At 62.6% G+C, this 113069-nt stretch carries 109 protein-coding genes, 1 tRNA gene and 2 pseudogenes (1 of these 112 running past the window's edge); 62 read left to right on the top strand and 50 right to left on the bottom strand.

The features are described from left to right. Positions 1 to 414, bottom strand: partial view of an SDR family oxidoreductase gene (locus FJV83_RS26085; RefSeq protein ID WP_095789678.1) — the 5' portion only. The gene continues 366 nt to the left of window position 1, outside the view; 414 of the gene's 780 nt are visible here — the first part of the coding sequence; it begins with the start codon at positions 412 to 414; its stop codon lies beyond the left edge, outside the window. Positions 415 to 533: 119 nt separating this feature from the next. On the opposite strand from FJV83_RS26085, the gene FJV83_RS26080 reads away from it, so the two are divergent. Both FJV83_RS26080 and FJV83_RS26075 read left to right on the top strand, forming a co-directional pair. Beyond that, positions 534 to 1349, top strand: coding sequence for a UDP-2,3-diacylglucosamine diphosphatase (locus FJV83_RS26080; RefSeq protein ID WP_095775434.1), 816 nt, complete (start codon positions 534 to 536; stop codon positions 1347 to 1349). A 124-nt stretch (positions 1350 to 1473) separates the two neighbouring features. Continuing rightward, the gene (locus FJV83_RS26075; protein WP_142886249.1) at positions 1474 to 2739 is read left to right on the top strand and encodes an MFS transporter; all 1266 of its coding nucleotides are present in this window, start codon (positions 1474 to 1476) and stop codon (positions 2737 to 2739) included. Here FJV83_RS26075 and dgcA read toward each other — a convergent pair. Next, entirely contained in the window at positions 2659 to 3642 is a 984-nt protein-coding gene (gene dgcA, locus FJV83_RS26070; protein WP_142886248.1) for an N-acetyl-D-Glu racemase DgcA, read from the bottom strand. The two genes, FJV83_RS26075 and dgcA, sit on opposite strands and share 81 nt — an antisense overlap. Positions 3643 to 3719: 77 nt before the next feature. On the opposite strand from dgcA, the gene FJV83_RS26065 reads away from it, so the two are divergent. Genes FJV83_RS26065 through FJV83_RS26050 form a run of 4 tightly spaced genes read left to right on the top strand, consistent with a single transcriptional unit; the run spans position 3720 to position 7797 of the window. Then, positions 3720 to 4907: an ABC transporter permease gene (locus FJV83_RS26065; RefSeq protein ID WP_142876850.1), complete on the top strand. Its 1188-nt coding sequence runs from the start codon at positions 3720 to 3722 to the stop codon at positions 4905 to 4907. 4 nt (positions 4908 to 4911) lie between these two features. Further along, the gene (locus FJV83_RS26060; RefSeq protein WP_095775351.1) at positions 4912 to 5721 is read left to right on the top strand and encodes an ABC transporter ATP-binding protein; all 810 of its coding nucleotides are present in this window, start codon (positions 4912 to 4914) and stop codon (positions 5719 to 5721) included. A 14-nt stretch (positions 5722 to 5735) separates the two neighbouring features. Beyond that, on the top strand, positions 5736 to 7109 hold the full coding sequence (locus tag FJV83_RS26055; protein WP_095775352.1) for an MlaD family protein: 1374 nt from the start codon (positions 5736 to 5738) through the stop codon (positions 7107 to 7109). Positions 7110 to 7146: 37 nt separating this feature from the next. Next, entirely contained in the window at positions 7147 to 7797 is a 651-nt protein-coding gene (locus tag FJV83_RS26050) for an ABC-type transport auxiliary lipoprotein family protein (RefSeq protein WP_095775353.1), read from the top strand. Between the two features lie 25 nt (positions 7798 to 7822). On the opposite strand, the gene FJV83_RS26045 is transcribed toward FJV83_RS26050, so the two are convergent. Continuing rightward, the gene (locus FJV83_RS26045; protein ID WP_142886247.1) at positions 7823 to 8437 is read right to left on the bottom strand and encodes a 3'-5' exonuclease; all 615 of its coding nucleotides are present in this window, start codon (positions 8435 to 8437) and stop codon (positions 7823 to 7825) included. A 99-nt stretch (positions 8438 to 8536) separates the two neighbouring features. After that, positions 8537 to 14950: a kinesin gene (locus tag FJV83_RS26040; protein WP_142886246.1), complete on the bottom strand. Its 6414-nt coding sequence runs from the start codon at positions 14948 to 14950 to the stop codon at positions 8537 to 8539. Positions 14951 to 15223: 273 nt separating this feature from the next. On the opposite strand from FJV83_RS26040, the gene FJV83_RS26035 reads away from it, so the two are divergent. From FJV83_RS26035 to FJV83_RS26025, 3 genes are all read left to right on the top strand, one after another. Continuing rightward, positions 15224 to 15592, top strand: a complete 369-nt coding sequence (locus tag FJV83_RS26035) for an Hpt domain-containing protein (protein WP_032930394.1) — start codon at positions 15224 to 15226, stop codon at positions 15590 to 15592. Positions 15593 to 15691: 99 nt separating this feature from the next. Further along, the gene (locus tag FJV83_RS26030; protein ID WP_010909663.1) at positions 15692 to 16012 is read left to right on the top strand and encodes a 2Fe-2S iron-sulfur cluster-binding protein; all 321 of its coding nucleotides are present in this window, start codon (positions 15692 to 15694) and stop codon (positions 16010 to 16012) included. Positions 16013 to 16329: 317 nt separating this feature from the next. Beyond that, positions 16330 to 17361 (top strand): NAD(P)/FAD-dependent oxidoreductase, encoded by a 1032-nt coding sequence (locus tag FJV83_RS26025; protein ID WP_095775356.1) that lies wholly within the window; start codon positions 16330 to 16332, stop codon positions 17359 to 17361. A 9-nt stretch (positions 17362 to 17370) separates the two neighbouring features. Here the strand turns inward: FJV83_RS26025 and FJV83_RS26020 are convergent, their stop codons facing one another. Next, entirely contained in the window at positions 17371 to 18864 is a 1494-nt protein-coding gene (locus FJV83_RS26020) for an MDR family MFS transporter (protein ID WP_246691924.1), read from the bottom strand. A 217-nt stretch (positions 18865 to 19081) separates the two neighbouring features. Beyond that, a complete protein-coding gene (locus FJV83_RS26015; protein ID WP_095775357.1) occupies positions 19082 to 19702 on the bottom strand; it encodes a DUF922 domain-containing Zn-dependent protease in 621 nt (206 codons plus the stop codon). A 99-nt stretch (positions 19703 to 19801) separates the two neighbouring features. On the opposite strand from FJV83_RS26015, the gene folP reads away from it, so the two are divergent. The 3 genes from folP to folK are packed head-to-tail and all read left to right on the top strand — an operon-like array spanning position 19802 to position 21512. Further along, a complete protein-coding gene (folP, locus tag FJV83_RS26010) occupies positions 19802 to 20653 on the top strand; it encodes a dihydropteroate synthase (RefSeq protein WP_142886245.1) in 852 nt (283 codons plus the stop codon). Positions 20654 to 20656: 3 nt separating this feature from the next. Then, on the top strand, positions 20657 to 21016 hold the full coding sequence (gene folB / locus FJV83_RS26005; RefSeq protein ID WP_095775359.1) for a dihydroneopterin aldolase: 360 nt from the start codon (positions 20657 to 20659) through the stop codon (positions 21014 to 21016). Next, the gene (folK, locus tag FJV83_RS26000) at positions 21000 to 21512 is read left to right on the top strand and encodes a 2-amino-4-hydroxy-6-hydroxymethyldihydropteridine diphosphokinase (RefSeq protein ID WP_142886244.1); all 513 of its coding nucleotides are present in this window, start codon (positions 21000 to 21002) and stop codon (positions 21510 to 21512) included. Before folB ends, folK begins: the two co-directional genes overlap by 17 nt. A gap of 3 nt (positions 21513 to 21515) precedes the next feature. On the opposite strand, the gene FJV83_RS25995 is transcribed toward folK, so the two are convergent. Together FJV83_RS25995 and FJV83_RS25990 are read right to left on the bottom strand one after the other, a co-directional pair. Continuing rightward, positions 21516 to 22061: a DUF924 family protein gene (locus FJV83_RS25995; protein ID WP_142886243.1), complete on the bottom strand. Its 546-nt coding sequence runs from the start codon at positions 22059 to 22061 to the stop codon at positions 21516 to 21518. Between the two features lie 15 nt (positions 22062 to 22076). Continuing rightward, complete coding sequence (locus FJV83_RS25990; RefSeq protein WP_142886242.1) at positions 22077 to 23912, bottom strand: monovalent cation:proton antiporter-2 (CPA2) family protein; 1836 nt, start codon at positions 23910 to 23912, stop codon at positions 22077 to 22079. 161 nt (positions 23913 to 24073) lie between these two features. Here FJV83_RS25990 and FJV83_RS25985 point away from each other — a divergent pair, with 161 nt between their 5' ends. The 3 genes from FJV83_RS25985 (at position 24074) to FJV83_RS25975 (ending at position 26778) form a co-directional block, all read left to right on the top strand. Next, positions 24074 to 25063, top strand: a complete 990-nt coding sequence (locus FJV83_RS25985) for an AraC family transcriptional regulator (protein ID WP_185973410.1) — start codon at positions 24074 to 24076, stop codon at positions 25061 to 25063. Positions 25064 to 25122: 59 nt separating this feature from the next. Continuing rightward, positions 25123 to 26331 carry an MFS transporter gene (locus tag FJV83_RS25980; protein WP_095775364.1) on the top strand — a complete coding sequence of 403 codons (1209 nt, stop codon included), beginning with the start codon at positions 25123 to 25125 and terminating at the stop codon, positions 26329 to 26331. Between the two features lie 180 nt (positions 26332 to 26511). Next, on the top strand, positions 26512 to 26778 hold the full coding sequence (locus tag FJV83_RS25975; RefSeq protein ID WP_019858327.1) for a hypothetical protein: 267 nt from the start codon (positions 26512 to 26514) through the stop codon (positions 26776 to 26778). A gap of 94 nt (positions 26779 to 26872) precedes the next feature. Here the strand turns inward: FJV83_RS25975 and FJV83_RS25970 are convergent, their stop codons facing one another. The 4 genes from FJV83_RS25970 to FJV83_RS25955 form a co-directional block, all read right to left on the bottom strand. Next, positions 26873 to 27424, bottom strand: coding sequence for a hypothetical protein (locus FJV83_RS25970; RefSeq protein ID WP_095775365.1), 552 nt, complete (start codon positions 27422 to 27424; stop codon positions 26873 to 26875). A gap of 123 nt (positions 27425 to 27547) precedes the next feature. After that, positions 27548 to 28633, bottom strand: coding sequence for a YcjF family protein (locus FJV83_RS25965; protein ID WP_142876840.1), 1086 nt, complete (start codon positions 28631 to 28633; stop codon positions 27548 to 27550). After that, on the bottom strand, positions 28630 to 30105 hold the full coding sequence (locus tag FJV83_RS25960) for a YcjX family protein (protein ID WP_095775367.1): 1476 nt from the start codon (positions 30103 to 30105) through the stop codon (positions 28630 to 28632). The genes FJV83_RS25965 and FJV83_RS25960 overlap by 4 nt, the downstream gene beginning before the upstream one ends. A gap of 140 nt (positions 30106 to 30245) precedes the next feature. Then, complete coding sequence (locus tag FJV83_RS25955; protein ID WP_095789692.1) at positions 30246 to 30749, bottom strand: histidine phosphatase family protein; 504 nt, start codon at positions 30747 to 30749, stop codon at positions 30246 to 30248. 246 nt (positions 30750 to 30995) lie between these two features. On the opposite strand from FJV83_RS25955, the gene dksA reads away from it, so the two are divergent. Then, positions 30996 to 31412 (top strand): RNA polymerase-binding protein DksA, encoded by a 417-nt coding sequence (gene dksA, locus FJV83_RS25950; RefSeq protein ID WP_010909647.1) that lies wholly within the window; start codon positions 30996 to 30998, stop codon positions 31410 to 31412. Between the two features lie 151 nt (positions 31413 to 31563). Here the strand turns inward: dksA and FJV83_RS25945 are convergent, their stop codons facing one another. Then, the gene (locus FJV83_RS25945) at positions 31564 to 32307 is read right to left on the bottom strand and encodes a flagellar biosynthetic protein FliO (RefSeq protein ID WP_095789693.1); all 744 of its coding nucleotides are present in this window, start codon (positions 32305 to 32307) and stop codon (positions 31564 to 31566) included. Between the two features lie 328 nt (positions 32308 to 32635). Here FJV83_RS25945 and FJV83_RS25940 point away from each other — a divergent pair, with 328 nt between their 5' ends. Both FJV83_RS25940 and FJV83_RS25935 read left to right on the top strand, forming a co-directional pair. Next, entirely contained in the window at positions 32636 to 35212 is a 2577-nt protein-coding gene (locus tag FJV83_RS25940; RefSeq protein ID WP_142886240.1) for a PAS domain-containing sensor histidine kinase, read from the top strand. An 89-nt stretch (positions 35213 to 35301) separates the two neighbouring features. Next, positions 35302 to 36015, top strand: a complete 714-nt coding sequence (locus FJV83_RS25935; protein WP_142886239.1) for a DeoD-type purine-nucleoside phosphorylase — start codon at positions 35302 to 35304, stop codon at positions 36013 to 36015. A 122-nt stretch (positions 36016 to 36137) separates the two neighbouring features. On the opposite strand, the gene FJV83_RS25930 is transcribed toward FJV83_RS25935, so the two are convergent. Both FJV83_RS25930 and FJV83_RS25925 read right to left on the bottom strand, forming a co-directional pair. Next, entirely contained in the window at positions 36138 to 36326 is a 189-nt protein-coding gene (locus FJV83_RS25930) for a hypothetical protein (protein WP_095775371.1), read from the bottom strand. 39 nt (positions 36327 to 36365) lie between these two features. Beyond that, a complete protein-coding gene (locus FJV83_RS25925) occupies positions 36366 to 36773 on the bottom strand; it encodes a hypothetical protein (RefSeq protein ID WP_142886238.1) in 408 nt (135 codons plus the stop codon). Between the two features lie 342 nt (positions 36774 to 37115). Between FJV83_RS25925 and urtA the strand changes: the two genes are divergently transcribed. The 6 genes from urtA to FJV83_RS25895 all read left to right on the top strand — a co-directional run bounded on the left by urtA (position 37116) and on the right by FJV83_RS25895 (position 43311). Next, entirely contained in the window at positions 37116 to 38396 is a 1281-nt protein-coding gene (gene urtA, locus FJV83_RS25920; protein WP_245318325.1) for an urea ABC transporter substrate-binding protein, read from the top strand. Positions 38397 to 38503: 107 nt separating this feature from the next. Next, positions 38504 to 40117: an urea ABC transporter permease subunit UrtB gene (gene urtB, locus FJV83_RS25915; RefSeq protein ID WP_095789695.1), complete on the top strand. Its 1614-nt coding sequence runs from the start codon at positions 38504 to 38506 to the stop codon at positions 40115 to 40117. Continuing rightward, positions 40114 to 41349 carry an urea ABC transporter permease subunit UrtC gene (urtC, locus tag FJV83_RS25910; RefSeq protein WP_095775375.1) on the top strand — a complete coding sequence of 412 codons (1236 nt, stop codon included), beginning with the start codon at positions 40114 to 40116 and terminating at the stop codon, positions 41347 to 41349. Before urtB ends, urtC begins: the two co-directional genes overlap by 4 nt. 5 nt (positions 41350 to 41354) lie before the next feature. After that, positions 41355 to 42101, top strand: coding sequence for an urea ABC transporter ATP-binding protein UrtD (gene urtD, locus FJV83_RS25905; protein ID WP_095789697.1), 747 nt, complete (start codon positions 41355 to 41357; stop codon positions 42099 to 42101). A 69-nt stretch (positions 42102 to 42170) separates the two neighbouring features. Next, entirely contained in the window at positions 42171 to 42866 is a 696-nt protein-coding gene (gene urtE / locus FJV83_RS25900; RefSeq protein WP_013895283.1) for an urea ABC transporter ATP-binding subunit UrtE, read from the top strand. A gap of 268 nt (positions 42867 to 43134) precedes the next feature. Beyond that, complete coding sequence (locus tag FJV83_RS25895; RefSeq protein WP_019858306.1) at positions 43135 to 43311, top strand: hypothetical protein; 177 nt, start codon at positions 43135 to 43137, stop codon at positions 43309 to 43311. Between the two features lie 72 nt (positions 43312 to 43383). Here FJV83_RS25895 and FJV83_RS25890 read toward each other — a convergent pair whose 3' ends face one another. The 8 genes from FJV83_RS25890 to FJV83_RS25855 all read right to left on the bottom strand — a co-directional run bounded on the left by FJV83_RS25890 (position 43384) and on the right by FJV83_RS25855 (position 51519). After that, a complete protein-coding gene (locus tag FJV83_RS25890) occupies positions 43384 to 44532 on the bottom strand; it encodes a GGDEF domain-containing protein (RefSeq protein ID WP_142876833.1) in 1149 nt (382 codons plus the stop codon). Positions 44533 to 44715: 183 nt separating this feature from the next. Beyond that, positions 44716 to 45522 (bottom strand): DUF72 domain-containing protein, encoded by an 807-nt coding sequence (locus FJV83_RS25885; RefSeq protein WP_095775378.1) that lies wholly within the window; start codon positions 45520 to 45522, stop codon positions 44716 to 44718. Between the two features lie 59 nt (positions 45523 to 45581). Further along, positions 45582 to 46052, bottom strand: coding sequence for a GNAT family N-acetyltransferase (locus FJV83_RS25880; protein ID WP_142886237.1), 471 nt, complete (start codon positions 46050 to 46052; stop codon positions 45582 to 45584). Between the two features lie 34 nt (positions 46053 to 46086). Continuing rightward, positions 46087 to 49008 (bottom strand): excinuclease ABC subunit UvrA, encoded by a 2922-nt coding sequence (gene uvrA, locus FJV83_RS25875; protein ID WP_142886236.1) that lies wholly within the window; start codon positions 49006 to 49008, stop codon positions 46087 to 46089. 701 nt (positions 49009 to 49709) lie between these two features. Further along, on the bottom strand, positions 49710 to 50009 hold the full coding sequence (locus FJV83_RS25870) for a hypothetical protein (RefSeq protein ID WP_142886235.1): 300 nt from the start codon (positions 50007 to 50009) through the stop codon (positions 49710 to 49712). 82 nt (positions 50010 to 50091) lie between these two features. After that, complete coding sequence (locus FJV83_RS25865; RefSeq protein ID WP_142876830.1) at positions 50092 to 50697, bottom strand: ATP-dependent Clp protease proteolytic subunit; 606 nt, start codon at positions 50695 to 50697, stop codon at positions 50092 to 50094. 22 nt (positions 50698 to 50719) lie between these two features. Then, positions 50720 to 51190 carry an SRPBCC domain-containing protein gene (locus FJV83_RS25860; RefSeq protein ID WP_245318322.1) on the bottom strand — a complete coding sequence of 157 codons (471 nt, stop codon included), beginning with the start codon at positions 51188 to 51190 and terminating at the stop codon, positions 50720 to 50722. A 14-nt stretch (positions 51191 to 51204) separates the two neighbouring features. Then, the gene (locus FJV83_RS25855; protein WP_010909628.1) at positions 51205 to 51519 is read right to left on the bottom strand and encodes a metalloregulator ArsR/SmtB family transcription factor; all 315 of its coding nucleotides are present in this window, start codon (positions 51517 to 51519) and stop codon (positions 51205 to 51207) included. 226 nt (positions 51520 to 51745) lie between these two features. Here FJV83_RS25855 and FJV83_RS25850 point away from each other — a divergent pair, with 226 nt between their 5' ends. Together FJV83_RS25850 and FJV83_RS25845 are read left to right on the top strand one after the other, a co-directional pair. Beyond that, positions 51746 to 52264: a single-stranded DNA-binding protein gene (locus FJV83_RS25850; RefSeq protein ID WP_064985641.1), complete on the top strand. Its 519-nt coding sequence runs from the start codon at positions 51746 to 51748 to the stop codon at positions 52262 to 52264. A gap of 129 nt (positions 52265 to 52393) precedes the next feature. After that, on the top strand, positions 52394 to 52819 hold the full coding sequence (locus FJV83_RS25845; protein ID WP_142886234.1) for an OsmC family protein: 426 nt from the start codon (positions 52394 to 52396) through the stop codon (positions 52817 to 52819). A gap of 26 nt (positions 52820 to 52845) precedes the next feature. Here FJV83_RS25845 and FJV83_RS25840 read toward each other — a convergent pair whose 3' ends face one another. The 3 genes from FJV83_RS25840 to FJV83_RS25830 all read right to left on the bottom strand — a co-directional run bounded on the left by FJV83_RS25840 (position 52846) and on the right by FJV83_RS25830 (position 54517). Then, positions 52846 to 53475 (bottom strand): MarC family protein, encoded by a 630-nt coding sequence (locus FJV83_RS25840; protein WP_095775385.1) that lies wholly within the window; start codon positions 53473 to 53475, stop codon positions 52846 to 52848. Positions 53476 to 53576: 101 nt separating this feature from the next. Beyond that, positions 53577 to 53954: a VOC family protein gene (locus FJV83_RS25835; RefSeq protein WP_095789741.1), complete on the bottom strand. Its 378-nt coding sequence runs from the start codon at positions 53952 to 53954 to the stop codon at positions 53577 to 53579. Positions 53955 to 53986: 32 nt separating this feature from the next. Then, a complete protein-coding gene (locus tag FJV83_RS25830; RefSeq protein ID WP_142876828.1) occupies positions 53987 to 54517 on the bottom strand; it encodes a hypothetical protein in 531 nt (176 codons plus the stop codon). A gap of 85 nt (positions 54518 to 54602) precedes the next feature. On the opposite strand from FJV83_RS25830, the gene FJV83_RS25825 reads away from it, so the two are divergent. Beyond that, the gene (locus FJV83_RS25825; RefSeq protein WP_246691923.1) at positions 54603 to 55511 is read left to right on the top strand and encodes an AraC family transcriptional regulator; all 909 of its coding nucleotides are present in this window, start codon (positions 54603 to 54605) and stop codon (positions 55509 to 55511) included. Here FJV83_RS25825 and FJV83_RS25820 read toward each other — a convergent pair. Then, positions 55447 to 56070: a ParB-like protein gene (locus tag FJV83_RS25820; protein ID WP_142886233.1), complete on the bottom strand. Its 624-nt coding sequence runs from the start codon at positions 56068 to 56070 to the stop codon at positions 55447 to 55449. The two genes, FJV83_RS25825 and FJV83_RS25820, sit on opposite strands and share 65 nt — an antisense overlap. Next, entirely contained in the window at positions 56067 to 57770 is a 1704-nt protein-coding gene (locus FJV83_RS25815; protein WP_142886322.1) for a SulP family inorganic anion transporter, read from the bottom strand. The genes FJV83_RS25820 and FJV83_RS25815 overlap by 4 nt, the downstream gene beginning before the upstream one ends. Positions 57771 to 57980: 210 nt before the next feature. On the opposite strand from FJV83_RS25815, the gene gyrA reads away from it, so the two are divergent. Beyond that, positions 57981 to 60782 carry a DNA gyrase subunit A gene (gene gyrA / locus FJV83_RS25810; protein ID WP_095775388.1) on the top strand — a complete coding sequence of 934 codons (2802 nt, stop codon included), beginning with the start codon at positions 57981 to 57983 and terminating at the stop codon, positions 60780 to 60782. A gap of 67 nt (positions 60783 to 60849) precedes the next feature. Here the strand turns inward: gyrA and FJV83_RS25805 are convergent, their stop codons facing one another. Beyond that, positions 60850 to 61002 (bottom strand): hypothetical protein, encoded by a 153-nt coding sequence (locus tag FJV83_RS25805; protein ID WP_019858284.1) that lies wholly within the window; start codon positions 61000 to 61002, stop codon positions 60850 to 60852. Positions 61003 to 61197: 195 nt separating this feature from the next. Here FJV83_RS25805 and coaD point away from each other — a divergent pair, with 195 nt between their 5' ends. The 7 genes from coaD to tgt are packed head-to-tail and all read left to right on the top strand — an operon-like array spanning position 61198 to position 65776. After that, positions 61198 to 61698, top strand: coding sequence for a pantetheine-phosphate adenylyltransferase (gene coaD / locus FJV83_RS25800; RefSeq protein WP_142876826.1), 501 nt, complete (start codon positions 61198 to 61200; stop codon positions 61696 to 61698). A 17-nt stretch (positions 61699 to 61715) separates the two neighbouring features. After that, a complete protein-coding gene (locus FJV83_RS25795; protein WP_095789706.1) occupies positions 61716 to 62303 on the top strand; it encodes a peptidylprolyl isomerase in 588 nt (195 codons plus the stop codon). Positions 62304 to 62331: 28 nt separating this feature from the next. Then, positions 62332 to 62844 carry a peptidylprolyl isomerase gene (locus tag FJV83_RS25790; protein ID WP_095775391.1) on the top strand — a complete coding sequence of 171 codons (513 nt, stop codon included), beginning with the start codon at positions 62332 to 62334 and terminating at the stop codon, positions 62842 to 62844. Positions 62845 to 62856: 12 nt separating this feature from the next. Continuing rightward, positions 62857 to 63306 carry a DMT family transporter gene (locus tag FJV83_RS25785; RefSeq protein WP_095775392.1) on the top strand — a complete coding sequence of 150 codons (450 nt, stop codon included), beginning with the start codon at positions 62857 to 62859 and terminating at the stop codon, positions 63304 to 63306. Then, entirely contained in the window at positions 63306 to 64391 is a 1086-nt protein-coding gene (queA, locus tag FJV83_RS25780; protein WP_142876825.1) for a tRNA preQ1(34) S-adenosylmethionine ribosyltransferase-isomerase QueA, read from the top strand. The genes FJV83_RS25785 and queA overlap by 1 nt, the downstream gene beginning before the upstream one ends. Continuing rightward, on the top strand, positions 64384 to 64653 hold the full coding sequence (locus tag FJV83_RS25775; protein ID WP_142886232.1) for a hypothetical protein: 270 nt from the start codon (positions 64384 to 64386) through the stop codon (positions 64651 to 64653). The genes queA and FJV83_RS25775 overlap by 8 nt, the downstream gene beginning before the upstream one ends. After that, positions 64646 to 65776: a tRNA guanosine(34) transglycosylase Tgt gene (gene tgt / locus FJV83_RS25770; protein ID WP_142886231.1), complete on the top strand. Its 1131-nt coding sequence runs from the start codon at positions 64646 to 64648 to the stop codon at positions 65774 to 65776. Before FJV83_RS25775 ends, tgt begins: the two co-directional genes overlap by 8 nt. 62 nt (positions 65777 to 65838) lie before the next feature. Here the strand turns inward: tgt and FJV83_RS25765 are convergent, their stop codons facing one another. Next, complete coding sequence (locus FJV83_RS25765) at positions 65839 to 66258, bottom strand: DUF4864 domain-containing protein (RefSeq protein ID WP_095775396.1); 420 nt, start codon at positions 66256 to 66258, stop codon at positions 65839 to 65841. 253 nt (positions 66259 to 66511) lie between these two features. Between FJV83_RS25765 and FJV83_RS25760 the strand changes: the two genes are divergently transcribed. The 17 genes from FJV83_RS25760 to FJV83_RS37095 all read left to right on the top strand — a co-directional run bounded on the left by FJV83_RS25760 (position 66512) and on the right by FJV83_RS37095 (position 83321). Beyond that, on the top strand, positions 66512 to 66748 hold the full coding sequence (locus tag FJV83_RS25760; RefSeq protein WP_010909609.1) for an Lrp/AsnC family transcriptional regulator: 237 nt from the start codon (positions 66512 to 66514) through the stop codon (positions 66746 to 66748). A gap of 170 nt (positions 66749 to 66918) precedes the next feature. Further along, the gene (locus tag FJV83_RS25755; RefSeq protein ID WP_032933458.1) at positions 66919 to 68331 is read left to right on the top strand and encodes a circularly permuted type 2 ATP-grasp protein; all 1413 of its coding nucleotides are present in this window, start codon (positions 66919 to 66921) and stop codon (positions 68329 to 68331) included. Positions 68332 to 68470: 139 nt separating this feature from the next. Beyond that, positions 68471 to 69412, top strand: a complete 942-nt coding sequence (locus FJV83_RS25750; protein WP_095775397.1) for an alpha-E domain-containing protein — start codon at positions 68471 to 68473, stop codon at positions 69410 to 69412. Between the two features lie 7 nt (positions 69413 to 69419). Beyond that, complete coding sequence (locus FJV83_RS25745) at positions 69420 to 70211, top strand: transglutaminase family protein (RefSeq protein ID WP_142876821.1); 792 nt, start codon at positions 69420 to 69422, stop codon at positions 70209 to 70211. Positions 70212 to 70242: 31 nt separating this feature from the next. Continuing rightward, on the top strand, positions 70243 to 70974 hold the full coding sequence (locus FJV83_RS25740) for a peptidase (protein ID WP_010909605.1): 732 nt from the start codon (positions 70243 to 70245) through the stop codon (positions 70972 to 70974). A 211-nt stretch (positions 70975 to 71185) separates the two neighbouring features. Continuing rightward, entirely contained in the window at positions 71186 to 72598 is a 1413-nt protein-coding gene (locus FJV83_RS25735) for an aspartate aminotransferase family protein (protein WP_142876820.1), read from the top strand. A gap of 126 nt (positions 72599 to 72724) precedes the next feature. After that, positions 72725 to 73492, top strand: coding sequence for a DeoR/GlpR family DNA-binding transcription regulator (locus FJV83_RS25730; RefSeq protein WP_095775440.1), 768 nt, complete (start codon positions 72725 to 72727; stop codon positions 73490 to 73492). A 129-nt stretch (positions 73493 to 73621) separates the two neighbouring features. After that, the gene (gene glpD, locus FJV83_RS25725; RefSeq protein WP_095775400.1) at positions 73622 to 75148 is read left to right on the top strand and encodes a glycerol-3-phosphate dehydrogenase; all 1527 of its coding nucleotides are present in this window, start codon (positions 73622 to 73624) and stop codon (positions 75146 to 75148) included. 41 nt (positions 75149 to 75189) lie between these two features. Further along, complete coding sequence (locus tag FJV83_RS25720; RefSeq protein ID WP_095775401.1) at positions 75190 to 76269, top strand: ABC transporter ATP-binding protein; 1080 nt, start codon at positions 75190 to 75192, stop codon at positions 76267 to 76269. Between the two features lie 10 nt (positions 76270 to 76279). Continuing rightward, the gene (locus FJV83_RS25715; protein ID WP_142886230.1) at positions 76280 to 77347 is read left to right on the top strand and encodes an ABC transporter ATP-binding protein; all 1068 of its coding nucleotides are present in this window, start codon (positions 76280 to 76282) and stop codon (positions 77345 to 77347) included. Then, positions 77348 to 78214, top strand: coding sequence for a sugar ABC transporter permease (locus tag FJV83_RS25710; RefSeq protein WP_013895315.1), 867 nt, complete (start codon positions 77348 to 77350; stop codon positions 78212 to 78214). Position 78215: 1 nt separating this feature from the next. Next, complete coding sequence (locus FJV83_RS25705) at positions 78216 to 79133, top strand: carbohydrate ABC transporter permease (RefSeq protein ID WP_095775403.1); 918 nt, start codon at positions 78216 to 78218, stop codon at positions 79131 to 79133. A 2-nt stretch (positions 79134 to 79135) separates the two neighbouring features. Then, complete coding sequence (locus tag FJV83_RS25700; RefSeq protein ID WP_038652733.1) at positions 79136 to 79423, top strand: DUF2160 domain-containing protein; 288 nt, start codon at positions 79136 to 79138, stop codon at positions 79421 to 79423. A 79-nt stretch (positions 79424 to 79502) separates the two neighbouring features. Continuing rightward, positions 79503 to 81227: an ABC transporter substrate-binding protein gene (locus FJV83_RS25695; RefSeq protein ID WP_095775404.1), complete on the top strand. Its 1725-nt coding sequence runs from the start codon at positions 79503 to 79505 to the stop codon at positions 81225 to 81227. A gap of 90 nt (positions 81228 to 81317) precedes the next feature. Further along, on the top strand, positions 81318 to 82811 hold the full coding sequence (gene glpK / locus FJV83_RS25690) for a glycerol kinase GlpK (protein WP_142886229.1): 1494 nt from the start codon (positions 81318 to 81320) through the stop codon (positions 82809 to 82811). Positions 82812 to 82845: 34 nt separating this feature from the next. After that, a complete protein-coding gene (locus tag FJV83_RS37750) occupies positions 82846 to 83172 on the top strand; it encodes a DUF6882 domain-containing protein (protein ID WP_348645166.1) in 327 nt (108 codons plus the stop codon). Next, positions 83085 to 83321 carry a DUF6882 domain-containing protein gene (locus FJV83_RS37095; RefSeq protein WP_246691922.1) on the top strand — a complete coding sequence of 79 codons (237 nt, stop codon included), beginning with the start codon at positions 83085 to 83087 and terminating at the stop codon, positions 83319 to 83321. Before FJV83_RS37750 ends, FJV83_RS37095 begins: the two co-directional genes overlap by 88 nt. A 114-nt stretch (positions 83322 to 83435) precedes the next feature. Here the strand turns inward: FJV83_RS37095 and FJV83_RS25680 are convergent, their stop codons facing one another. Beyond that, positions 83436 to 83885, bottom strand: coding sequence for a BA14K family protein (locus FJV83_RS25680; RefSeq protein ID WP_095789719.1), 450 nt, complete (start codon positions 83883 to 83885; stop codon positions 83436 to 83438). A gap of 304 nt (positions 83886 to 84189) precedes the next feature. On the opposite strand from FJV83_RS25680, the gene FJV83_RS25675 reads away from it, so the two are divergent. The 3 genes from FJV83_RS25675 to FJV83_RS25665 all read left to right on the top strand — a co-directional run bounded on the left by FJV83_RS25675 (position 84190) and on the right by FJV83_RS25665 (position 88577). Beyond that, a tRNA-Lys gene (locus tag FJV83_RS25675) sits at positions 84190 to 84265 on the top strand. 637 nt (positions 84266 to 84902) lie between these two features. Further along, entirely contained in the window at positions 84903 to 87326 is a 2424-nt protein-coding gene (locus tag FJV83_RS25670; RefSeq protein ID WP_142886228.1) for a phosphoketolase family protein, read from the top strand. A gap of 51 nt (positions 87327 to 87377) precedes the next feature. Continuing rightward, positions 87378 to 88577, top strand: a complete 1200-nt coding sequence (locus FJV83_RS25665; RefSeq protein WP_142886227.1) for an acetate/propionate family kinase — start codon at positions 87378 to 87380, stop codon at positions 88575 to 88577. Here the strand turns inward: FJV83_RS25665 and FJV83_RS25660 are convergent. Together FJV83_RS25660 and FJV83_RS25655 are read right to left on the bottom strand one after the other, a co-directional pair. Continuing rightward, the gene (locus FJV83_RS25660; RefSeq protein WP_095775410.1) at positions 88574 to 89089 is read right to left on the bottom strand and encodes a GNAT family N-acetyltransferase; all 516 of its coding nucleotides are present in this window, start codon (positions 89087 to 89089) and stop codon (positions 88574 to 88576) included. The genes FJV83_RS25665 and FJV83_RS25660 overlap by 4 nt on opposite strands. 53 nt (positions 89090 to 89142) lie before the next feature. Continuing rightward, positions 89143 to 89790 (bottom strand): helix-turn-helix domain-containing protein, encoded by a 648-nt coding sequence (locus FJV83_RS25655; protein ID WP_095793730.1) that lies wholly within the window; start codon positions 89788 to 89790, stop codon positions 89143 to 89145. Between the two features lie 334 nt (positions 89791 to 90124). Between FJV83_RS25655 and FJV83_RS25650 the strand changes: the two genes are divergently transcribed. The 3 genes from FJV83_RS25650 to FJV83_RS25640 all read left to right on the top strand — a co-directional run bounded on the left by FJV83_RS25650 (position 90125) and on the right by FJV83_RS25640 (position 92876). After that, a complete protein-coding gene (locus FJV83_RS25650) occupies positions 90125 to 90865 on the top strand; it encodes a metallophosphoesterase family protein (RefSeq protein ID WP_095775412.1) in 741 nt (246 codons plus the stop codon). A gap of 14 nt (positions 90866 to 90879) precedes the next feature. Continuing rightward, positions 90880 to 92286 carry a bifunctional serine/threonine-protein kinase/universal stress protein gene (locus FJV83_RS25645; protein WP_142876813.1) on the top strand — a complete coding sequence of 469 codons (1407 nt, stop codon included), beginning with the start codon at positions 90880 to 90882 and terminating at the stop codon, positions 92284 to 92286. A gap of 80 nt (positions 92287 to 92366) precedes the next feature. Next, positions 92367 to 92876 carry a hydrolase gene (locus FJV83_RS25640; RefSeq protein ID WP_095775414.1) on the top strand — a complete coding sequence of 170 codons (510 nt, stop codon included), beginning with the start codon at positions 92367 to 92369 and terminating at the stop codon, positions 92874 to 92876. On the opposite strand, the gene arcC is transcribed toward FJV83_RS25640, so the two are convergent. From arcC to FJV83_RS25610, 6 genes are all read right to left on the bottom strand, one after another. After that, a complete protein-coding gene (arcC, locus tag FJV83_RS25635) occupies positions 92873 to 93808 on the bottom strand; it encodes a carbamate kinase (protein ID WP_095789723.1) in 936 nt (311 codons plus the stop codon). The two genes, FJV83_RS25640 and arcC, sit on opposite strands and share 4 nt — an antisense overlap. 1 nt (position 93809) lies before the next feature. Next, positions 93810 to 94811 (bottom strand): ornithine carbamoyltransferase, encoded by a 1002-nt coding sequence (argF, locus tag FJV83_RS25630; RefSeq protein WP_142886226.1) that lies wholly within the window; start codon positions 94809 to 94811, stop codon positions 93810 to 93812. Between the two features lie 16 nt (positions 94812 to 94827). Further along, on the bottom strand, positions 94828 to 96042 hold the full coding sequence (locus FJV83_RS25625; protein ID WP_095775417.1) for an arginine deiminase: 1215 nt from the start codon (positions 96040 to 96042) through the stop codon (positions 94828 to 94830). Between the two features lie 27 nt (positions 96043 to 96069). Continuing rightward, positions 96070 to 97593, bottom strand: a complete 1524-nt coding sequence (gene arcD / locus FJV83_RS25620; protein ID WP_245318327.1) for an arginine-ornithine antiporter — start codon at positions 97591 to 97593, stop codon at positions 96070 to 96072. Positions 97594 to 97772: 179 nt separating this feature from the next. Further along, positions 97773 to 98303, bottom strand: coding sequence for a cytochrome b/b6 domain-containing protein (locus FJV83_RS25615; RefSeq protein WP_095775419.1), 531 nt, complete (start codon positions 98301 to 98303; stop codon positions 97773 to 97775). Between the two features lie 43 nt (positions 98304 to 98346). Further along, positions 98347 to 98625 (bottom strand): PepSY domain-containing protein, encoded by a 279-nt coding sequence (locus tag FJV83_RS25610; RefSeq protein ID WP_095775420.1) that lies wholly within the window; start codon positions 98623 to 98625, stop codon positions 98347 to 98349. A 260-nt stretch (positions 98626 to 98885) separates the two neighbouring features. Here FJV83_RS25610 and FJV83_RS25605 point away from each other — a divergent pair, with 260 nt between their 5' ends. Beyond that, positions 98886 to 99383: a sulfocyanin-like copper-binding protein gene (locus FJV83_RS25605; protein WP_095775421.1), complete on the top strand. Its 498-nt coding sequence runs from the start codon at positions 98886 to 98888 to the stop codon at positions 99381 to 99383. Positions 99384 to 99579: 196 nt separating this feature from the next. Continuing rightward, the gene (locus FJV83_RS25600; protein WP_142886321.1) at positions 99580 to 100563 is read left to right on the top strand and encodes a zinc-dependent alcohol dehydrogenase family protein; all 984 of its coding nucleotides are present in this window, start codon (positions 99580 to 99582) and stop codon (positions 100561 to 100563) included. Between the two features lie 14 nt (positions 100564 to 100577). On the opposite strand, the gene FJV83_RS25595 is transcribed toward FJV83_RS25600, so the two are convergent. The 5 genes from FJV83_RS25595 to FJV83_RS25575 all read right to left on the bottom strand — a co-directional run bounded on the left by FJV83_RS25595 (position 100578) and on the right by FJV83_RS25575 (position 105270). After that, positions 100578 to 101168, bottom strand: a complete 591-nt coding sequence (locus FJV83_RS25595; RefSeq protein WP_142886225.1) for an NAD(P)H-dependent oxidoreductase — start codon at positions 101166 to 101168, stop codon at positions 100578 to 100580. A 32-nt stretch (positions 101169 to 101200) separates the two neighbouring features. Continuing rightward, entirely contained in the window at positions 101201 to 101587 is a 387-nt protein-coding gene (locus tag FJV83_RS25590; protein WP_095775423.1) for a hypothetical protein, read from the bottom strand. 87 nt (positions 101588 to 101674) lie between these two features. Continuing rightward, on the bottom strand, positions 101675 to 102925 hold the full coding sequence (locus tag FJV83_RS25585; RefSeq protein ID WP_142886224.1) for an MgtC/SapB family protein: 1251 nt from the start codon (positions 102923 to 102925) through the stop codon (positions 101675 to 101677). A 14-nt stretch (positions 102926 to 102939) separates the two neighbouring features. Continuing rightward, positions 102940 to 103389: a thioredoxin TrxC gene (gene trxC, locus FJV83_RS25580; protein ID WP_142886223.1), complete on the bottom strand. Its 450-nt coding sequence runs from the start codon at positions 103387 to 103389 to the stop codon at positions 102940 to 102942. Positions 103390 to 103416: 27 nt separating this feature from the next. Then, positions 103417 to 105270 (bottom strand): heavy metal translocating P-type ATPase, encoded by a 1854-nt coding sequence (locus tag FJV83_RS25575; protein ID WP_142886222.1) that lies wholly within the window; start codon positions 105268 to 105270, stop codon positions 103417 to 103419. Positions 105271 to 105436: 166 nt separating this feature from the next. On the opposite strand from FJV83_RS25575, the pseudogene FJV83_RS25570 reads away from it, so the two are divergent. Next, positions 105437 to 108108 (top strand): annotated as a pseudogene (locus FJV83_RS25570) (bifunctional acetate--CoA ligase family protein/GNAT family N-acetyltransferase). A gap of 19 nt (positions 108109 to 108127) precedes the next feature. Here the strand turns inward: FJV83_RS25570 and FJV83_RS25565 are convergent. Both FJV83_RS25565 and FJV83_RS25560 read right to left on the bottom strand, forming a co-directional pair. Continuing rightward, on the bottom strand, positions 108128 to 109621 hold the full coding sequence (locus tag FJV83_RS25565; RefSeq protein ID WP_245318329.1) for a bifunctional aminoglycoside phosphotransferase/ATP-binding protein: 1494 nt from the start codon (positions 109619 to 109621) through the stop codon (positions 108128 to 108130). Between the two features lie 113 nt (positions 109622 to 109734). Then, positions 109735 to 110133, bottom strand: a complete 399-nt coding sequence (locus FJV83_RS25560) for a cytochrome c (protein WP_095775427.1) — start codon at positions 110131 to 110133, stop codon at positions 109735 to 109737. Between the two features lie 168 nt (positions 110134 to 110301). Between FJV83_RS25560 and FJV83_RS25555 the strand changes: the two genes are divergently transcribed. Continuing rightward, positions 110302 to 111138, top strand: a complete 837-nt coding sequence (locus FJV83_RS25555) for a universal stress protein (RefSeq protein WP_095775428.1) — start codon at positions 110302 to 110304, stop codon at positions 111136 to 111138. A gap of 72 nt (positions 111139 to 111210) precedes the next feature. Here FJV83_RS25555 and FJV83_RS25550 read toward each other — a convergent pair whose 3' ends face one another. From FJV83_RS25550 to FJV83_RS25535, 4 genes and pseudogenes are all read right to left on the bottom strand, one after another. Next, positions 111211 to 111657: a pyridoxamine 5'-phosphate oxidase family protein gene (locus tag FJV83_RS25550; protein ID WP_095775429.1), complete on the bottom strand. Its 447-nt coding sequence runs from the start codon at positions 111655 to 111657 to the stop codon at positions 111211 to 111213. Continuing rightward, a complete protein-coding gene (locus FJV83_RS25545) occupies positions 111657 to 112364 on the bottom strand; it encodes a phosphoribosyltransferase (RefSeq protein WP_095775430.1) in 708 nt (235 codons plus the stop codon). Before FJV83_RS25545 ends, FJV83_RS25550 begins: the two co-directional genes overlap by 1 nt. 3 nt (positions 112365 to 112367) lie before the next feature. Continuing rightward, positions 112368 to 112802 (bottom strand): DUF2267 domain-containing protein, encoded by a 435-nt coding sequence (locus tag FJV83_RS25540; protein WP_095775431.1) that lies wholly within the window; start codon positions 112800 to 112802, stop codon positions 112368 to 112370. Between the two features lie 64 nt (positions 112803 to 112866). Next, positions 112867 to 113069: pseudogene (locus tag FJV83_RS25535) on the bottom strand (5-aminolevulinate synthase); the annotation flags it as partial.

The following is a 113069-nucleotide window of genomic DNA, read 5'->3' as shown; positions in this document are numbered from 1 at the left end:
GATGTTGACGATGCGGCCGAAGCCGCGCTTCGCCATGCCGTCGAGGACGGCCTGCACCAGTTCGATCGGCGTCACCATGTTCTGGGTCACGCCTTCGAGGATTTTCGCACGATCGAGTTCGCGGAAATCGCGCAGCGGCGGGCCGCCATTGTTGTTGACGAGGATGTCGGGCTCCGGGCAGGCGGCGAGCAGCGCCTTCTGCACTTCCGGTTTCGAAACGTCGCCGACGACTTCCGTCACCGTCACGCCGTAACGCGCGCGCAGTTCCGCTGCGGTCTTGGCCACCAGTTCGGCGTTGCGCCCATTGACGACGATATCGCAACCGGCCTCGGCGAGCGCCATGGCGCAGCCTTTTCCAAGACCCTTGCTCGAAGCGCAGACGATGGCCTTCTTTCCGCGGATACCAAGATCCATGACGATTTCTCCTGTGATTTGGCCGGCAAGCTAGTCCCTAGGCTGGACCAATCGCAACCGTCATACGGTTGTTGCATGAATCGGGGCATAGGCTGCGCGAAAGCAAGGATGAAATCGCGATGCCAGGCCACGAGCCCCGCACTTTCCGCAGCATGTTCATTTCCGACGTCCATCTCGGCTCGAAGGCGGCGAAGGCCGAGTTCCTGATCGATTTCCTGCGCTACCATGACGCCGATATCATCTATCTGGTCGGCGATATCGTCGATGGCTGGCGGCTGCGGCGCAGCTGGCACTGGCCGCAAAGCCACAATGACGTCGTGCAGAAATTGCTGCGCAAGGCGCGCAAGGGCGCCTCGATCACCTATATCGCCGGCAATCACGACGAATTCGCCCGCCAGTTCCAGGGCGTGCATTTCGGCGGCATCGTCGTCGCCGACCGCGCCATCCATGAAACCGCCGACGGCAAGCGCCTCCTCGTCATCCATGGTGACCAGTTCGACACCGTCGTCCACAATCAGCGCTGGCTCGCCTATCTCGGCGACCACGCCTATGACGCGGCTATGAACGTCAACCGGGTGGTGACGCGGCTGCGCCAACTGCTCGGCCTGCCTTACTGGTCGTTCTCGTCCTGGGCCAAGGTCAAGGTCAAGAAGGCGGTCAACTTCATCGGCTCGTTCCAGACCGTGCTGACCGAGGAAGCCCGCCGCTCGCATGTCGACGGCGTCATTTGCGGCCATATCCACCATGCGGCGATCGAGAATTTCGACGACGTTCGCTACATCAACACCGGCGACTGGGTGGAGAGCTGCACGGCAGTGGTGGAGCACTTCGATGGCCGGATGGAAATCCTGACCTGGGCGCAGGTGCTGCCGGAGTCGTGGGACGAACCTTTCATCCCGATGCTCATCGAGGATCGGGTCGGGCAGGCGGCCTGACACGAAGGTCGCGACGACTTTAAGCGTCAATCATTGGTCCAGCCGGTTCCGCCTGCTTTTCCGCCATGTTAAGGGATCGATCCACGTCGCCGGCAGATCGAGCGCGGCGTAATTGGATCGATTCATGTCCCTGCAGCCGCTTTCGCCAGAACAGCTCGTCAAGCCGCGCCATTTCGAACTGCGCATGAGCCTGATCTTCGGCACACTGTTCATATCGCTCGGCACGCATCTGCCGTATTTTCCGCTCTGGCTGCAGGCCAAGGGGTTTCACGCCGAGCAGATCGCCGTCATCCTGGCCGCGCCCATGTTCCTGCGCGTGGTGACCACGCCGCTGCTGACGACGCTGGCCGATCGCGCGAGGGACCGCGCCAATGTCTATGTCGCGCTGGTGGCAGCCTCGCTGCTGCTCTCGGCGGGCTATTTCCTCACCCCGACCTACGCGATGGTGCTGGCTGTGTCGCTGGCGCTCACCGTTGTCTGGACGCCGCATTCGCCGATCGCCGATTCGCTGGCGCTTTCGGGCGTGCGCCGCTTCGGCTCGAACTATGCCAGCATGCGCAAATGGGGATCGATCTGTTATCTCTGCGCCAATGTCGCGGGCGGCTTCATCCTGGCGGCCACCGGACCCCAAGCCGTTCCGGTGATCATACTCCTTGCCCTTGGCGCGGCGCTCGTCGCCGGGCTGCTGGCGCCGCGCATGGGGCGCCCGCGCAAGGCCTCGCCGTTGTCGGCAGCGGAGATCCAGCACGCGGCCCCGAGCCTGTTCAATGCCTATTTCCTCTACTTCACCTTCGGCGTCGGCATTATTACCGCCAGCCACGCCTTCCTCTACGGTTTCGTTTCCATCTACTGGAAATCGATCGGCATTAGCGATTCCGTCGTCGGCCTGCTGTGGGCATGGGGCGTGGTGTCCGAAGTCTGCATGTTTTTGTTTTTCAACCGCATTTTCGCTTCCGTGTCGGTCGTCAAGGTGATGGTGATCGCCGGCATCGGCTCCATCGTGCGCTGGATCATCTTTCCACTGGTCTGGCCGCTCGGGCTCGGCATCGCCGGCTTCTTCGCCGTGCAGTCACTGCACTCGGTGTCTGTCGCCATGGTGCTCATCGGCCTGCAGAGAATGATCGCCGAGACCGTCTCCGAAGAGCGCACGGGTGCGGCGCAAGGCATTGCCTATTTCTTCAACGGCTTCTTCATGGCCGCGGTTACGCTGGCTTCCGGCCCGCTCTATGACCGTCTCGGCGTCGATGGTTTCCTGGTGATGATCCCGATCGCGATCGCCGGCCTGGTGCTGATCGGGCTTGCCGCGCGCTCAGCCCCAAAGCGCCCGGTCCGGGGGGGAGACGAGCGATCCCTGGTAGACGAGACCCGGCACACGGTCGCGGGCAAGTAGCAGCGGACCGTCAAGGTCGACGAAATCGGCGTCCTGGGCGAGCAGCACCGCCGGCGCCATGGCAAGCGACGTGCCGACCATGCAGCCGACCATGATGCCGAAACCGAGCTCGCGGGCGCGGTCGCGCAGCATGAGCGCCGCCGTCAGTCCGCCCGACTTGTCGAGCTTGATGTTGACGGCGTCGTAGAGGCCGAGCAGCGTTTCCAGATGCTTCGCCTCATGCACGCTTTCATCGGCGCAGATCGGCACAGGATGGGCGATGTGGCGCAGGATCTGGTCCTGGCCGGCGGGCAGGGGCTGTTCGACCAGCGCAATGCCTCGCTCCGCCGCAAAAGCGAGGTTTGCCACGATGTTGTCGTCGGTCCAGCCCTCATTGGCATCGAGGATGATTCGGCTCCGAGGCGCTGCCTCCGTCACGGCGCGAATCCTGGCGGTGTCGTTGTCGCCGCCGATCTTGACCTTCAGCAGTGGCCGGCCGGCATTGGCGCGGGCCTGTGCCGCCATCGCTTCGGCTTCGCCGAGCGACAATGTATAGGCGGTTTCCAGCGGGCGCAGCGGCGCCGGCCAGATTGCGTTTGCCACCGGCTTGCCGCTGATCTTGGCTTCAAGGTCCCACAGCGCGCAGTCGACGGCGTTGCGGGCGGCTCCCGCCGGCATAGCGTCGAGCAACGTGGTCCGGTCGATGCCACCGGCGATCCGCTCGCGCATGGCCTCAATCGCGGCGTGTACGCCGTCCATGGTTTCCCCATAGCGCTTGTAGGGGACGCATTCGCCGCGCCCGCTACGACCATCCTGGCTGATCGTGCATGTGATGACCTCGGCCTCGGTCTTGGAGCCGCGCGAAATGGTGAAGGTGCCAGCGATTGGAAAACGCTCCGCCTCAACCGAAATGACACGCGCCATATTTTTCTGCTCCGGCTGTGCGAGAAGGGTTGTCGGCAAATCGACAAGGTCGGACCCATCAGGCTAAACAGGACGCCATGTTGACCATCGGCAAGCGCGACGCAAGCGGCACCACCGCCTCGGAGGCTGACCACCAACCGCGCGTCGCGGTCGGCGAGGAGGGTGGCGTGCTCGGCTGCGCGTTCTCCGGAATCTGGACGACACGGACTGTGGCGCTGGTCGACGCCGACATGCGCAAGATCGAGAAACGAAACGGTTTCAAGACTTTGGCGCTCGATCTTTCGAAAATCGAGAAGATCGATACCGCCGGCGCCTGGTTAATCGACCGGCTCGTCAGCGCCTTCGAGAAGAAGAATGTCGAGGTTCGGCTGCAAGGCCAAAGCGAGATCGCCGCCATCCTGCTCGACGCGGTCGGCGAGGCTGTCCGGCGCGAACCCGAATCCGGCCCGGCGCGGCCGCCCAATATCGTCATTCGCGCCCTCGAGGCGGTTGGCCGGCGCGTCTACGAGATGCGTGACGATTTCCTTGCCTCGATGAATATTCTGGGCGCCACCATCCGCGGCGCGCAGATGAAGCTCGGCCGTGGCCATGCCGTCAACCCGGCGGCGATCTTCAACCAGATCGACCGCATGGGCGTCGGCGCCATTCCCGTCGTGGTGCTGATGTCGGCGATCGTCGGCGCCATCGTTGCCCAGCAAGGCGCCTACCAGCTCAGCTATTTCGGCGCCGACATCTTCGTCGTCGACCTCGTCGGCGTGCTGATCCTGCGCGAACTCGGCGTGCTGATGACGGCAATCATGATCGCCGGCCGCTCCGGCAGCGCGATCACCGCCGAGATCGGCTCGATGAAGATGCGCGAGGAGGTCGACGCACTGAAGGTCATCGGTCTCAATCCGATTGGCGTCCTGGTCTTTCCGCGCCTGGTTGCGCTGGTGATCGCCTTGCCGTGCCTGACGATCATCGCCAATTTCGCGGCACTCGGCGGCGGCATTGCCGCGGCCTGGCTTTACTCCGATATCCCACCCGCCGCATTCATCGACCGCCTGCGTGTCGCCATCGATCTCAGCACGATTTTCGCTGGGCTGATCAAGGCGCCGTTCATGGCCATGATCATCGGCACGATCGCCTCGGTCGAAGGCATGAAGGTCGGCGGCAGCGCCGAATCGCTCGGCCAGCACGTGACTGCCTCCGTGGTGAAGTCGATCTTCGTCGTCATCATCCTCGATGGGCTTTTCGCCATGTTCTACGCAGCGATCGAGTTCTGACACAATGGCGAAGGGCAATGGCATCAAGACGGAGGAAAAGGACCAGAACGAGATCGTCCTTTCGGTGCGTGACGTCACCGTTGCCATCGACGACAAGCTGATCCTCGACAAGCTTTCGCTCGACATCAAGCGCGGCGAGATCCTGGGGTTCGTCGGCGCTTCGGGCGCCGGCAAGTCCGTCCTGTTGCGCACCATTCTCGGGCTGATGCCCAAGCAGTCCGGAACGATCAGGCTGTTTGGCGTCGACGTCGACAAAGCAAGCGATATCGAGCGCCTGCGCATCGACATGCGGCTTGGCGTGCTGTTCCAGCATGGCGCGCTGTTTTCGGCGCTGACCGTGCAGGAGAATGTGCAGGTGCCGATGCGCGAATATCTCGACCTGCCAAGGAAGCTGATGGACGAGCTGGCGCTGCTCAAGATCGAGCTGGTCGGGCTGCCGCCGGACGCGGCGCAGAAATTCCCATCAGAACTTTCCGGCGGCATGATCAAGCGCGCAGCACTTGCGCGCGCCCTGGCGCTCGATCCGGATATCGTCTTTCTCGACGAGCCGACGTCCGGCCTCGATCCCATCAGTGCTGCCGAGTTCGACGAACTTGTCGTCAAGCTGCGCGACACCATGGATCTGACCGTCTATATGGTCACGCACGACCTCGACACGCTGTTTACCGCTTGTGACCACGTGGCGGTGCTCGGCAAGAAGAAAGTATTGGTCGAGGGCACCATCGACGACATGCTGAAGAGCGAGGAACCGTGGGTGAAATCCTATTTCCGCGGAAAACGCGCCCGCCAACTTGATCTTGCCGCACGTGCATAGCCATAAGTGAAATAATGGAAACCAGAGCCAACTACGTCATTGTCGGCATCTTTACGCTGGTTGCGATCCTGGCGGCGTTCGGCTTCGTCTACTGGACGGCGGCGATCGGTGACAGGGGCGAGACGACGCTGCTGCGCGTGCGCATCCCTGGTTCGGCTTCCGGTCTTGGCCGCGGCAGCTTCGTGCTGTTCAACGGCGTCAAGGTCGGTGACGTCAAGCGCGTCTATATCGACGTCGACAATCCGACGGTCGCCATCGCCGACACCGAGATCGATCGGATGACGCCGATCACCAAGTCGACGCAGGCCGATATCGGGCTTGCCGGCCTCACCGGGCAGGCCAATATCGAGCTCAAGGGAGCCGATCCCAAGGAAGTGAAACTTCTCGATCAGGCCGAGAAGGAAGGCAAGGTCGCCGAGATCGTAGCCAACCCTTCCGCCGTGACCAATCTGCTGCAGACGGCGCAGAACATCTTCACCCGCGCCGACAAGGTGCTGTCCGAACTCGAGGGCTTCACCAGGGATGTTCGCGGGCCGCTGACACAGACTGTCCAGAACGTGCAGACATTCTCCGATGCGCTGGCCAAGAATTCCGACGGCATCGACAAGTTCCTGTCCAGCGTCAGCGCGCTGTCCGAAGAACTGAAGGGCGTGTCCGGCAAGCTCGACGGCACGCTGAAGGCGGCGGAGGGCCTGCTCAACGCCGTCGACAGGGACAAGATCAAGAGCATCGTCGCCAATGTCGATACGGTGACCGCGAACCTCAAGCAGACATCGCAGCAGCTCGACGGCGTGATCAAGAATGTCGACACGGCGGTCGGGTCCGTCAATGATTTCGCCAAGCAGACGCAAGGCACGCTGGCCAAGGTCGACGGCGTGCTCGACGGTGTCGACCCGGCGCAGGTGCGTACGGCTCTGGCCAACATCCAGAAGGCCAGCGAAAACGCCAACAAGGCCGCCGCCGACATTGCAATGGTGACCGACAAGTTCGCCAACCGCGCCGACGATATCAATCAGACGATCAAGGACGCCAAACAACTCGCGCAGCGCCTCAACGATGCCTCGGTGCGGGTCGACGGCATTCTGGCCAAGGTCGACAATTTGCTCGGCTCCGGCGAGGCCAACGGCGTGATGGCGGACGCCAGGGCCACGCTGAAGTCGTTCAAGCAGGTCGCCGACACGCTGAATGCGCGCCTTGGCACCATCACCGACAATCTGTCGCGCTTCTCAGGCCAAGGCCTCTCGAATGTCGAGGCGCTGGTGCAGGACAGCCGCCGCTCGATCACGCGTATCGAGGAAGCGGTCACGGATCTCAGCCGCAATCCGCAGCGCATTCTTTCAGGTGGCGAGGGCGAGGTTCGGCAATTCGACGGCAGGGCGCGGCGTTGACTTCGGCGTCTGCTCGCCCCAAGAACATGAGCCGCGGATGCGGGTTGATCTTACGATCCGGGGACAACGGGGATCGCGCGTGAAGTCGGTATGGGTGAGAACGGGTGGATTGACACCGGCTGCGGCGCTGCTTGCGCTATCGCTTGCCGGCTGTGCGGTACTGGGCGGCAAGCCTGCGCCGCTCGACACATTCGAGCTTTCGGCGCCGTCGGTTGACGCCCGTGGCCATAGCCGCAAGCAAATCCTGATCGCCCAGCCCTCGGCGCTCAAGGCGCTGGACAGCCAGAACATCGTCATCAAACCCTCCGACCGCTCGATCCAGTATCTGAAGGGCGCGCAATGGGCCGACCGGCTGCCGGTGATCGTGCAGGCGCGGCTGGCGGAGACCTTCCAGCGTTCGGGCAGCTTTGCCGGCGTCGGCAAGCCGGGCGAGGGCCTGGCGATCGACTACCAGGTGATCGTCGAGATCCGTTCCTTCGAAGTGAGTGTCGACGGTGGCGAACATGCCGAAGTCGACCTGTTCGTGCGCCTGCTCAACGATCGCAACGGCGAGGTACGCGCTTCCAAGAGCTTCACGGCGTCCGCGCCGGTTTCGGGCAGCGGCAATCCTGCCTATGTCAGTGCGCTCGACAGCGCGTTCGGCGATGCCGCCAAACAGATCGTCCGCTGGACCGATTCGGTGATCTGAGCGCAATCCCGCCAGACGCTTCAAGCTACAAGCTGTCGAAGGCTTCCGGCTGCAGCTTTCCAGTCTTCATCAAGTGCTGCAGCGTGTAGGTGACGGACAGCGCGTCGTCGAGCGCGTCATGTCCCTGCAATGGCGGGTGTTCGACGCCATGATAGTCCGCAAGCTTGTTGCTTGGCGTCCGTGCGAGATCCTCGAGCGGCATCCCCGCCGCGATCAGCAGCTTGACGGCGTTGTCGAACCGGGTGGCGGGGATGGACGGCTGAATGCCCGCGACATAGCAACTGATGGCGATCATGTTCAGTTCGTCCTTGCCCCAGGACCAGAACCGCGCGCCACCGGAAAAGCGATCGATCCCTGCAAGGGCTTCTCCGAGCGCAACACCTTCGGTCTCGATGTTTTCCTCGGTGATGCCGGTCAGTCTGGTGAAGAACGGGTCGAGTTCGTATTTCCGGCCAAACCGATCGATCGGTCTGATATAGGTCTTGTGCGTGCCGAGCAGCGGAAAGTCGTCTTCGAGACCAAGCCTGACTGCGCCGATCTGCGCGATGACCGGGTCGGGATCGTGAGCCGCGCACCAAAACCGACGTTGCGACCCCTCGAGGCAGAGAAACTCGCAGTCGAATATGATTGCCGTCTGCACGGTCAGCCCCCTTTTATCGGCGAACCGGGCGTTTGGGTGCCTGCTTGCGGAAACGCAGAGGTTTCCGCAAGCAGATCTCGGTCGCCTGGCCGCTGACGCTTAGTGCAGGCGCCCGCTGGCGTGGGCCAGCATGGTGTAGACCTTGCCGGTGTCCGAGGTCAGGTAGGTCTGCGCCATGATGTTGTCGCGGTCGTTGCGCGAGACGTCCTTGAGCAGTTTTTCGAAGTCGTCGCAGTAACGGTCTACGGCGGCGCGGAATTCGGCCTCGCCCTGATACTTGCGGCGGATTTCGTCGAACGTCTGCTGGCCCTTCAGCGTGTAGAGCCGGCGCGTGAACACGTCCCGCTCGCCACGCCGATAGCGGTTCCACAGCTCGATCGAAGCATCGTGGTCAATTGCCCGTGCGATGTCGACGGATAGCGAGTTCAGCGATTCCACGACATGCAGCGGCGAGCGCTGGGCAGGGGCCGCGCGCGGCGCTTCCACGGGCGCCGAGGGTGCTGCCGCCGGCCTGAGATCCGCATCGTTCGACGCCGCTGTCAGGAGGTCGCGCACCCAGCCGCCCTGTGGCGTGCGGGCGCCGGCTTCGGGACGCTGGCGCGGCTCGGCCGGACGCTCGAGATCGAGCGTGCCGCGCAGCGCCGTGCCGCCCAACGGCGCCTGAGGCGTGCGAAGCTCCGGCTGCGGTGCTGCCGGCGCGCGACGTGGCGGTTCGGCGGGACGTGCTGCCGGCGCTTGCGGCGCCGGGCGCAGATTGCGTGGCTCCGAGGTGTCGCCGCCGCCGCGGCCGGACTTCGCGACGATGTCGGAAAGCTCCTTCAAGGCGTTGATCTGCTCGGAAACGGCGCGGCGGATCGCCGAGGTCGATTCCTTTGCCTCTTCCGGCATCTCGATGACGCCCTTCTTGAGTTCGGCGCGGGTGAGATCGAGTTCGCTCTTGATCGAGCTCGCGGTGCGCCGCATCTCATCGGTGGCATCGGCGAAGCGCTTGGTTGCCGAATCGACCACGTCGGTGATGGCATTGCGGATCTTGTCGGCCGACTCCATCGTCTTGCCTTCGGCGTTCTGCAGCGTCTGGCCGACGAGGTTTTCGAACGAGCGCATGACCCTTTCGAGATCCTCCGACTTCTTGACCAGACCGACGGCGAGGTCTTCGAGCGATGACTGCCTTTCCAGCGTGTGCTCGAGGTTGCTCTGGGCCGAGCTCAACAGGTCCGAGGCGCTGGCCAGGAGGCGGCTGTGTTCATCGAACTTGGTGGCGATCGAGGCCACTTCGCGCAAGGTCGACGACGACAGTTCCGTCAGCCTTGTGGTGTTCGAATCGACAAGGCGCGCCGAGCTGGCAAAGGTCTGCGCCGCCTTTTCTGTTGTCGCCGCGAAGCTCTGCGTGCTGCCGGTCAGGCGTTCGTCGACCTGACCGAGATTGACCGCGGCCTGCTCGATCAGCTGACCGAGCTGCGAGCTGGACTTGGTCATGCGGCCGATGAGATCGGCAACACTGTCGGACAGCGACGAGCGGGCGCCTTCGACCGCCGACAAGGTCTCGGCGGTGCGGTTGGCGAGCGCGTTGACCAGGGCGGCATTTTCGCTGCGCAGCTTCTCGGTGGCGCGTTCGGTGACCTCTTCCATGCTCTTTTGCAGTTCCGAGCCACCCTGGGCGAAGCGTTCGACCAAAGGCCGCGCGGTTTCGTCGAGGATCTTAGACATTTCGGCCGACCGCGCCGCGAGCATGGTGTTGAGTTCGCGGGTGTTGGCGCCGATCGTCTTGGCGGCGTCGTTGGTGCTCTGGCCGATATGCTGGCCTACAGCGGTGAAGGTCTCGGCGATCACATTGGCGCGCGAAACGAGCTGTGCCTCGGCGCTCGACACCTGCTCATTGAGCCTCTGGCCCATTGTTTCGGTGGTATGGGCGAGGCGGTTCTCGACGCTGGCGATCTGCTCCTCGACACGGGCGGCCGCAGCCGCCGCGGTCGATGCAAGACGCTCGTCGGCGCCGGCAAGTGCCTGCTCGATTTCGCGGGCGTGCACGGCCAGTTCCTGGCCGGTCTGGCGCGCACGGTCGGCGACCTTCTGCTCGGTGCTGGCGAAAGCCCCGACGATGGTCTGCGCATGCTCGCCGATCGTCGAAGAGCTGTCGGCGATGCGCGAGACCAGGCGTTGGTCGGCCTCGTCGAAGATGCGGCCGATCTCGGACGCACGGCTGGACAGAGCATCCGAACCTTCGGCGATGCGCGAGACCAGTTGCTGATCGGCAGCATCGAAGATGCGGCCAAGGTCGGTTGCGCGGGCGGCGAGCGCCTCGGCGGATTCGCCGATGCGCATGCCGAGCCGCTGGTCGGCGCTTTCGAAGTTGCGCAGGATGTCGCCGGCGCGGGCGGCCAGCGATTGTGCCGTCTCGACGGCGCGGGCGACCAGTTTCTGGTCGGCTGCGTCGAAGGTGCCGGCAATCTCGCTGGCGCGGGCCGCCAGATGATCCGCGGTATCCTGGGCCCGGGCAGCCAGCTGGTCGGCCGTTTCCTGGGCGCGGGCGGCGAGCTTCTGGTCCGCCAGCTCGAAGGTGCCGGCGATCTCGCCGGCGCGGGCGGCCAACTGATCGGCGGTTTCGTGGGCACGGGCCAGCAGCGAGCTGGAGGTGTCGTCGGCACGGGCGAGCAAGGCGTTGGACGTATCTTCCGCACGGGCGTGGAGGCGACGGTCGGCTTCCTCGAAGGTGCGGGCGATGTCTTCGGCCCGCGCCAAAAGGGCGGCGGACGTCTGTTCGGCGCGCTCGGCGATCTTGCGGTCGGCATCGCTGAAGGCCGCACCGGCCTGCTCATGCAGCGCGCTGGTGACTTCCAGGACCTTTTCGCGCAAGGCGCCGGCGACGAAGACCGCGCTCTTTTCGAGCACGCTGCGGACATTGTCGACGCCGGTCGAGAGCGCGCGCTCCATGGTTCCGGCGCGTTCCTCGATGATCCCGGTCTGACGGCTGAACGCCTGCTCGATCTTCTCTACATCGGCGGCGATTGCGGCCGAAATGTCGGTGCTTCTGGCAGCGATCTGGTCGATGTGGCCGGACAGCGAGCGGTCGACGTCCTTGCGGGTCTCTGCGAGCTTGCCGAGATCGTCTTCCAGCGCGCGGCTCAGCATGTTGCGGCCTTCGGCCAGCTTGCCGACATGGCCAGCGATGACGCCGTCGATCTCGCCGCGGCTTTCGCTCAGCTTCTGCAGGTCGGCCTCGAGGGCGCGCTTGAGAATGTCACGGCCTTCGGCGAGCTTTTCCACCTGGCCGGCCACCAGCCCGTCGATGCTGGAGCGGCTTTCGGCGAGCTTGGCGAGATCGGCTTCGAGGGCGCGTTTGAGAACGTCGCGGCCTTCGGCCAGTTTCTCCACCTGGCCGGCGACCAGGCCGTCGATGCTCGAACGGCTCTCGGCCAGCTTGGCAAGGTCGTCCTCGAGCGCCCTGGACAGGGTCGAGCGCTCCTGGACAAGCCTGTCGGCGTGGCTGCCGACCAGGCCGCTGACGCTTTCGAGGTCGGCTTCCAGCGCCTTCGACAGCGTCGAACGGTCCTGGATGAGTCGCTCGGCATGGCTGTTGACCAGGCCGTTGACGTTGTCGAGGTCGACTTCCAGCGCCTTCGACAGGGTCGAACGATCCTGGACGAGCCGATCGGAATGGCTGCTGACCAGGCTATTGACGCTTTCGAGATCGGCTTCGAGCGCCCTGGCGAACTGGGCGCGGTCGTCGACCAGCTTCTGCGACTGGTCGGCAACGGTGTTCTTGATGGTGTTGAGGTCGGCTTCGAGGGCGCGCTTGAGAATGTCGCGGCCTTCGGCCAGCTTCTCGACCTGACCAGCGACCAGCCCGTCGATGCTGGAGCGGCTGTCGGCCAGCTTGGCGAGGTCGTCCTCGAGAGCCTTCGACAATGTCGAACGATCCTGAACGAGCCTGTTCATGTGGTCGGCGATGACGCTGTTCACATTCTGCAAGTCGGCTTCGAGGACCTGCGAAAGCAGTCCGCGATCCTCCGCCAGCCTTTCCGATTGGCTCGATATGACACCCTTGATGGTGTTGAGGTCCGATTCCAGCGCGCGCTTGAGAATGTCGCGGCCCTCGGCCAGCTTCTCGACCTGACCGGCGACGAGGCCGTCAATGCTCGAGCGGCTTTCGGCCAGCTTGGCAAGGTCGGCTTCCAGCGTCTGCGACAGCAGGCTGCGGTCGTTGGCGAGTTTGACCGCATGATCGTCAAGCAAGCCCCTGATGCCAGATAGGTCGTCCTCGAGCGAACGGCCGAGTTGGCTGCGGTCATCCACGAGCTTTGCCGAATGCGCCTCGATCAGGCCCTTGATGCCGGCGATATCGTTTTCCAAGGCCTTGGCGAGCACCGCACGACCTTCGGCGATCTTCTCGACCTGACCGGCGACCAGCCCGTCAATGCTGGCACGGCTGTCGGACAGTTTGCCGAGGTCGGCTTCCAGGGCGCGCGACAGGATGTTGCGGCCTTCGGCGAGCTTTCCAACATGACCGGCGACCATTTCATCAATGATCGTGCGGGCTTGCACGAGTTTTCCGGAGTCTTCGTTGAGAGCCAGCGAAAGCCTGTTGCGGCCTTCTTCCAGCCTTTCGAGGTGGCTGCCGAGCGACGCGTCGATGGCGGCCCGCGATTCGTTGACCTTGCGCAGATCCTCTTCGAGGGCGCGCGCGATCAGGCTGCGGCCTTCGGCCAGCTTCTGCACCTGGTTGGTCACCGCGGCATCGATGCCGTCGCGGCTTTCGGCGAATTTCTCCAGGTCCGCCTGCATGGCGGCCGCCATGCGCTCGCGGCTTTCGGACAGCTTGCGGCTGTGGTTTTCGACGGCTTCCTCGATGCCGACACGGGCGTCGGCGAGCCGCTGGATGTCGCTATCGAAAGAACGCGAGACGACATGACGCGCCGCTTCCATGCGACCGGCAAAGTCGCTGGCGCGAGCCTCCAGCATGCTCGATGTCGAGGTGACGATGTCGGCCATGTCGGCGCCGATCTGGGTCTTGCCCTGATCGATCATCGCGGCCAGCGTATCCTTGCTCTCGGCGAAGGTGTGGGCAATTTCGCGGGCGCGCTCGACCAGCGTCTCGTTGATCTGGCGGGCGCGGGCCTCGAGCGCTGCGTTGAGCTTCTGCGTGCCGGTGTCCAGCGCTTCGGCGCGGGTCTGGAATTCGCTGATCAGGGCCTGACCGCGTTCGGCCAGCGTACGTTCGATGCCGTTGAGGCTGGCTTCGAATTCCGAATTGAGGGTGCGCGCGGCGCCGCCGAGCAGCGAAACCATGCCGGTGGTGCGATCGTCGAGCAGATCGGTCAGCGACCGGGTCAGGCCGTCCGTCGTATCCGTCAGCTTGGCGATGCGCGTGTCGAGCAGGCTGGCGAAGGCCTCGCCGGAGGTCGAAAGCTTGTCGGTGATGGTGTCGAGCCGGCCTTCCACCGAATCGAAGATCGACATCGAGCTTTCATTGATGCGGTCGATGAGCGTGTCGCCGGAATTGGTGATCGTCATCGACAGCTTGGTCGACGCATTGAGGATCGAGTCGCGGATGATGTCGCTGGCGGAGCCGATTTCATCCCTGAGCGTCTCATGCGCACCGGCAATCGAGGCACGGACGCGCTCGGCATGGCTGACGACCGCCTCGCGCTCGCTGCCAAGCCCGTCGACGAGCGAACGGATGCGGGTTTCGTTTTCCGAATAGGAGCGCTCGATCTGGTTGACTTCGCTGTGGACCAGCGTTTCCAGCTCCACGGCGCGGGCCAGCGTGCGTTCGATGCCTTCGCCCATGGCCGCCACCTCGCGGCGAACGGCCTGGCCGATCATCATGACGCGATCCTGCGCCATGTTTTCCGGCTCGGTCAGGCGGAAGGCCACTTCCGTCATCGACTGGGCGGCAATGCGCATGTCCTGGGCACGGCGAATCATGGCTGCGAAGGCCCAGAACAGGATGATCGGCACGATCGCCGCGACGGCGAGGCCAATCAGTTCGGGACGGGCAAGGAACTGGTCGAGGGTGCGGATCCTCCAGATGCTCGGTCCGAACAGCAGGTTGGCGAGCCCGCCGGCGCCGGCGATCCAGGCGAGCGAGACGAAGGCGACGATCCAGTAGACGGTGTTGGAGGCGCGCCTGTTGAGGCCGTGCAGGAGGGTCTTGTAATCCTTCTGGCGATCATCATTGGCCGGCGCGAAGCCCGTGGGCTGCGCGCCGTTGCCATTGCCATTGCGTGTCTCCACGGGGCGCAGTTCTGCCGGCTTGGCCTTCGGCGCGGGACTCGCGGGCTGATTGGCAATGGGGGCCTGATTGGCGGCGGGTGCCGGCTTCTGGTTGCGTCCCTCGCGTGCCAGCTCGTCGGCGGCCTGGGATATCTGCGCTTCCAGATCTTCCATCGAAGCCGCGATATCGAGATCGCCGCTGCCGATGTCGCCGCTGAGGTCGAGATCGAGCGCTTTTTCCAGTTCCCTGGCCACGTCGCTGTCGAGATTTCTCGTCGTCGTCGTTGGTTTCTTTGCCATGCCTTCGCTACCCTGTACTAGCTGCCGCGGGGCTTATAATTGTCTTTGTCGTACCCCCGCGCAGGAGGCTGAAAATGGACCCTCGTATCGTAATGACACAGGGGGGTAAAGAAAACATGCATTCCGCGGGATACGTAAAACTTTAAATATAAGGTTAACGGAACCGTGATCCGTGCGCCGCTTTCGCAACATTTTTCCGGGCCATTCATTAACCCGTTGTCCATTGGATTCGCCTAGTTTTTCAGGCGGCCGAAGAAAACGGAGTTCGAGTTCATGCGTGGCGAAAGCGGCATTGCCTTTTCAATGCCCGGAGGCGACGTCTCGGGAACCAGGCAGTCCCGACCAGTCGATTTGGCACACCTTGCCCGGCAAACGATGGGCGACCGCGCCCTCGAGCAAGAGGTGCTGGCGCTGTTTGTACAGCAGGCGCTGTCGGTACGCGACAAAATTGTCGATGCCGATCTCAAGGACCGGCTTCTGCTTGCGCATGGGTTGAAAGGGTCTGCTCGCGGCGTTGGCGCCTTCGCCATCGCCGATTGTGCCACTGAGATCGAGCGGCAGCCGGAAGACGGCCAGACCCTCAAGCGGCTCGGCAAACTGATCGACGAAGTGCGCGATTTCATCGCCGCCATCAATCGCTGACCCGGTTTGTGGAAAAACGTCACCGAGCGGCGCTTTCGCACGGCAGTTGACTTGTCTGCCGGAGTGATTATCTCGGCGGAAACTCCCTTCAGGTGACAAATGACCAAGTTGACCTTCATCGCCCATGACGGCACACAATTCGACGTGGACGCCGAAAACGGCTCGACGGTCATGGAAAACGCCATCCGCAACGCCGTGCCGGGGATCGAGGCGGAGTGCGGTGGCGCCTGCGCCTGCGCCACCTGCCATGTCTATGTCGACGAGGCCTGGACGGCGGAAGTGGGCGAGCCGGAAGCGATGGAAGAGGACATGCTGGACTTCGCCTACGACGTCCAGCCGAACTCGCGTCTGTCCTGCCAGATCAAGGTACGCGACGCGCTTGACGGCCTGGTGGTGCGGGTGCCGGAGCGCCAGGGCTAGGGCGTGTTGATATTCGGGTGATGCCGGCCTGCAAACGGCGGCTTCCTCCGGCCTTCGCCGGCCGAAGCACTTGACGAGGGATCGTGGCAGCTAGGGCTATGGCCCGGGTAGGCCGGTACTCGCATATGAAAAGTACGTTGCGCTCCGGTTCTCGGTATCAACCCTGTTTGGTCGCTTCGCGCCGTCTTCGACTCCGGCTCGGCCTGACCTGAATCTCAATATGCCTTCGGCGACGTTCCAATTTCTTTGACATTGGCTGCTTGGCAGCAGGCCACGGCTCATGCAGTCTCGCCCCATTCCCAAGGGGACCACATCGCATGACCGAAACAATCAAGACGGATGTTCTCATTGTCGGGGCAGGGCCTGTCGGCCTTTTCGCCGTGTTCGAGCTCGGCCTGTTCGACATGAAATGCCACCTGATCGATATCCTCGACAAACCCGGCGGCCAATGCGCGGAACTCTATCCGGAAAAGCCGATCTACGACATTCCCGGCTGGCCCTCGATTTCGGCGCAAGGGCTGGTCGACAAGCTGCTCGAGCAGATCCATCCGTTCAAGCCTGACTTCACCTACAACCGCATGGTCTCCAGCCTCCAGAAACTGGAGGATGGCAGCTTTCGCGTCACCACCGACGAGAACGAGGTGTTCGAGGCCAAGGTGGTGGTGATCGCCGCCGGCGGCGGCTCGTTTCAACCCAAACGCCCCCCGATCCCGGGCATCGAGCCCTATGAAGGCAAGAGCGTCTTCTATTCGGTGCGCCGGATGGAGGATTTTCGCGGCCACGACCTTGTCATTGTCGGCGGCGGCGACTCGGCGCTCGACTGGACACTGAACCTGCAGCCGGTGGCAAAAAGCGTGACGCTGGTCCACCGGCGCCCTGAATTCCGCGCGGCGCCCGACAGCGTCAACAAAATGTATGCCATGCAAGAGATGAAGCAGCTTGCGTTCAAGGTCGGCCAGGTGACCGGCCTGACCGGCGCCGACGGCCAGCTGTCATCGGCCACCATCAAGGGTGGTCCGGAAGGCGATATCGAAGTGCCATGCACACGCATGCTGCCCTTCTTCGGCCTGACGATGAAGCTCGGGCCGATCGCGGAATGGGGGCTCAATCTCCACGAGAACCTGATTCCGGTCGACACCGAGAGATTTCAGACATCGGTGCCCGGCATTTTCGCGGTGGGCGACATCAACTCGTATCCGGGAAAGCTGAAGCTGATCCTGTCGGGCTTCCATGAAGTGGCGCTGATGGCGCAGGCGGCCAAGCGCATCGTCAGCCCCGGCGAGCGGATCGTGTTCCAATACACGACCTCGTCGACCAGCCTGCAGAAGAAGCTCGGCGTGGTGGAGTAAAGACCGCTCCTATTCCGCGAGGACGGGCGCAACCGCTTCGTCGCGTCCGCGCAGCGCCTTTTCCGGCATCAGCATCATGGCGACGAGCGCCAGCACCAGGGTGATGCCGGCGGTGATGAAGATCATCACGAACGGCAAGGCTGATGCCAGCTGGACATGTGTCTGCGAACCCTCGGCGGTGAGCGGCAGGCCATAGCCGAGCGCGACCGCGCCGAGCAGGGCGACGCCCAGCGCGCCACCCAGCGTGCGCAGGAAGGTCAGCACGCCTGTCGCAACCCCGAGATGGGTTCGATCGACGGCGTTCTGGACAGAGACGGTCGCGACCGGGAATGTCGTTCCGCTGCCCAGGCCGATCAGGGTTGTCAGGATCTCGACCTCGAGCAGCGAGGCGTGTCCAGCAATGGCGCTGAGCACGCCAATGCTGACAATGGCCAAGGCGATGCCGATCATGGCGATGCGCTTGTAGTGCACGAAGCGGGGGATCAGGCGGCCGCTTGTGGCGGCACCGGCGACCGTGCCGAGCAAAAGGCCGAGCATGGCCATTCCCGATTCGCTGACGGAAAGCCCGATGACGGTTTGCAGATAGACCGGCAAGTAGACCGAAGCGCCGATATTGGCCGCCTGCAGCAGGAACATCGACAGCGCACCGGCGAGCACGATCGGATTGCCCAGCACTTCAAGCGAGATCAGCGGTTCGGCGGCCCTCATCAGTCTCAGTGCGAACAGGGCCCAGAACACGGCCGAACCGGCCACCAGCCCGAGGATTTCGTGGGAAAACCAGGGATAGGTGCTGCCACCCCAGTTGAGCGCCAGAAGCAGAAGGGCCGTGGCGATAACCAGAAGCACGGCGCCCAACCCGTCGATGCGGTGATGTTTGGCTGCGATCGGCAGCTTCTTCAGCGGCTTGTTGATGATCGCCATGGCCAAAAGCCCAAGCGGAATGTTGATCCAGAAGATCAGCGACCAGTGCAGATGCTCGGCAAAGGTGCCGCCCAGCAGTGGCCCGGCAATGCTGGCGACGGCCCAGGTGCCTGACACCCAGGCCGCATAGCGTGCGCGTTCGCGCGGCGGCACGAGGTCGCCGATGACGGTTTGCGCCAGCGCAAACAGGCCGCCGCCGCCGGCACCCTGGATCGCGCGCCCGATCACCAGCACGAACATGTTGGGGGCCATGGCGCTGACCAGTGATCCGGCGAGGAAGATGAGGATCGCCGCGTAGACGGTCGGGCGGCGGCCATAGACGTCGGAAATCTTGCCGTAGAGCGGTGCCACGGCGGTGGCGGTCAGGAGATAGCCGGTGACCATCCAGGGCAGATATTCGGCGTGGCCGAGCGCTCGCGCGATGGTCGGCATGGCGGGTGCGATGATGGTCTGGTCGAGCGCCGCCAGCAGCATGGACAGAAGGACGCCGCCGATGATGGCGTTCTTCTCGCTTTCGGTCAGCGGTGTGGCGGCAGCCGGTATGGTCTGCTTGTCGACAGCCTGGTCCATAGTCTTGTCCATGTGTTTTGCGCGCGATCCGGGTCGACGATTGGGCTTGCCTGACGCGTTCGCCGCGCGATCGGTCGTGGTGCTCGTGCCTTGAGGATTGTACTTGCCAACCCGTGATATGTCGTTCCGTTTAGGCCGATTTCGACCGCCGTTCGAAAGTTTTCCGACGCTGGCACTATGCTTCGGCCCGGTTGGCTTGCACCGGCGCCATCGAGTGCGCCGATGAAATTCAGCCAGGTGGCAGCCGGCCGTTCTCGATGCGCTGGATGCGGTAGCGCATGAGCCGCAGGATACGGCTTTCGAAATTGACGCTCTCGACGCGATCGAACTGCACCTGGGCGCGGTCGTGCCTGGCGAGAATGGCGGCGGTGATCTCGGCCGCCTTGGCCTTGGCCGCAGCACAATCCGTCCGCGGGTAGGTCGCCTTCAGCGCGTTTTCCAGCTCGCGGCCATAGTTCTTGGCGATCTCGACATGGCGTTCTTCATGGCGCTTGATGTCGGCCGACAGCGTGTCCCAGAACAGCTTCACGTCGGGATCCGCCTTGCGCGGGCGGCGCCATTCCGGAAGGATCACCTTGACCTTGACCGTCACGGCGGCGTCGGCGATCCGGCAGGAGCCAGCCTGCCTGGCGTAGCTGATCCGGGTGGTGAAGGCCATCTGGGTGGCGCCGGGGTGGCGCGAGCCCGTGCTTTTGACCTGCGGCCCATGTTTGGAGAGCTGCGTCTCGATGTCTTCGAGCGTGCTGCCGCCAATGGAAAAATAGCTGTATGTCTTGAGGAGATTGGCCGCGCCCGCCGGAACAGCGGTCACGGCAAGCAGTAGCGCGCAAAGCAGGGATCGTTTCATCATATTGCCTCTCTACCCACCTTGCGTTACGGCCGTTGCCGGCGCAACGGAATTGATCCTTTGCGGATCACACATCGTTGATGAGCCCATGGTTGATGAGCAATGACGGCGAGGCGATGGCAGCTGGCGCATGGACGTTATCTCGACCTTGGCGGCAAGGCCGTGGTCGTCGGCATCCTCAACGTCACTCCCGACAGCTTTTCCGACGGCGGACTGTTCGCTGCGCCCGAAGCGGCGCTGACCCAGGCGCGCCGGATGATCGAGGAAGGGGCACGGATCATCGATGTCGGTGGAGAATCGACCAGGCCGGGTGCCGCCGCCATCTCGGCCAGCGAGGAACAGGCGCGCGTCCTGCCGGTGATCGAGGCGCTGGTGCGCGCCGGTGACGTGCTGATTTCGGTCGACACCTATCGCGCAGACACAGCGCGGCTGGCCGTGGCTGCCGGCGCGCATATCGTCAACGATGTCTGGGGCCTGCAGCGCGAGCCCGACATCGCGCGGGTCGCCGCCGAAACCGGAGCCGGGCTCATCATCATGCATACCGGGCGGGATCGCGAGAAGCTGACCGACGTGATCGCGGACCAGTTTGCGTTCCTGGAAAAATCCCTGGAGATCGCCCGTCGTAACGGCATTGCGGACGATCGCATCGTGCTTGATCCAGGTTTCGGCTTCGCCAAGGAGACGGCTGAGGAAAATCTCGACCTGATGGCGCGGTTTTCCGAGCTCCATGCGCTTGGCTTTCCGCTGATGGCAGGCACCTCGCGAAAACGCTTCATCGGCACCGTCACCGGCCGCGATGCGGCAGACCGGGCGGCCGGAACGGCGGCGACCAGCGTCATTCTCAGGCTCAAGGGCGCGCATCTGTTTCGCGTCCATGATGTCGCAATCAACGTGGACGCGCTGGCCGTGGCGGATGCTATGCTGGCGCTTGAAACCGCCGCATCGGAACGCTGAGCCATGTATGTCATCCGCCTGAAGAACTGCGCCTTCTTTGCACGGCATGGCGTGCTCGACGAGGAGGAAGCCCTTGGCCAGCGTTTCTATGTCGACGCGGTGCTGTCGGTCGAACCCGGGCGCGCGCTTGTCGACGACGCGATCGAGGAAACCGTCAACTACGGCATTGCCTTCACGGTGATCGAGAAGATCATCACCGGGAAGCGGCGCTTCCTGATCGAAGCCCTGGCCATGGAAGTGGCAAAGGCGCTGACGGAGCGGTTTCCGCAGATCAAGAGGGCCGAAATCACCGTGCGCAAGCCGAACGCGCCGGTGCCTGGCGTGCTCGATCATGTCGAGGTGACCGTTGTCTGGCCGGAGTAACACCGTCTTCCTCAGCCTCGGCGGCAATCTGGGTGATCCGGCGGCCTCGATGGCGGCGGCGCTGCGCATTCTCGACGCCGATGCGGGCACGCGCGTCACCGCCGTTTCGTCGCTCTACCGCACTCCGCCCTGGGGCAAGCTCGATCAGCCGGATTTCCTCAACGCCGCCGCCGAACTGTCGACCCGGCTCTCGCCGCGGGCGCTGCTCGACCTCTGCCTCGACGCCGAGCGGAAGCTGAAGCGGGTGCGCGAGGAGCGCTGGGGGCCGCGCCTGATCGATATCGACATTCTGGTGTTCGGTGACCGCGTCATCCATGAGACCGGTCTGGAAGTGCCTCATCCGCGTATGCTGGAGCGCGCTTTCGTCCTGGCGCCGCTGGCCGAAATCGCGCCGGATCTTGCCGTCGGCGGGAGAAGCGTGTCGGAACGGCTCGGCGCTGTCGACGCCGCCGGAATCGAGCGGTTGCCGTCCGGCCGGGACTGGTGGCTGACCTAGCTATCAGCCGGAAAATCCGCCTTCGTCGAGAAACGCCTGCTCCTGCGGTGTCGTCTCGCGGCCAAGCATCCTGTTGCGATGCGGAAACCGCCCGAAGCGGCGGATGATGTCGCGATGCTCCAGTGCGTATTTCAGGTTGAACTCTGCCCTGGCGGTGTGCAGCTCGACCGAAATGTCCTGGTCGGCAAGGTTTTCCGCATGTTCGAACGGTAAATACAGGAACACGCGGACTTCCGGTTCCAGCGCCAGGTCATGCCCGGCAGCGACCGCTTTATGGGCAAAGTGCTTCGCCAGCGGATCGGTGGCATACATGTGGCCGGTGCCGCGGAAGCAATTGCGCGGAAACTGGTCGAGCAGGATCATCAGCGCCAGCGAACCTTCGGCATGGCCCGACCAGGCGTCGCACTCACGCCGTGCCGCGGCATAGTGCAGGTCGAGATAGCGATCGCGGAAATCGGCATCGAAAGCGTCGCTCTTCTCGAACCAAGCATCCTCGCCGGCGTCGCGCCAGAATTTGGTGACCGACAGGGCTCCGCTGTCCAATTCCATGCATGATTCCTTGGTTCAATCGGCTGTTTCGGATTTGTGCAGAACGCCAGCCGTCTCCTCGTTGAGGGCCTGACCGGGGCGGCGCGGCGTGGAGAGCGGTGTGGGAATCGGCGTGCCGATATTGCCACGCAGGAAGCGCTGGCCGGCGCGAATGCCTTCGGCGAGCTGGGTTTCGAAACGGTCGGTGTCGCGACGCCTGACGTCCTCGATCGTTTCCGCCACGTCTTCGGGATCAACGCCAAGCGATTCCAGGGCCGAGCCGCCGAAAACCAGCGCCGATTCGAAGGTCTCGCGCAGCTGATAGTCGACGCCGGCGCGAATGAGCTGCAGCGCGGTGCCGCGGTCGAAAGCCCGGGCAAGCACGGTGAGCAGCGGAAATTCGGCCTTGATCAACTGGGCGATGCGAACGGCCGCATCGGCCTTGTCGACGCAGATCAGCACGGCGCGCGCCCGGCCGGCGCCGGCCGCGTGCAGGATATCCAGCCGGGTGCCATCGCCATAATAGACCTTGAAGCCGAAGTCGGCGGCCGCCTGGATCATCTCGACATCGTTGTCGATGATCGACACATCGATGCCGCGCAGCAGCAGCGGCTGGCTGGCGATCTGGCCGAAGCGGCCGAAACCGATGATCAGCACGCTGCCGGTCAGTCCGTCGGCGACGTCGACGCCGTCGAGCGACTGCTCGTCGCGCGGGGTGACATAGCGCAAGGCGATGATCGCCAGCGGCGTCAGCACCATAGAGATGATGACGATCGCCGTCAGCATCGCGTTGGCCTGGTTGTCGATGATGCCGACGGCGGCGGCGGCTGAGTAGAGGACGAAGGCGAATTCGCCGCCTTGCGCCATGAAGACCGCGCGTTCCAAGGCTTCGCGATGGCCGGTCTTGAGGATGCGGGCGACGATGTAGATGCCGAGCGCCTTCATGATCATGTAGGCGACGACATAGATGGCGATCAGCTTCCAGTTCGCGGCGACCACAAGCAGGTCGAGCGACATGCCGACCGCAAGGAAGAACAGGCCGAGCAGGATGCCGCGGAACGGCTCGATATCGGCTTCCAGTTGATGGCGGAAGGTCGATTCCGACAGAAGCACGCCGGCCAGGAACGCGCCCATCGCCATCGACAGGCCGCTGAGCTGCATGGCAAGCGCCGATCCAAGCACCACCAGCAGTGCCGCGGCCGTCATCACCTCGCGGGCACGGGCATCCGCCAGGATGCGGAAGAACGGGTTGAGCAGATAGCGCCCCGCCAGCACCAGTCCGACGATCGCGGCAAGGCCGATGCCGACCTCGGTCAGCCGTTCCGACAGGCTGGTGTCGGCGCCGCCCGGCGCCAGGAACGCGATCAGGGCCAGCAGCGGCACGATGGCCAGATCTTCCAGCAGCAGGATGGAGACGATGCGTTGGCCTTTCGGCGAGGCGATGTCGCCGCGTTCCTCGAGAAGCTGCATGACGATCGCCGTCGAGGTCAGCACGAAACCGGCGCCGGCGACGAAGGATTGCGAGACCGGAAAACCGCCGGCCATTCCCACGCCGGTCAACAGGACCGCGCAGACTCCGACCTGCAGCGCACCGAGCCCGAAGATTTCGCGCCGCAGGCCCCAAAGCCGCGACGGCTGCATTTCCAGCCCGATGATGAACAGGAACATGACGACGCCGAGTTCGGCGACGTGGAGGATGGCTCCCGATTCGGAAAAGATACGAAGACCAAACGGGCCGATCACCACGCCGGCCGCCAGATAGCCCAGGATCGAGCCGAGGCCCATGCGTTTGAAGATGGGGACGGCGACGACCCCCGCGGCAAGCAGCGCCACCACCTGAATGAGATCGCCGCCTGATGTTTCCGCTGCCATGCCTCTTGTCCCTATGTCCTTCAGCAGTCCTTGCATGCAGTTGGAGCAGGAGGCAAGGCCAGGGAACCTGCCAGGACGGGTAGGGTGCCGACAAAGCGTGTCCCCTGGTGGAACAACGGTCTCCGCTTGCCCGTCGGACGATTGGTATGTATATTGACGTGATGACTGATCATTCGTCCTGGCCGTCTCCCGCGCCACATATTCCGATGGATGCGCTCAGCGAAGTCCTGCAAGACTTTCGCCTGAGTGGCGTCAATTATGGCCGCTGCGAGCTCCGACATCCTTGGAGCATAGAATTTCCGCAACAATCGCTGCTTCGTTTTCACTTTGTCGGTCAGGGTCCATGCTGGATCCACACCGAAGTGCAAGACTGGCAGCAGCTGCGCGATGGCGATCTGGTGCTGCTGCCACAAGGCATCACCCATCGGCTGGCCAGCGCGCCAGACGTTGCAGGCGGCTCGATCGATGATTGCCGGGTGACCAAGTTGGGGGGCAACGTCTGCGAAGTCGTACGGGAAGGCACGGGCGCGACAAGCGCCCTTTTCTGCGGCTCAATGGCCTTGGGCGCCTATGCGTTGAACCCGTTGATCACGCTGATGCCGCCTATCATCAAGGGTTGCGACGTGGCCGGCAATGACCCGGTCATTGGTCCTTTGCTGGCGGCCATGACCGCGGAGGCCGCGCAACCGCAGATGGGCAGCGCCACCATCTTGTCGCGTATGGCGGACTTGCTGACAGCCCGGCTCATTCGCTGCTGGGTCAATTGCACGGGAGCTTCGACGACCGGTTGGCTCGCCGCCATCCGCGACCCCAATATTGGCCGCGCTTTGGCAGCCATGCACAAAGACCCCGGCCATAACTGGACGCTCGAAAGCCTCGCCAGCCTGGCAGGCCAGTCGCGCTCCATTTTCGCCGAGCGCTTCAGCGCTGTATTGGGAGAAGGCGCGGCACACTATCTCGCCCGTTTGCGCATGCAGCTTGCCCGCGAGTTGTTGGGGCAAAACGGTTTGTCGGTGGCCGAGGTTGCTACCCGCTTGGGCTATGATTCCGAGGCATCCTTCGCTCGCGCCTTCAAGCGCATCACCAATGTCTCCCCTGGCGTTGTGCGCCGCACAATTCCCGGACGAATAGACATGAATTTCGGATTCTAAGATACATTTCATCCGACCGGACTCGGTTATGAAGATCTCCAAACTTTGGAGATACGTCCGTGACAGACACAACATTACAGCTTGAAGACGCGGCGATAGACGTTGATGCGGCTGCGCCGGCCAGGTGGGGCGCAACCACCTGGTTCGCGGTCATTTCATTGGCCGCCACCAGCTTTGCTCTGGTGTCAGCCGAATTTCTGCCGGCAGGTCTGCTGACGCCCCTGGCGCGCGATCTCGGTATCAGTGAAGGAACAGCCGGACAGGTCGTCACCGCCACAGCTTCTGTCGGCGCCGTGACGGCCATGTTGAGCAATGTTCTCATCGGCCGATTGAACCGCAAGGCAGTGCTGGTTGGTCTCAGCGCCTTGGCGGTCGGTTCCAACATTCTTGCGGCGCTGGCGACCGATTTCTGGTTATTGTTGCTGGGTCGGGCCGGACTGGGGATCGCACTCAGCGCTTTCTGGGCACTTTCGGTCGCCGTGGTGGCGAGGCTGGTTGGCGCCAATGCGACTGGGCGGGGCATGGCTATCGTCACCCTCGGCGTCTCGCTCGCAACCATTGCCGCACCGTCGATGGGCGCGTTGATCAGCGACTGGCTGGGTTGGCGCAGCGCCATGGCCATGACAGCGGGGTTGGCCTTGCTTGCCATGCTGCTGCAGTTGCTTAGCCTGCCGTCCTTGCCTGCAACGGCAAGCAATAGTCTTGCAGACGTCCTTCGTCTGACACGGAGACGTGGCGTTCAACTTGGTATGCTTGCCATCCTTTTGCTGATGACGGGACATTTTGCCGGATCGGTCTATGTGCGTCCCTTTCTCGAACATGTGACGCACCTTGCAACCGGGCCAATTGCCCTGGCGTTGCTCGGATTTGGCATCGCCGCGGTGATCGGCAATATTGCCGGTGGCCGCATGGCCGACGCCAATATCCACGTGGCTCTCGTGGTCACCGCCGCATTGATGGCGTTTGCGGCGCTGTCATTGGTGCTTTGGGGCGTGCACATTGGCGTTGCCTTTGGCTTCGCGACGCTGTGGGGCTTCGCCTTCGGCATGGCGCCGGTGGTGTTGCCGACAAATCTGTCTCGCGCAGCGCCGGACGCGCTGGAAGCGGCGGGCAGCCTGATGGTCGCCTCTTTTCAGGTCGCCATCACCATCGGCGCGGTTGTCGGCGGCTATGTCGTCGACACCTATGGCCCTACAGCGCCTTTGACCGTGACTGCCATCCTTGCAGCATCGACAGCCGTATTGGCGATGTTACAGCCGCGCAGCTGAACTTTGCCGCCGCTGACGCGGGCAGCCCGAATCCGGCCCGGATAATATTGCAGACGCGTTACACAAGTTTACGCAATGCGCGCGTTGCTTGTTGCCACAATCGAAGGCTAAGGACGCTCGGCTTCGGCCATTGGAGGGTGAGCGACGATCAAGTCGCGCCCTTTTGAGGAGATGACTGACATGAAGAAGTTTTTGCTTGTTGCCGTCGGCCTGGCGGTGCTTGCGGGTTCGGCCTGTTCGAAGGCGCCGGAATGCACGGCCGAGATCGCGACCAAGAAGGCACAGGATATGGCCGCCGCACTGCAGGAAGCGATCACCAAGGATCCGTCCAAGGCGGCTGACCTGACCGCCAAGGTCCAGGCGGTGACAACCAAGTACCAGGGCACCACGACACTCGCCGACGCCTGCAAGGCGTATGACGAGGTGACGGCCGCCATCAAGGGCTAAGCGCCTTTCGACTGGTTCAAAAGGGGGCGGTGGCGATGGGCCGCCGCCTCTTTGCTTTTGGGGATGTGTTTGGGGGTAGGGCGCGATAATGCGCTCAGTTCGGGGCGATGGAGCCGACTTCGACGGCATCGACGCGCTTCAGGCTCATACCAATGACCGGCACCAGCTGATCCTGGACCCGCACGGCAACCGTCACGGTCATCGAATTGTCGTCGGGAATACGGGCTTGCATGACGCCGCGCAACTGGTTGCGGTTGATGGTGAAGACCACCTTGCGGGCATCGACGACGTTGCCGCCGATGATGTCCAGGCCCGCACCGTCAGCGCCCCCCATGAAGGAACCCTTGTAATCGCGGCCCTTGCGTTCGATCTTGGCCGACATCTGCTGGGTGAACATACCGACCCGGCAGCCGCCATCCAGAGTCATGCCCATCTTGCCGTCCGGCGTGGAGCCGGTGAAGCTGCAGTTGAATTTCGTGCCCTTGTACTTGCCGGCGACGATTTCGCCCGGGCCGACCCATTTGCCTTCGGCCGACTGGAAGAACTGCTTGTCGGGCTCTGCGGCGGAAGCCTGCGAGGCGAGACCGACGACTGCTGTGATCGCAACGGCCAGGGGCAGGACGCTGGACAGAATTACGCTTTTCATCGACGACACCCGGCAACAAAGAGGCTGTTTGGAACCGGTTCGACCATGAAGAAGATTGGTTAATGCTTCGTCACTGCGGGGCCTCGAAACGGCAATCCGCTCATCGTTAGGAAGAACAGGACGCTATTTGCCGGAGCCCGTGGTTTCGGTGTCCTTCTTCGCGGCAAACGATGTCAATGCCGAGAGGAAATCGCCCAGTCCCGGGCGCTTCGCGGCGCTGAAGGGCAGGGGACGCGCGGTTTCCATCGCCGCGATGCCGATGCGCGCAGTCATCATGCCGTTGACGACGCCCTCGCCAAGCTTGGCCGAAAGCCGTGCCGCCAGGCCATGGCCGACGATCTGCTGGACGAAACTGTCGCCGACGGCGATCGAGCCGGTGACCGCCAGATGTGCCAGCACGCTGCGCGCCAGGCGGAAGAACCCCAGCGTTCCCGGGCGTCCGCCATAGAGTTCCGAGAGACGGCGAATGAGGCGTCCGGCCTCGAACACGACATAGGCGACATCGACGAGCGCGCGCGGGCTGACCGCCGTCACCAGCGAGACGCGTTTGGCGGCTTCGAGAATCATCACCTTGGCCCTGGCATCGAGGGGGCCGAGGATTTCCGCTTCAGCCAGACGCACCAGATTGCCGCCGTCGATGATTTCGCCGCGCAGTTCGGCCAGGGCGCGCCGGCCGGCCGCGGTCTCGGGCTTGGCCGCGACGAAAGCCGAAAGCTCGTCGACCACCGATCGTGCCGCCTTGGGGTCGTCGCGCGCGATGGCGTCGAGCGCGCGTTTTTGCAGTTTCTCGACTTCGGCAAGGCGGGCGATCGCCAGGAATTCGCGAATCATGATCACCACAAGCGCCAATATGGCGATCGCTGCCATGCCGGCGGCCAGCCAACCCAGCCATTCGGCGCGGGCGAAGAGATCGCGAATCAGCTGGTCGGTCCACAGGCCGACAGCCAGCGAAACCAGCACGCCGATCGCGCCGAAGAGGATGCCGCCGAACAACGAGCGTTTCCTGGGGGCGACCGCCGGTGGCGGTTCGGCGGCAACGATGTCGGGTTCGTCGAAGACGTCGACTTCCGCCGGTATGACCAGCGCGACATCGGTCTTCAGCCCGCGGGGTTTGCGCGGGGGCTCGGCCTGCCGCGTCTTTGACGCCTCTTGTGTCGGCGCGGCCTCCGGCTCGATGCGGAAGGCCGCCGGTTTGCGGGGCGCGGTCATGCCAGATGGTCTCCGATCAGGAACTGCAAGGCACGGTCGAGCCGGATATGCGGCAGAGACAACGTGACACCTTCGGCCGTGCGTTCGAGTTTTGGCGGGCGGAATCGGACAAAGCGGATTGCCGGGTCCGTGGAATCTTGCCTGTGGTCGGGTCCTGAGACGTCGAACATCGCATCAATCTTCTCCGGTAAGTCACCGGGAAATATGGCAGTTTCGGTCTTTCCATCGAACGTTTCACCGTTGATCTTCTCGCCGGCGATCGGCGTGCCGATGATGACAGGCAACGCCTCACGGCCTTGCTTGACCGTGCCTTCGCGGGTCGCGCGCACCGCCGCCATGGCGACCACGTCGACGTCGGCGCCGGTGAAGTTCGCTCGCGCCACGGCGCGGTCGGCCAGCCGCCGCACGATCGCCTGCAACCGGTCATGGCTTTCGTGGTGCAGGTGATCGGCCTTGGTCGCGGCGACCAGGATGCGATCGATGCGCCGCGAAAAGAGGTCGGTGAGGAAGCTGCCCCGGCCGGGACGAAAGCAGCCGAGGATCTCGGTCACCGCACGCTCGAGGTCGGCCATGGCGCCGGGGCCGGCGTTCAACGCCTGCATGGCGTCGATCAGGACGATCTGGCGATCGAGGCGGGTGATGTGTTCGCGGAAGAAGGGTTTGACGACATGCGTCTTGTAGGCCTCGTAGCGCCTCTCCATCATGGCGTGCAGCGATCCCGGGCGCTGGCGCCTGTCGAGGCCGGCCAGCGGTGCGAAGGTCAGCGCGGGCGAACCTTCGAGGTCGCCAGGCATCAGGAAACGGCCGGGCGGCAGGGTCGAAAGCGCGCGCTCGTCGAGCTTGCAGGCCTTGAGATAGGCGGCGAAGCTTTCGGCGAGGCGGCGGGCGGTCATCTCGTCGGCGTCGGCATTCGGGTCGATTTCCGCCGAGATTGCCCGCCAGGCCCGCGAAAGGTCCTCGCGCACCGGCAAAGTGGCCATCTCCACGGCCTCGCGTGAAAAATCGGCGAAGGACTTGCCGAGCAGCGGCAGGTCGAGCAGCCATTCGCCGGGATAATCGACGATGTCGACCGACAGTTTGCCGGATGAGAACATACGGCTCCAGCCGGAGGCCGATTCGTATTCGATGGTCAGCCGCAGTTCCGAAATAGCGCGCGTGGAATCGGGCCAAGCACGGTCGTTGACCAATGCAGCGATATGATCCTCGTACTGGAAGCGCGGCACGGCGTCGTCGGGCTGCTCTTCCAGGAAGGCGCGGGCGATACGCCCGGATTTCTGTGCCTCGAACAGCGGCAGGCGTCCGCCGTGGATCAGATTGTGGACCAGCGCGGAGATGAACACCGTTTTGCCGGCGCGCGAAAGGCCCGTCACACCCAGCCGCAGCGAGGGGGAAAAAAGCCCGGTGGCGCGTCCCGACAGCGTATCGAGGGCAATTCTTGCCTCGTCGGTGAAGGTGGTCAGCGATGATGCCAAAATGTGATCTCTCGGCGCTGCGGTCCGTCCGATATAGGCGTTGGAACCCGGCTTTGAAATGGCGCCGGAAATCGATGCCGAAGCAATTCCAGGAAAGTGCGGAGCGGTTTTCCCGTCCGAAATCGCGCCAAAACAGAGAGTTAGAGATCGGCCGGTGTCAGGAACGCCTCGAGATAACCCGTTTCTTGGGCCGCTTTGGTCAGATCGTCGAGGAAACGCACGACCGCCAGGCCCGAGGTCGGGAACCCATGGTTGAGCATGGCACGCGCCGTCTCGTCGCCATCGCCTGACACTGCCATGGCAAGATCCTCCGTCATCGGATTGTGACCGATGACCAGCAGTGACCCCGGCCCGCCATGTTCCCGGATGAGGCGGAGATAGCCGGCCGCGTCTTCGCTGTAGAGCGTGTCGAAAAACAGCACCTTGCCGGTGTCGGTCTGGCCGGCCAGCCCTTCGAGCGTTTCCTTGGCGCGCCGGGCGTTGGAGCACAATGTCAAATCGGGGACATAGCCACGGGAGCGCATGGCAGCGCCCATCGTCTCGGCATCGGCGCGGCCGGATGCATCAAGCGGTCGATCGAAATCGCGCATGCCGGGCAGCGCCCAGCCAGCCTTGGCGTGCCGCAACAGATAGAGCCTGCTCACCCAACCTCCGATGATGCCGAAGCCGCGGCACGATTAGCCACGAGAAGGGCGCCGCGCACAATGGCCCCTTGTTCTTCCTCGCAAAGAATCATGCGGCACTTTCTCCATCGAATCAGCGACATCTCGCCCCAATGGGTGCCGCGGGGGCACTTTAACAATTGCGTGAGTCGGTGACTGATTGCGCTTGTGCAGGCGTCGGGCGGCGAATATATAAGCGCCAAATTTGGGGCAGTTTGGGTGAGTCGAATGAACGACATCGTTACCGCCGATTACGTACCCTCCGAAGACGAGCCGTTCATGAACGAGCGGCAGAAATCCTACTTCCGCCTGAAGCTCGTCACCTGGAAAAATGACATATTGCGCGAAGCGCGCGAAACTCTCGAAATCCTGCAGCAGGAAAACGCCAACCACCCCGACCTCGCCGACCGCGCCTCTTCCGAGACAGACCGCGCCATCGAGCTCCGGGCTCGCGACCGTCAGCGCAAACTCATCGCGAAGATCGATTCGGCGCTGCAGCGCATCGACGAAGGCACTTACGGCTACTGCGAGGAGACCGGCGAGCCGATCGCGCTGAAACGGCTCGACGCCCGTCCGATAGCCACCTTGTCGATCGAAGCGCAGGAACGGCATGAGCGCCGCGAAAAAGTCTATCGCGACGACTGACGCATTGCTTCTGGACTGCATCTCAAGGCAGTTACAAGTGAAGTCATTGTCAAAAATGGCCGGGCTTTCCGGCCATTTTTGTTGGTTGTATCACAAATCCGTTGCAGCAAGCGAAAGCAAACCCCGGCCGGCGGGGCGCTTCAGGCGCCAATCATTTCTTCTGGCTTGAAAGTTCGCCTAGAAGCCTGGTCATTTCATCGTCGAGCGATTGCGGCGCCTTGGCCACCGGTTTGCCAACAGGACCACCGGAGCGCGGCTGGTCGAGCGAAACCTCCAGGTCCTTCATCAGCTCGTCGTCGATACTGCTCTGCGGTGGCGATGGCGCGTGCCTGACGGCATTGGCGTTGGCTGAGCCATAGGCAGGCAGCGGCGTGACGTTGGTCGATTGATGGGGTTGCGCCGGTTTCGGTGCGGGGGTTGGGGCTGGTGGTGGCGCTGCCGGGCGCTGGCGGGCAGGCGGCGGCGCCGCGGTCGCCGGCTGCGGCGCCGGTCGTGCCGGTGCGGGAGCCGGCTGAGGCGGCCGCGGTTTTGCCGCCGGGGCCGCGGTGGCCGGGACAGGTTGCAGACCACCATCTCCGGTCAGCGCTGGACGGCGCGGTGCGGCAAGGCGTATGTCGCGTTCGACGACGACGTCGGTCGGGCCGCCGATCAGCAGCAGATGTTCGATATCGTCGCGGCGCACCAGCACCAGCCGGCGATGGCTGTCGACGGCGGTGGCGTCCATGACGGCCAGCCGCGTCTTGCGGTTCCGGCCACCGGCGACGAACGTGCCGAAGGTCAGGTTGCGAACGAGCCTGACGATGACGAGCACGATGACCAGCAGGATCAGCGCCGCGAAGGTCCACAGGAGTGCCGCCGCATAACCAGGGCCCGCCACGCTATCCAGCCACTGCATTGGTTTCCCCTGATCGGTTTTGGAAAGTGACGCGACACTAGACCGTTGCGGCTGGCCACCGCAAGTTGCCTTTCACGCATCGTGAACAGCTTGAAACACTGGGAAGGCCGGCCGGCATCATTTTTATCTGACATTTGCCGCCCGGGCCTTTTCCGGACTAGGAGAATATGATTCAACCGGCTAAAGCGCGTCGCGCTGAAGCGGATTGATGCGACGCGCTTCAGGTCCTTGTATTCTTGCATGTCGTTTTCCCAAAACTGGAGTCACTTTTGGGCGACATGCATCAGGGGCGGGTGTCGGAACGTCGGACTTCACGAGCAGGGGGCATATGGCCAAGGAAGCGCGCGGCGATTTCTATCCGGTACCGATCGTCGACCAGAACACGCGACCGGGCGCGGTCACCCGGCTCATCATCTTCATCGTCGTTCTGACGGGGGCCGCGATCGTCTTCGGCCTGTTCCGCGAGCGCCTTGGGGACCCCTTCCTGCTCGGCATGCTTGGCGTGCTGGCGATGATCGGCGTCGGCTTCCTGTTTGCGACCGCGATCGGCTTCGTGCAGGTCACGCCGCGCTCGACCGGCGATGAACTGTCCAAGGCTTTCGTCGATTCGATGGCGCAGGGCCTGCTCGTGACGGACACCAAGGGCCGCGTCGTCTACGCCAACCGTGCCTATGCCGACATGACCGGAGCTTCCTCGGCCGCCGACCTCAAGACGGTCGAAGGGCTGCTTTCGGATGTTCCCGAGGCCTCGGTGACGATTTACCGGCTGGCCTCCGGCCTGCGTGACGGGCAGCCGGGCGACGGCGAGTTTCGGCTGGCGCAGTCGATCCGGCCCGGCGCCGAACCGGGCGCCCGCTGGTACCGGGCGCGCGCCCGTACCTTCAACGTTCCGGGCCAGCGCTTGCCGATGCTGGCCTGGCAACTCGCCGACATTTCGCAGGAGCGGGCCGAACAGGAGCGTTTCTTCCTCGATCTGCAGAAGGCCATCGATCACCTGGACCACGCCCCGGCCGGCTTCTTTTCCGCCGATCAGGACGGCCGCGTCACCTACATCAACGCCACGCTCGCGGAGTGGCTGGGCATCGATCTTGCCAGCTTCACACCCGGCGCGGTGACCTTGCCGGATATCGTTGCCGGCGACGGCATGGCTTTGGTGCGCTCGGTCAAGGCCGACCCCGGCACGACGCGCAACGCGGTCATCGATCTCGATTTGACGACGATGACGGGAGAGGCGCTGCCGGTGCGCTTCATGCATCGCGTTTCGGCCAGCCGCGAAGGTCTCGGGGGTCCGACACGCACGATCGTGCTCAACCGCACGCAAGGCGAGGATGCCTCGGCCGATCTGCGCGCCTCGGAAGTGCGCTTCACCCGCTTCTTCAACTCGACGCCGATGGCGATCGCGGGTGTCGATGCCAGCGGGCGCATCCTGCGCACCAACGCCCCCTTCCTGTCGCTGTTTTCCTCGGTTGTCGACCGGGACGCCGTGGATCGCCGTGTGCGGCTCGATACGGTGATCCACGAGCGAGAGCGTCCGGCCTTTGCCGCCGCATTCGAGAAGGCCCGGCAGCGGCAGGCCGACATCGAGCCGATCGACACCGTGCTGCCCGGCAACGAGGAGCGGCACATCCGTTTCTACGTCAATGCCGTCGCCGACGGCACCGGCGGCGAGGGCGCAGAGGAATCGGCCATCGTCTACGCCGTCGAGACGACCGAGCAGAAGGCGCTCGAAGGGCAGATGGCGCAAAGCCAGAAGATGCAGGCGGTCGGGCAACTCGCGGGCGGCATCGCCCACGACTTCAACAATGTGCTGACCGCCATCATCATGGCGTCGGACCTGCTTTTGACCAATCACCGGCCGTCGGACCCGTCCTTCCCCGACATCATGAACATCAAGCAGAACGCCAATCGGGCGGCTTCACTGGTCAGGCAGTTGCTGGCCTTCTCGCGCAAGCAGACGCTGCGGCCGGAGGTGCTGAACCTCACCGACGTGCTCGCCGATCTCAGGATGCTGCTTGCCCGCCTGGTCGGCAACGACATCAAGCTGAAGATCGACCACGGCCGGGACCTGTGGCCGGTCAGGGTCGATATCGGTCAGTTCGAGCAGGTGGTGGTCAATCTGGCGGTCAATGCGCGCGACGCTATGCCCGCCGGCGGCGATCTCACCGTGCGCACCCGCAACGTCACCGCCGAGGAGTGCAAGACCTTCTCCTATCGCGAACTGGCCGCGGCCGACTATGTCGTGGTCGAGGTCGAAGACACCGGCAGCGGCATCGCGCCGGATGTGCTGAAGAAGATCTTCGAGCCGTTCTTCACCACCAAGGAGGTCGGCAAGGGCACGGGCCTTGGCCTGTCCATGGTCTACGGCATCATCAAGCAGACCGGCGGCTTCATTTTCTGCGATTCCGAGGTCGGCAAGGGATCGACCTTTCGCATCTTCCTGCCGCGTCATATCGCGGAAGCGAAAAAGGCGGCCGAACCCGGGGAAACCCCGAGTGCCGCGCTGGTCAAGCCGGTCGACAGCACCAAGGACCTGTCGGGGTCAGCCACGGTGCTGCTGGTCGAGGACGAGGATGCCGTGCGCATGGGCGGCATGCGGGCGCTGACCTCGCGTGGCTATACGGTGCATGAGGCATCCTCCGGCGTCGAGGCGCTGGAAGTCTTCGAAGCCCTGGGCGGCAAGGTCGACATCGTCGTTTCGGATGTCGTCATGCCGGAAATGGACGGGCCGACCCTGCTTGGCGAGTTGCGCAAGCGCCAGCCGGATATCAAGTTCGTGTTCGTGTCCGGTTATGCCGAGGACGCATTCGCCAGGAACCTGCCGGCCGACGCGCATTTCGGCTTCCTGCCGAAGCCGTTCTCGCTCAAGCAACTGGCGACGATCGTCAAAGATATGCTGGAGTCCTAATTTAGTTTTCTCCAATGGTCTGCCTTGCACAACGCCCCGACAGCGCCATGATTGCGCGCGAGGGCCAGGCGGGCTTGGGGGAGCGGCGATTGACGCCACACATAGAGGCAGGCAAGGGCGATTACGCCGAAACGGTGCTGTTGCCGGGCGACCCGCAGCGCGCCGAATGGATGGCGCAGACATTTCTCGAGGCGCCACGCTGCGTCAATCGCAGGCGGGGTGCTTTCGGCTTTTCCGGCCTTTATCGCGGCCGGCCCATCAGCATCCAGGCAACGGGTATCGGGGTTTCGTCGTTCCTGATCTATACCCATGAATTGCTCGACTATTATGGCGCCCGAACATTGATCCGCACCGGGACCTGCGGCGGCCTGAGCGCCGAGGTAAAGCTGCGCAGCCTGGTGATCTCGCAATCGGCACGGCCGGAAAACAAGCAAAGCGGCCAGGTCTTTGGCCTTTATGAGGCTGACGCCGGCCCGGATCCGGCGTTGCTCGCCCGCGCATTGGCCAAGGCAGCCGAACTCGGCATCGACCACCATGCCGGCCTGACAGTCTGCACCGACATATTCTATCATCCTGAAACGCACACCCGATATGCCGAGGCAAGGGCGCTCGGAGCGCTGGCCGTGGACATGGAAACCAGCGCGCTCTACCGCATCGCGGCGCATTTCGGCGCGAGGGCGTTATCGCTGCTGACCGTCGTCGACAATCTGGTTACCGGCGAACAGGCCGACTATTCCGAGCGCCAGGCGCTTTTCACCGATATGAGCCGGCTGGCGCTCGAGGTTGCCGCAGCGGCGCGCTAAAGCGCTTCCGGTGAAAGCAGAACGCCTTCAAGCAGTTCGGCGTGACCGTCGCCGGTGATTGCCGTCCTCCCGGACCGCTGTGCGGAGCGCGCCAGGCGCTCCGCATTTTTGTCGGATATAGGTCAGGCGCCGACCGGCAGGCCGTCCATGCGGCGGATGGCGACCACTGACGGCCTCGGCGGCTGGCCGTCCCTGAAATCGGGCCACAATGTTTGCGCCTTGTCGAGCGTCTCGGCGTCTTCCGCGGGGTGCTGGACCGACAGGAACAAGGTCGTGCCATCCGGCGTGAGATGACACGAGAAGGCGGACACGGCTTGCCGGCCGTACGGCGGCGCCGTTCCAGGGCAGGCCTACGGATTGCTCCGCCGGGTGCAGGTCGAGGCGGTGAAGGCGCCGTCGGGTTGCTTCATGATGATGTCGAAGGAGGGCGGGTTCTGGCCATCCAGCGTTGCCTGGGTCATCGACAGCGAGTTGCCGCCCGTGGTGTAGCCGCCGAGCGGTCCCAGCCAGGAGATCTCGCCGTTTGCATTCATCTGATAATTGTAAGCCTGCTGGGCGGTTCCGAAGGTTACCGGGCCTGTATAGACGTTCCCCTTGACCGTGATGTCGCCGAGGTCGAGGAACATGCCGAGCAGGTAGACTTCGCAGTGATAGGTGCCGTCAGGCATCTTGCCGTCGCTGAAGTCGGCCCGCGCGGCGCCGGTCGCTGCCGCCAGAAGCGCTATGCCGATAAAAATGCGTGAAATCAGGGATGCCATGACGTCGCTCGGTTGAGCAGCGAGCTTGCCCTATTTTTGCACTGTGCTGCAACTTTGTCGCCCCCGTCTCGCAAGCTGAGGCCAAAATCTAGGCATTTGGTGAAATTGGGCAAAAATTAGGCAGATGCTAAATGCGCTGCGCAAATTTCTCTCAACCAATTTTTAACCGGCTCTCTTTGATTTGTTCAAACTAATATAATAAACGCTTGATAATGCCTGGTTATTTGCCGTTTTTCAGCATCCCGGCAGCGGTTGGCATGGGGGTTGCATTGTATTGTTGCGGTGCAATCAACCAGCGTGGGAGACTTCCGTATGAGGGGTAATTTCTCGACAATAACAAAAATGTTTTCGGCGAGCGTCGTTGCCGCCGGCCTGTTGATGTCGGCTCCCGCCAGGGCGGCCGACGATACGATCAAGGTCGGCATTCTCCATTCGCTGTCGGGGACCATGGCGATTTCGGAGACGACGCTGAAGGACGCCATGCTGATGCTCATCGATGAGCAGAACGCCAAGGGCGGCCTGCTCGGCAAGAAGCTTGAAGCCGTCGTCGTCGATCCGGCTTCCAACTGGCCGCTGTTCGCAGAAAAGGCGCGCGAGCTGATTTCGAAGGACAAGGTCGCGGCGGTGTTCGGCTGCTGGACCTCGGTGTCGCGCAAGTCGGTGCTGCCGGTGTTCTCCGAGCTCGACAACATCCTGTTCTATCCCGTCCAGTATGAGGGCGAGGAAAGCGAGCGCAACGTGTTCTACACGGGTGCGGCTCCGAACCAGCAGGCCATTCCGGCCGTCGACTATCTGATGAGCAAGGACGGCGGTTCGGTGAAGCGTTGGGTGCTGGAAGGCACCGACTACGTTTATCCGCGTACCACCAACAAGATCCTCGAGGCCTATCTGAAGTCCAAGGGCGTCGCTGCCGAAGACATCATGACCAACTATACACCGTTCGGCTTCTCCGACTGGCAGACCGAAGTTTCTGCGATCAAGAAGTTCGGTTCTGCCGGCAAGAAGACCGCCGTCGTTTCGACCGTCAATGGTGACGCCAACGTGCCATTCTACAAGGAACTCGGCAACCAGGGCATCAAGGCCGAGGACATTCCGGTCATGGCCTTCTCCGTCGGTGAGGAAGAGCTTGCCGGTCTCGACACCAAGCCGCTGGTCGGCCATCTCGCCGCCTGGAACTATTTCGAGAGCGTCAACACGCCCGAGAACAAGAAGTTCATCTCCGATTGGCACAAGTTCATCAAGAACAACAAGCGCACCACCAACGACCCGATGGAAGCCCATTATATCGGCTTCAATATGTGGGTGAAGGCGGTTGAAAAGGCCGGCACCACCGATCCGGACAAGGTCATCGATGCCATGATCGGCGTTTCGGTGCCGAACCTGACCGGCGGCTATTCGACGATGATGCCAAACCACCACATCACCAAGCCGGTGCTGATCGGCGAAATCCAGGCCAATGGCCAGTTCGAAACGGTTTCGAAGACACCGGGTCTGGTGATGGGCGATGAATGGTCCGATTACCTGCCGGATTCCAAGGACCTGATCTCCGATTGGCGCAAGCCTCTGTCCTGCGGCAACTTTAACGTTGCTACCGGCAAGTGCGGCGGCAAGGGAACGAACTGACCTCCCAGGTCTGGACTGTTGGGTCCATGACCAGACCGCAGCGTCCGGACGGTTTCCTCCGCCGTCCGGACGTCCAATTCAAACCTTCAAGGGGTTAACATAAGCCGATGACCTTGATCCGCGCGGGCCTGACACTGCTGTTCCTGCTGACGACGCTGTCGTCTTCGGGCGCCGCGGAAGCCGACCTGCGTGGCATCATCGCCAAGTTCGCTACGGTAACGGACTTTTCTGAGACGGGAGCTGTCGTCCAAGAATTGACAGCCACAGGGGATTCCGCTGTCGAACGGCCGCTTGCTGCATTGGCTGACGGCAATCTTTACATTCGCACCGCCGACTCGATGGTTTTTGTCGGCAAGGAAGGCGATGAAGGCGTCCAGCTTTTTGACCCGCTGAGCGGCGAGGCAGCTGGCGAGGCCTCCGAGGACGACATAACCAAGATCACTGTCAACAACACCTTGCGCCGCGCCATCCGTGATGCATTGGGCACGTTGACGCTTGGTTCCAAGGATCCGACCGTTCGCATCGCCGCGGCCGACACCATGTTCAAGACACCGGACGCCGCCAATATCGAACCGCTCGACGCAGCGATCGCCAGTGAAAGCGTGGCGAGCGTCAAGGCTTTGCTAGAGCAGGCGCGTGGCGCTTCCATACTGGTTTCAGACAAGCCTGATGCAGACAAGCTCGCCGCAATCGCGCTGATCGGTGCGCGTGGCGACCGTAATGCGGTTTCGCTACTCACCTCCGTCGAGGCCAACGCCTCCGGAGCGGTTAAGGAAGCGGCGACGGCCGCAATCGCAAGCATTAATTCAACGCTCGCCATCTGGGATGCCGGGCAGAACATCTGGTACGGCATTTCGCTAGGGTCGGTGCTGCTGCTCGCGGCGATCGGGCTCGCCATCACCTTCGGCGTCATGGGCGTCATCAACATGGCGCATGGCGAGATGGTCATGCTCGGCGCCTACACGACCTTCGTTGTCCAGCAAGTGATCCGCACATCCTTTCCCGGCCTGTTCGACTGGTCGCTGGTCATTGCGCTGCCGCTTGCCTTCCTGGTCGCCGCGCTCGTTGGTCTTGCCATCGAACGCGGCGTCATCCGCTTCCTCTACGGACGGCCGCTGGAGACGCTGCTGGCGACCTGGGGCGTGTCGCTGATCCTGCAGCAGGCGGTGCGCTCGATCTTCGGGCCGACCAACCAGGAGGTCGGCAACCCCTCCTGGATGTCGGGTTCGTTCGATATCGGCCAGCTGGCCATCACCTGGAACCGGCTGTGGATCCTGGTCTTCGCGCTCACCGTCTTCGGCGTCCTGCTCTATGTGATGAAGCGCACGCCCTGGGGACTGCAGATGCGCGCCGTCACCGCCAACCGGCGCATGGCGGCCTCGATGGGCATCAGGACGCCATGGGTCGACGCGCTGACCTTCGCGCTCGGATCCGGCATCGCCGGCATTGCCGGCGTCGCGCTTAGCCAGATCGACAATGTCTCGCCCAATCTCGGCCGCGGCTACATCATCGACAGCTTCATGGTCGTCGTCTTCGGCGGCGTCGGCAATCTCTGGGGCACGCTGGTCGGCGCCTTTTCGCTGGGCATCGTCAACAAGTTCCTCGAGCCTTATGCCGGCGCCGTGCTCGGCAAGATCGTCGTGCTGGTGCTGATCATCCTGTTCATCCAGAAGCGCCCGCGCGGCCTGTTCGCCCTCAAGGGCAGGGCGGTGGAAGCATGATCACGGGACGCTTCTTCGCCGCCGGCGCCGACCGCCGCATCGCCATCACCATCTTCATCCTGCTGGCCGCGGCCATTATCGTGCCGCTGCTCAACCTTGCGGTGTCGCCAACCAGCGCCTTCTACGTCCCGGCCTATATCGTGGCGCTGACCGGCAAATATCTCTGCTATGCGCTGCTGGCGCTCGCGCTCGACCTGGTCTGGGGCTATTGCGGCATCCTTTCGCTCGGCCACGGCGCCTTCTTCGCGCTCGGCGGCTATGCGATGGGCATGTATCTGATGCGCCAGATCGGTTCGCGCGGCGTCTATGGCAACCCGATCCTGCCTGATTTCATGGTGTTCCTGAACTACAAGGAATTGCCGTGGTTCTGGCATGGCTTCGATCATTTCTGGTTTGCGGCGATCATGGTGCTGGCGGTGCCCGGCCTGCTCGCCTTCGTCTTCGGCTGGTTCGCCTTCCGCAGCCGCGTCACCGGCGTCTATCTCTCCATCATCACCCAGGCGATGACCTATGCGCTGCTGCTCGCCTTTTTCCGCAACGATATGGGTTTCGGCGGCAATAACGGCCTGACTGATTTCAAGGACATTCTTGGTTTCAACGTGCAAGCCGACGCAACGCGTTCGGCGCTGTTCGCCGCCAGCGCGGTGATGCTGGCGCTCGCCGTGTTCATCACCTGGGCGATCGTCGGCTCCAAATACGGCAAGCTCCTGATGGCGGTGCGCGATGCCGAAAGCCGCACGCGCTTCCTCGGCTGGCGGGCGGAGAATGTGAAACTGTTCGCCTTCACCGTCTCGGCGGTCATGGCCGGCATTGCCGGCGCGCTCTATGTTCCGCAAGTCGGAATCATCAATCCCGGCGAGTTCGAACCGTCCAATTCGATCGAGGTGGTGATCTGGGCCGCCGTCGGCGGACGTGGCACCATTGTCGGGCCGATCATCGGAGCGCTGCTGGTCAATGCCGGCAAATCCTGGTTCACCGGCGTGCTGCCGGAATTGTGGCTGTTTGCGCTGGGCGGCCTGTTCGTTGCCGTCACCTTGCTCTTGCCAAAGGGCATCATCGGCATGTGGGACAGCTGGGGCGGCAATGCGAAGGCGTTGCGCGCGGCCTCCGCCGCTGAAGAGGCCGCCACCAAGGTTGCAATGCCGTCCGCGACCTCGAAGCCCGCTCGCTCGCCGGCGAGGAATCCGGGCGAATGGTCCTTGTCCGACCCTGAACCGCAGGCGGCGGAGTAGCGACCATGAGCAAGTCGAACACCATCCTCTATCTCGACGGCGTCTCGGTCTCCTTCGACGGTTTTCGCGCCATCAACAATTTGTCGCTGGTGCTCGACAAGGGCGAGATGCGCGCCATCATCGGCCCCAACGGCGCGGGCAAGACGACGATGATGGACATCGTCACCGGCAAGACGCGGCCCGACGAGGGCGAAGTGTTCTTCGACGGCCAGGTGGATCTCACCAGGCATGACGAGGCCGAGATCGCCATGATGGGCATAGGCCGCAAGTTCCAGAAACCGACAGTCTTCGAAAGCCACACGATCGAGGACAATCTGATGCTGGCGCTGAAGGGGCCGCGTTCGATCTTCCCGGCGCTGTTCCACCGCCGCTCTGCGGCCGAGGCGCGGCAGATCGACGACATTCTCGGCATCATCCGGCTGGGCGACAAGCGCCACGAACTGGCCGCCAATCTCAGCCACGGCCAGAAACAGTGGCTGGAGATCGGCATGCTGCTGGCGCAGGACCCGAAGCTGCTTTTGGTCGACGAGCCGGTCGCGGGCATGACCGATGCCGAAACCGAGGAGACGGCGCGGCTGCTCAGGGACATTGCGCGCGACCATTCCGTCATCGTCGTCGAGCACGACATGCATTTCGTGCGCGAACTCGGCGTCAAGGTCACCTGCCTGCACGAGGGCTCGGTGCTGTCGGAAGGCACACTCGATTTCGTCTCGGCCGACGAGCGCGTCGTCGAAGTCTATCTGGGGAGATGACCATGGTCTGGCGGGTGCAGTTTCATCGCTTCGATCTGTCGTTTCTCCGGTTCTGGAGAAGGCGCTGACATGCTCGAAGTTTCCAACGCCACGCTGCATTACGGCGCCGCCCAGGCGCTGCGGGGCGTTTCGCTGAAGGCGGGCGCCGGCAAGATCACTTGCGTGCTCGGCCGCAACGGCGTCGGCAAGACCAGTTTGATGAGATCGATCGTCGGCCACCACCGGCTGACGAGCGGAAGCGTTGCCTTCGAGGGGAAGGCGCTCGACCGGAGCGCGGCGTATGACCGCGCCCGGTCGGGCATCGCATTCGTGCCGCAGGGCAGGGAGATCTTTCCCCTGCTCACGGTGCGCGAAAACCTGGAATCGGGTTTTGCGCCGTTGAAGCGTGCCGACCGCAATGTGCCGGCGCATGTCTTCGAGCTGTTTCCAGTGCTGAAGCAGATGCTCGGCCGCCGTGGCGGTGATCTTTCGGGCGGTCAGCAACAGCAACTCGCCATCGGCAGGGCGCTGGTGATGCGGCCGAAGCTGCTGGTGCTGGATGAGCCCACCGAGGGCATCCAGCCATCGATCATCAAGGACATCGGCCGCGCCATCCGCTATTTGCGCGACCAGGCCGGTATCGCGGTGCTGCTGGTCGAACAATATCTCGACTTCTGCCGCGAGCTTGCCGACGAGGTCAATATCATGGACCGGGGCCAGATCGTCCATACTGGACCGGCGGAAGATTTAGACCGGGCTGATGTGCGAAAGTTTCTTACCGTCTAGAATCGGTGCTGGACTTCAGCTGACGATCCAAAGTCCTTGGCAAGTCGAATATTTCTTTCATCCAGCGATCCTCGTCTCTGGCGCGCCAGAGGCGGCATGCTAGTCTTTTTGTTGGCTTTGTGAGTCGGCCGCTTCCGTATCAGTCTGGTTATCGCAGATCGAGGGCGCGGCGAAGGCCGGCAAGTTCCACGCAAGCAAGGCTTCCTAGCTTCTCTCCTGCGATCTTTGTCGTTCAAACGCGTTTGGGCACACAGGCTAAGGGACAGCCATGGAACGTTTCGTCGAGGACTACCAGAAGCGGCGGCTTACCGAACGGGTCGATATCATCGCGGCCATCAACATTTTGAGGTCACAGGGCTGCGAATATGACGACCTGATCGAGGAGATCACCAAGGTGTTCTACGTCGACCTCGATACTTTCAATGAAATCGTGATGGCGGCATAGAGCCGCTTTCGCCCATCCAATAGAGTCGCCTTCGCCCATCCAATAGTCACAGCTCGGCATTGATAAGCGCGGTCAGCTCGCGCGCCGGAACGCAGAGGCGGTGACGCGGTTGCGGCCGCCGCGCTTGGCGTCGTAAAGCGCCTTGTCGGCGGCGCTGAGCACCTTGTCGAAGCTGAGCCCCTCTTTGCTGCCGAATGCAAAACCGGCACTGACCGTGCATCTCAGGGAGCCGGTTTCGGTCTCTATCTGGCGTGTCGCGAAGGCGGTTCGGATGCGCTCCGCCGCGCCCTCGACCGTTTCCGGCAAGGTGCGCTTCAACACCAGCGCGAATTCCTCGCCGCCCATGCGCGCGGCAACGTCGGTCTGGCGAAGATTGCCGGCGAGTTCGCTCGCAAATACCTTCAGCACCTCGTCGCCGGCCGCGTGGCCGAACTCGTCGTTGATGGCTTTGAAATTGTCGAGATCGAAGACGACCACGGCGGTAAAGGCACCGACCGGGAGATGGCCATGCATGTCGAACAGTGCGCGCCGGTTGAGCAGGCCGGTCAAGGGATCGGTGAGCGCGTTGCGGCGGTGGTGTCTCGCCAGGCGCCCCTGATTGAGCGCAAGGGACAGGGCGCCAATGCCCGTCATACTGGCGATGACGACAATGAGGCTCAGTTCCTCGGCCCAGTTGCTTGGTGCATGGCCGAGAACCAGCTTGCCGTCCCATGCCAGGACCGCCGCGCACAGCATGAAGGAAACGGCGGTGGCCGAGTAGAGCGTGGTGATGCCGACCGTCAGGGCAGGGGCTTCGTCGCGGCCGCGCCAGTATTCGAATGCCGTCGCGAACAGGAGCAAGGCGGCGAACAGGTTCTCGAACATGAAGCCAAGGCCATCATAGCCCAGAGCCATGGGGGGCAGCGTCACTGCCAGTGAAACACAGCCCAACAATGCTCGCGGCAGCGGCGAGCCGCCGGTTCTGAACTGGTAGGCCGCACCCAGCATGGTTGAGAAACCGAGCAGCAACAGGGCAAGGGTGGCGATGCCGAGCAAGCGCCCGGGCATGTCGATATAGGCGTCATAGACAAAGATATCGCCGACCACGAATACCAGGCTGATCGCCCATGTCAGCAGGAACCGTTCCGTGCGGGCGGTCAGCCACATGCCGAACAATGTCAGGCTCAGGCAAGCAGCGGAGAAACCGACAGCCAGCAGAAGTGAAGTGTAGTCGAGCGACATGCCCCTCTTTCCCTGCCGGCGGCGGCTCCAGCTCTGCAGCTTGGCGTCGCCGCATACATGCAGCAAGGAAGTGTCGATAAGGTTACGATCGTGGCGAAGATGCCCGGGAATAGGCGCTTTGCTACGCGCAAAACGCATAGATGATGCACTTACAGCATGTAGCCGAACAACAACGAATGCTTGTCAGCCGGCTATGCGCTTCATCAGCGCCATCGCCCCGAACGGTGCGCGCACTTTGCCCTCGGTGATGAAGTAGACGAACACGTCGCGCGGCTGAACAGGCGCGTCGGTGGCGGGATCGGCGCGTCGCAAATCGGCCGGCTGCTTGCCTTCAGCCCATGTCTTTGCCCGCGCCGCCCACTCGTCGAGCCCCTTCGGCGTGTAGCAATCGGGATTGTCGTCCGATCCGGTCTGCAGTCGTGCGTAGACGAAGTCGCCGGTGACGTCGGCGATATCAGGATATTTGGCATGGTCGGCATAGACGATCGCCGCCTTGTATTTGCGGGCAAGTGCCGCGAATTCCGGCACGATGAAACTGTCGTTGCGGACTTCCAGCGCATGGCGCAGCGCGACACCGTCCTGTTTCTCCGGCAGCAGTTTCAAAAAAGCTTCGAAATCGTCCGGATCGAACTTTTTCGTCGGCGCGAACTGCCACAGGATCGGGCCGAGCTTGTCGCCGAGCGCGGCAACGCCGGAGCCGAGGAAGCGCATCATCGATTCACCGGCCTCGCCCAGCACGCGGCGGTTGGTGACGAAGCGGTTGCCCTTCAGCGAATAGACGAAACCGTCCGGCGCCTCGCTTGCCCATTTGACGAAGGTCGGCTCCTTGAAGCTGGAATAGTAGGTGCCGTTGACCTCGATGCTCGGCACCTGCCGGCTGGCGTAGTGCAGTTGCTTGGCCTTCGACAATTTGTCCGGATAGAAGGACGTATCCCAGGGCTCGAAGGTCCAGCCGCCCATGCCGGAGCGGATTGTTCCCGATTTGCTCATTATCGTCCTCCCGAGTGCGGTGTCTGGCCAAATTCAGAAGTCTGGCCGCGTTCAGAAAATCAGGCCGTCGTGGTCTCGTCGACCGGCTTTGCCATGTCGACAAGCACCCATCCTGGCCGGTAGGGGTTGGGCCGGCGACCCGTTTCGCGATAGCCGTAAGCGAGATAGAGCGCGATGTTCCGCTCCATTTTCGCATTGGTGTAGAGCCGTATCTCCGGCAGGCGCCACTGGCGCGTCTGCTCGTCGGCATGTTTTAGCAATGCGATACCGAACCCCTTGCCCTGGAAGGCGGGCGACACCGCGATGGAGAAGATCATGGCGTGATCCGCATGCCGCTCCAGTGTGAGCACTCCGGCAGGTTCGCCGTCGCTCTCCAGCAGCCAGACCTCGGCGTTCGCGATGCGCGGCGCGTAGTCTTCGGTCACCGGGATCGGCGGCGCGTCGAGCATGGCGTTGTAGGGGGCGTAGGCGGCTTGCGTCAGCGAAATGACTGTTTGGATATCACCGGCAAGCGCTCTTCTGATTGTCATCCAAACACTCTCCAGGCGCCAACCGGTCCGCTGATCACTCCGCCGCTTCGCGCTTGCCTCCGGGGCGCCGCTCCAGCAGTTCTTTGAGGAACTGCCCGGTGTAGCTGCGCTTCTCGCGCACGATCGCTTCCGGTGTGCCCTGGGCAACCAGTTCGCCGCCGCCGTCGCCGCCTTCGGGGCCGAGGTCGAGCACCCAGTCGGCGGTTTTGATCACTTCGAGATTGTGCTCGATGACCACCACCGTGTTGCCCTGGTCAACCAGCTCGTGCAGCACTTCCAAGAGTTTGGCGACGTCGTGGAAATGCAGGCCGGTGGTCGGCTCGTCGAGAATGTAGAGCGTCTTGCCTGTCGCCTTGCGCGACAGTTCCTTGGCGAGCTTGATGCGCTGCGCCTCGCCGCCGGACAACGTCGTCGCCTGCTGGCCGATATGGATGTAGCCGAGGCCGACCTGCTTCAGCGTATCGAGCTTGTCGCGCACGCCCGGCACGGCGGCGAAGAAGTCGACGCCTTCCTCGACGGTCATGTCGAGCACGTCGGCGATCGACTTGCCCTTGAACAGGACGTCGAGCGTCTCCCTGTTGTAGCGCTTGCCGTGGCAGACGTCGCAGGTGACGTAGACGTCAGGCAAAAAGTGCATCTCGATCTTGATGACGCCGTCGCCCTGGCAGGCCTCGCAGCGGCCACCCTTGACGTTGAACGAGAAGCGTCCCGGCTGGTAGCCGCGCGCCTTGGCCTCGGGCAGGCCGGCGAACCAGTCGCGGATCGGCGTGAAGGCGCCGGTATAGGTGGCGGGGTTCGAACGCGGGGTCCGTCCAATGGGCGACTGGTCGATGTCGATGACCTTGTCGAGGAATTCCAGGCCCTCGATGCGGTCATGCTCGGCCGGATGCTCGCGCGAGCCCATGATGCGGCGCGAGGCTGCCTTGAACAGCGTCTCGATCAGGAAGGTCGACTTGCCGCCGCCCGATACGCCGGTGACGGCGGTGAAGGTGCCGAGCGGGATTTCGGCAGTGACGTTCTTCAGATTGTTGCCGCGCGCGCCGACGATTTTCAGGCGCCGGTTCTTTTTCGCCTCACGCCGGACCCCGGGGGTGGCTACTTCAAGCGCGCCCGACAGGTATTTGCCGGTGATCGAGTTGGGATTGGCCATCACTTGCTGCGGCGTGCCCTGGGCGATGATCTCGCCGCCATGGATGCCGGCGGCCGGACCCATGTCGACGACATAGTCGGCATGCAGGATGGCATCCTCGTCATGTTCGACGACGATGACGGTGTTGCCGATGTCGCGAAGGTGCTTGAGCGTATCGAGCAGGCGCGTGTTGTCGCGCTGGTGCAGGCCGATCGACGGCTCGTCCAGCACGTAAAGCACGCCGGTGAGCCCCGAGCCGATCTGCGACGCCAGGCGGATGCGCTGGCTCTCGCCGCCCGACAGCGTGCCCGAATTGCGCGACAATGTCAGATAATCGAGCCCGACATCGTTGAGGAAGCGCAGCCGCTCGCGGATTTCCTTCAGCACGCGCACCGCGATCTCGTTCTGCTTGTCGTTGAGCTGCGCAGGCAGGTCGGTGAACCATTTGTCGGCGTTGCGGATCGACTGTTCCGTGACTTCGCCGATGTGCTGGCCGCCGATCTTAACCGCCAGCGCTTCCGGTTTCAGCCGATAACCTTTGCAGACGGGACAGGGCGTCGCCGACATGAAGCGCTCGATCTCCTCGCGCATCCAGGCGGATTCGGTTTCCTTCCAGCGCCGTTCGAGATTGGGGATGACGCCTTCGAAGGTCTTGGTCGTCTTGTAGGAGCGCAGGCCGTCATCATACTGGAAGGTGACTTCACGCTCGCCGGTGCCGCGCAGGATCGCGTCCTGGGCCTCGGCGCTCAAATCCTTGAACTTGTCGCCGAGCTTGAAGCCGTAGGCCTTGCCTAAGGCCTCGAGCGTCTGCACGTAATAGGGCGAGGTCGACTTCGCCCAAGGGCTGACGGCGCCGTCGCGCAGCGACACGTTTTCGTCGGGCACGACGAGATTGGGGTCGATGGCGCGCTGGCTGCCGAGACCGTCGCAGGTCGGGCAGGCGCCGAACGGGTTGTTGAACGAGAACAGCCGCGGCTCGATTTCGGGAATAGTGAAGCCGGACACTGGGCAGGCGAATTTTTCCGAGAACAGGATGCGCTCATGCGTCTCGTTCTTCGATTTGTTGACCGAATCCTCGCCGGTCTGGCTGGAATCGAGCGGCCTGTCGGCGAACTCGGCCACCGCCAGCCCCTCGGCGAGCTTCAGCGCCGTCTCGATGGAGTCGGCAAGACGCGTGGCCAGATCGCCGCGTACGACGATACGGTCGACGACGACGTCGATGTCGTGCTTGTATTTCTTATCGAGCGCCGGAACATCGGATATCTCATAGAAGACACCGTCGACCTTGACGCGCTGAAAACCCTTCTTCTGCAGCTCCAGCAGTTCCTTGCGGTACTCGCCCTTGCGGCCGCGCACGATCGGCGCCAGCAGGAACAGGCGCGTGCCTTCCTCCAGCGCCAGCACCCGGTCGACCATCTGGCTGACCGTCTGGCTCTCGATCGGCAGGCCGGTGGCCGGCGAATAAGGTACGCCGACACGCGCGAACAGCAGGCGCATATAGTCGTAGATCTCGGTGACGGTGCCGACCGTCGAGCGCGGGTTCTTCGAGGTAGTTTTCTGCTCGATCGAGATGGCAGGCGACAGGCCGTCGATCTGGTCGACGTCGGGCTTCTGCATCATCTCGAGGAATTGCCGGGCATAGGCCGACAGGCTCTCGACATAGCGGCGCTGGCCTTCGGCATAGATGGTGTCGAAGGCCAGCGACGATTTGCCGGAACCAGACAGGCCGGTCATGACGATCAGGCTGTCACGCGGCAGGTCGAGATCGACATTCTTCAGATTGTGTTCGCGCGCCCCGCGAATGGAAAGGAATTTATGGTCGGCCATCGCCGGTCGCCGCCTCAGATCTGGAATTCGTGGGATTGGCGGGATTGTCCCAGCCATCCCCTATGTAGGTGTTTTTGCCGCCACGTCGAGAGACGCCACAATTCCCGACAGAAGTCGTTTAACCGTCTTTCGCGCGAAGGGGCAAGCAGAAAGAACAAAGGCCGAACACGCTCCTGACAAAGCTGTGTAGAAACCTGACCTGTACGTAACCTCCCGGCGATCACAATTTTCCGTAACCGGCTATTGAAGGTTGACGTGGCCGGCTCACGGGGGCAGTCTCCCGGGGTCAGCGAAGCCGGCCGTCTTTCGATGGCCTCGCCGCCCCAAGGCGGCCTGCGAGACGCCGCAGGCATTTGCGATTTGCGCTTCGCTACGACAATGTCGCAACGGACACAGGAGCGGAGCATGACGCCACCGGACAGTCCCCAAGGGCTCCACGCCTCGTTGGAGCCGCGGCAGGCATACGTGCCAGGGTTTAGCGTTTGCGCCACCCGACAAACCGTGACTTGCCGTATCCCCAAAATCAGAGACCGCTAGTCGGATCGTCGGCTGACGCCGCGTAGCATCCGAAATCAAACGCCGGCAGTACACTCCCGGCAAAATTTGGATTTGAGATCCAGAAAAGCCCCGTCCGTTTGCCTAGGGCACGGCGGGGCTGTTCTTTTGACGACATGGCTGCACCGGCCCCAGCGGAGGGCTGCTCACCTCGGCGGCTTAAACCCGCCCGTGGCCATATCGACCGTGATGGTGCCGGAAATCCTGACATCGGTATCGCCGATTTTGAACGTGCCGTTGCCGTTGCTGGGGAACGCATCGTCGGGTTCCGGCCGGGGACCCGGCTTGGCGATGCGATAATCACCGTTCACACCGGGCAGTGCGCGTTTCTGTGCCTGCGGTACGCTGTCGCCGGCGAGGGCCATACCGCTCGCAAGGCTGGCAAAAGTGAGCACCGCTGCGACCATGAGGCGATGCGACGTCCTGGGCGAATGAGTGTCGATCATCCCGGGATTATAGGGACCAGCCGCTCCCGGAACCAGAGCGGTGTCGTCAAATCATCGACAGCGGGCAGAAATCCGAGCTGGTTCACGCCGCCTTTTTGCGCGTGTCGAAGACATGGTCGACAATGCCCCATGCCTGGGCCTCGCGGGCGGTCATGAAATGGTCGCGGTCGAGCGTGCGTTCGACCTCCTCATAGCTGCGGCCGCAATGCTGGGCGTAGAGTTCGGCCATATGGCGTTTGGTCTTGCCGATCCGCTCGGCATGGCGCTGGATGTCGGAAGCCTGGCCCTGGAAGCCGCCCAGCGGCTGATGCAGCAGAATGGTGGCGTTGGGCAGCGCGATGCGGCGCCCCGGCGTGCCCGCCATCAGCAGGAACGAACCCATCGAGGCGGCAAACCCCATGCACACGGTCGAAACCGGGCAACTGACATACTGCATCGTGTCGTAGATGGCGAACCCGCTGGTCACCACGCCGCCCGGCGAGTTGATGTAGAGCGATATCTCCTTGTCGGGACTGTCCGACTCCAATGATAAAAGCTGCGCGCAGACCAGCGCCGAGACGTCGTCGTTGATCTCGCCATTGATGAAGATGATGCGCTCGCGCAGCAGCCGCGAGAAAATGTCGAAGGCGCGTTCGCCGCGGCTCGATTGCTCGATCACCATCGGCACCAGACTGGCAAGACCGCTCATTTTTCGTCTCCGATTTCCGTGTTCAGGCTGCGAGCAGCAGGGTGTTCGGTATGTTCGCGGCGACAGGCTTTGCGCGCCCGTCCAATCCAAGCGAAAGCCGGCAGCCGGCGCCCGCCGTGGCGACGGCGGGCATCGCTTTCCCTGCAAAACCGTCATGGACGATGCGCAGATGCGTGCCGCCGGAAACGGTGCGGGCGAGTGTGAAGGTAACGACACTGTCGAGCGGATCCCCGGCGTCGCCCGGCTGCTCTCGCCAGGAATAGCGCAGCAGGCGCTCCGGCTCGGCGTCGAGGATTTCGCATTCGATGGCAGCTTCGGTCCCGGCGAAGGCAAAACGATTGCCGATTTCCGGCCTGATGTCGTTCGGCATCATCCATGCGGCGAGCAATTCCGGCACTGTCAGCGCCCGCCACACTTTTTCCGGCGGTTCGGCAAGGTCGTATTCGAACTCGAGCACATCCGGGGAGGCTTTGCCCTGGGTCTTGGCGTTCATCGATCCCAAATCCTTCATTGATCCATGTCCTTCAAAACCGTCTTGAGCCTTTCGATGCGCTCCGGCCAGAAGGTCCGGTAGCGTTCGATCCAGGAGAGCAAGGGGGCGAGCCCCTGCGGATCGGCACGATAGTAGGCGTTGCGTCCGGCCCGCCGCTCGACCACGAGGCCGGCGCCGCGCAGCACCGCCAGATGCTGCGACACCGCCGGCTGCGACACCGTCAGGCCGCTGCGCAATTCGGACACGCTCATTTCAGCTGCGGCGAGGCGCTCGAAGACGGCGCGGCGGGTCGGGTCAGCCAAAGCGCGGAAAATCTCTGCTTCGATCATGACAAAAGCATAAGTCGATACTTATTGATTTGGCAAGCGCTGTTTTGAAACCCATATGTCAGGCTCAGGCACTGTTGCCATTCCTTGACAATCAGCGGCAGTGCATATAGGAACGAAAAGGGAACAAAAACCTTGTGGGAAAAGCCAGCCTTAGCAGGCGGCTGACGTCCGCAGCCTGTAAGGTGCTGCGACAAAAATTTGTTTCGGATGAGCGCGGAGAAAAATCATGGCGGGTAGCGTCAATAAGGTCATTCTGGTCGGCAATCTCGGCGCGGACCCTGAAATCCGCCGCCTGAACTCTGGCGAGCCGGTCGTCAACATCCGTATCGCCACGTCGGAAAGCTGGCGCGACAAGAATTCCGGCGAGCGCAAGGAAAAGACCGAGTGGCACAATGTCGTCATCTTCAATGAGGGCATCGCCAAGGTTGCCGAGCAGTATCTGAAGAAGGGCATGAAGGTCTATGTCGAGGGCCAGCTGCAGACGCGCAAATGGCAGGACCAGACCGGCGCCGACAAGTACACGACGGAAGTCGTGCTGCAGCGATTCCGCGGCGAACTGCAGATGCTCGACGGGCGCCAGGGTGAGGGCGGGCAGGTCGGCGGTTATTCCGGCGGCGGCAGCAGCCGCGGTTCCGATTTCGGCCAGTCCAGCCCGAACGAAAGCTTCAACCGTGGCGGCGGCGCCCCCAGGGGCGGCGGTGGCGGCGGTTCGTCGCGCGAACTGGACGACGAGATCCCGTTCTGATCGAAAGCAACATCAGACGGCTGATGTCGCGTGATCGATGCCCCGAGGGTCCTGCATGGACTTTCGGGGTTTTGCATTGTTGATTTGGCCTGACAGCAGGCGCGGCCAAAGGACTGAAAGGACAAAGCGGTGAAGGCACGGATAAAATGGATCGAAGAGCGCACCTTCGTCGGCGAGTCCGGCAGCGGCCACAAGCTGGTGCTGGGAACGGCACCCGGCCCTGAAGGCAAGACGCCAGGCCCGAGCCCGATGGAACTGGTGCTGATCGGCACCGGCGGCTGCTCGGCCTATGATGTCGTGCATATACTGGAAAAGGGTCGCGAGGCGGTTGAGGACTGCGTCGTCGAACTCGACGCCGATCGCGCCGAGACCGACCCAAAGGTGTTCACCCGCATCCACATGCATTTCATCGTCAAGGGCCGCGCGCTGTCGCCCGACAAGGTTCAGCGGGCGATCAATCTTTCGATCGAAAAATACTGCTCGGCCTCCGCCATGATGGCCAAGACGGCCACGATCACGCATGATTTCGAAGTCATCGACATCACCGCAAAGTAGGGCAGTGGGGCAGTAGAGACTGCCGTTCACCCCGCCATCAGCGCCTTGATGCCGTCGGCCACGAATTGCACGGCCAGTGCGGCCAGGATGACGCCGAGCAGGCGGGTCAGGATCGAGCGGCCGGTCTGGCCGAGGATGCGGTCGATGCGTTCCGACAGCACGAACACCAGATAGGTGATGGCGAGGCAGACGAGGATGATGCCGACAAGTGCTGCCTGCGCGGCAAAGCCCTGAAACGAGCCGGAGAGCAGCACCGTCGCCGAAATCGCGCCGGGGCCGGCGATCAGCGGGATCGCCAGCGGGAAGGCGGCGATGTTGTGGATCATGTCCTTGGTGATGGCGACGTCGCCGATCTTCTCCTTGCGGTCCTGTCGCCGCTCGAAGACCATCTCGAAGGCGATGAAGAACAGCAGGAAACCGCCGGCGACGCGGAAGGCCGGCAGCGTGATGCCGAACACCGACAGGATCGAGGCGCCGGCCACCGCGAACAGCGCCATCACCAGGAAGCCGATGACCGAGGCGCGGACCGACACCTGCTGGCGCTCCTCGCGGTTCATGCCGCGCGTCACGGCGAGGAACAGTGGCGCCAGGCCGGGCGGATCGATGGTCACGAGAATGGTGACGAAGGCATTGAACAGGCTGTCGAAACTCGGCATCGCTGACCCTCCCGCCGGGCCGAGCCCGTACCATGCCATTGGTAGAGCAAAGCCTGGTCGGTGGAAACTGTCAGGACCGCGAAACCACGGCTCTCGACGGGTCAGCCGGCAGCGCCGCAATAGGCCTCGAGGCGATAACCATCCGGGTCGATAACAAAGGCGGCGTAATAATTGTCGCCGTAGTCGGCGCGCGGGCCCGGCGCGCCATTGTCGCTGCCGTCTTCGCGCAAGGCAGCGGCATGGAAGGCATCGACGCTGTCGCGTGTCGGCGCGGCGAAGCAGAAATGCAGGCCTGATTTTTCGTTCGCCGGAACCGGCCGCGCTGCCTCGTTGACCCATAGCGCGACGCTTTCGGCGCCATAGCCGAGCGAACCCGGTGACTGGCTGAGGCAGGTGTAGCCGAGCGGCTTCAGCGCTGCGTCATAGAAGCGCTTGGAGGTGTTGGCGTCGCGAACACCGATCGAGATATGATCGAACATCGTTTTCTCCATTGTTACAAAGTGTTGCTGGTTCAGGCTGTTGCGACGCGCCGCGCCAGGAACTCAACCTCCAGCCGCCATGTCGCGCCATTGTCGTGCGAGCGCTCGCCGCGCCAGCGGAAGGAATTTTCGGTGATCCGCGAAAAGCTCCAGCGCACCGAGGAACCGGTGCCGTCGGCGCCGACCTGCACGATCGCGTCGCCCTCGGCCCGGCCGAGCTGGCGGCTGAAATACTGATTGCGCGGATCGCTCCAGAAAATGTGCCAGGCGTCCGCGCCGGGATCATAGACCCGCAGCGTCGTGCCGTAGAACGTCCACTTGCCCAGGGAAGGCTGGGAACCGGTGTTCCGCGCGGGCAGGATCCAGACGTCCTGGATGGCGCGGCCTTCGAGCACCCAGCCGAAATGCACCTCGCCACGTCCGGTCAGCACGGTGCCATCCTCGAGGTGGCGTGAGGCATCGAAAGTCCAGGCGCCGACGAAGCGGCCATAAAGGTTCAGTTCTTCGGCGAGCCCGTCGATTGGTCCGGGACTGTGCAGGGCTTCGGCAAAGGGGTCGAACATGGCTGCGGCCTCTTTCTGTCAGGAGACCGGGAGGAATAGGCGCTGACGGGGTTCTGGGCTTGGGAAAAATTGCTATATTTCGGCCATGACAGCGACGACCCGCACTCTCGCATCCGGACCCGGCTGGCACGTGGCGGATGTGATCTGCACGGCCGGCGCGGGCGACCGGCCGTTCGAGGAAGCCCATCAGGATTTCTGTGTTGCAGCGGTCACCGGCGGCACGTTCCGCTACCGCGCGCAGCAAGGCACCGCCATGCTGGCGCCAGGCGCGCTGCTGCTCGGCAATTCCGGCACATGCTATGAATGCGGACACGAACACGGCAGCGGCGACCGCTGTCTCTCGTTCCATTTCAAGCCTGCCTACATGGAACGGATTGTCGCCGGTTTGCCGGGCGCGAGCACGCTTGCCTTCGATGCGCCGCGCCTGCCGCCCTTGCCGGCCTTGGCGCCGCTGCTGGCCGAGGCGGAAGCCGCGCGGGAGACGGGCGACAGCGAGGCATTCGAGGAACTCGGTGTGCGCATCGCTGCTGCGGCTGTGGCCACGATTTCCGGCGCTACGTCCATCAGGCGCGGACCAAGCCGTCGCGATCAGAAACGGGTGGCCGAAGCCGTGCGGCGGATCGAACTGGATGCCGACGGGCCGGTTTCGCTGTCTGCGCTGGCGGAAGAGACGGCGACCAGCCCGTATCATTTCCTGCGTATTTTCCGGCAGGTTGCCGGCATGACGCCCTACCAGTTCCTGCTCAAGATCCGTCTGCACCGAGCGGCATTGCGGCTGTGCCTGTCCACCGACGCGATCTCGGCGATCGCCTTCGACGCCGGCTTCAACGACCTGTCGACGTTCAATCGCCGGTTTCGACGCATCATGGGCAAGACGCCAAGCGATTATCGAGCCCGCCAAACAGCATCGCGCCTCGGCCGAAGCAGGCTCAATCCGAGGTCGGGCCGCACCAGCCCGGCAGATAGTCCGCGTCCTTGCCCTTGGCCAGGCTAAGTGCCTCTTTCATCGCCTTGTCGAAGTTCTTCGCAACCGCGTTGCGATCGATGCGCCGACGAAGGAAATCCGCCCAGATGAATTCGCTGAACGGCGTCGTGTCCTTGGCAAAGCCGCCCATCCGGCGCAGTTCGCCCGCCATGCTCCGGTAAGGATCGTCGATCAGCTCGCCGATTGTCTTCGGAATGGCCGAGTAATCGCGGCGCCGGCCGCTCTCATCGAACGGGTGCATCCAGCCTCTGTTATCGAGCACGAAAAGAAACGTGTCCTTGTCGAGCGCGGACAGGTCGCTGATCACGGCCACAAGCACGTCCTTGACGCCTTCCTCGAGCAGGGCGCGGGCGAGGTGATGGTGATCGGTGACGTAGCTGCGATTTTTGGGACCCAATACGACCGGCACCATGTGTTTGCCGAGAAAAGCGCCGGTCTTCTTCTTGGCGTCCTGCTCCCGGATCATCTGGCGCTTCAACGCAACTTCTCTCATGCCGACCGTTATCTGCGTCGGCCTCAGTTCCTCGACGGGAACCGGCGTCACAATGGGTTCTCGCGGGTCGATCATGACACTCCATCCTGTCCTTGCTGCTGCTGTTTTCCCGGACCAAGTGATTTGATCGCCGCGTCGACGCTGTGGAATATGCGCTGCGTGCCGACCATTTCAGCAATGCCGAACCGCGCCAGCGCCGCCTGGGCGCGCAGCGATTCCAGCCGCGCTATGGCAAAGACCGCGCCCGCCTTGCGGCAATGAAGGATGGTGTCAATCAGGGCCTGCGCGGCGGTGTAGTCGATCTCGACGATGTTGCTGGCCTCCAGCACGACCAGTTTCACGGTTTCGTCCCTGGCATCGACAAGGTCGCAAACGCCGCGCTTGAAGCGATCGGCATTGACGAAGGACAGTGGCGCCTGGAAGGCCGCGACCAGCACGCCCGGGAGTTGTTCGCCAGCGCTGGGCTTGGCCGGAGGCCACCAGACGGACGTGCCCGGCACCTGTTCGAGTTCGATCGGCTCCGTGCGCGTCGCGCTCCATATGCCATGCAGCAGCGACAGGCCGATGCCCACCGCCACGCCGGTTGCGATCGGCAACACCACGATTGCCGCCATGGTGACCAGGATCAACACGAATTCGACCGGCGCCTGCCGATAGACGCTGGCGAACACCTTCCAGCGCAATATGTGCTGGGCAACGAACATCAGGACGCCGGCAAGGGCGGCCTGCGGAACATTGGCGAGCAGACCGCCGCCAAAGGCACCGAGCGCCAGCACGATGGCCGCGGCAATGAGGCCGGACAGTTGCGAGCGGCCACCCGACTGGGAGACGATGGCCGTGCGCGGCGGGCTGGCATTGACGGCAAAGGCGCCGAACAGGCCCGACAAAATGCCGCCGGCGCCGACGCCGATGAAATCGCGGTTGACGTCGGGTGCGTCGTCCTGCTGCGAGGCAAAGGACCGCGAGGTGGCGGCCGTCTGCACCATGACGACAATGGCGATCAGCAGCGCCAGTGGCACCAGCGCCTGGATATCGTCGAGGCTGGCCTCCGGCAGGTCGGCTCGCGGCAGGCCGTTTGGCAAGGCGCCTAGCACCTCGACGCCGCGATCCCCGAGGCCGAAGACGACGACCGCGAGCGTGGCAAGCACCATGCCGATCAAGGCGCCGGGGATGCGGGCGCTGATCCGTTCCGAACAGAACACGATGGCGAACACGCCGAGGCCGAGCCCTAGGCTCCAGGGATTGGTGAGATGGAGATTGCCGCCGATCTCGCCGACACGCCGCAACGTTTCTCCACTCTCGGCCGGCAGGCCAAGCAGCCCGGGCATCTGCGAGACGATGATATGGACGGCGATGCCCGCCAGAAACCCTGTGGTGACCGGCACGGACAGGAGATCGGCGATCCAGCCGAGGCGAAAGACGCCGCTCAAGGTTACGATCAGCCCGACCATCAACGCCAGCATGGCTGCCAGTGCCAGATAATGCGGCGAGCCGGATGTGGCGAGCAGCGCCAGGCTGCCGGCGAACAGCGGCGTGATGGTCGAATCCGCGCCAACCGAGAGGTGACGATTGGCGCCGAACAGGGCAAACGCCACCGAACCGGCGACAAAAGCGAAAAAACCAATCTCGGGAGCAAAACCTCCGAGCCGGGCCGTTGCCATCTGCTCGGGAATGGCGATCGCGGCCAATGTCAGGCCGGCGATCAGATCACCATTGAGATCCCGGAACTGCCAGCCGCTCAGCGCCTGCAAAGGCAGCCGCCGGCGCCAATTCATGGCGCTTGCGGCTTTCGCTTGGGAAAGTTGGTCCATTGCCGGCTTTTGCCTTGTGGCGGCGAAAAGCGTCATGGCCATATCGTCGCAATCAGCGGTATCCTTTTGAAATTACCACCAAAAATGACACTGGAAAAGTGCCGCGAACATTGGAGTTTCGGCCTTGCTTCCTATATAAGCGGTCAGTGATTCCTGATTAGATTGTGATCCGATTTGACCGACCAAAAGACACCGCGCGGCGCCGACGGCGGCCCCACCGGCATCGAGCCGATCTCCATCATCGAGGAGATGCAGAGCTCCTATCTTTCTTACGCCATGAGCGTGATCGTCAGCCGTGCGCTGCCGGATGTGCGTGACGGCCTGAAGCCCGTGCATCGCCGCATTCTCTATGCGGCACATGAGAGCGGCTACCACTGGAACCGCAAATATGTGAAGTCGGCCCGCCCGGTCGCCGACGTGATGGGTAAATACCATCCGCATGGCGACGCCTCGATCTATGACGCCTTGGTGCGCATGGCGCAGGACTGGTCGCTGCGCGTGCCGCTGATCGACGGGCAGGGCAATTTCGGCTCGATCGACGGCGACCCGCCGGCGGCGATGCGCTACACCGAATCGCGGCTAACCAAGGTCGCGCATGAGCTGCTGGAGGACATCGACAAGGACACCGTCGATTTCCAGGAGACTTATGATGCCTCGGACACCGAACCGAAGGTTCTGCCGGCGCGCTTTCCCAATCTGCTGGTCAACGGCTCCGGCGGCATCGCCGTCGGCATGGCCACCAACATCCCGCCGCACAATCTGGGCGAAGTCTGCAACGGTGCCATCGCCATCATCGACAATCCGGCGATCGACCTGCCGGCGCTGATGGAGATCATTCCTGGGCCCGATTTCCCGACCGGCGGCATCGTGCTTGGCCGCTCCGGCATCTACAGCGCCTATTCGACGGGCCGTGGCTCGATCGTCATGCGCGGCAAGGTCAACATCGAACAGCGCGGCAATGACCGTGAATCGATCATCATCACCGAGGTTCCCTACCAGGTGAACAAGGCCTCGATGATCGAGAAGATGGCCGAGCTGGTGCGCGACAAGCGCATCGAAGGCATTTCCGACATCCGCGATGAAAGCGACCGCCAGGGTTATCGCGTCGTCATCGAGCTGAAGCGCGACGCCGTCGCCGACGTCATCCTCAACCAGCTTTACCGCTTCACGCCGCTGCAGACCTCGTTCGGCGCCAATATGGTGGCGCTGAATGGCGGCAAGCCAGAACTGCTGACGCTGACCGACATGCTGAAGGCGTTCGTCTCCTTCCGCGAAGAGGTCATCACAAGACGGACGAAATTCTTGCTGCGCAAGGCGCGCGACCGCGCCCATGTGTTGGTCGGCCTTGCCATCGCCGTCGCCAATATCGACGAGGTCATCAAGCTGATCCGCACCGCGCCGGATCCGCAGACGGCGCGCGAGCAGTTGATGGAACGGCGTTGGCCCGCGGGTGATGTCGAGTCGCTGATCCTTTTGATCGACGATCCGCGCCATCGCATCAACGAGGACGGCACCTACAATCTGTCCGAGGAACAGGCCCGCGCCATCCTCGAACTGCGCCTGCAGCGGCTGACCGCGCTCGGCCGCGACGAGATCGCCGACGAGTTGAACACGATCGGCGCCGAAATCGTTGATTATCTGGACATTTTGTCGTCCCGGGCGCGTGTCCAGCAGATCGTCAAGGACGAGCTTGCGGCCGTGCGCGACGAGTTCGGCACGCCACGCCGCACCGAACTCACCGACGGCGGCGCGGACATGGAAGACGAGGACCTGATCCAGCGCGAGGACATGGTCGTGACGGTGAGCCATTCCGGCTACATCAAGCGCGTGCCGCTTTCGCTCTACCGGGCGCAGCGCCGCGGCGGCAAGGGCCGCTCGGGCATGTCGACCAAGGAAGAGGATTTCGTCACCCGGCTGTTCGTGGCCAACACGCACACGCCGGTGCTGTTCTTCTCTTCACGCGGCATCGTCTACAAGGAAAAGGTCTGGCGGCTGCCGATCGGCAACCCGCAGTCACGCGGCAAGGCACTGATCAACATGCTGCCGCTCGAGCAGGGCGAGCGCATCACCACCATCATGCCGCTGCCCGAGGACGAGACCAGCTGGGGCGAACTCGACGTGATGTTCGCCACCACGCGCGGCACCGTGCGCCGCAACAAGCTGTCCGATTTCGTCCAGGTCAACCGCAACGGCAAGATTGCCATGAAGCTGGAGGAGGAGGGCGACGAGATACTCGGCGTCGAAACCTGCACCGACAATGACGACGTGCTTTTGACCGCCAGTTCCGGCCAGTGCATCCGCTTCTCCGTCGGCGACGTGCGCGTCTTCCAGAGCCGCAACTCGGTCGGCGTGCGCGGCATCACCATGGCCGAGACAGACCGCATCATCTCGATGTCGGTGATCGAGAATGTGGACGCGTCGCCGGCAGAGCGTGCCGCATACCTCAAGCGCGCAGCGGCCGAGCGCCGCCTTGCCGCGGGCGCCAGCGGCGAGGAGGAAGAGATTGCGCTGACCAATGAGGAGATCGGCGAGGAGGCCGAGCTTTCAGACGAACGCTATGAGTTCCTCAAGGCGCATGAGCAGTATGTGCTGACGGTGACCGAATATGGCTACGGCAAGCGTTCGTCGTCCTACGATTTCCGCCTGACTGGCCGCGGCGGCAAGGGCATCCGCGCCACCGACGTGTCGAAGACGGCTGAAATCGGCCGGCTGGTGGCGACCTTCCCGGTCGGCAACGATGATCAGATCATGCTGGTGTCGGATGGCGGCACGGTTATCCGGGTGCCGGTCAATGGCATCCGTTTCGCCAGCCGCGCCACCAAGGGCGTGACCATCTTCAATACCGCCGAGGGTGAGAAGGTGGTTTCGGTCGAGCGGATTTCCGAACCGCAATCGGACGAGGAAAGCGAAGAGATCATCGAGGGCGGCGCTGGATCTGCTCCAGAGGCTGATGCCGGTCCGGACAGCGGCGAGTAAATCCTGGCCCTGCTTTTGACATAGCAACGCCGGCCCAACGGCCGGCGCGGCAGCAAGTCCAGACGGCTTAGTAGTGACGATACGGCTTGCGGGGGCCGAAACCTTCGAAGCGCTTGGTGGTTGCCTTGACGCGAATGCGTTGCGCCTCCTGATGCAGCCCGAATACGGTGGCGATCAGCATGGCGACTGTCATTGCGGTGGCGAGCATGTAGATCAGCATTTGCGTGTTCTCCTGCGCCTTACAACGGATAGATGGGATTTTGGTTTCATCTTATTAAGGTGCAACCTAGTGAACGCTGCGTGAAGGCTTCGTGATCAGCGTGTTCATCTGTCGTTCATGTGCCGGAAAAGGTTCATGGGCTCGCGCGCCGATCGGATTTGCCTTTGCGAGAGAGGCTCGCTAGAAGCACCTGCCATGACTGAACGCATCGCCCTTTACGCCGGCTCCTTCGACCCGCTGACCAACGGCCATCTCGATGTGCTGAAAGCGTCGCTGGCGGTGGCCGACATCGTCTATGCCGCGATCGGCATTCATCCGGGCAAGAAGCCGTTGTTTTCCTTCGAGGAGCGGGTGCAGCTCATCGAAACCGCCACGAAGGCCGAATTCGGCCGCGATGGCGCTCGCATCAAAGTCGTTGCCTTCGACGGGCTGGTGATCGATGCCGCCAGGAAGCAGGGCGCCTCGATCATGATCCGCGGCCTGCGCGACGGCACCGATCTCGATTACGAAATGCAGATGGCCGGCATGAACGAAACCATGGCGCCCGAGCTGCAGACGGTTTTTCTGCCCGCCAGCCCGTCCGTGCGCACCATTACCGCCACACTTGTGCGCCAGATAGCCTCGATGGGCGGCGACATCCGCGCCTTCGTGCCGGCGGCTGTTGCTGGCGCGCTCACCGCAAAATTCGCGAAATAAGCCCGGAGAAAATCCTCATGCAGCTCAAAAGGCTCGCCTCGTTCCTCGTCGTGCTTGCCGGTCTTGTGACCGCCTCGGTCTCGGCCTATGCCGCCGATCCCGAAAACACCATGATCATCACGCTGAAGGACGGCGACGTGACCATCGCGTTGCGGCCCGATCTGGCGCCCAAGCATGTCGCGCAGATCAAGAAGCTCGTGCGTGACCATGCCTATGACAATGTCGCTTTCCACCGCGTCATCGACGGCTTCATGGCGCAGACCGGCGACGTCAAGTTCGGCAACATGAAGAAGGGATTCAACTCCCAGGCCGTCGGCACCGGCGGTTCGGACCTGCCTGACCTGCCGGCCGAATTCTCGCAGACCGAGCACTATAAGCGCGGCGTGGTCGGCATGGCCCGCTCGCAAGATCCGAACTCCGCCAATTCGCAATTCTTCATCATGTTCGCGCCGGCGCCGCCGCTCGACGGCCAGTACACCATCGTCGGCAATGTCGTCGGCGGCATGGAGCTGGTGGACCACATCAAGAAGGGTGACGAGGCGGACAATGGTACGGTCTCCGACCCCGACCGGATGATCAAGGTGCGCATCGCCGCCGACAAGTAATTTCTGTTTTCTCAAAAGGATATCTGACATGGCCGAAATCAAGGACCGCGAGAACGCGCTCATCATGGAAACGACCAAGGGTAAGGTCGTGATCGAACTTTTCCCCGATCTGGCCCCCGGCCATGTCGCCCGCATCAAGGAACTGGCAAGGGAAGGCGCCTATGACGGCGTGGTCTTCCACCGCGTCATCGACGGCTTCATGGCGCAGACCGGCGACGTGAAGTTCGGCAATTCCTCGAAACCCACCTTCGCGCCGTCGCGCGCGGGCATGGGCGGCTCGGACAAGCCGGACCTTAAGGCTGAGTTCTCCAACGCCAACCATGGCCGCGGCACCTGCTCGATGGCCCGTTCACAAAATCCGAACTCGGCCAATTCGCAGTTCTTCATCTGCTTCGACGATGCCGCCTTCCTCAACCGCCAGTACACGGTCTGGGGTCAGGTCATCGAAGGCATGGACAATGTCGACAAGATCAAGCGCGGCGAACCGGTGGTCGATCCCGACAAGATCGTGACGTTGAAGGTCGCGGCCGACGTCAAGTAAGGCGAAACGACAATGATGGGCGTCGTCTGGTCGCTTCTCGGCATCCTGTCCGGCGCCTTCATTGCCATTCAGGCACCGATCAATTCGCAGCTTGCGCGCGGCCTGGGTCTCCCGGTCGCGGCGGCAGCGTTTTCGTTCCTGTCGGGCGCCATCGTGCTCGGCATCATCGCGGCCACCGTGGTGAAGCTGCAAGGCATTTCGCTCGAATGGAAGGCGCCGGCACCCTGGCTTTTCGTCGCCGGCGGCATGCTCGGCGGCTTCTATGTCACGCTCTCCACAATCCTGACGCCGCGCATCGGCGCGGCCGCCCTGATGGCGTTCCTGGTGGCCGGCCAGCTGCTCGCCGGCATGCTCATCGACCGCATCGGCTTCCTCGGTGTCGCGGTGCGTGAAATCTCGCTCGGCCGCGTCGCCGGCGCGGTGCTGCTGCTGGTCGGAGCGCTGCTAGTCCGGCTCTACTGATGCGCGTCGATCTCTTCGACTTCGACCTGCCGGAGGAGCGGATCGCGCTTCGCCCGGCGGAGCCGCGCGACAGCGCCAAGATGCTGGTGGTCAAACCGGGCGAGGCGCTCGGCGACCGCACAGTCGGCGACCTGCCATCCCTGCTCAGGGCCGGCGACGTGCTGGTGTTCAACGACACCAAGGTCATTCCGGCGCAGCTCAAAGGCATAAGGCGCCGCGGCGAAGCCCAGGCGCAGGTCGAGGCCACGCTGCATATGCGCGTGGCGCCGGATCGCTGGCTCGCCTTCATGCGGCCAGGCAAGCGCATTGCCGCCGGCGACCGCATCCATTTCGGCCATGACGGCAATTCCTGCTTCCTCGGCCAACTCGATGCCACGGTGATAGAGAAGGGCGAGGGCGGCGAAGCCTTGCTTGGCTTCGACCTGTCGGGGCCGTTCCTCGACGAGGCGCTGCACGCCGTCGGCCACATTCCGCTGCCGCCCTATATCGCTTCCAAACGCGACGACGACGAACGCGACCGGGCCGACTACCAGACAATCTATGCTCGGGAGGAAGGCGCTGTTGCGGCGCCCACGGCGGGCCTGCATTTCACACCGGAGCTGTTTGCGGCTCTTGACGCCAAAGGGGTCGAGCGCCACTTCGTCACTCTCCACGTTGGTGCGGGCACGTTCCTGCCGGTCAAGGCAGACGACACCGCCGACCACAAGATGCATGCCGAGATCGGCTCAGTCAGCGCGGCAACCGCCGATGCGCTGAACGCGGCCAAGGCAAGAGGCGGGCGCATCGTCGCCGTCGGCACGACCTCGCTGCGCCTGCTGGAGAGCGCGGCGCGTGAAGACGGGACGGTGCCTGCGTGGTCCGGGCCGACGGATATCTTCATCACGCCCGGCTACCGCTTTCGCACCGCGGACATGCTGATGACCAATTTCCATCTGCCGCGCTCGACGCTGTTCATGCTGGTTTCGGCCTTCAGCGGCCTCGACACGATGCGCGCGGCCTATGCCCATGCGATTGCCAACCGCTACAGGTTCTACTCCTATGGTGACGCAAGCCTGCTTTATCGAGCGGAGACGAGCGATGGATGATGACCTGCAAACCCTCGGTCGCGATGCCCTGATCGCCGAGGTGAAGAAACTGCGCGCCGGCATTCGCGCTCATCGCGACACGTCAGGCCATGATCTCTGCTGGCATCACCCCGATCTGTGGAATCTGCTGCCGGAAAAGACCGAGCCGTCGATCGCGGTGCCGCCCTGGCCCAAATTCATGCGCGGCTGCATCCAATACCGCCAGTCGCTCGACAGACAGGCGCCTGACGCGCCGATCCACGACAAGGAATTCAATGGCTAAGCCGTTCAGCTTCAAGGTCCTTGCCACCGACGGCAAGGCGCGGCGCGGTGTCATCGACATGCCGCGCGGCGAAATCCGCACGCCTGCCTTCATGCCGGTCGGCACCGGCGGCACCGTCAAGACCATGTATATGGACCAGGTGCGCGGCGTCGGCGCCGACATCATCCTGGGCAACACCTATCACCTGATGCTGCGGCCCGGCGCCGAGCGTGTCGCGCGGCTTGGCGGATTGCATGAATTCGCGCGCTGGCCGCATCCGATCCTGACCGACAGCGGCGGCTTCCAGGTGATGTCGTTGTCGAAGCTCAGGAAACTGACCGAAAAGGGCGTCACGTTCCGCTCGCATATCGATGGCGCGCCCTATGAAATGTCGCCGGAGCGTTCGATCGAGATCCAGGGCCTGCTCGATTCCGACATCCAGATGCAGCTCGACGAATGCACGGCGCTGCCGGCCGACCTGAAGGAGATCGAGCGCGCCATGGAACTGTCGCTGCGCTGGGCCGAGCGCTGCAAGACGGCGTTCGGCGACCAACCGGGCAAGGCGATGTTCGGCATAGTGCAGGGCGGCGACAATGCGGCACTTCGGGCGCGCTCGGCGCAGGCGCTGAGCGCGATGGAGCTGAAGGGTTATGCGGTTGGCGGCCTGGCGGTCGGCGAGCCGCAAGCGGTGATGCTAGAAATGCTCGACATCACCTGTCCCGAACTGCCCGCGGACAAGCCACGCTATCTCATGGGTGTCGGCACGCCAGACGATATCCTGAAATCGGTGGCGCGCGGCATCGATATGTTCGACTGCGTGATGCCGACGCGGGCCGGCCGGCACGGCCTGGCCTACACCAGGCGAGGCAAGGTCAATCTGCGCAACGCCCGCCATGCCGACGATCCGCGCCCGCTGGACGAGGAAAGCGATTGTCCCGCGGCGCGCGATTATTCGCGCGCCTATCTGCATCATCTGGTGCGCTCGCAGGAGGCACTGGGCGCCATGCTGCTGACCTGGAACAACCTGTCCTACTATCAGAAGCTGATGCAGGACATTCGCGCCGCGATCGAGACCGGCAGCTTCGAAGCGCGTGGGGCCGAGATCACAGAGGGTTGGGCGAGGGGCGATATTCCCGTCCTGTAGAGCATGATCCCGAAAAGTGGAGACCGGTTTTCGGAAAAGATAATGCTCGAACAAGAAAGTCCTCACGTGCTCAGCGAGTTGGATGCGCGCAGGCTGCAGCCGGTGATCTGGAACGTGCCGTCGGGTTGCTGCTGCAGCGTATAGACCGCCTCATAATCCTTGCCGTCGGGGCCGACGATCAGCACCTGCTGGATAATCGAGCCCGGACCCGTCTGCTCGACCTTGCCGAAGGCATAGGACTGTGGCCTGCGCACCGGCGGGTAGCCATTGGTCACCATGTTCATGAAGGCGTCGACGGTCGGGAACACCTGCTTCACATTCGGGGCGGCGAAGCTGTAGGCCTTGGCGCCGTCATCGGCCAGCAACGCCTTCAACTGACCGTCGATGACGACCTGGCCTGCCTTGATTTCGGCATCGCCGGCAAAGGCCGAGGATGTGAAGAGGAATGGAATGACTGCGAATGCGAAAAAAGCGCGGCGCATGGCCTGTCTCCGTTGTCCCTCGGAATGGTCCCTCAAAAATAATGTCCGATGACGCACGATAACATACGCTCGGCGGTGCATCCCGGTTTCACCGATTGCGAATATTCGCCACCGGAATGTCCTGCCGGTTGCCGGGCCACGCGAGGCCGTGGCCAGGGTCCGTGCCGGCCAAGTGCGGATTCCAGTGCTTGAAAGGCCGCCTCCAGTCTGCCAGAAGGGCCGCTTGGACTTGGACGTTTAGCGGGACGAAGCCATGAAGGCGTTTTTCGTGCAGATCAAATGCGAGTTGGGCAAATCCTATGAGGTTGCCAGCGCGCTTGCCGATGCCGAGATCGCTTCGGAAATCTATTCCACCGCCGGCAATTACGACCTGCTCGCCAAATTCTATGTCGATGACGAGGAAGATGTCGGCCATTTCGTCAACGAGAAGGTGCAGATTCTCCCCGGCATCAAGGACACGTTCACGGTCGTCACCTTCCGCGCCTTCTAACCGGGAAGGCATTTGCCCGGGCACGAGGCAAAGCCTGATCAAGGTCGTATTTCGACTGCCTCAATTTTAGGCAGCCGCAACATACTGATCGTCCGCATCTCCCAAATCACCGATTGCGCTTGATTTTCTTCGGCGACGCCAGTGAAATGGCGTCACAGGGGAGTATGCGATTGGCAGCGTTCGATGAAATGCTTCCGGAAGTTTCCGGATTGAGAAGACCGTATTCGGCTTATGATCGCTGGCTGAAGGAACAGGATCCAGCCAGACTTACCGAGAAGATGCAGGACGCCGAACGCGTCTTCCGCAAGACCGGCATCACCTTCGCCGTCTATGGCGAGCAGGAAGCCTCCGAGCGGCTGATCCCCTTCGACATCGTTCCGCGCATCATTTCAGGCAATGAGTGGCGGCGCCTGACGCAAGGCATCGAGCAGCGCGTGCAGGCGCTGAACGCCTTCCTCGACGACATTTACCATCGCCAGGAGATCCTGCGTGCAGGCCGCGTTCCCAGGGACCTGATCGCCAAGAACGAGGCGTTCCTGCCGGAGATGATCGGGGTGCGGCCGCCGGCCGGCGTCTACACCCACATCATCGGCGTCGATATCGTGCGCATCAGCGAGGACGAGTTCTACGTGCTGGAGGACAATGCGCGCACCCCGTCCGGTGTCTCCTACATGCTGGAGAACCGCGAGACGATGATGCAGCTGTTCCCCGAGCTGTTCCAGAAGATCAAGGTGCGGCCGGTGGAGAACTACCCGCAGCTGCTGCGCCAGTCGCTGGCGGCGGTTCGGCCGCAAAGCACCAAGGGCGCGCCGACCATCGCCGTGCTGACGCCCGGCAGCTTCAATTCCGCCTATTTCGAACACGCCTTCCTTGCCGACCAGATGGGCGTGCAACTGGTTGAGGGCCAGGATCTGCGCGTCGTCGACGGCCATGTGGCGATGCGCACGACCGAAGGCTACAAGCAGATCGACGTGCTCTACCGCCGTGTCGACGATTCCTTCCTGGACCCGCTGACCTTCCGACCGGATTCGGCCCTCGGCATACCCGGCATCATGGATGTCTATCGCGCCGGCAACATCACCATCGCCAACGCGCCGGGAACCGGTATCGCCGACGACAAGGCGATCTATTCCTACATGCCCGAGATCGTCGAATTCTATACCGGCCGCAAGGCGATCCTCGGCAACATCCCGACCTGGCGCTGTTCGGAGCCGGACAGCCTGAAATATGTGCTCGAGCACATCCACGAACTGGTGATCAAGGAAGTGCACGGCTCCGGCGGCTACGGCATGCTGGTCGGACCGGCGGCGACCAAGAAAGAGTGCGAAGCCTTCGCCAAGAAACTGGCGGCGAAGCCTTCCAACTATATCGCCCAACCGACGCTGGCGCTGTCGACCTGCCCGATCCTGACCGACAAGGGACTGGCGCCGCGCCACGTCGACCTCAGGCCTTACGTTCTGGTTTCCGACCGCATCCAGATCGTGCCCGGCGGCCTGACGCGCGTGGCGTTGAAGGAAGGCTCTCTGGTCGTGAACTCGTCGCAGGGCGGCGGAACGAAAGATACCTGGGTGTTGGATGATTGAGACGAGATGAGTGAGTAGGGAATAGTCGGTAGTGAGTAGTCAGCAGTAGAGGAGAAGCGCATGCCATATTCCATTGAAATTCAATTGTTTACTACTGACTACTCACTATTCCCTACTCACTAGCCCAAAGGGCCTTCCTATGCTTCTCGGCCGCACCGCCAACGGGCTCTACTGGATGAACCGCTATATCGAGCGGGCCGAAAACATGGCGCGGCTGGTCGATGCCGGCCTGCGCATGGCGCTGACCCGCACGCAAAGCGCGTCGGAGGAATGGAATTCGGTGCTGCTCAGCGCCGGCTCCGACGTGGCCTTCAAGCAGAAGTATTCGGACTATACGGCCGCCGATGTCGCTGATTTCCTTTTGCGCGACACCTCGAACCCGTCGAGCACCATGTCGTCGATCGAGACGGCCCGCAACAATGCCCGCATGGTGCGCACCGCGCTGACGCGCGAGACCTGGGAAAGCATCAACGAAGCCTGGATGTCGCTGAAGCGGATGCTGGCGAGGCCAATCGACGAGCGCGACCTGCCAAACGTCCTCGACGCCATCAAGCGCGAGACGGCGCTGATCCGCGGCTCGTTCTACGGCACCATGCTGCGCAACGAGATTTTCGACTTCTCGCAGCTCGGCACCTATGTCGAGCGCGCCGACAACACGGCGCGCATCCTCGACGTGAAATATTACGTGCTGCTGCCGTCGATCTCCTGGGTTGGTTCGACGCTCGACAACTATCAATGGGAATCGATCCTGCGCTCGGTGTCGGCGCACCGCTCCTACCGTTGGGTCTATGATGCGGACTACAAGCCGACCAACATCGCCGACTACCTGATCCTCAACGTCCGCATGCCGCGTTCATTGACCTTCTGCTACCGCTTCCTGTCCGAACATCTGAAGTTCCTGAGCGACGATTACGGCGAGCGCCACGCCTGCCACGCGACGGCGGAAAAAACGCAAGCCATGCTGAGGGCCGGGTCGATCAAGGATATATTCGACGCGGGTCTGCACGAGTTCCTCGCCGGGTTCATTCGCGACAACACCCGGCTCGGCGACGAGATCGCGCAGGATTACCGGTTTTATTGAGGACCTCATGCGGCTCAAGATCACCCACCGGACCGAATACCGCTACGACGCGCCGGTGCAATATCTGCTGCAGCGGCTGCGGCTGCTTCCGGTCAGCGGACAGACACAGACGGTGCTGTCCTGGGCGCTGAAGGTCGAAGGCGCGCGCGAGGAAGTGCGGTTTACCGATCACTACGGCAACGACACAAGGCTGTTGAGTGTCGAGGGTGACCGAGATTTCATCACGGTCGAGGCGTCCGGCGAGGTGGTGACGCGCGACACGTCAGGCGTTTGCGGGTCGCATCAGGGCTTTGCGCCGCTGTGGCTGTTCGCGCAGGAAACGCCCTTGACCACCATCGGCGGCGGCATCCGCAAGCTGGCCGAAGCGGTCGGCACGGGCACCGATATCGAACGGCTGCACCGGCTGATGGCCATGATCGGCGAGCGCGTCGCCTACACGCCCGGCACAACCAATGCGACCACACCGGCCGAAGCGGCGCTGGCGCTGAAGACCGGGGTTTGCCAGGACCATAGCCATATCTTTGCCGCCGCCGCGCGCGCCATGGGATTTCCGTCGCGCTACGTCTCCGGCTATCTGATGATGGATGCTGTCGAGCAGGCGGCAAGCCATGCCTGGGCTGAAGCGCATGTTCCGGGTCTCGGCTGGGTTGCCTTCGACCCAGCCAATGGTATTTCTCCCGACGAGCGTTATGTGAAGGTGGCGACCGGCCGCGACTACCGCGACGCCTCGCCGGTGTCGGGAATTCGACTGGGACAGGCGGAAGAACGGCTTGCGGTCACCGTCACGGTAGAGCAGTAATCCCGCAAGGATTAGTGCCAGAAGAGATTCCATGACCTATTGCGTCGGCCTGAAGATCGATCGCGGGCTCGTGTTCATGTCGGACACGCGCACCAATGCCGGCATGGATTCGATCTCGACCTTCAAGAAGATGCATGTCTGGGAACAGCCGGGTGAGCGCGTCATCGTCCTGATGTCGGCCGGCAATCTGGCGACGACGCAGGCCGTGGTCAGCCTGCTCGACGAACGCACCAAGGCGGTGACCGACCGCCACGAGAAATTGCTCGAGACACCATCCATGTACCAGACGGTGCGATTGGTGGGCGACACGGTGAAAGAAGTGATCGCGCAATCGTCTCCCGCCGGCGAGAAGGCCGATTCCTATTTCAACGCCTCCTTCATCCTCGGCGGGCAGATCTTGGGCAGTCCGCCGCGGCTGTTCATGATCTATCCCGAGGGCAATTTCATCGAATCGACCGACGACACGCCGTTCTTCCAGATCGGCGAGACCAAATACGGCAAGCCGATTATCATCCGCGCCTATGAGCGGACGATGAGCCTGGCCGAGACGGTGAAGCTGCTGCTGGTGTCGTTCGATTCGACACTCAAGTCCAACCTGTCGGTCGGCTTGCCGCTCGACCTGCTGTTCCTGGAGAAGGACGCCTTCAAGGTCGGCCTGAAGAAGCGGATTGCTCAGGACGACCAGTATTACCGCACCATCTCTGACGGCTGGTCGAATGCGCTGAAGAGCGCCTTTGCCAGCCTGCCGGATTTTCCGGGGTGATGCATGCCGCCCAAAAGTGGCCCCGGTTTTGGGCGAACGACATGCACAAGAACAAGGATCTAAAGCGCATCCGCTTGGATCCTATCAAGCGATGCGCTTTAGGGCGCTTGCCGTAGCGCCAGCGCTTGCATCTATTTCACATGTTAATTATTGATGGAATTTGAGAGCCGGGCGAGGAGTGCCGGCATTGCATTCGTGTCGGGAGGACAGGATGAACAATGACGAGTTCCGGCAGTGGTCGCGGCGCGCCGCCGACTGGGGCGCCGACTATCGCAATTCATTGCGCGAGCGGCCGGTGCGGCCGCTGGTCGAACCGGGTGACATTTTCAGGAGCATTGAGGCCTCGCCGCCGGAAGACGCTGAACCGATGGACAGGATCTTCGCCGACTTCGAAGAGAAGATCGTGCCGGGCATGACGCATTGGCAGCACCCGCGCTTCTTCGCCTATTTCCCGGCCAATGCGGCGCCGGTTTCGGTGGTGGCTGAGTATCTCGTCTCCGCAATGGCCGCGCAGTGCATGCTTTGGCAGACCTCGCCGGCGGCGACCGAACTTGAGACCCGCGCCGTCGACTGGATGCGCCAGGCACTTGGCCTTCCCGAGGGATTTTCCGGCGTCATCCAGGATTCGGCTTCGTCGGCGACACTCAATGCCGTGCTGACCATGCGCGAGCGGGCGCTGGATTGGCAAGGCAACAAAATGGGGTTGGCCGGGCAGGGCCAGTTGCGCATCTATTCCTCGGATCAGGTGCACACGTCGATCGACAGGGCGATCTGGGTGTCGGGCATCGGCGAGGACAATCTGGTGCGCATTCCGGTCTCCGGCCCCTTTCGCGCCATGGATACCGCCGCCCTGGAGGCGGCCATCGTGGCCGACCGGCAAGCCGGCCTGCTGCCGGCGGGCATCATCGCTTGCGTCGGCGGTACCAGCACCGGCGGCACGGACGACATTGCGGCGGTCGCCGAGGTCGCCAAGCGGCATGGACTGTATCTTCATGTCGATGCGGCCTGGGCCGGATCGGCGATGATCTGCCCCGAGTACAGGCACTTCTGGACCGGTGTCGAAGGTGCCGATTCGATCGTCTTCAATCCGCACAAATGGCTGGGCGCACAGTTCGACTGCTCGATCCAGTTCCTGCGCGACCCCGAAAGCCATGTCAGGACGCTGGCCATCAAGCCGGACTATCTGAAAACCCACGGTCATGACGGCATCATCAACTATTCCGAATGGTCGGTGCCGCTTGGCCGGCGCTTCCGAGCCCTGAAACTGTGGTTCCTGCTGCGCGCCCACGGGCTGGAAAACCTGCGCGCCATGATCCGCAACCATGTGAACTGGAGCGAGGGCCTTGCCGGGCGGCTGGCAAAGGAGTCGGATTTCGAGATCGTCAGCGAACCGATGCTGTCGCTGTTTTCGTTCCGGCACAGGGCGCCCTCAAGCGCCGATGCCGACGCGCACAATCTGCGGCTCGTCAATGCGATCAACGACGATGGCCGCATCTACCTGACGCAGACGAGGGTCGACGGGCAGGTGGCAATCCGCTTCCAGGTCGGCCAGTTCGAGGCGACCGCTAGCGATGTCGATGCGGCTTTTGCCGTCATCACCGAAATCGCGCGCGGCCTGGCCTGACAGGCCCATGTAGGATTGCGCTGGAGTTTGCCTTTGCAATCAGGTGATTTCCCTTAGCCGGCTTATGCCTTTTCATTGCTTTCGTTTTCGGCTATAGACAAGAAAAACGAAAACGGGAGGCCGCCCATGTATCTGTCGCCACGCCATGCCGAGATCATCCAGATGGCCAAGGACCATGGCCGCGTGCTGGTCGACGATCTGGCCACGCGTTTCAACGTGACGCCGCAGACCATTCGCAAGGATCTCAATGATCTCTGTGACCAGCGCCTGCTTTCCCGCATTCATGGCGGCGCATTGTTCCCGTCCGGTATCGAGAACATGGAGTATGAGGCGAGGCGCAAGATCGCTGCGGACGAGAAGGAAGCCATCGGCCGCGCGGCGGCAAGGTTGATCCCCGACAACGCCTCGCTGTTCATCAATATCGGCACCACGACGGAGGCGGTCAGCAAGGCGTTGCTCGACCATAACGGCCTGATGGTGATCACCAATAATATCAATGTTGCCAATAGGATGCGTATATATCCTTCGATCGAGGTGGTGATTGCCGGCGGGGTGGTGCGCGGGTCGGATGGCGGCGTCGTCGGCGAGGCAGCGGTCGATTTCATCAGGCAGTTCAAGGTCGACTACGCCGTTATCGGCGCCTCGGCCATCGACCATGACGGCGCCTTGCTCGACTTCGATTTTCGCGAGGTGAAGGTGGCGCAGGCGATCATTGCCAATGCCAGGCATGTGATTCTGGTCTCCGACCAGACCAAGTTCGAGCGCACGGCGCCGGTGCGCATCGGTCACCTGTCGCAGGTCAACACCTTCATCACCGACCGCTGCGACATCCCCTCGGTGCGCAAGATCTGCCAGGAGGCCGAGGTTCAGCTGATCGAGACGTCGCTGGGGTGAGGCCCTTTCCCAATCGTCTCACGGGTTTGTTATATATTTCGTTTGACATTCGTTATGAGTTCGAAATAATTCCGTCACGGTTTCGCAAAAGACCAAAAATGGTGCAATGCGAAATCGTGGAGGAGTTAAGTGGACACGTCTTCAGTCCGGGACATTTTCGTCATAGGTGGCGGTATCAACGGCTGCGGCATAGCCCGCGATGCAGTTGGGCGCGGGTTTTCGGTTTTTCTCGCCGAGATGAACGACCTCGCCAGCGGAACCTCCTCCGGTTCCACCAAGCTGATCCATGGCGGCCTGCGCTATCTCGAATTCTACGAGTTCCGCCTGGTGCGCGAGGCGCTGATGGAGCGCGAGGTTCTGTGGAAGAACGCGCCGCACATCATCTGGCCGATGCGCTTCGTGCTGCCCTATGCCAAGGGGCTGCGTCCGGCCTGGCTGATCCGGCTCGGCCTGTTCCTGTACGACCACATTGGCGGACGAAAATTGCTGCCGGCGACCAGGACGCTCGACATGGCGAGCGATCCGGCTGGCAAGCCTTTGAAGCCGTTGTTCAAAAAGGCGTTCGAATATTCTGACGGCTGGGTCAACGATGCGCGGTTGGTGGCGCTCAACGCACGCGATGCCGCCGATCGTGGCGCAACGATCCGGACCCGCACGAAGGTGGTCGGCGCGCGCCGCGAAAACGGCCTTTGGACAATCAAGATCGAGAACCTGCGGAGCGGAGAAACGGAAGAGATCAAGGCGCGGCTGCTGGTCAATGCCGCCGGACCTTGGGTCGATCATGTACTTTCCGGCGTCGTCGGCCAGAACGACGTGCACAATGTCCGCCTGGTGCAGGGCAGCCATATCGTCATCGCCAAGAAGTTCGACGATCCGCGCGCCTATTTCTTCCAGAACAAGGATGGTCGCATCATTTTCGCCATCCCCTACGAGGACGAGTTCACGCTGATCGGCACCACCGACCGGGATTATCCCGGCGATCCGCACGATGTGAAGATCAGCGACACCGAGATCGATTATCTCTGCGCCGCGGCCAGTGAGTATTTCGCGCAACCCGTCAAGCGTTCGGACATCGTCTGGACCTATTCGGCTGTCCGTCCGCTCTACGATGACGGCGCCTCCAAGGCGCAGGAAGCGACACGCGACTACGTGCTCAAGGCCGATGGCGGTGAGGGTGCAGCCCCGATCGTCAATGCTTTCGGCGGCAAGATCACCACCTATCGCCGGCTGTCGGAATCGATGCTGGAAAAGATCGAGGGTTTTCTCGGCAAGCGCGGCAAGCCGTGGACATCGGACGCGCCGTTGCCGGGCGGCGATTTCCCGGCGACCGGGTTCGACGCACAGGTGGCGAAGCTGAAGACAGCCTATCCTTTCCTCGATGCGCGCCTCGCCCGGCGGTTGACGCGGCTCTACGGGACGCGGGCCCAGCGTCTGCTTGGTCTTGCCAAGTCGAATGCCGAGCTCGGCCGCAGTTTCGGCGGCGATCTCTATGAGGCCGAAGTGCGCTATCTCGTTGAAAATGAGTGGGCCGTCACATCAGAGGATGTACTGTGGCGTCGCACAAAGCGCGGCCTGCATCTCAACCGCGAGCAGGTGGCGGCACTCGATGAATTCATGCGCGGCATAAGCCGGCGGCATGTCGCGGCTGCCGAATGAAGAGGGTTTGAGCTGATGCGGAAAGCCTGGGAGGAGGCGTCATGCTGGAACTGAGAAACGTCACCAAGACGGTCGGTGCGGCCGAGCATATCCGCGACGTGTCGCTGACGCTTCAGCACGGCTCGCTCAACGTGCTGCTCGGGCCGACGCTTTCCGGCAAGACCAGCCTGATGCGGCTGATGGCCGGCCTGGATGTGCCGACCTCCGGCTCGGTCTGGTTCGACGGCCAGGATGTCACCGGCGTGCCGGTGCAGAAGCGCAAGATCGCCATGGTCTACCAGCAGTTCATCAACTATCCGGCGATGACCGTCTATGAGAACATCGCCTCGCCGCTCCGGGTGGCCGGCGCGGAGCAAGGCAAGATCGACAGCCAGGTGCGCGAGGCCGCGGCGCTGCTGAAGCTGACGCCCTATCTCGACCGCACCCCGCTCAGCCTGTCGGGAGGCCAGCAGCAGCGCACCGCACTGGCGCGCGCCATCGTCAAGAATGCCAGCCTGGTGCTGCTCGACGAGCCGCTTGCCAATCTCGACTACAAATTGCGCGAGGAACTGCGGGCCGAACTGCCGAGGATCTTCGCCGCCGCCGGCACCATCTTCGTCTACGCCACGACAGAGCCGCATGAGGCGCTGCTGCTCGGCGGCAACACGGCAACGCTGTCGGAAGGCCGCATCACGCAGTTCGGACCGACCATCGACGTCTTCCGCAAACCGGTCGACCTGGTGACGGCTCGGACCTTCGCCGATCCGCCCCTCAACACCATCGTGCTGGCCAAGAAGGGCGCCGACTTCCTGCTCGAAGGCGGGGTGAAGCTGCCGGTGCCGCCCGAACTCGTCGGCATTGCCGATGGCAATTACACGATCGGTTTTCAGCCGCACCATCTTTCGCTCGAACGGCCCAATGCCAGCGCAGTGCCAGTGCGGGCCAAGGTGACCATCACGGAAATCACCGGGTCGGAGAGCTTCATCCATCTCGATTTTGCCGACGTGCGCTGGGTCATGCTGACCCACGGCATCCGGGATTTCGAGACCGACGAAGTGGTCGAGGTGTTCATCGATCCGCGTCACATCATGGTCTTCGACGAGCACGGCCGCGCCGTGACCGCGCCGAAGCTGGCGGCTTGAGGAGGGCGATATGGCGCGCATCGACGTCAACCATGTCAGGCATTCCTACCTGCCGAACCCGCAGAAGGATGCCGATTTCGCGCTCAGGGAAGTGCACCACACATTCGAGGATGGCGGCGCCTATGCGCTTCTCGGCCCATCCGGCTGCGGCAAGACCACGCTGCTCAACATCATTTCGGGCTTGCTGCATCCCTCGCACGGCCAGTTGCTGTTCAACGGCAGGGACGTGACCAATCTGTCGACGCAGGAGCGCAACATCGCGCAGGTGTTTCAGTTTCCGGTCATCTACGACACCATGACCGTCTACGACAATCTGGCCTTTCCGCTGCGCAATCGCGGCGTGCCGGAGGCCGATGTCGACCGCAAGGTGCGCGAGACGCTGGAGATGATCGATCTGGCGTCCTGGGCCAAGAAGAAGGCGAGGGGCCTGACCGCCGACCAGAAGCAGAAAATCTCGCTCGGCCGCGGCCTGGTGCGCTCCGACGTCAACGCCATCCTGTTCGACGAGCCGTTGACCGTCATCGACCCGCATATGAAGTGGGTGCTGCGCTCGCAATTGAAGCAACTGCATCGCCGCTTCGGCTACACCATGGTCTATGTCACCCACGACCAGACCGAGGCGCTGACCTTCGCCGACCAAGTCGTGGTGATGTATGATGGCGGCATCGTCCAGATCGGCACGCCGGCGGAACTGTTCGAACGGCCGCGCCACACTTTTGTCGGCTATTTCATCGGCTCGCCCGGCATGAACGTCATGCCGGTGGCGATCGACGGCAGGACGGCGACGCTCGGGTCGCAGCGGATCGAACTGCCGGGCGCGCCGAAGGCCGACAGCGGCGCCATCGAACTTGGCATCCGCCCCGAATATGTGCGGCTCGGCCGCGACGGCATGGCCGTTTCGATCAGCAAGGTCGAGGATGTCGGGCGCCACAAGGTGGTGCGCGCCAAGCTGGAAGGCAGGGACATCGCTGCCGTCATCGGTGAGGACGAGACCGTGCCAGCCGAACCGAAGGTGCGGTTCGATCCGGCCGGCATCAACATCTATGCCGATTCCTGGCGTGTCGAGATGGGGGCATAGATGGACAAGACCTGGAACAACAAGGCCTGGTTCCTCGTGCTGCCGGTGCTGGTGCTGGTAGCCTTCACCGCCGTCGTCCCGCTGATGACGGTCGTCAACTATTCGGTGCAGGACACATTCGGCAACAATGTCTTCACCTGGGCCGGCACCGAATGGTTCGAGGAACTGCTGTCGTCCAGCCGCTTCTGGGAAGCGATGGTCCGCAACCTGATCTTTTCCTTCATCATCCTGGCGATCGAGGTGCCGCTCGGCATCTTCATCGCGCTCAACATGCCGAAGAAGGGCTGGGGCGTGCCGGTCTGCCTGGTGCTGATGTCGCTGCCACTGCTGATCCCGTGGAACGTCGTCGGCACCATCTGGCAGGTGTTCGGACGCAACGACATCGGACTGTTGGGCTATTACCTCAACGCGATCGGCATCGACTACAATTACGTGCAGGATCCGTTCGATGCCTGGGTGACGATCATCGTCATGGATGTCTGGCACTGGACCAGCCTCGTCGTGCTGCTCTGCTACGCCGGACTGGTCTCGATCCCCGATGCCTTCTACCAGGCGGCCAAGATCGACGGGGCCTCGCGCTGGGCGGTGTTCCGCTACATCCAGCTGCCGAAGATGCAGCGCGTGCTTTTGATCGCCGTGCTGCTGCGCTTCATGGACAGTTTCATGATCTACACCGAACCGTTCGTCGTCACCGGCGGCGGGCCGGGCAACTCGACGACCTTCCTGTCAATCGACCTCGTCAAGACGGCGCTCGGCCAGTTCGACCTTGGCCCGGCGGCCGCCATGTCGCTGGTCTACTTCCTCATCATCCTGTTGTTGTCATGGGTGTTCTACACCGTGATGACCAATTACGACGCGGAGCGCTGAAATGGCTGGCGCCAATGAACGAACCGAGCGCAATGCGATGAACGGGACTGCTTCGGGAGGTCTCGCCGGTACGCTGTCGCAGAGCGATCTCGACAGGCGCATGCGCCGGCGCGGCGAGGAATCGCGCTGGTGGTGGATCGTGCCGACGCTCTACATCATCGTACTTTTGCTGCCGATCTACTGGCTCATCAATATGAGCTTCAAGACCAATGCCGAGATCGTCAACTCGATGACGCTCTACCCGCACGCGCCGACAATCGCCAACTACGTCACCATCTTCACCGAGAAGGCCTGGTACTCCGGCTACATCAACTCGATCACCTATGTGGTCATGAACATGGTGATTTCGGTATCGGTGGCGCTGCCGGCGGCCTATGCCTTCTCGCGCTACCGCTTCCTTGGCGACAAGCATCTGTTCTTCTGGCTGCTGACCAACCGCATGGCGCCGCCAGCGGTGTTCGCGCTGCCGTTCTTCCAACTCTACTCGGCCTTCGGGCTTATCGACACGCATATCGCGGTGGCGCTGGCGCATTGCCTGTTCAACGTTCCGCTGGCGGTGTGGATTCTCGAGGGCTTCATGTCGGGGGTGCCGAAGGAAATCGACGAGACCGCCTATATCGACGGCTATTCCTTCCCGCGCTTCTTCGTAAAAATCTTCATGCCGCTGATCGCGAGCGGCATCGGTGTCGCCTGCTTCTTCTGCTTCATGTTCTCGTGGGTCGAATTGCTGATCGCACGCACGCTGACCACAACCGACGCCAAGCCGATCGCCGCCACCATGACGCGCACCGTTTCGGCCGCAGGCATGGATTGGGGCCTGCTCGCCGCCGCCGGCGTGCTGACGCTGATCCCCGGCGCGCTCGTCATCTGGTTCGTGCGAAATTATATCGCCAAGGGCTTTGCCCTGGGGAGGGTATGATCATGAACCTAGATCTCTCCTGGATGGCGTGGACGTGGCCGACGGCGGCCTTCTTCGCGACTGTTCTGCTGTTGCTGTGCGGCATGGCGGCCTGGGAATACGCCTCGCCGGGCGGCAATCCGCGCGTCGGCATCCTGCGCTTCGAGACGACGCGCGGCGATCGTCTTTTCCTGTCGCTGCTTGGCAGCGCCTTTATTCATCTCGCTTGGCTGGGTCTCGTTGGATCCAACCTGTGGTGGGCTCTCGCTCTCTCCGTGGTCTACGCCATCGGCGTGTTCCGCTACGTATAGAGGGGGATACTGTTGGAGCGGCCGCATGCCGGCGACCGCACCAGATCGCACTTCAAACCTGAAACAGTGGAGGAAACACATGCGACGGCAATTTTTAACATCAACAACGGCCCTTGTCCTGTTGCTCGGCGTCGGCAATGCCTATGCCGGGATGGATGAGGCAAAAGCCTTTTTGGACAAAGAGATAGGCGGCGTGTCGACGCTTTCCCGCGCCGACCAGGAAAAGCAAATGCAGTGGTTCATCGACGCGGCCAAGCCCTTCGCCGGCATGGAAATCAAAGTCGTGTCTGAAACCTTGACCACCCACCAGTACGAGTCTCAGGTGCTGGCACCGGCCTTTACCGCCATCACCGGCATCAAGGTCACGCATGACGTCATCCAGGAAGGCGACGTCGTCGAGAAGATCCAGACCCAGATGCAGACCGGCCAGAACATCTATGACGGCTGGGTCAACGATTCCGATCTGATCGGCACCCACTGGCGTTACCAGCAGGTGCGCAACCTGACCGACTGGATGGCGGGCGAAGGCAAGGACGTCACCGATCCGATGCTCGACGTCGACGACTTCATCGGCACGAAGTTCACCACCGCGCCGGACAAGAAACTCTACCAACTGCCCGACCAGCAGTTCGCGAACCTCTACTGGTTCCGTTACGACTGGTTCAACGATGAGAAGAACAAGGCCGACTTCAAGGCCAAGTACGGCTATGATCTCGGCGTGCCGGTCAACTGGTCGGCCTATGAGGATATCGCCGAATTCTTCACTGGCCGCGACGTCAACGGCAAGAAGGTCTATGGCCACATGGACTACGGCAAGAAGGACCCGTCGCTCGGCTGGCGGTTCACGGACGCCTGGCTGTCGATGGCCGGCAATGGCGACAAGGGCCTGCCGAACGGTGTGCCGGTCGACGAATGGGGCATTAAGGTCGATGCGAATTCGCGGCCTGTCGGCTCGTGCACCGCGCGCGGCGGCGACACCAATGGACCAGCATCGGTCTATGCCATCCAGAAGTATCTTGATTGGCTGAAAGCCTATGCGCCGCCGGAAGCCCAGGGCATGACCTTCTCCGAATCCGGCCCCGTGCCGTCGCAAGGCAATGTCGCCCAGCAGATCTTCTGGTACACCGCCTTCACCGCCGACATGGTCAAACCCGGCCTGCCGGTCATGAACGAGGACGGCACGCCGAAGTGGCGCATGGCGCCGTCTCCGCACGGCTCCTACTGGAAGGACGGCATGAAGCTCGGCTATCAGGACGTCGGCTCCTGGACGCTGATGAAGTCGACGCCGACCGACCGCGCCAAGGCCGCCTGGCTTTATGCCCAGTTCGTCACCTCGAAGACCGTCGATGTGAAGAAGAGCCAGGTTGGCCTGACCTTCATTCGCGACTCCACCATCCATGACAAGAGCTTCACCGAACGTGCGCCGAAGCTCGGCGGTCTGATCGAGTTCTATCGCTCGCCGGCCCGTGTGCAGTGGACGCCGACCGGTACCAACGTGCCGGACTATCCGAAGCTGGCTCAGCTCTGGTGGCAGAACATCGGTGACGCATCGTCTGGTGCCAAAACACCGCAGGAAGCCATGGACTCGCTCTGCGCCGATCAGGAAAAAGTCATGGCACGTATCGAGAAATCCGGTGTCCAGGGCGACATCGGACCGAAGATGGCCGAAGAGCATGACCTTGCTTACTGGAACGCCGACGCGGTCAAGGGCGGCAATCTGGCGCCTCAGCTGAAGCTCGAGAAGGAGAAGGACAAGCCGATCACCATCAACTACGACGAACTGGTGAAGAGCTGGCAGAAATAGGACTGCCCTATGCGGGCGCTCGCGCCCGTGTGAAATTGGGGGAGGCGGCATGTTGCCGTCTCCCCTGTTTGTGTGAAGGCGGAGGACGCAATGAGCGGTTTTGTGCTGGCAATCGACCAGGGAACGACATCGACCCGGGCGATCCTGTTTGACGGTGAGATGAAAGTCGCCGGCAGCGGGCAGAAGGAATTCACCCAGCACTATCCGGCCTCGGGCTGGGTCGAGCATGACCCCGAAGAGATCTGGGCAAGCGTCGTGACGACCGTGAAGGCTGCGCTGAAGAATGCTGGCCGCGAAGGATCTGATGTCGCCGCCATCGGCATCACGAACCAACGCGAGACCGTCGTGATCTGGGACAGGGCGACCGGCAAGCCGATCCACAACGCCATCGTCTGGCAGGATCGGCGCACCGCGCCGCTCTGCCAGAAACTGAAGAAGCAGGGGCTGGAGAAGAATTTCACGTGCAAGACCGGCCTTCTGCTCGATCCCTATTTCTCGGGCACCAAGATCGCCTGGATGCTGGACAAGGTGAAGGGGGCGAGGAAGCGTGCCGAGAAGGGCGAGCTGCTCGCCGGCACGATTGACAGCTTTTTGATCTGGCGGCTGACCGGCGGCAAGGTCCACGCCACCGATGCCACCAACGCTTCGCGCACGCTGGTCTACAACATCGAGAAAAATGTCTGGGACGACGAGCTACTGGCCATCCTGCGCATTCCCCCCGCGATGCTGCCCGAAGTGAAGGATTGCGCAGATGACTATGGCGTCACGGAGAAGAATCTCTTCGGCGCCGCAATAAGGATTCTCGGCGTTGCCGGCGACCAGCACGCCGCGACCATCGGCCAGGCCTGCTTCGAGCCGGGCATGATGAAATCCACCTATGGCACCGGCTGCTTCGCGCTGCTCAACACCGGCGGCGATCTGGTGCGTTCGAAGAACCGGCTCTTGACCACCATCGCCTATCGGCTGAACGGCAAGACCACCTATGCCCTGGAAGGCTCGATCTTCATTGCCGGCGCTGCCGTGCAATGGCTGCGGGACGGCATCAAGGTGATCGGCAAGGCCGAGCAGAGCGGCAAACTCGCTGATGAAGCCGATCCGACGCAAAACGTCTATCTGGTGCCGGCCTTTGTCGGTCTCGGCGCGCCGCATTGGGACGCCGAGGCGCGCGGCGCGATTTTCGGACTGACACGCAATTCCGGTCCTGCGGAGTTCGCGCGCGCCGCCCTGGAGGCCGTCGCCTATCAGACCCGCGACCTGCTCGACGCCATGCGCAAGGACTGGAAGGGCACTTCGGCGAAAACGGTGCTGAGGGTCGATGGCGGCATGGTCGCGTCGGACTGGACTATGCAGCGGCTGGCCGACATTCTCGATGCTCCCGTCGATCGCCCGACCATCCTCGAGACGACCGCGCTGGGTGCGGCCTGGCTTGCCGGCTCGAAGGCTGGTGTCTGGCCCAAGGCGAAGGAATTCGCCAAGAGCTGGGCGCTCGAGCGGCGGTTCAAGCCGGAGATGGATAGCGCCACGCGATCCGCCAAGCTGGCAGGCTGGCGCGATGCTGTGCGCAGGACTCTGAGCGTGTCATAACGGTCACCACAGGAACGGACTTGAGGTGGGGGACATGCAGCCAGACTGGTATCCTGCTTGGCGGGACGAGGCTTTTGAACAGCTGACCGCGAAGAATGCCATTTTGGAGAAGGAGTTTCGCCTCGGCCGCTGGCCGCGCTATGACTATGACCTGACGACCGGCAGGCTTTTGTTTTCGGACAATGGTGCCGTCAAGGTCGTTGCCGAGATTCAGATTGCTGGCTCGACAGCGCCAAGGCCGGCAACTGGCTTTGGGCGTGGTCGAATTCCAACTTGCCCAACGAACTTCTTGCCGACGCCAATCGCGTTCGTTCCTTCGGCGAGGAGAATGATATTGCCGAACTTCAGCAGGCTTTTGTGACCGACACGACAGATGACCTGGAAGCACTCGGCTGGGAACTGGCCGCGGCAATGGTGCGAATCTGTGACGCGCTCGGAGCCTATCGCTCTCCGCGCGGAGAAGGTGGAGGCCTTTATCTGATGCTCAAAAGCGCAAGCTGGACCAACTGACAGGAAACTTCATTCCGTTGACCGGGATGCTGAAAGTCTCAACGAAAAGGCCCGCGCCATTTCCAACGCGGGCCTTGTAATCAGACTTGCCAGCCACTGACACTCATCCCTGGGTCAGTAAGGCGAACGGCACTCCTGGCGCGGTCCGTAGTTCGGCTGGAATGTGTTGTCCGAAGCACGATAGCTGCGATAGCGGTCGTAGCACCACTGCACATGCGCATTGCCTTCGGAGACGCGGTTGTTCTCGCTGTTGACGATGGCACCCGTAATCAGCGCGCCAGTCGCGAAAGCTGCCAGCGGAAACCAGTAGTCGCCGTGGCGGCGATAGCCGCGATGATATTCGCGATAGCCGCGATGGCCATTCCAATAGGCGTCGCCGTTACGCGCGAAGTTACGGTTGCCGTCGAAATGGCGGTTCTTCATCCACGGCTTGTAATCGACCGTCTGCACAGCGCTCGAAGCCGCCTGCGGCACCAACATCTGCGTGGCATTGGCAGGCAGTGCAGTCGCGGCAAACGAAGCCGACAGGGTGGTCGCCAGTATACCCGATACGATCTTGTTCATGACCTTCTCCTTCGAAAGGGTGATTGACGTCCCTTGAGGCGAGACAACGGGTGGTTTTGGGGAAGGTTCCTCGCTAAATCCCAAGTTGCTGAATTGTAATGTTTCTGAGGCCTCCCACCAGCGCCGACGTGGGGTGATGCCAGCGCTTCGCCGGGGGCGTTGCGCCTTTGATCGAAGCAGGCGGAGTGCCACAGTGGGAATGCTTGCGCGGTATGGCTTGCGGATGCTCTTTTTCCGGTTGACCGGTCGAGGCACTCTCCCTATGTTCCGCGCAATTTCGAGGGCCGCCTTTTCGCGCCCGCGGGAGCGCGTAGCTCAGCCGGTAGAGCAACTGACTTTTAATCAGTAGGTCATGGGTTCGAATCCCATCGCGCTCACCAATATGTCAATGAAATCAATAAATTACACGAGGCTGACGGGGTTGTTTTGCCACAGCGCCGCATTTGTGTCCGCGTAGTGCCCGTAAGGAGAGGTGGCTAAGCTTGCCATTGGCCGTCAATGGTCGTGCAAGTCCTTCGACACGCTAGAGTTCTTCAAATCGGACGCTTCGACCCTCACCTGCTGTTCAAGTCGGGGCTGTTCAAGTCGGGCCTTGCCTCGATCCATTCGGCGCCGGTAACGGAGCACTATCAGCGGCACCACAACCCGCTAGGTCGTTCAGGAGCAGTGAATGTCAGCATTCGCGGGTGGGCCTCCCGACCGAGCATGCCCAACCTTCATTCCTTGGTCGCACCGATGGCGGCATTTGCGGTGAATCAATGCAGCGCTGTCCGCGGCCTCCATAGATGTCGCGAGCGCAGGCATGTTGCGAAGGACGCGAAATCTCATGAAGCCAATAGCATGTCTCTGCATGGCGACATACCCGGAGGCGCGCGCGCTCGAGGACACGGATACGTAAGGTTGCGAAGCGATGAACGGAAAGCGTGCACACGCGTTGGTGTCCATTCCCCGCGGATCGACGAACACAAGCCCATGTCGCGCTCCGGCGACAGGGCGCCAACAGGATGGGAGCCAGACATGACCGAGCATAGGACGATACCAGCTTCCGGCGGCCTTCGGTCGGATCGCGAGCTGCATGATATCGATGCCTATTGGCGCGCAGCCAACTATCTGACGATCGGCCAGATCTACCTGCTCGACAATCCGCTGCTGCGCGAACCGTTGCGGCTTGAGCACGTCAAGCCGCGTCTCCTCGGCCACTGGGGAACGTCGCCCGGATTGAGTTTCATCTATGCCCACCTCAATCGCGTCATCCGGCTCAGGGACGCGAATGTGATCTATATCTGCGGGCCCGGTCATGGCGGCCCGGCAATGGTGGCGAATACCTATCTGGAAGGCACCTACAGCGAGCTCAATCCGGACATTGCGATGGACGAGCAGGGGATGCGCAAGCTGTTCCGGCAGTTCTCGTTTCCCGGCGGCATACCGAGCCATGCCGCACCGGACGTGCCTGGCTCGATCCATGAGGGCGGCGAGTTGGGCTATTCGCTTTCGCACGCCTATGGCGCGGCCTTTGACAATCCTGATCTCATCGTTGCCTGCGTCGTCGGTGACGGTGAAGCAGAAACCGGACCGTCGGCGGCCGCGTGGCACTCCAACAAATTCCTCAACCCGACGCGCGACGGGGCCGTGCTGCCGATCCTGCATCTCAACGGCTATAAGATCGCCAATCCAACTATACTGGCCCGCATTCCCGAAGAGGAATTGCGCGCGCTGTTTGCCGGCTACGGCTATGAGCCGCTGTTCGTGGAAGGCCACGAGCCGGTCCTGATGCATGAGCGGATGGCGAGCGTGCTCGACGATGCGTTTGATCGCATCAAGCTTATCCAGCATGCCGCGCGCAACGGACTAGCCCCGACCGAGCCAAGACCAAAATGGCCGATGATCGTGCTGCGCAGCCCTAAGGGGTGGACCGGGCCGAAAGAGGTCGACGGCCTGAAGACAGAGGGCTTCTGGCGCTCGCACCAGGTTCCATTGTCGGGCCTTGCCGAAAACCCCGCGCATCTCAAGCTGCTTGAGGAGTGGCTGAGAAGCTACCGGCCCGAGGAACTGTTCGACGCCGCTGGCGCTCCTGTCGCTTCGATCCGCGCCACGGCACCGCAGGCAACGAAACGAATGAGTGCCAACCCGCACGCCAATGGCGGCCTGCTGCGCAGGTCCCTCGAACTGCCCGGGTTGCATGACCACGCCATTGCGGTCGAGCGCCCCGGCGCCATCAAGGCCGAGTCGACGCGGGCGATGGGCAGATTCCTGCGGGACGTCATGCGGTTGAATGAGGCCGCGAAGAACTTCCGCATCGTCGGCCCGGACGAGACTGCCTCAAACCGTCTTCAGGACGTGTTTGAAGTAACCGAGCGCGGCTGGATGGAAAAGATTCTGCCCGAAGACGTTCATCTCGGGCGCGACGGCCGAGTTCTCGAAATCCTCTCCGAGCACACCTGCCAGGGCTGGCTGGAAGGTTACCTGCTCACCGGGCGCCACGGCCTGTTTTCCTGCTACGAGGCGTTTATCCACATCGTCGATTCCATGTTCAACCAGCATGCGAAATGGCTGGATGCCTGCCGCGAGATCCCGTGGCGCCGGCCGATCGCATCGCTGAACTATCTGTTGTCCAGCCATGTCTGGCATCAGGAACATAACGGCTTCAGCCATCAGGACCCTGGTTTCATCGACGTCGCCCTCAACAAGAAGGCCGACATCGTACGGGTCTACCTGCCACCGGACGCCAACACCTTGCTGTGCGTGACCGACCATGTGCTGCAGACCTGGAACCGCATCAACGTCATCGTCGCAGGCAAGCCGCCGTCATGGCAGTGGCTGCCGATGGACAAGGCGATCGTTCACTGCCGGGCAGGGATCGGCATCTGGGACTGGGCGTCGACGGACGATGGGGCTGAGCCCGACGTCGTGATGGCTTGCGCCGGCGACGTCCCGACCCTCGAAACGCTGGCCGCCGTGCAGATCCTCAGGCAACAGGCTCCCGACCTCAGGATCAGGGTGGTCAATATCGTCGACCTGATGACGCTTCAGCCGAAGGAATATCATCCGCACGGTCTGTCGGATCGTGATTTCGATGCGCTGTTCACCCCGGATAAACCGGTCATCTTTGCCTATCATGGCTATCCCTGGACCATTCACCGCCTGACCTATCGGCGCACCAACCATGACAACATCCATGTGCGCGGCTACAACGAGGAAGGGACGACAACGACCCCTTTCGATATGACGGTGCTGAACGGCCTTGACCGCTTTCATATCGTCCAAAGCGTCCTCGACTGGGTTCCGCGACTGAAGGGCATGCGGGTCAGCCTGAAGCAGGCGATGGACAGCAAGCTGCTTAAACATCGAGCCTATATTCGCGCCCATGGGCAGGACATGCCGGAGATCCTTGACTGGAAGTGGGGACAGGATGCTGATGCGGCGCCGAAGCGTCCGGATTGAACGGACACCCGTTCGCAAGCGCATGGGAACGGCAACATTTCGGACGGCTTCATGACCGACGCGATCCTTGTTCTCAACGGCGGTTCTTCGAGCCTGAAGTTCGCCGTATTCGGGCGACGCGGTGAGCTGCCGCTGCTGCTGCGCGGCAACGTCTCCTCTCTGGGTCAACAACCGCGGCTGCGTGTCGAGGCCGTAGCCGGCAGCTCCAAAGTCGACAGGAGCCTGAGCAAAGAACCAATCGATATGGACAAGGCGTTCGCGGCGGTTGCCTCCGTGCTCGTCGAAAACGATCTCTTGCGTCGCATCGACAGGGTAGGGCACAGGATCGTTCACGGCGGGCGCGACTTCACCGAAGCAACGCAGCTCGACGAACGCACGCTCAAAGCACTGCGCTTGCTCGAGCCAATGGCGCCCATCCACCAACGGATCAATCTCGAGATTGTCGCGCTGGCCACTGCACTCCTCCCGCAGGCCGTCCAGGTAGGATGCTTCGACACGGCGTTTCATTCGACCCGGCCGGAGCTTGCCAAAACCTACGGGCTGCCGCGCGCGATGACCGAGGCGGGCATCGTTTCCTACGGCTTTCATGGGCTGTCCTACAGCCACATCGCTGCGAAGCTGCATGACCGATACGGCGCCGTCGCCGGCGGCCGCACGATCGTCGCTCATCTCGGCAGCGGCGCCAGCCTGTGCGCCATGGACTCTGGACGAAGTGTCGCCACGACGATGGGGTTTTCGACCCTGGACGGCCTTGTCATGAGCACGCGTTGCGGTGCGCTCGATCCGGGGGTCATCCTCCACTTGCTGCAGGAACGGCGGCTGTCCGCCGAAGAACTGGTCATGCTTCTCTACGAGCAATCAGGCCTACTCGGCGTGTCTGGTATATCTGGCGATATGCGGACCCTGATCGGCTCGGAGGATCCTGCTGCCGTTCAGGCTGTCGATCTCTTCGTTTATCGGATCGGACGCGAGATAGGATCGCTGGCCGCTGCCATGGGAGGACTGGACACGCTGGTGTTCACTGCCGGCATTGGCGAAAACGCGCCGTTGGTCCGGGAAAGGATCGGCGCCGCCGCGGCCTGGCTTGGAGTTGGCATCGATGAACAGCGAAACCGACGAGGCGAGGACGTTGTCAGCAATCGCAATTCCGGCGTCGATGTCCTTGTCATTCCAGCAGATGAAGAACGTGCCGTCGCGGTAGAGATGTCGATCTTTGCGTCTTCGGCAAACCAGGAGGGGCCGAGCCCCTAACCGGCTGATCGTGCGCCCAGTTCCCTTCGAACCTGGACGAGTGTCGCATCGTCGGGATCGGTGGTCACGGTGAAACCCATGTCGCGCTCGACCTCGATGGCGGCACGGTTTTCACGGCTCTCGATCGCTTCGATCGCTTCGAGTCCAAGTTTTTCGGCATATTTCGAGATATAGGCGAGCAGTTCCCAGCCAACGCCCAGATGCTTGCGATCCGCGCGAATGCAGATCGCGACCTCGCCGGTTCGGTCGGCGCGATCGCTTGCCAGCGTCGCAACGGCGATCAACATTCCGTCGGTCGAGAAGGCCACGAAATTATGGATATGCGCGTCGTCTGAACGCGTCATCGCCACCAGCCGTTCATGCGAAACTTCCTTCACAGCGCCGAGAAAGCGGAAGCGCAGATCTTCCGCGGTCACATGCGTGAAGAACTCGGCCAGCCCGGCCTCGTCTTCAGGGCGCGCGCGACGCACTTCGAAGCGAAATCCGGTGTGGGTGGTAAGTGTATCGTTCATGACAACAAGATTCCTGATCTGAGGCTGACGTTACGCTCGCTGCTTGGGAGGGCTCATTCGCCCATGGTCCGTAACACGTCCTGCTTGAGGATTTCGACGCTGCGCAGGTTGAGCAGGCGGATGACGCCCTTGTCCTTCAGCCGGGTGAAAACCCGTGACACGGTCTCGATGGTGAGTCCCAGATAGTCGCCGATGTCCATGCGCGACATCGGAAGTTCCACCTGCCGCAGGCCGCCTTGGCGCTCCACCATATCCACCAGGAAGGCGGCCACGCGTTCGATGGCGTTCTGGCGACCCAGGACGAGGAGGTGTTCCTGGGCCCTGGTCAACCCCTTGAGCGCCAGGGGCAGCAACTGATGTGACATGTCCGCCCCAGCATTGAAGCGGAAGACACGAACACAGGTGGCATTGATCGCTTCGGCGAAGAAGTGGTGCGTCGTGCCAGCTTCGAAGCCGAATGTCTCTCCAGCCAGGTGGAAGGCACTTATCTGCCGGCGGCCATCGGCAAGCAGTCGGTAGATGCGAACGGCGCCGAACTCGACCTGGTAGAAGGCTCCCGCCTTCCCGCCCTGGGCATAGATCTCTGAACCCGCTGGGAAGAAGCTGACCGGCTGCACCGGCCCGGAATCGAGTGGCGCTGGCAGGCCCGGCTGAGCAAGATGCGACGACAATGAAATCCTGGAGGAGGTGTAGGCTTGCATGGCTGTCTTCCCGGTTGATCCGTGACACAGCAATCGCGCAAATCGGCGGGTGCCGAAATTCGGTTATGTCCCTACGGGAAACTACCTAGGCGAGGCCTGGACGTCAGGCGGCCGCCCTGGCGTCGGCTGCGATCCCGCTGCCATCCGACCCTGCGTCTTCGACTTTGCAGATGGTGTCGTGATATCCGCGATATACCGGCTCCGCGGATGCGACTGTCGTGGTTGGCAGCTTGGTTATTGCTCCTCCCGATTATCTCGCGCATGGGTGTTGAGCCGGATCAAATCATTCGCGCCGCCGGTTGCCTATGGTTTGCCTACGCTCGGGATAGGTTGAATGCGCATCGCGATCCTGTCTGATATCCATGCCAATCGCGAGGCGTTCGACGCAGCCCTGGAGGCCGTCCGAAGGCACGATCCGGACGAGGTGGTGTTGCTCGGCGATCTGGTCGGCTACGGGCCGGATCCCATCTATGTGATCGAGAAGGCCATCGATCTGGTGGCGCGCGGCGCGCTTTGCATCATGGGCAACCACGACGAGGCAGTGGCGCGGAACCTGAGCAACATGACTGAGAATGCACGGTTCGCGGCCCAGTGGACCCGTGAACGCCTCGCTTCCACGCACCTCGATTTCCTGGCGCGATTGCCGCTTTCACTGCAATCCGAGAACCGGCTGTATGTGCACGCCAGTGCCGAGAGGCCAGAAAGATGGTCGTATATACGCGACGTCGATGCGGCAGAACGCTGCCTGTCTTCAACGGATGCCCAGTTCATTTTCTGCGGCCATACCCACGTCCCGGCCATCTATTATGCGTTACCCGGGCGTCGACCGATGCATTTTCAGCCGCTGGACAACGTTGCGGCGCCACTGTCGGCGCTGAGGAGGCATCTGATAATTGCCGGCGCTGTTGGTCAACCTCGCGATGGCAACCCGGCGGCATGCTTTGTTCTTGTCGACCCGCAACGCCACGAGGTCACGATGGTTCGTGTCCCCTATGATCATGAAGAAACGGCACGCAAGATCCAGGCCGCCGGTCTGCCCGGTTGGCTTGGCATGCGTTTGAAGATCGGCCGCTGAGGAGACGTATTCCCATGCAACGGTTTGAGGCAGGGGCAGTCATCGATGGCTTCGAGCTGGTGGAAAAGCTGCCTGCCGGCGGCATGGCCTCGCTCTGGCGGGCGACCAACCCGCGATACGAATTCCCGCTTGTGCTGAAGATACCGTTTCTCGACCCGGGCGGGGAGGTTTCCGTCATCCTCGGTTTCGAGGCTGAGGAGCTGATCCTCAAACGCCTGTCAGGCCCGCATGTGCCGCGTTTTGCAGCAGCCGGCAGCTTGTCGCGGGTGCCCTATCTTGCCATGGAGTTCGTGGCGGGCACCGGCCTGGCGGATCTCGTCGGCAACGCGCCGCTCCCCGTGGACGAGGTGACAAGGATCGGCGCCGAGATCGCGACCGCACTCGCTGCCCTGCACCGGCAGAAGGTCGTCCATCTCGATCTCAAACCCGAGAATGTCATTCTCGCCGAGCGCGGGGCAGTGCTCCTCGACTTCGGGCTCGCTTGGCACGCGGAGCTTCCCGATCTTCTCGGCGCGGAAAGCTCGGTGCCGATGGGCACGGCCGCCTATATTTCACCAGAACAGGTGCTCGGAGAGCGGTCCGATCCTGCAAGTGACTTGTTTGCTCTGGGTTGCATCCTCTATCAGCTGGCAACGGGCGAGGAGCCGTTCGGGCGGCCGGCGACTTTTGCGGGGATGAAGCGCAGGCTCTATCACGCTCCAAGGTCGCCGAGAGATATCAACGATGCCATTCCGCGTTGGCTGGAAGCCATCATCCTGAGATGCATGGAAGTGGACAGGTCTCGACGATATGTCGAGGCGGCGCACCTTCTGTCCGACCTGAGGAACCCCGACCAGGTGGTGGTCGCAAGGCGCAAACCCCAGGACAAGGGAGTATGGGCGGCGATCGCCAGGCTGTTTCGCAAGACGGATGACAGATCGCTTGTAGGCAAGCCGACCTTGTCGAGGGCGCAGGCCGGCCCGTCTATTGTCCTCGCCGCGGTCGATCTGGCCAATGGCAGCGATGCGCTGGCGGGCGAGGTCCTCAATGAAACCGCTCGTGTGCTTGCTTCGCGCGAGGATTCCCGGCTGGCCTGCGTGACGGTCCTGAGGACCGAGATCATAGGCGAGACGCGGGCGGTCGACGAATCCGGACGCCCCGTCTACTTGAAACGGCTGGTGGCGCTGAAGGATTGGGCTCACCCACTTCATCTGCCGGAAGACCGCATCAGTTATCATGTGCTCGAAGCGGTCAGCCCCGCTGATGCGATCCTCGACTATGCCGAGCACAATGACGTCGGCCACATCGTCGTTGGTGCCCGGGCATCTTCGGCAATCCGCCGCCACCTCGGCAGCGTTTCGACCAAAGTGGTCGCACAGGCTCTTTGCTCGGTCTCGGTGGTCCGACTGAAGGTCGTCGAGGAACAAGCGCGGCCGCTTTGATGCGTTCCAGGGCGTTTGACTCCGATCAAGGAAGGCTGGTGTCCTTGCCCGTCAGATGGCTGTTCAAATGGAGAAGAGCCATGCAGACGAATGCAACGCCTCGATACGACGCCAGCGTCAACACGACCGGTTGCTGCCCCAGATTCAATCCCGAGGGCTGGGACGGTCAGGAACTGCACTTCAGGGACAAACGGTTTGTCAAAGCCACGACCCACAGCGTCATGCATATCCCGGTGAACATGGGCAGCGTCTTCGCGCGCGTCAACAAACACATCGAGGACGCCGGTGCTTCCGATCCCGATCAGCTCATCGTTCTCAGCAGGGATGTCTCGCCCTGGAGCAGCGAGCATCTGTTTGCGGCCTCGAAACCTGTCGCCAACGAAGAGATGACCACGCTGAGCGGCGACTATGTGACCAAATTGTTCGAGGGGCCATACAGCCAGGCGAGGGCGTGGGACGAAGAAATGCGGGAAATTGCGCGTCATCGAAACGCAGAGGGGCGCGAGGTCTATTTCTTCTACACGACATGCCCGAAATGCGCCGAAGCCTACGGCAAGAACTATGTCGTCGCCATCGCGGCGGTGGCCTAGGATCGTCCAGGTTCGGTGGCTGGAGCGCCGGGCTCGACCCAGGTACCGCGTTCCCCTCTGACGATTGCGACGGCGTCATCGAGCTTGCCGATCGCCGCGGGTTTCCCCGTTTCTTCAGCGAATTCGATTGCGGCACCGACCTTGGGCCCCATGGAGCCGGCTGGAAAATTCCGTTCCGAGATCTCCTTGGCGGTCACGCGCCGAAGCGCATGCGCGGCAGCCGTTCCATAGTCGACATAGACGGCGTCGACATCCGTCAGCATGAGCAGCATGTCGGCCTTTAACGCGCGAGCGAGAAGCGAGCTTGCCAGATCCTTGTCGATGACGGCCTCCACGCCGCAAAGACTGCCGTCATCCCGGGCTATCACCGGAACCCCGCCGCCGCCGGTGCAGACGACGATCACGCCACGTTCGACCAAAAACGAAATCACGGACGCTTCCAGAATCTCCAACGGCTTGGGCGAGGCCACGACACGGCGCCATTTTTCGCCATCGGGCGCGATCTGCCAGCCGCGCTCGCCGGCAAGCCTATGCGCGGTTGCCTTGTCGTAGACCGGGCCGATCGGCTTCGTCGGGTGAGCGAAAGCCTGATCTTGCGGATCTACTTTCACCTGCGTCAGCAGGGTCGCAAAAAGCCTCTCCTTGAGGAGGTTGCCGAGCTCCTGCTCGATCACGTAACCGATCATGCCGGCGCTCTCGGCGCCAAGCACGTCAAGCGGAAACGTGCCGCCGTCCGACGTTGCCGCTGCCTGCAGGGCCAGAAGTCCCACCTGAGGCCCATTGCCGTGTGTGACGACAATCGAGTGCCCTTCGTCGACAAGTTCCGCGAGCACCGAAGCGGCGCGCACGATGTTGGCGCGCTGGTTGTCGGCTGTCATCGGTTCTCCACGACGCAGCAATGCGTTTCCGCCGAGCGCAACAACGACAAGCATCTCAGTTGCCGATCGTTGCGACGAGCAGGGCCTTGATCGTGTGCATCCGGTTTTCGGCCTGGTCGAAGACAATCGACGCAGCCGACTCGAATACGTCGTCGGTGACCTCCATGCAGTCGATGCCGTACTCCTTTGCGATGAACTCGCCGATCTCGGTACCGGTGTCGTGGAACGCCGGCAGGCAATGCATGAATTTGACGTGGGGATTGCCGGCGGCAGCCATCACCTCGCCGGTGACCCGATATGGTGTCAGAAGGCGAATGCGCTCGGCCCAGCCCGATTTGTCCTCGCCCATCGACATCCACACGTCGGTGTAGATGAAATCAGCATCCTGCACGCAACTCGACACGTCCTCGTCGAGCCGGAAGCGGCCGTCGCTTTGTGCTGCCAGCCCTCGGACATGGGCGCAGAATGCCTCATCCGGCCAGAGCTCCCTTGGTGAGGCTATGCGCATGTCGATGCCGACCTTGGCAGCTCCAAGCGCCAGCGACAGCGCGACATTGTCGCGCCCTTCGCCAACGAAGGCGACGGTCATGTCAGAAAGATGCTTGTGCGTGAATTCGCGCATGGTCATGAAGTCGGCGAGAATCTGGGTCGGATGCGCCTCATCGGTGAGGCCGTTGTAGACGGGCACGCCGGCATGCGCGGCAAGCAGTTCGGCCTGATGCTGGCCAAAGCCTCGGTATTCGATCGCGTCGTACATCCGGCCGAGCACGCGAGCAGTATCCTTCATCGATTCCTTGTGGCCGATATGACTGCCGGTGGGGCCGAAATAGGTAACATGAGCGCCCTGGTCATAGGCCGCTACCTCGAACCCGGTCCGCGTGCGCGTCGAATCCTTCTCGAAGATCAACGCGATGTTCTTCCGGACAAGACGCGGGATTTCGTGGCCGGCGAGCTTGGCTGCCTTCAGGTCGGCTGCGAGCTTCAGCAGGAAACGGATCTCGTCGGCCGTGAGATCGTCCAAGGTCAGGACGGAGCGGCCATGAAGATTGATCGACATGGGAATTCCTTTCGGTTCAGATCGGGTCGCGCACAATCGGGCAGGTCATGCAGTGCCCGCCGCCTCGGCCGCGGCTGAGTTCGGCGCCTTCGACCGTGATCACTTCAATCCCGGCACGGCGCAGCAGTGTGTTGGTGTAGACGTTGCGGTCGTAGCCGATGACCACGCCGGGCTCGACCGCAACGACGTTGTTGCCATCATCCCATTGCTCGCGCTCGGCCTCGTAGCGGTCGCCGCCGGTGGCGATGATGCGCAGCGACTTCAGACCAAGGGCTTCCGCAACCACCGTCGTGAACGGCTTTGCCTCATCGGTGACCTCGACGGCCGTCTCTCCATCGCCAGGCCGCAGTGAGAAAGTGCGCATCCGGTCGACCACCGGCGGATACAACGTGACAAGGTCGCGATCGCAGAAAGTGAAGACGGTGTCGAGATGCATGAAACTTCGGTCCCTGGGCATCAGCGCAGCAATCACACGCGTCGCCTCGCCGGAGGCAAACAGGCTGCGCGCGAGATCGCCGACGGCTTGCGGCGTGGTGCGCTCGCCCATGCCGACGAGAACCGCTCCACCACCGATCGGCATGACGTCGCCGCCTTCCAGGCTGGTTCCTGTTCCCAGATCCGGCGAAACAAAGGGCACCCCGCTGTCGCGGAAGCGGGGATGGAAGCGGTAGACGGCTTCGACATTGGCCGCCTCCGGGCGCCTTGCAGGCCAATACATGGAATTGACCGAGACCGACCCGTAGATCCAGCAGGAGCTGTCACGCGTGAAAAGCTGGTTCGGCAGCGGCGGCACTACGAAATCTTGAGGAGCGAGCGTCCTTCCGGTCAGCCCTTTGGGTTCGAAAGGAAGCTCTGCCCGGGCAATGCCGCCGACAAGGCAGGACGACAATTGCTCCGATGACATCTCGTTGAGCCATCCCCGCAGTTCGCCGACCATGTCCAGCCCGACGACGCCGGGATGAATCCGGCGGTCGAGGAGCCAGTCGCGCGCCTTGCTCAGGCGCATTGTCTCAGCCAGGAGTTCCCCGAAGGAATGCACCAGCACGCCGCGTTCGCGCAAGGAATCGACGAAGACGTCGTGCTCGTGGCGGGCCCGCTTGACCCACAGCACGTCGTCGAAGAGCAGCGCCTTGCAGTTGTCCGGTGTCAGCCTGCGTAGGCTGAGGTCCGGACGGTGGACCATCACCTCGCGCAGCCGGCCGACTTCGGAATGGACACCCAGGCTTGTCATCGCGTCAACCCTCGCACAGCGGGCCTCTCACAGCGGACTGACGGCGCCGGTCCACATCTCGTAGACCGCGAGGATGGCGACCGCGATGAGGATCCCGGCGAGGGCGGCCTCGGCGGTATGGAACACGCGCTGATTGGTTTCACGGCGCGCCCAGACGTAGAAGATGATGCCTGGGGCATAGAGGATCGCGCACATGAACAGGTAGGCCGGGCCTGCTGCATAGACGAGCCACAAGCCGTAGACCGTTGCCACCAACCCGGCCAAAAGCGGGCCAGTGCGTTGCTCGCCGCTCTCGTAGCTCTCGCCGGTCAGCGCGAGCTTGGCAGCGTAAGCTCCAGAAAAGATATAGGGAACAAGGATTGCGGCCGACGCGATGTAGAACAATGCCTGATAGGTGCTTTGCGCGAACAGCGTGATCACCAGGAAAGCCTGGACAAGGAGGTTGGTGATCAGAAGTGAGGTCGCCGGCACACCGCGATCGCTTTCACGGCCGAAGAATTTCGGCATTGTCCCATCCTTGGCGGCGACATGTGGAATTTCTGCCGCGAGCAGCGTCCAGCTCAGGAAGGCGCCAACCACCGATACCACAAGCGCGAGGTTGATCAGGATAGCGCCGAAGGGACCGACAACCGCTTCCAGCACGCCCGCCATAGACGGATTCTTCAGCACTGCGAGCTCGGGTTGGCTGAGGATCCCGAGCGACAGCAGCGACACCAGGGCGTAGAGCGCAAGGCAGGTGAAGAAGCCGAGAACAGTTGCCGTGGCGATGTCCTTGCGACGTTCTGCGCGGCCGGAAAAGACGCTGGCGCCTTCGATGCCGATGAACACCCACAGGGTCACCAGCATCGTGCTCTTCACCTGTGCGGTGATCGAACCGAGACTGGCGTTGCCCAGACCGGTGAAGTCGAGCGACCAGACTTGCAGTTTGAAGGCAACCACGACAACCCCGACGAACAGGACGATCGGAGCGATCTTTGCCGCCGTGACGATGAGGTTCACGATCGCTGCCTGCCGGATACCGGCGAGAACCAGGACGTGGATCAGCCAAAGCAGGATCGATGCGCCGAGCACCGCCTGCCATGTGTTCCCATCACCGAAGGCCGGAAAGAAATAGGACAACGCGCTGAACACGATCACTGCGTAGGAGACGTTGCCGACCCAGGCGCTGATCCAGTAGCCCCAGGCGCTGTTGAAGCCGATGAAGGGGCCGAAGCCGGCCTTGGCGTAGGCGTAGGGCCCTGCGTCCAGCTCGGGCTTGCGGGTGGCTAGCGATTGATAGACGAAGACCAGTGCCAGCATGCCCACGGCTGTGATCGCCCAGCCGATCAGGATGGCAAGGGGGGCGGCCCCTGCAGCCATATTTTGCGGAAGGCTGAATACGCCGGAGCCGACCATCGAACCGATCACCAGTGCGGTGAGGGCTCCTACACGAAGTTTCGTTGGCGCCGCAGTCGCGACTCTCCGAACTGGGACGTTGATATCAGTCGTAGTCATGGACGCTCTCCCTAATCTGAAGGCTCTGATGGGAGGCAATAGACAGGAAGCCAGCACCAACGGCTTTGATGCGGGTCAATAAGCCTTTGCTGAATAAAGCTGAATAAAAGAGTGGCGATGGTGTTCCGGTTTCTGGGTCGCATCGCGTGCTTTCCGAGCCATGTCGAACAGGAGCGACCGACTTGCGCCCCAGAAATCGTCCAGGGCGCAAATCGGATCCGGTCGGTTAATGGCTGTCAGGCAATGTCTGCCGGCTCGGCTTTGCGTTTTCGCCCCGTGATCATGGCCCGTACCAGGTTTTCGCGATGGCGAAAGCTTGCCAGAACGACGCCGCCTATATGGAAAAGGACCAGCAGAAGTAGGCCGTGTGCGCTGAGGCTGTGCATCGTTTCGACCCACGACACGCCGAAATAGGCGTCCGTCGTCATCAGCCAACCGGTCAGTGCGGTTGAACCCATCGCCGCGATCAGCATGAGTATCATTGCGCCGCCGGCAGGGTTGTGGCCGATGTAGCGGGCTTCGCGACCGTGCAGCAACGCCCAGAGGTAGCGCAGCACCGTTTCCGGGTCACGCACGAATTGCGAGAAGCGCGCATAGGGTGTGCCAAGGACACCCCACACGAGCCGCGTCACGACCAGCCCGGCAGCAGTGTAGCCAGCCCAATAGTGGACGTCCTCCGAAGAATGGGAAGTGAGCCAGGCCGTGACGAAGCTGAGCACCAGCGCCCAGTGAAAGCCTCGCACGACTCGGTCCCAGACGCGCACCATCTCCAGCGATGGTTGCGCGTCCGCCGCTATTGAAGCGTTCCGGTCAGTTTTCGCCGGCTTCGGCATTATCGAGCTTTTCAAGGGTCTCGGCATTGTAGGCGAGATTCACTTTCTTGCCGGCCTTGTCGACTGCGTAGACTTCATAGCAACCCTTCTCGACCTTGATCTGGCGGACGGTGAGACCTTCGCCGGTCAATTGCGCCTCGAGCGTTGCCTTGGGCTTGAACTGTGATTTCGGCGCGGTGCTGCAGCTGCCGCCAGCAGCGAGCGCCGGTCCTGCAAGCATGCCGGCGAGCGCGGCGAGGACGAGTGTGCGATACATAATGGCTCCATTCGAGAGGTTGGGCGCTGATGTTGCGCCTTGAGGGGTGGATTTCGACCGGTTCGGCCAGACGGCGGTATGACCGTCATTGGTGCGGGATAGCCAATTCAACCTGACAACTGGCTGACAGCGGCTTCGGCATCGCCGATCGGGCTCACCGCCGGTCGGTTTGATTTGGCGCAAGGATCGCGGGTGGCGCCGCGAGCAGGATGGTGGCCGGGATACAGAGCGCTTCTGCTACTATCCCAAGGAGAAAAGTCATGAAAACCATGTTGAGGAGAGCTTCGCTTGGGCTTGCCGCCATAATGCTTATGCTCGGCAGCGCCAGCGCGACCCGGGCTGCTTCGATTGTCCAGGTCTCTTTGTGGGACAAGGGGGCAAGCGTGCAAATGCCCATGGGGCTCGCTTATGCGACGCCCGGGATCGATCTTTCGAAGGCCACCATGGGTATGAAGGCTTCCCCCGGAGCGGTGAAGGCCGGGGAGGTCACATTCAACGTGAAAAATGACTCCAAGGACACCGTTCACGAAATGATCGTCATGTATCTTGCCGATCCCGGCAAGCCGCTTCCCTATCTGGATGCCGAGAACCGGGTCGACGAAGACAAAGCAGGCGACAAGGGCGAGGTTTCAGAGCTCGATCCCGGCAAATCAGGCGCATTGACCGTCGAACTGAAGGCTGGAAAATACCTGCTTGTCTGCAACGTACCGGGTCACTATGGAGCCGGCATGTGGACCGAATTCACTGTCGATCCATAGGCCTTGAACCTGGCGACCCTGCGATTGTCGCAGTTTTTGAAAGCTCGCCGGGATCGCCGGTCCTGTCGGTTTGGCTGCCGCAGGACGGCAAGGTTGCGACCGAAGGGAAGGTCAACGGTTGGGCCGAGCGTTGGCTCGACGAAACAGACGGATTGGGCGGTCTGGGCATTTTTTCCTGCGGCGTATGGAGCGCGTCATGAAAGCGATGGTGCTCGAAAAGGTCGGCGCCCCCTTGAAGCTGGTCGACAGGCCCGATCCCATGCCTGGGACGGGCGAGATAAGGCTGAAGGTCGAGGCATGCGCTGTCTGTCGCACTGATCTGCACGTGATTGATGGGGATCTGCGTCATCCAAAACTGCCGCTCATTCCGGGTCACGAAATCGTCGGCATCGTCGATTCTGTGGGCAAGGGCGTCGCGCGGTCCAGGGTGGGGCGCCGAGTTGGCGTACCTTGGCTCGGTCACACTTGCGGGCATTGTCCCTACTGCCTCGCAGGGAGTGAAAACCTTTGCGATCAGCCGGATTTCACGGGCTACACGCGCGATGGCGGCTTCGCCAGCCATGTCATTGCGGACGCGCAATTCGCTTTCGATCTGGACCGGGATGCCGATCCCGTATCGCTGGCGCCGTTGCTTTGCGCTGGCCTGATCGGCTGGCGATGCCTGAAGAAGGCCGGTGACGGCAAGCGGCTCGGGATCTACGGCTTCGGCGCTGCCGCGCATATCGTCGCCCAGATCGCGATCTGGCAAGGTCGTGAGATCTTCGCTGTCACCCGGCCGGGTGACAAGCAAGCACAGGAATTTGCTCGTTCGCTCGGAGCGACCTGGGCGGGCGGGTCTGATGAACTTCCGCCAAGGCAGCTCGATGCCGCGATCATCTTCGCTCCCGTCGGTGACCTGGTGCCGATCGCGCTTGGCGCTGTCCGCAAGGGCGGCAGGGTGGTTTGCGGCGGCATCCACATGAGCGACATTCCGGCGATGGCCTATGAGTTGCTCTGGCAAGAGCGTGAAATGGTGTCGGTGGCAAACCTGACGCGCCGCGACGCGGAACAGTTCTTTCCCATTGCCAGGCGCGCCCAGGTGCACACGCACACCAAGGTGTACCCGCTGGAACAGGCCAATCAGGCACTGGACGATCTGAGGCAAGGCAGATTGAGCGGCGCTGCCGTCCTGGTGCCGTGATTGACAGTCGAGAATTATCCGGCCCGTCGTCCCAGACCGCGCATTTGCCGGATCCACTTCGCACGGGTCGCATCGCCGGCGCCGGCGACCATGCCGAACAATGTCTCACGCACCGGACTGATGCCGACGAAATGCAGGATGCTCCGCCGCATGCCGGCCAGGCCATGTCCAAGGAACCACAGGCGGTAGAGAACGGCAGGCATGCCCATCGTCACCACGACTCGTGCGGAGCGGCCGCGAAGCAATGTCTTGGTGAAGCCGCCGCCCTTGTCCGGGTAGGCAAAGGCGGTTCCCGGCCGCATGACCTGTTCCAGGAATGCCTTGAGCATGGCCGGCATGGTTCCGAGCCACAGTGGAAAGACAAAGACGATGTGCTCGGCCCAGACGATCGCGTCGGCGGCCTCCCTGAGGCCGGCGGGAACCGCACCATGCTCGAACTCCTGCATTGTCCGCAGCATTGGAAAATCGAGCGCCGCCAGATCGACCCGGCGCACGGCGTGTCCCGCCTTCTCCGCCCCATCGCCATAGGCTTTGGCAAGGCCGCGGCAGAGCCGCTCGGGGGACGGGTCGGGATGGCCGACCACAATGAGGATGCGTCGCGACATGGTCTACTCGCAGCAAATCTGTCGTCGCGGCGTCAAGGCCGCTCGACCCGTGCCACCTGGTAGGTGTGCATGGCGCCGTTGCGCTCGATCGACACATATTCGCCGGTCACGAACCGTTCGTCGCCGAGATGAAAGCCGATTTCGTCGTCGCGATCGCCTTCGGCGTAGTCGAAATACCATTGTCCGCCCGGCTTGCGCCTCAATCTGCCGATCAGGTCCTCCTCGCCGGTGCGGAAGCGGCGAACGCGACAGGAAGCCCTGTGCGATTTCCACTCTTCCGCATCGATCCGGCCTTCGCCGGTCAGCGGAGCCAGCACGTCATAGCCCTCTTCGCGGTCGCCTTCCGGGTGACCCTTTTCACGGGCCAGCAGCAGCCGGACGTGGCGGAATTTGGGGGTGAGATCCTTCAGACTGGTCATGGCAAACTCCTTTACGGAGTTTCATAGAGCGGGGGCTGGACCTAGCCCTTGATCCGCATCAAACAACACCCGGTCGCCACGCGTCTTTCAGGTGCCGAGCAACAGCATGGCGCCGTAGCCGGCGGCCGCAGCGGCCAGGGTTGCGCCGGCCAGAGGCACCCAGAATCTGACCGGACCGGCAAATACCGCGAGTGACAGCCGGGCGACAGCATTTGCCGCCAGCGCCGCGAGTACGGCCCGGCCCACCGTCTCGATGGACACGGAATGCTTGACCAGGCGCAACGCGCCGAGCACCGCAACATCGACATCGAACGTACCTGCAAGCGCCGAACTCGCCAGCAAGCCGCGCCCGCCGAATTGGGCGGCCAATCCGGCGCTCGCGGTCGCGACGATCGCGAAGAGCAAGGCGAAGAGCAGCAATGGGCCAAGTTCGAAGGGATTGCGTGCCATGGCGCTCCCTTCGCCATTCCCTTTGTCGCGGGTCAGCAGCAATGCGCCGCAGGCAGCGAAGACGAGGGCAGCCGCGATGGCCGGAATGCCGACCCAGGCGAAGACGCTCGGCTCGATGATCAGAACCACGGCGCAGACGCGGAGCACGGAAACCAATGCAGCCAATGATGCCGCTCCTGCGAGCGAAAGCGGGTTGCTTGCCGAAGCGGCGTTGCGGGCAAGCGCCAAAGTCACGGCGGTGGACGAGACGATCGCCCCGGCGAGCGAACTGACGAGCAGGCCGCGCGTATTTCCCAGGATGCGAACAGCCACATAGCCAGCGAACGAAATCGAGGCCATCAGCACCGTCAGGAACCAGACCTCCCACGGATTGAAACCTCCCCACGGGTCCATCGTCCGGTTCGGCAGCAAAGGCAGGACGACCGCCGTCATCACCGCCAGGATGAGAGCCGATCGCAGTTCGATCCAGGTCAGTCGCTTCAGCAGGCCGTGCAGGACCTCTCGGCTGGCCAGGATTGCCGCCAATGCCGCACCGCCGGCGGCAGCCGCCCGATAGTCGTCGGTGACCGAAAGCGCGCCCAGCGCAAAAACACCAAGGGCCGCGATCACGCTCGTGACGCTGAAATCCTCGTCATGGGCAGCTTCGCGCGCCTTATACCAGGCAAAGATTGCGGCAAAGGCGATGAACCCGCCGACCAGCACCGATACTGCACCGAATGCGTTGGCGAGTGCGGCCAGAACGCCGCCGAGCAGGCCGGATATGCCAAAGGTCCGAATGCCCGCCGTGCGGCTGCGATCGGGCGCCTCCCGCTCGCGCCAGCCACGTTCCAATCCGACGAGCAAGCCAATTGCCAGGGCCAGTCCGAGCCGGGCGATGAGCGGATCCATCGCCGCTGCGGCTTTCAGGCGGCGACCGTCGGCAGGCGGTCGCGAACCCACCTGACGATCTGACCTGCCGTCATTGCGCCTGATGTGCGCGCGATTTCACGCCCGCCATGGAAGAGGATCATCGTCGGGATGCCGCGAATGCCGAGCCTTGCCGCAACAGCCTGCTCATTGTCTGAGTTGAGCTTGAGCAGGCGAACATGTGGCTCCAGTTCGCGCGCCGCCGCTTCGTAGGCCGGAGCCATCATCTTGCACGGGCCACACCATGGTGCCCAGATGTCGACGACAACGGGAATACTGCTGCGCGCAATCTCGTGGTCGAACGCCTTGGCGTCGACGTCCAGCGGGTGACCTGAAAACAGCCTGTTCCCGCACTTTCCGCATTTGGCCTCGTCGGCATTGCGCGCCGGCGGCAGGCGATTGACCCCGCCGCATTTGCCGCAAACCACCAGATTCTGTTGTGCCATGCCCGTTCACCGATCCGTTGTTGTCCACTATGCGCGCCGGAGACGTCCGTCGCCAAGGGCGCGCAGTGCGTTCAAGATGACCGCCACGTCGATCCCTTCCTGAAGCAATGCACCTGCCACCGGTGCGATCTGCCCCATGGCCGCCGCAGCCATTGCCACACCCGAGAGCGCCAGCCCGACAACGATGCTCTGCAGGGCGATCGCACGCGTCCGTCGGGCGATCCGCACCGCCTCGGCGACAGGCCCCAGCCGGTCGGTGAGAACGATGACATCGGCCGCTTCGGACGAGGCTGTCGCCCCGCGCGCGCCCATGGCGACGCCGACCGTCGCCGCGGCAAGGGCGGGCGCATCGTTGATGCCATCGCCAACCATCATTGTCGGCGCTCTTGCTTTCTCGGCCTCAACGATCGCGACCTTGTCCGCGGGAATGGCATCGGCGACGACGGCGTCCAAATCCAGCATGGAAGAGATACGCTTTGCGGCGGCACCGTCATCACCCGTCAGCAGGACCATGCGCGTGATGCCGGCCGAGCGCAGGTTGACGAGCGTGTCGTGTGCATCGGCACGCATCGCATCGCCGAAAGTAAACACGCCGGCAAGTCGTCCGCCAAGTGCGACAAAAATCCTGAGCACCGGCTCGTCCCGGTATTTTTCTTCGCCGCTTTTCGCCCAGCCGGGCAGCGGCTTGTCGGCGAGCACGAGAGCCCGCGATCCCGCCGCGATCGCCATGTTTTCGACCCGACCCTTCAGGCCCGCGCCGCGATGCTCGCGGACATCACGCGGAGGCGAAAGCATCAGCTGTCTGCCGCGCGCCGTCCGGATGATCGAGTCGGCGAGCACATGGTGCGAGGCCTGCTCCAGGGATGCCAACAGGCGCAGCAGATGGTTCGCGTCGCGGCCGGGCGCGGCTTCGATTTCGATGAGCTCGGCGCCGCCGATGGTCAAGGTCCCCGTCTTGTCGAAGATCGCTGTTCGGGCTTGCGCGAGGGCCTCCAGGGCCGTGCTGCCTTTCATCAGGATGCCGGCCCGTGCGGCTCGCGAGACGCCGCCGATGAACGCAACAGGAGCAGCGAGGATGAGCGGGCAGGGCGTTGCGACGACCAGCACCGCAAGCGCCCTGATCGGGTCGCCGGAAATATACCAGGCGGCGCCGGAAACCAGCAGAGTGGCTGGCAACAGGAACAGGGCAAAGCGGTCCGCCATGCGAATGAACGGAGATTTCGCGGTCTGTGCTGCGGCGACCATGCGCACGATCGCTGCATAAGTGCTTTCCTCGGCGAGGACCGAAGCCCGCATGCTGAAGGTCTCGCCCGCATTGACAGTACCGCTACGCAGCATGTCGCCCGCGGTCCGTCGTTCCGGCAGCGGCTCTCCGGTCACCGCGGACTCATCGATCGAGGCTGAAGCATCGAGCAGGATACCGTCGACCGGAAGCAGTTCGCCGGCGCGTACCAGAAGGGTGTCGCCGACAACGACCTTTTCGACGGAAATCCTTTCCGTTCCGTGTGTCGATTCGCGGTGTGCGACACGCGGTGACCGGTCGGTGAGTGCCTTGAGGTTCCGCTCGGCACGGCCGCGGGCAAAATCCTCGAGCACGGTGCCGCCGGCATACATGATGGCGACCACTATCGCGGCCAGCGGTTGTCCAAGCAGCAGCGCGGCGGACATGGACACCAACGCAATTGCATCGACACCAAAGCGGCCGATCCAGAAATCACGCAGAATGGAGATGGCGAGAGCCGCCACCACGGGCAAGGTGGCCACCGTCCAGATCGTGCCGGCATCAAAGGGCCCGAGCCCGCTTCGCCAGGCTCCGATGCCGCCAGCGAAACCCAGGATCGCGATGACCAGCAATGCGCGCCGCAGAGTGGACTCGTTCATGCGATGCCTTCCGATTTGATCGATGCCCACCAATTTTCGCTGGCACTGACGGGCGTGTCGAACTCAAGCAAACAGCTAGTCCCGATAGGCTGGTGAAGACTTTGATCCAACGCAACGAACGGGCAAGATCGACAGGCGATTATCGCTACGAACAGGAGGCATAGGGGTGACGATCCGAAATCTCGAATATGCGTTCGCTCCGAAGTCGGTCGCCATCTTCGGTGCATCAGGGCGTGACGGCTCGGTCGGCCGTGTCGTGTTCGACAACATCGTCAACGGCGGCTTTGAAGGCGAGATCTGGCCGGTCAACCCGAAATATTCCGAAATTGCAAATCGGCCGTGCTACGCCAAGACTGCCGTTCTGCCTGATATTCCAGACCTCGGTGTCATCGTCACGCCGCCGGACACGGTTCCCGGCATCGTGCGCGAGCTCGGTGACAGGGGGACGCGGGCCGCGGTCGTGATCACCGCCGGGCTTACCCGCGAGAACGGCCTGCGTCAGGCCATGCTCGACGCTGCCAAGCCCACACTGTTCCGCATCATCGGGCCGAATACGGTCGGACTGATGATCCCGCCCGTCAAACTCAACGCCGGATTTGCGCATATGGCCGCCAAGCCTGGCAACATCGCACTGCTGTCGCAATCAGGCGCCATTGCCACGTCGCTGATCGACTGGGCAGGCGATAACAATGTCGGCTTCTCCCAGATCGTCTCGCTCGGCGACATGGCCGATGTCGATGTGGGGGACTGCCTCGACATGCTGGCGGGCGACATGCACACCCACGCCATCGTGATGTATCTCGAAACCATTCCCAATCCGCGCAAGTTCATGTCGGCGGCGCGCGCCTCAAGCCGGTGATCGTTATCAAATCGGGCCGGCACGAGCAGGCGGCCAAGGCCGCCGCCACCCATACCGGCGCGCTGTCCGGGGCGGATCGTGTGGTCGATGCCGCATTGCTGCGCGCAGGCATCCTGCGCGTCAAAGGCCTGGCCGAGTTGTTCGATGCGGTTGAAACGACCGCCCGCTTCGCTCCGCTGGAGCGAGCCCGCGTCGGCATCGTCACCAATGGCGGTGGCGCCGGCGTGCTTGCCGTCGACCAACTTGTCGACTGCAACGGGGAACTGGCCGAACTCGCACCGGGAACGATTGCCCGCCTGGATGCCGTCCTGCCGGCCACATGGTCGCATGCCAATCCGGTCGACATCATCGGCGACGCTCCGCCTGAGCGTTACCGGGCCGCGGTCGAGGCCATCGCGGCCGATGCTGGGACCGACGTTGTCCTGGTCATGAACTGCCCGACCGGGCTCGGCTCGCCGCTCGCCGCGGCAAGCGCGGTGGCAACGCTCGCGCAGGACGGCAAGATCGGCGGCAAACCGGTCCTGACCTGCTGGCTTGGCGAACACACGGCGCGCGAAGGGCGACGTGTTCTTCAGGACGCCGGGATTGCCAGCCTCGAGACACCCGCTGATGCCGCGACGGCCGTATCCTACCTCGCCGACTGGTCGCGAGCGCAGCGGGCCCTGCTGCGTACGCCGTCGAGCCACGGCGAGGCCGCCACGAGCGGTCGAGAAGCGGGGCTTGCCCTATTCAGGCGGGTCGCCAGGGAAGGCCGGTGCATGCTGACCGAACCCGAGGCCAAGGCGGCGATTTCCGCCTACGGCATCCCGGTGCCCGAAACGATCATCGCCAGATCCCCTGCCGAAGCGGGGAAAGCGGCGAGCCGGCTTCTCAAGACATCCGAGCAGGTCGTCGTCAAGCTGCTGTCAAAGGCGATCTCGCACAAATCGGACATTGGCGGGGTGGTGCTCGGCATAGCATCCGCGGCGGCAGCCGAGGAGGCCGCCCGCTCGGTGAAGGCCCGGTTGCGCAAGCACGACCCCCAGGCCGATATCGAGGGTTATGCCGTACAGCCGATGGTGGTGCGAAAGCAGGCTCAGGAACTGATCCTTGGTGTCAGCCGCGATCCAATTTTCGGCCCGGTTCTGCTGTTCGGGGCGGGTGGCGTCGCCGTTGAAGTGACCGACGATACCGCAATCGCGTTGCCGCCGCTCGACGACGTTCTTGCCGGTGACCTGATCGGGCAAACGCGGATCGGCCGGCTGCTCGCCGGATTCCGCGATCGCAAACCCGCGGATCGGCAGGCGATCGTCGCGGTGCTCAACGGGCTGTCGCAGATGGTCGTCGACTTTCCGTGCCTCGTATCAATGGACATCAATCCGTTGCTCGCCGACACCGACGGTGTGATCGCATTGGATGCACGCATCGAGATCGAACCGGAGCGCGTGGATGAAGCCGGGCCAAATCCCGCACTGTGCATCCGGCCTTACCCGTCAAGTTGGGAGAAGGAAATTTCGGCAGGAGGCGCTCGCTATCGTATCCGGCCGATCAGGCCGGCGGACATTGCGCTCTATCCCGAATTCCTCGGCAGGATTTCGCCCGACGATCTGCGCCTGCGGTTTCTGTCGCCGCGCAAAGGCTTCTCCGACCAGATGTTGAAGCGGCTCACCCAGCTCGACTACGACCGCAACATGGCTTTCGTCGCATTGGACACGAGCACTGGCGCGCTGGCAGGCATCAGCCGCTTGTCCTGCGATCCCGACCACGTCAGCGCCGAATACGCGTTGCTGGTGCGGACGGACTTGCAGGGTCATGGTCTGGGTTGGGAGTTGCTCAGCCAGATCATCGATTATGCAAAGGCCGACGGGATCCGCTGCATCGAAGGTATCGTGCTCAGTGAGAACAGCAAGATGCTGGCAATGTGCCGTGAATTCGGCTTCTCCATCATGCGCCTTCCGAACGAGCCGGGGCTTGTCGAGGCCAAGCTCGAACTCGGTTGAGGTCGATCATCCGCAACAGTCAGGAGGCCGTGCGCAAGGTCTCGGAAGCATCGCGCTGCCAACATCTCCTCAGTTCCGCGGCGATGTCGACGGGCTTTCGATCGGAATCGGTCCTGCGCCAGCTGGCCTTGCCGGCTTTTCGCTGCAATTGACGCGAGAGGATATCCACCGTTGCATCCGAGGGACCGCCCTTGCGTTCGCTGACCCGTTGCCAAAGGACGAGTGGATCCGCCTCCAGCCAGAAACCGAAGAATGGAATACCCCGGTCTCGCGCCGCCTTCTCGATCCGCTCACGATCGGCCGGTCTGTCGAAGACCGCATCAGCTACAACCGAGCCGCCCTCGGAGAGAATCAGGCCGGCGCGCCATGCCATTTCGTTGTAGACGCGGTCGGACACATCCGGTCGGTAGGCCTTGTCCGGCAGCCTGGTCTCGGCGGGGACGCCGTGCATCGCTTTGCGGATGCGGTCGCTTTCGACTATGCGCGCTCCGGGCGGCGCACCGACGTGGGCGGCGAGCGCCTCGGCAATAGTCGTCTTGCCTGAACCACTGAGGCCGCCGATGGCAACGAGCCTCGGCGGCGTTTGCTGCAGAAATGTTCGGGCCAGTTCGAAATAGGATCGGGCCTCGGCAGTCAATTTGCCGGAATCGGCGCTGCCTTCCTCGACCTGGGTGGCTGTGACATGCGCGCGCACCGCTGCGCGCACCGCCATGAAGAAAGGCAGCAGGACAAAGCCATCCTCGTCATCGGCCTCGTCGAGGTAGCGGTTCATCACGAGATTGGCGAGCTCTGGGAAACCGCGATGCCAAAGGTCCATCAGCAAGAAGGCAAGGTCGTACAAGACATCGATGCTGGCGATCTGGTCATTGAATTCGATGCAATCGAAGAGGCGAGGCTCGCCATCGAAAAGGCAGATGTTGCGCAGGTGCAGATCGCCATGACACTGGCGGATTTTGCCCGCAGCCTCCCGGCGATCCAGCAATCCGGAATGGCGCGCGAGTGCGGTGCGGAAAGCCGCGGCAAACGTCTCGATCTCCCGCTTTGTAAAAACATGGCTGGTGCCAAAGCCGGCCTCGTTGATGTCGAGCACGCCCATCAAATTGAACGAGCCGGTGCCGTTGTGGATCTTCGGCGCGGCACGATGATATCCCACGACCATGCGTGCGACGGCCGTCATCAACGCTGGCGTCAGTTCTCCTGCGGTCGCCATCCGATCAAGGAGCCTCGACTGATCAAACCGGACCATCTCGATCACCGCATCGACCATTTGGCCGGCACCATCGAAAACGAGTTTGCCGTCGACTTCGCGGGTAATGCGCCGCACGCCCAGATAAAGGCCGGGTGCGGTCTTGGCGTTGAGTTCCACCTCTTTCTCGCAAGCGGCCAGCCTTAGTGCTGGCGTCGAGAAATCGACATAGGGCAGCTTGACCGCCCGTTTGATCTTAAAGGCACGTCCACCAATCAAGAAAATTCGCGATATATGGGTCTCGATCGCTTCGACCGGTCCCGTCATGCCATAGGAGGCGGGATCAAGCAGGAACGCGATAGCGGATTGCTGCTCGTCAACGACTATGTCCGGCCTCTTCCATGCCGGCATCGTGCTGAGACTGTTTGCGCCTTGTGCTTTCATTGCTGCAACGTCTCAACATAACCGGCCAGATCATGGATCCGTTCCCTGGTGACGATTTCCCCGGCATTCGGGCCATATTTCTTCACGTCACCGGGAAGGAATTGCCGGCCCCAGACCGGCATGTCGCGATCGCCATGCGCCGGCACCATGCCGCGACCGTCGATGACGGCAAAAACGCGCCAATAGGGGAATTCGCCGCCATTGCGCCTGGAGAGGCGCGTCAGGTCGCTCGGCCGCTTCAACAACTCGTCGCCCAACGGGCCGTCGCCCTTGCCGTCTGGGCCATGGCAGACGGCGCATGAGTTCATATATTCCACCTTGCCGTTGCCGAGTTCCTGGGCGCCAGCCGCGTTGAGGGCCAATCCCGCCAGAATCGCCGCGATCAGGAATTTCATCTGCGTTTCCCCGATTGATCGACCGAAACTACAGCGTTGGCTTCCCCGCACGTTGACACGGATCAAATGCCGCCACTCCGGTGTTTGACTCAGCGCAATGAAATCACCGGGCGCCGCCGCTAATGACTGACATCACGACTGAACCTTCACTCGAAATCAGGAGTCGGCGTGACTTTCAGGACACTGCTTACAGTTACCGGGCCGAACCAGGGCGGGGGCGATCTGAAGCTCGCCGCTGACCTGTGCGAACAGATCGATGCGCACCTTTCCGTGCTCGTCCTCGAGATTGCCGCACCGCCCTCGGGTGGTGAGTATGCTGCTGTCGTCTCGCCAGCCTGGCTGGAGGAGCGGCAGGCCGAGCTGAAGAGGCTTGAGAAACGAATTTCGGATGTCGCCGCCTTTCTTTCCCGAAGTGCGGTATCGGCTGATCTGAGTGACGACTATCCCGACATTGGATGGGCCGACGACGTGATCGGGAGGCGTGCTCGCTACGCCGATCTGACCATTCTGGGGCCGGATCTGCTGGCCGGCCACACTTTGAAGGATAAGGTCATCGAGGGCGTCTTGTTCTCATCGGGAAAGCCCATGCTCGTGGTTCCCGAGGGCTCGCGGCCAACGCTGACACCGAAACGCATCCTGGTCGCATGGGACGCTCGCCTTGAGTCATCGCGCGCTGTTCGCGAGTCGCTGGATCTGCTGAAAGGCGCCGATGACGTGCGCCTCGTGATGGTCGATCCGTTGGAGGGCGAATTCCATCACGGGGCCGAACCGGGGGCCGATGCCGCGACCTATCTTGCCCGGCACGGCGTGAAGGTTACGGTTGACCGGCTGCCGAGCTCGAACCATTCGGTTGCCGAAGTGCTTCGCCAGCATGCCGGCGACGTTGCGGCCGAGCTGATGGTCATGGGTGCCTACGGTCATTCCCGGTTGCGCGAACGCGTTTTCGGCGGCGTCACCAAGTCGATGCTTGAGGGGCAATCGCTGCCGGTCTTGATGGCGCGGTAGCGGTTCGCACGAGGAAAAAGCGGGCCGGTGCGGTTTGCGCCGGCCCGCTCCCATTCTTGAAGGGTCGCGTATCTACTCGCTCGCCTCTCGCCCGGAGACCTGCTCGATCAGAATCCGGAAGAAAACATGCGGTGCATTGTCGGCAGCGGGAGGCGCGACCGGCTTGAGTGAGCCGGGTTCCCACCAGTCGGTGTGCTTGCTCAACACAGACCAGGCATGATCCCGCTGAAGCTTGTACCCGATACGATCCGGCAGCTCTTCATATCGACCATCGACAATGACGCTTCTCCATCCTCGGCCCTGCCCGTGTTCGTCGACCTGGACCGACACCAGCGGATTGGCCCGCATCCATTCGATTTTTTTGCCTGGCATGGAAAAAGCATAAAGATGAGCATCCGAATGGGCATAGTAGAGGGGCACGACGTAGGGCTGCCCGTCCTTCGCGCATGCCAGGCGGCCAACACGATTGGCCGTCAGGATTTTCGTGCATTCCAAGGCAGAAAGCGTGCGGACCAGCATCAATGTGATCTCCTGTTCTTCTCTGCCGCCGACCCGTCGCCCACCATATGGCGCTTGCGGGTCTTGTACAGCCGGCCAGCCTCATCCAGCGCGGCTGTCACTTCACTGTCGGAAAGCTGCGGGAACCGCAGGTAGTGATAACCCAATGCACGGAACCGCCCTGGCTGGCTAAGACATACCACGCGATCGGCCTCCGTCGCCAAATCGGCCAATGTATCCGGAGGAGACACCGGAACCGCCACGATGATCTCCCTGGGCGCCCGGTGCCTGAGCGCGCGTATGGCGACTTTCATGGTCGTTCCGGTTGCTGCCCCGTCGTCGACGAGGATCACCGTTTTACCTCCTACTGACAACGACCTGCGATTACCCTTGTAGGCGAGGCGCCGACGTTCGAGTTCCGGGCGTTCGAGAGCGACCAGCGAGGCAAGTTCGGCATCGTCGAGCGCATAAGCCTCGACGATCTCCCGGTTGAGCACGACGTCGGGTGGATTGCCATCCACGACAGCGGCTACCGCCAGTTCCGCGTTGCCCGGGGCACCGACTTTGCGGACGACGAGTACGTCGAGAGGCGCGCCCAGGGCTTTGGCGACTTCGGCGGCGACAGGAACCCCACCGCGAGGCAGCGCGAGAACGACCGGCTGGCAAAGATCGAGCCCGGCCAATTCGATGCCGAGTCTCTCTCCTGCCTGCTTACGGTCGCGAAACATTGTTCAATCCGCCGGCCAGAGTTCGCGAAGGGACTTCTTCATCGAGTTTCTCACCTGAGTGATCTCACCATGCGATATATGGCGATCGAGCAGCTTGAACACCGCCCTGATGGCGACGTCGAAATCGACGTCGTCATCGTAGCCGAAGCTGTTCCTGACGCAGAGGACAAAATCACGCTTCTTGCGCTCATGCCCAGGCGCCGATGGGGCCCAGCCCTCGAAGTATATGCCGCGAATCAAAACGGGCAGTTGCGCCGAGAAATCGGCCGTTTCCGCCGGCGGCAACCAATCTCGCATCGCGTGCAGAACGGACCTTAGAAGCCGGCATGCACTTGGCTCGCTCCAGCGGAGATCAGCGGCGAGCTCTTTTACCCACTGCTGTGCCTGCTGCGCAGCGTGGGTGAAGCCGGAAAAAGAGGTGTGGGACATGTGGCTCATGGTTCTACTCCCTAAAATTCAGAGGAAGCCGAAATGGATGAAGACGACTGAGCACATGGCCGCTTCAGCCTCCGGCCTTCGCCATGATCAGCGGAACGATCCGATCGCTCTTCGCAACAATGGGCCGTCCTGCCGAGCCGTAGGGAATGCCGAGCGCGTCCCAGGTCTCGACCAGCGCGTCCTGCAGCTTGGCGATCAGCGCATCGGAATGGAACGGTGTCGGCGTGATGCGCAGACGTTCGGTGCCGCGCGGCACGGTCGGGTAGT

The organism is Mesorhizobium sp. WSM4307 (assembly GCF_007003945.1).
Lineage (GTDB): Bacteria > Pseudomonadota > Alphaproteobacteria > Rhizobiales > Rhizobiaceae > Mesorhizobium.
Note: the sequence above shows the minus strand (reverse complement) of the source record. Positions and strands in the feature narration are given on the sequence as shown.

Excerpts from the sequence above, each read along its gene's own strand:
- FJV83_RS25575 (WP_142886222.1), bottom strand. The coding sequence starts at position 105,270 with ATGAACGAGTCCACTCTGCGGCGCGCATTGCTGGTCATCGCGATCCTG.
- glpK (WP_142886229.1), top strand. The coding sequence starts at position 81,318 with ATGAGCGGTTTTGTGCTGGCAATCGACCAGGGAACGACATCGACCCGG.
- FJV83_RS25600 (WP_142886321.1), top strand. The coding sequence starts at position 99,580 with ATGAAAGCGATGGTGCTCGAAAAGGTCGGCGCCCCCTTGAAGCTGGTC.
- FJV83_RS25855 (WP_010909628.1), bottom strand. The coding sequence starts at position 51,519 with ATGATCGAAGCAGAGATTTTCCGCGCTTTGGCTGACCCGACCCGCCGC.
- FJV83_RS25585 (WP_142886224.1), bottom strand. The coding sequence starts at position 102,925 with ATGGATCCGCTCATCGCCCGGCTCGGACTGGCCCTGGCAATTGGCTTG.
- FJV83_RS25625 (WP_095775417.1), bottom strand. The coding sequence starts at position 96,042 with ATGACAAGCCTGGGTGTCCATTCCGAAGTCGGCCGGCTGCGCGAGGTG.
- FJV83_RS26015 (WP_095775357.1), bottom strand. The coding sequence starts at position 19,702 with ATGATGAAACGATCCCTGCTTTGCGCGCTACTGCTTGCCGTGACCGCT.
- FJV83_RS26075 (WP_142886249.1), top strand. The coding sequence starts at position 1,474 with ATGTCCCTGCAGCCGCTTTCGCCAGAACAGCTCGTCAAGCCGCGCCAT.
- FJV83_RS26040 (WP_142886246.1), bottom strand. The coding sequence starts at position 14,950 with ATGGCAAAGAAACCAACGACGACGACGAGAAATCTCGACAGCGACGTG.
- FJV83_RS25825 (WP_246691923.1), top strand. The coding sequence starts at position 54,603 with ATGACAGCGACGACCCGCACTCTCGCATCCGGACCCGGCTGGCACGTG.
- FJV83_RS25840 (WP_095775385.1), bottom strand. The coding sequence starts at position 53,475 with ATGCCGAGTTTCGACAGCCTGTTCAATGCCTTCGTCACCATTCTCGTG.
- FJV83_RS25975 (WP_019858327.1), top strand. The coding sequence starts at position 26,512 with ATGAAGAAGTTTTTGCTTGTTGCCGTCGGCCTGGCGGTGCTTGCGGGT.
- FJV83_RS25655 (WP_095793730.1), bottom strand. The coding sequence starts at position 89,790 with ATGCAAGCCTACACCTCCTCCAGGATTTCATTGTCGTCGCATCTTGCT.
- urtB (WP_095789695.1), top strand. The coding sequence starts at position 38,504 with ATGACCTTGATCCGCGCGGGCCTGACACTGCTGTTCCTGCTGACGACG.
- FJV83_RS25890 (WP_142876833.1), bottom strand. The coding sequence starts at position 44,532 with ATGTCGCTCGACTACACTTCACTTCTGCTGGCTGTCGGTTTCTCCGCT.
- FJV83_RS25885 (WP_095775378.1), bottom strand. The coding sequence starts at position 45,522 with ATGAGCAAATCGGGAACAATCCGCTCCGGCATGGGCGGCTGGACCTTC.
- FJV83_RS26080 (WP_095775434.1), top strand. The coding sequence starts at position 534 with ATGCCAGGCCACGAGCCCCGCACTTTCCGCAGCATGTTCATTTCCGAC.
- FJV83_RS25790 (WP_095775391.1), top strand. The coding sequence starts at position 62,332 with ATGGCCGAAATCAAGGACCGCGAGAACGCGCTCATCATGGAAACGACC.
- FJV83_RS25860 (WP_245318322.1), bottom strand. The coding sequence starts at position 51,190 with ATGAACGCCAAGACCCAGGGCAAAGCCTCCCCGGATGTGCTCGAGTTC.
- FJV83_RS26020 (WP_246691924.1), bottom strand. The coding sequence starts at position 18,864 with ATGGACAAGACTATGGACCAGGCTGTCGACAAGCAGACCATACCGGCT.
- FJV83_RS25835 (WP_095789741.1), bottom strand. The coding sequence starts at position 53,954 with ATGTTCGATCATATCTCGATCGGTGTTCGCGACGCCAACACCTCCAAG.
- FJV83_RS37750 (WP_348645166.1), top strand. The coding sequence starts at position 82,846 with ATGCAGCCAGACTGGTATCCTGCTTGGCGGGACGAGGCTTTTGAACAG.
- dgcA (WP_142886248.1), bottom strand. The coding sequence starts at position 3,642 with ATGGCGCGTGTCATTTCGGTTGAGGCGGAGCGTTTTCCAATCGCTGGC.
- FJV83_RS25615 (WP_095775419.1), bottom strand. The coding sequence starts at position 98,303 with ATGGTGCGCGTCTGGGACCGAGTCGTGCGAGGCTTTCACTGGGCGCTG.
- FJV83_RS25590 (WP_095775423.1), bottom strand. The coding sequence starts at position 101,587 with ATGACCAGTCTGAAGGATCTCACCCCCAAATTCCGCCACGTCCGGCTG.
- FJV83_RS26055 (WP_095775352.1), top strand. The coding sequence starts at position 5,736 with ATGGAAACCAGAGCCAACTACGTCATTGTCGGCATCTTTACGCTGGTT.
- FJV83_RS25645 (WP_142876813.1), top strand. The coding sequence starts at position 90,880 with ATGCAACGGTTTGAGGCAGGGGCAGTCATCGATGGCTTCGAGCTGGTG.
- FJV83_RS25765 (WP_095775396.1), bottom strand. The coding sequence starts at position 66,258 with ATGCGCCGCGCTTTTTTCGCATTCGCAGTCATTCCATTCCTCTTCACA.
- coaD (WP_142876826.1), top strand. The coding sequence starts at position 61,198 with ATGACTGAACGCATCGCCCTTTACGCCGGCTCCTTCGACCCGCTGACC.
- FJV83_RS25640 (WP_095775414.1), top strand. The coding sequence starts at position 92,367 with ATGCAGACGAATGCAACGCCTCGATACGACGCCAGCGTCAACACGACC.
- FJV83_RS25805 (WP_019858284.1), bottom strand. The coding sequence starts at position 61,002 with ATGCTGATCTACATGCTCGCCACCGCAATGACAGTCGCCATGCTGATC.
- FJV83_RS25545 (WP_095775430.1), bottom strand. The coding sequence starts at position 112,364 with ATGTTTCGCGACCGTAAGCAGGCAGGAGAGAGACTCGGCATCGAATTG.
- FJV83_RS26030 (WP_010909663.1), top strand. The coding sequence starts at position 15,692 with ATGACCAAGTTGACCTTCATCGCCCATGACGGCACACAATTCGACGTG.
- FJV83_RS25985 (WP_185973410.1), top strand. The coding sequence starts at position 24,074 with ATGACTGATCATTCGTCCTGGCCGTCTCCCGCGCCACATATTCCGATG.
- FJV83_RS25990 (WP_142886242.1), bottom strand. The coding sequence starts at position 23,912 with ATGGCAGCGGAAACATCAGGCGGCGATCTCATTCAGGTGGTGGCGCTG.
- FJV83_RS25665 (WP_142886227.1), top strand. The coding sequence starts at position 87,378 with ATGACCGACGCGATCCTTGTTCTCAACGGCGGTTCTTCGAGCCTGAAG.
- FJV83_RS25660 (WP_095775410.1), bottom strand. The coding sequence starts at position 89,089 with ATGAACGATACACTTACCACCCACACCGGATTTCGCTTCGAAGTGCGT.
- FJV83_RS25605 (WP_095775421.1), top strand. The coding sequence starts at position 98,886 with ATGAAAACCATGTTGAGGAGAGCTTCGCTTGGGCTTGCCGCCATAATG.
- FJV83_RS25595 (WP_142886225.1), bottom strand. The coding sequence starts at position 101,168 with ATGTCGCGACGCATCCTCATTGTGGTCGGCCATCCCGACCCGTCCCCC.
- FJV83_RS25795 (WP_095789706.1), top strand. The coding sequence starts at position 61,716 with ATGCAGCTCAAAAGGCTCGCCTCGTTCCTCGTCGTGCTTGCCGGTCTT.
- FJV83_RS25995 (WP_142886243.1), bottom strand. The coding sequence starts at position 22,061 with ATGGAATTGGACAGCGGAGCCCTGTCGGTCACCAAATTCTGGCGCGAC.
- tgt (WP_142886231.1), top strand. The coding sequence starts at position 64,646 with ATGGCTAAGCCGTTCAGCTTCAAGGTCCTTGCCACCGACGGCAAGGCG.
- FJV83_RS25720 (WP_095775401.1), top strand. The coding sequence starts at position 75,190 with ATGCTGGAACTGAGAAACGTCACCAAGACGGTCGGTGCGGCCGAGCAT.
- FJV83_RS25700 (WP_038652733.1), top strand. The coding sequence starts at position 79,136 with ATGAACCTAGATCTCTCCTGGATGGCGTGGACGTGGCCGACGGCGGCC.
- urtE (WP_013895283.1), top strand. The coding sequence starts at position 42,171 with ATGCTCGAAGTTTCCAACGCCACGCTGCATTACGGCGCCGCCCAGGCG.
- FJV83_RS25880 (WP_142886237.1), bottom strand. The coding sequence starts at position 46,052 with ATGACAATCAGAAGAGCGCTTGCCGGTGATATCCAAACAGTCATTTCG.
- FJV83_RS25715 (WP_142886230.1), top strand. The coding sequence starts at position 76,280 with ATGGCGCGCATCGACGTCAACCATGTCAGGCATTCCTACCTGCCGAAC.
- FJV83_RS25865 (WP_142876830.1), bottom strand. The coding sequence starts at position 50,697 with ATGAGCGGTCTTGCCAGTCTGGTGCCGATGGTGATCGAGCAATCGAGC.
- folP (WP_142886245.1), top strand. The coding sequence starts at position 19,802 with ATGACGGCGAGGCGATGGCAGCTGGCGCATGGACGTTATCTCGACCTT.
- FJV83_RS25750 (WP_095775397.1), top strand. The coding sequence starts at position 68,471 with ATGCTTCTCGGCCGCACCGCCAACGGGCTCTACTGGATGAACCGCTAT.
- FJV83_RS25745 (WP_142876821.1), top strand. The coding sequence starts at position 69,420 with ATGCGGCTCAAGATCACCCACCGGACCGAATACCGCTACGACGCGCCG.
- FJV83_RS25680 (WP_095789719.1), bottom strand. The coding sequence starts at position 83,885 with ATGAACAAGATCGTATCGGGTATACTGGCGACCACCCTGTCGGCTTCG.
- FJV83_RS25730 (WP_095775440.1), top strand. The coding sequence starts at position 72,725 with ATGTATCTGTCGCCACGCCATGCCGAGATCATCCAGATGGCCAAGGAC.
- FJV83_RS25970 (WP_095775365.1), bottom strand. The coding sequence starts at position 27,424 with ATGAAAAGCGTAATTCTGTCCAGCGTCCTGCCCCTGGCCGTTGCGATC.
- FJV83_RS26060 (WP_095775351.1), top strand. The coding sequence starts at position 4,912 with ATGGCGAAGGGCAATGGCATCAAGACGGAGGAAAAGGACCAGAACGAG.
- FJV83_RS26035 (WP_032930394.1), top strand. The coding sequence starts at position 15,224 with ATGCGTGGCGAAAGCGGCATTGCCTTTTCAATGCCCGGAGGCGACGTC.
- FJV83_RS25760 (WP_010909609.1), top strand. The coding sequence starts at position 66,512 with ATGAAGGCGTTTTTCGTGCAGATCAAATGCGAGTTGGGCAAATCCTAT.
- FJV83_RS25815 (WP_142886322.1), bottom strand. The coding sequence starts at position 57,770 with ATGAATTGGCGCCGGCGGCTGCCTTTGCAGGCGCTGAGCGGCTGGCAG.
- FJV83_RS25710 (WP_013895315.1), top strand. The coding sequence starts at position 77,348 with ATGGACAAGACCTGGAACAACAAGGCCTGGTTCCTCGTGCTGCCGGTG.
- arcC (WP_095789723.1), bottom strand. The coding sequence starts at position 93,808 with ATGCTTGTCGTTGTTGCGCTCGGCGGAAACGCATTGCTGCGTCGTGGA.
- urtD (WP_095789697.1), top strand. The coding sequence starts at position 41,355 with ATGAGCAAGTCGAACACCATCCTCTATCTCGACGGCGTCTCGGTCTCC.
- FJV83_RS25895 (WP_019858306.1), top strand. The coding sequence starts at position 43,135 with ATGGAACGTTTCGTCGAGGACTACCAGAAGCGGCGGCTTACCGAACGG.
- FJV83_RS25775 (WP_142886232.1), top strand. The coding sequence starts at position 64,384 with ATGGATGATGACCTGCAAACCCTCGGTCGCGATGCCCTGATCGCCGAG.
- FJV83_RS25945 (WP_095789693.1), bottom strand. The coding sequence starts at position 32,307 with ATGCAGTGGCTGGATAGCGTGGCGGGCCCTGGTTATGCGGCGGCACTC.
- FJV83_RS26050 (WP_095775353.1), top strand. The coding sequence starts at position 7,147 with ATGCGGGTTGATCTTACGATCCGGGGACAACGGGGATCGCGCGTGAAG.
- FJV83_RS25785 (WP_095775392.1), top strand. The coding sequence starts at position 62,857 with ATGATGGGCGTCGTCTGGTCGCTTCTCGGCATCCTGTCCGGCGCCTTC.
- uvrA (WP_142886236.1), bottom strand. The coding sequence starts at position 49,008 with ATGGCCGACCATAAATTCCTTTCCATTCGCGGGGCGCGCGAACACAAT.
- FJV83_RS25925 (WP_142886238.1), bottom strand. The coding sequence starts at position 36,773 with ATGGCATCCCTGATTTCACGCATTTTTATCGGCATAGCGCTTCTGGCG.
- FJV83_RS25740 (WP_010909605.1), top strand. The coding sequence starts at position 70,243 with ATGACCTATTGCGTCGGCCTGAAGATCGATCGCGGGCTCGTGTTCATG.
- FJV83_RS25870 (WP_142886235.1), bottom strand. The coding sequence starts at position 50,009 with ATGATCGACACTCATTCGCCCAGGACGTCGCATCGCCTCATGGTCGCA.
- queA (WP_142876825.1), top strand. The coding sequence starts at position 63,306 with ATGCGCGTCGATCTCTTCGACTTCGACCTGCCGGAGGAGCGGATCGCG.
- FJV83_RS25830 (WP_142876828.1), bottom strand. The coding sequence starts at position 54,517 with ATGTTCGACCCCTTTGCCGAAGCCCTGCACAGTCCCGGACCAATCGAC.
- FJV83_RS26025 (WP_095775356.1), top strand. The coding sequence starts at position 16,330 with ATGACCGAAACAATCAAGACGGATGTTCTCATTGTCGGGGCAGGGCCT.
- FJV83_RS25650 (WP_095775412.1), top strand. The coding sequence starts at position 90,125 with ATGCGCATCGCGATCCTGTCTGATATCCATGCCAATCGCGAGGCGTTC.
- FJV83_RS25695 (WP_095775404.1), top strand. The coding sequence starts at position 79,503 with ATGCGACGGCAATTTTTAACATCAACAACGGCCCTTGTCCTGTTGCTC.
- FJV83_RS25560 (WP_095775427.1), bottom strand. The coding sequence starts at position 110,133 with ATGAAATTCCTGATCGCGGCGATTCTGGCGGGATTGGCCCTCAACGCG.
- FJV83_RS25850 (WP_064985641.1), top strand. The coding sequence starts at position 51,746 with ATGGCGGGTAGCGTCAATAAGGTCATTCTGGTCGGCAATCTCGGCGCG.
- FJV83_RS25940 (WP_142886240.1), top strand. The coding sequence starts at position 32,636 with ATGGCCAAGGAAGCGCGCGGCGATTTCTATCCGGTACCGATCGTCGAC.
- FJV83_RS25820 (WP_142886233.1), bottom strand. The coding sequence starts at position 56,070 with ATGATCGACCCGCGAGAACCCATTGTGACGCCGGTTCCCGTCGAGGAA.
- argF (WP_142886226.1), bottom strand. The coding sequence starts at position 94,811 with ATGTCGATCAATCTTCATGGCCGCTCCGTCCTGACCTTGGACGATCTC.
- dksA (WP_010909647.1), top strand. The coding sequence starts at position 30,996 with ATGAACGACATCGTTACCGCCGATTACGTACCCTCCGAAGACGAGCCG.
- FJV83_RS25610 (WP_095775420.1), bottom strand. The coding sequence starts at position 98,625 with ATGTATCGCACACTCGTCCTCGCCGCGCTCGCCGGCATGCTTGCAGGA.
- folB (WP_095775359.1), top strand. The coding sequence starts at position 20,657 with ATGTATGTCATCCGCCTGAAGAACTGCGCCTTCTTTGCACGGCATGGC.
- FJV83_RS25965 (WP_142876840.1), bottom strand. The coding sequence starts at position 28,633 with ATGACCGCGCCCCGCAAACCGGCGGCCTTCCGCATCGAGCCGGAGGCC.
- FJV83_RS25550 (WP_095775429.1), bottom strand. The coding sequence starts at position 111,657 with ATGCTGGTCCGCACGCTTTCTGCCTTGGAATGCACGAAAATCCTGACG.
- FJV83_RS26065 (WP_142876850.1), top strand. The coding sequence starts at position 3,720 with ATGTTGACCATCGGCAAGCGCGACGCAAGCGGCACCACCGCCTCGGAG.
- FJV83_RS25540 (WP_095775431.1), bottom strand. The coding sequence starts at position 112,802 with ATGAGCCACATGTCCCACACCTCTTTTTCCGGCTTCACCCACGCTGCG.
- FJV83_RS25735 (WP_142876820.1), top strand. The coding sequence starts at position 71,186 with ATGAACAATGACGAGTTCCGGCAGTGGTCGCGGCGCGCCGCCGACTGG.
- urtC (WP_095775375.1), top strand. The coding sequence starts at position 40,114 with ATGATCACGGGACGCTTCTTCGCCGCCGGCGCCGACCGCCGCATCGCC.
- FJV83_RS25705 (WP_095775403.1), top strand. The coding sequence starts at position 78,216 with ATGGCTGGCGCCAATGAACGAACCGAGCGCAATGCGATGAACGGGACT.
- FJV83_RS25565 (WP_245318329.1), bottom strand. The coding sequence starts at position 109,621 with ATGACGGGACCGGTCGAAGCGATCGAGACCCATATATCGCGAATTTTC.
- FJV83_RS25670 (WP_142886228.1), top strand. The coding sequence starts at position 84,903 with ATGACCGAGCATAGGACGATACCAGCTTCCGGCGGCCTTCGGTCGGAT.
- trxC (WP_142886223.1), bottom strand. The coding sequence starts at position 103,389 with ATGGCACAACAGAATCTGGTGGTTTGCGGCAAATGCGGCGGGGTCAAT.
- urtA (WP_245318325.1), top strand. The coding sequence starts at position 37,116 with ATGTTTTCGGCGAGCGTCGTTGCCGCCGGCCTGTTGATGTCGGCTCCC.